This window comes from Methylobacterium sp. DB0501 (genome assembly GCF_011043735.1).
Classification (GTDB): domain Bacteria; phylum Pseudomonadota; class Alphaproteobacteria; order Rhizobiales; family Beijerinckiaceae; genus Methylobacterium; species Methylobacterium alsaeris.
The window spans coordinates 1-114,786 of sequence record NZ_JAAKGV010000022.1 but is presented as its reverse complement, the minus strand read 5'-3'; the positions used below and the strand labels follow the sequence as shown (position 1 = coordinate 114,786).

The window sequence follows — 114,786 nt, the reverse complement described above, 5'->3', positions numbered from 1 at the left end:
CAACATCGAGGGCATGGCGCCCCGCCCGGACGGCACATCCCTCTGGCTCGGCCTGCGCAACCCCCTCGACACCGACGCCAACGCCCTGCTGGTCCCGCTCGAGAACCCCGCCGAGGCGATCCACGGGGCCGCCCCGCGCCTCGGCCCGCCGGTCGCCCTCGACCTCAAGGGCCGCGGCATTCGCGACATCGCCTACTCGCCCGAGGCGAAGATCTACCTGATCCTCGCCGGCGGTGCGGGCGGGGGTGGAGAGCCGTTCGACCTCTACCGCTGGTCGGGCGAGCCGGGCGCGACGCCGGTCCGGGTCGCGGGCGCGGCGGCGGCCTTCGCGGCGATTCCCGATTTCCAGCCCGAGGCGGTGCTGGTCGGCCCGGCCGGCGACCGGGTCCAGGTGCTGAGCGACGACGGCGAGGCGCTGGGCTCCGACGGCAAGCCGTGCGAGGAGTCGAAGGACGGGAAGCGGTTCCGGAGCCTGACGCTCGACCTCCGGTGAGTGGGGCGGAGCGTCGGCGACAGGCGATCGTGGCGAGTCAGACGACCTTCAGTTGATCGCCCGGCGATTGCTGCGCAACCGCGTTCGCAATGCGAAGTTCGGCTTCGCTCAGACGCCGCGCGGGCTGATGATACCATTTCCGGAAGTCATCGTCCGGAAATGGCATCACTCCTTCAGCGCCGCCGCGAATTCCTGCGCGTTGTGGCGCATCATCGCGACATAGGTCGGCGCCGGGCCGCCGGGCTCCGACAGGGCGTCGGAGAAGACCCGCCCGCCCGCCTTGGCGCCGCTCTCGCGGGCGATCTGCTGCATCAGCCGCGGGTCGGAGACGTTCTCGAGGAACAAAGCCGGGATCTTGTCGCGACGGACCTGGCGGACGATGGCGGCGACGTCGCGGGCGGTGGCCTCGCTCTGGCTCGATACGCCCTGAGGGGCGAGGAAGCGCAGGCCGTAGGCCTTGGCGAAGTACCCGAAGGCGTCGTGGGTGGTGACGATGCGCCGGCGCGCCTCGGGGATGACGGCGAGCGCCGCACGGATCTCGGCGTCGAGCGCGTCGAGCTGCGCCAGGTAGGCTGACGTATTGGCCTCGTAGGTCGCCTTGCCGTCGGGATCGATACCGGCCAATCCGTCGCGGATATTCGCCACGTAGCGCTTCGCGTTGGCGACGTCCTGCCAGGCATGGGGATCGACGGCATGGTCGTGACCGTGGCTCGCCCCGCCCTCGTCGTCCTCCTCGATCGGGACGATGCCCTTCGAGGCGACGACGACCTTGGCCTTGGTGCCGGAGGCCTTGATCAGGCGGTCCATCCAGCCCTCGAAGCCGAGGCCGTTCACCACCACCAGCCGGGCGGCCGCCACGGCTTGCGCGTCGGCCGGCGCCGGCACGAAGCTGTGGGCGTCGCCGTTCGGCCCGACCAGGGTGGTGACCGCGACCCGATCGCCGCCGACCTGGCGCACGAGGTCGCCGAGGATCGAGAAGGTCGCCACGACCCTCGCGGGCTCCGCCCGCCCGGGCGCACTCCATCCGAGCGCCACGGCCAGCAGCAGCATCCCGATCCTTACCCTGTCCATCACGCCGGTCCCTCGCTCGATGCCGCGCCTGCCCTAGGCCGGCGCGCGCCCAATTGCAATAATGTTACATCTCCGCGGCGCGAGAATCGGTCCCGGAGTTGACCTGGGTCGAGGACAGGCCGCGGCGGCCCCGTCCACGGTCGCGGGTCACGCCGTCCCTGCCGTTCCCGCTCGGACGGCGTCGCCGGCAGGCAGGGGCATCGCGCCTGCCGCCCGGAGTTCCCCAGCGCCCCCCACCCGTCCGGCCGAACGCTGCGCCCCCGCCGTCGGAGGACGCCGGCCCCGGGATACCTGCCGGGCAGCACCGCCTCCGTTTAGGGCTTCCTTAACCATGACCCGCGATGGTCCCCTCACATGAACACCGAGGAGGTCGGGATGGATCACGTCGAGACCAGCATCCGCGAACGGGCCTATGCCCTGTGGGAGCGCGACGGCCGTGCACCGGGCCGCGCCGAGCATTACTGGCATCTGGCCGAGCGGGAACTGGCCGCGCAGATGGGGCAGCCGGCGACCGAGGCCGTCGCCCGGGAGATCGTCGCCGAGCCGATCGTTGCCGCCGAGATCGTTGCCAAACCGGTGCGCAAGCCGGCGGCCCGCAAGCCCGCCGCGCCCAAAAGCCCTGCCGCGAAGAGCGCCGCGGCCAAGACGGTAGCCGAGGTGGCCGAGGCCGCCGCGAAGCCGGCCCCGCGCCGGCGTCGGGCCACCGCCGAGACCGTCACGACCCACTGAGGACCGCCGGCCTTATCGTCCTCGGGCGTCTTGCACGACCTCATCGGGCTTCTTGCACGCCCGACGCGTTCAGCCCCTTCCGCCCTGCGGGAGGGGCTTTTCGTCGTGCCGGGCCCGGACCGGCACCGCGCCGCGGCGCCGGACCCGCCACAGCAGCGCCACGAGGCCGACGTCGATCACCCCGAGGATCGCCAGCACGAGCAAGGCCGCGTCGGCACCGCCATGGGCGATGAGATAGGCGCCGGCGGAGGGCGCGAGGGCCTGCGCGGCGAGGTTCGGCTTCGCGAGGCGGCCGAGGAGCGCGGCATAGCGCTCGGGGCCGAACAGGGCGAGGGGCAGGGTGCCGCGCCCGATCGAGTAGAGCCCGTTGCCTGCGCCGTAGACCATAAGCACCAGGGCAGGCGCCTGGAGCCCGGACCCGAGCAGGACGAGGCCGAGCGCCATCAGGACCACGGCGATCGTGAGCGTCCAGATCGGGTGGTGGCGGCTGCGGTTGGCGACCTCCAGGAGCCGCGCCCCGACCTGCGACGGCCCGACCAGGGTGCCGAGCGATACCGCGGCGGCGAGCGACAGGCCGCGATCCTGCAGCAGCGTCAGCAGGTGGACCGAAACGATCGAGGTGGCGATGCCGGTGCAGGTCACCACGGCGGCGAGCACCAGGAAGGTCGGTCGCTCGGCGGGATCGAGCGCCGCCTCGGACCGCCCTCCCCCCGTGGCAGCCGGCCTCGGGGCCGCGGGCGGGACCAGGCCCAGCACCAGCGGCAGGCACACGGCGATCTCCAGCGCCGCGTAGGTCAGGCAGGTGCCGCGCCAGCCGAGATGGGCGAGCAGGAAGGCCGAGAGCGGCCAGCACAGGGTGCTGGAGAAGCCGCCCCACAGGGTCAACGCGGTGATCGCCGGGCGTGCGTCGGCACCGTAGAGCCTGCCGAGGGTGGCGAAGGCGGCATCGTAGAGCCCCGACCCCATCCCGGCCCCGATCACCAGCCAGGCCAGCGCGAAGACCGGCAGGTTCGGCGCCAGCGCCAGCCCGACGAGCCCGGCGGCGAGCAGCAGGCTCGAGACCGCCAGGACCGGCCGGCCGCCGTGGCGCCCGATCATCCGGCCCGCCATCGGCGCGACGGCGCCCGCCACCAGCATGCCGGCGGTGAGACTGCCGAAGATCCAGGGCAGCGGCCAGCCGGTCTCCGCCGCGATCGACGGACCGAGCACCGTCAGCAGGTAGTAGCTGCAGCCCCAGGCGAGGATCTGCACGATGCCGAGGCCGGAGATGACCGGCCAGCGCCGCTGCGGGATCGCGGGAATCATCGGGAGCCGGCGACCCGGCGACCCTGCGCGTCGACCGCCCGCTCGCCGTCCTCCCCGACGAACTCCGCCCTCACAGCTGGCAGCAGATCCCGCACCCGCTCGGAGGGGCGGCACAGGAGCATGCGGCCCGGGCTCGCCACCAGCGGGCGCGCGAGCGGGACGGGATGGGTGGCGATCGCGTCGGGGTGCCGGTCGTCGGTGGGAGCGGCCTCGTCGAGGCCGGGCGCGACGAAGGGGGTGCCCGTCCTGGGCAGCACGTCGCGCACCGAGAGCCCGACCCGGTCGAGGAGCCGCCGCAGCAGCGCCCGCGTCGGCGGGGTCTTCAGGGACGCGACGATGCGGGGCTCGATGCCGGCATCGCGGATCTTCGCCAGCACGGTGCGCGAGGTGCCGCAGACCGGATTGTGGTCGATGACGACGTCCATGGGCGGCCTCACGCAGCGGGCGGCTCGTCGCGGACCCCGCATCCTTTGCCAATCTCTAACGACTTCGCGGGACATTCGTCCACAGGATCCAGCCGGGCTTGAGGAACATCCCCGGAACACCCATCTAAGATGCTGATTTTCTTGGCCTTCCGTCTGTCGTGCCGGCACATGGCGCTGGTGCTCGGCGGCAAAATCGGCTAAGCCGGCCACGAGTGTGTGAGCCCGCGCGGGCCGCGACGAGAGATAGACCTTGGCAGAGAACGACCCGACCGGCGCCCCCCCGCCCGCGACCGACATCAAGCCCGTCTCGATCACCGACGAGATGCGCCAGTCCTACCTGGCCTACGCGATGAGCGTCATCGTCAGCCGGGCCCTGCCGGATGCGCGCGACGGCCTCAAACCCGTGCATCGCCGCATCCTGTACTCCATGTACGAGAACGGCTACCTGCCGGACCGCAAGTACGTGAAGTCGGCGCGCATCGTCGGCGACGTGATGGGTCAGTATCACCCGCACGGCGACCAGTCGATCTACGACGCCCTCGTCCGCATGGCGCAAGACTTCGCGATGCGGCTGATGCTGGTCGACGGCCAGGGCAATTTCGGCTCGGTCGACGGCGACCCGCCGGCGGCGATGCGCTACACCGAATCGCGCCTCGCGAAGCCCTCGATGGCCCTCCTCGAGGACATCGACAAGGACACCGTCGACTTCAACCCGAACTACGACGAGTCGAAGGACGAGCCGGCGGTCCTGCCCGCCCGCTTCCCCAACCTCCTCGTCAACGGCGCCGGCGGCATCGCGGTCGGCATGGCGACCAACATCCCGCCGCACAACCTCGGTGAGGTGATCGACGGCTGCATCGCCCTCATCGACGATCCGGCCATCACCATCGAGGGCCTGAACGACATCATCCCGGGGCCGGACTTCCCGACCGGCGGCTCGATCCTCGGGCGCTCGGGCACCCGCTCGGCCTACATGACCGGCCGCGGTTCGGTCATCATGCGGGCGAAGTCGCACATCGAGGAGCTGCGCAAGGAGCGCGAGGCCCTGATCTTCACCGAGATCCCGTATCAGGTGAACAAGGCGTCGCTGGTCGAGAAGATCGCCGATCTGGTGCGCGAGAAGCGCGTCGAGGGCATCGCCGACCTGCGCGACGAATCCGACCGCGACGGCATGCGCATCGTCGTCGAGCTGAAGCGCGACGCCGTGGCCGACGTGGTGCTGAACCAGCTCTACCGCTACACGCCTTTGCAGACGAGCTTCGGCTGCAACATGGTGGCGCTGAACGGCGGCCGGCCCGAACTCCTCAACCTCAAGGACCTGATCCAGGCCTTCATCGACTTCCGCGAGGAGGTCGTCTCCCGCCGCACCAAGTTCCTGCTCAACAAGGCGCGGGAACGGGCGCACGTGTTGTGCGGGCTGGCCATCGCGGTCGCCAATATCGACGAGGTGATCCGGCTGATCCGCACCTCGCCGGATCCGAACTCGGCCCGCGAGGCCCTGATGGCCCGCGACTGGCCGGCGGAGGACATCGCGCCGCTGATCGCGCTCGTCGACGATCCGCGCCATCGCCTGCGCGAGGACGGCACCTACCGCCTGTCCGAGACCCAGGCCCGCGCCATCCTCGACCTTCGCCTGCAACGCCTCACCGCGCTCGGCCGCGACGAGATCGGCGACGAGCTGAAGCGGCTCGCCGACGAGATCGCCGACTATCTCGACATCCTGCGCTCGCGCGCCCGCATCATGGGCATCGTCAAGCACGAGCTGGCGGAGGTGCGGGCCGAGTACGCGACCCCGCGCAGAACCGAGATCCTCGACTGGGATTCCAGCGTCGAGGACGAGGACCTGATCCAGCGCGAGGACATGGTCGTGACCGTGTCCCATGCCGGCTACATCAAGCGGGTGCCGCTCTCGACCTACCGGGCACAGCGCCGCGGCGGCAAGGGCCGGGCCGGCATGTCGATGCGCGACGAGGATTTCGTCACCCGGCTGTTCGTCGCCAACACCCATACGCCGGTGCTGTTCTTCTCCTCGCAGGGCCAGGCCTACAAGGAGAAGGTGTGGCGGCTGCCGCTCGCGGCGCCGAACGCGCGCGGCAAGGCGCTCGTCAACATCCTGCCCCTCGACCAGGGCAAGGAGCGCATTACCACGATCATGCCGCTGCCCGAGGACGAGGCGTCCTGGGAGACCCTGGACGTGATGTTCGCCACGGCCTCCGGCAGCGTCCGGCGCAACAAGCTGTCCGACTTCGTGCAGGTGAACCGCAACGGCAAGATCGCCATGAAGCTCGACGAGGGCGACCACATCGTCCATGTCGAGATCTGCACGGAAGGCGACGACGTGCTGCTGACGACGGGCGCGGGCCAGTGCATCCGCTTCCCCGTGACCGACGTGCGGGTGTTCAAGGGCCGCGACTCGACCGGGGTGCGCGGCATCAACCTCGGCAAGGGCGATCGGGTCATCTCGATGACGATCCTGCGCCACTTCGAGGCCTCGCCCGAGGAGCGCCAGGCCTACCTCAAGCGCGCCAATGCCGATCGCCGCGCCACCGGCGAGGCGATCGAGCTGCCGGCGGCGCCGGAGCCCGAGGCCGAGGAGACGACGGCCTCGATCGATCTGGAGCAGGACCGCTACATCGCCATGGGGGCGGCGGAGCAGTTCGTCCTCACCCTGTCGGAGCGCGGCTTCGGCAAGCGCACCTCGTCCTTCGAGTACCGGATCTCCGGCCGCGGCGGCAAGGGCATCAAGGCGATGGAGGTCAATGCCCGCAACGGCACCCTCGTGGCCTCGTTCCCGGTCGAGACCAGCGACCAGATCATGCTGGTCACCGATGCCGGCAAGCTGATCCGCGTGCCGGTGGACGACATCCGGGTGGTCGGCCGCGCCTCTCAGGGCGTCACGGTGTTCAACACCGACAAGACCGAGAAGGTGGTGTCGGTGGAACATATCGAGGGCGAGGGCGAGGCGGAGGTCGAGATGGATGGGGAGGCGGAGGGGGCCTGAGCCCCCTCATGGCTGCGTGTAGGGCCGTCGCCTTTCCATCTCGACGGCCCTGACACCCTCCACCTGACTGCTGGACCCCGCTCCAGAGCATGGTCCGACGAAGCGGAGCCGGTTCGTCGCCGAAAATGCGGCACAATCGAAAATCGAGAGCAGCGTTCGATGGCAGCGCGACCGGGCGCTGCTCTCGCGGTTGCGGGTATCGACTGTGGCCTTCCCGGGTTCGAGTACGGTCCACTCCCTCGAGAAGGCAGAACTCAGACCCTCACCGTCCGATCCCGCGCCGCGAACAGCCCGAAAGTTCCCGCCGCCAGGCATAGGGCCACGTAGAGCGCCGCCGGCCAGCCCCAGCCGCCGCTCACCTCGTGGACGATGCCGACCAGGAACGGCCCCAGGGCCGCGCCGCAATAGCCGACGCCCTGTGCCATGGCGGAGAGCTCGGCGGCGGCGCGGGGGTCGCCGGCGCGCAGCACGATCAGGGTCAGGGCGAGGCCGAAGCAGCCGCCGAGCCCGAGGCCGAGCAGCAGCGCGAAACCCCAAGCGAGGGCCAGCGGGCCGAGGAGCAGCCCGGCGAAGCCGACGAGCGGCAGGCTGACGACCAGCACCACCCAGGGCCGCTGGTCCGGCCGGCGTGCCGCGAGCGTCGGCACCACCAAGGCCAGCAGACCTTGCGCCAGCGCCGAGACCGAGGCGACGAGGCCGGCGGTCACGATGTCGAAGCCGCGATCGACCAGGGCGGCGGGCAGCCAGCCGAACACGATGTAGGCCAGCGACGATTGCAGGCCCATGAAGGCCGTGACCTGCCAGGCCAGGGGATCGCGCCACAGCGCCCCGCTCGGCCGCGCGGCGACCCCGGAGGGCAGCGGCCGGCCGCGCGCGAAGGGCAGCCAGGCGGCAGCTGCGACGAGGGCGGGGGCGGCCCACAGCATCAGGGCGCCCTCCCAGCCGAGGCCGAGCGCCTGGCGCACCGGCACGGTGAAGCCCGCCCCGGCGGCGGCGCCGAGGCACAGGAGGGCGGTGTAGAGCCCGGTCATCAGCCCGGCCCGGTCGGGAAAGTCGCGCTTGACGATGCCGGGCAGGATCACCCCGACGATCCCGATCGCCGCGGCGGCGACCACCGAGCCGAGGAACAGCAGCGGCACCCCGCCGAGCCCCCGCAAGGTCAAGCCGAGGGCCAGCACCGCCAGGGCCGCCAGCACCCCGGCATCCGGCCCGATGCGCCGCACCAGCAGCGGCGCCAGACGGCCGAACACCCCGAGGCACAGGACCGGCAGGGTGACGAGGGCGCCCGCCAGCGCCGCCGACAGGCCGGTCTCGGCCCGGATGCCTGGCAGGAGCGGACCGACGCTCGACAGGGCCGGCCGGAGATTGAAGGCGACCAGCATCAGCCCGAGGCCGATCAGGACCGGCGGAAAGCCGGCCGGCGCCCTCCCCGGCCGCGCGGCAGCGGCGCCCGGCGCCCGTTCGATGGTTCGCACCCGCATCCTCCCGTCGCGCTCATGCGCGATTTTTCCTCGCGCGTGAGCGCGCGTTCGGGGGCGTCATAGCGTCAAGGCGGGCCGGCGAGCAGCGAAACCTGTGCAACCCCGCATCCCGCGGGGCGGCCCGGGCACGGCATCACTCCGACGGGGCATCGGGGCCGGGGCCGATCGCCTCGACCAGGCTGATGATGCGCCGGCGCACCTGGCCGTCGGTGATGCGCTGGAAGGCGCGGACCAGTTGCAGGTCCTGGCTGGTCCAGAACACGTCGTGGGCCGAGGTGTCGGAGGCCGGCTCGGTCGGGGTCTCGTCGCGCCCGCCGTCCTGGCGCGGGGCCCCCTCGTAGAAGAAGTTCACCGGCACGCCCAGCATGTCGGCGATCTGGCGCAGCCGGCTGGCGCTGATCCGATTGGCGCCCTTCTCGTATTTCTGGATCTGCTGGAAGGTCACGCCGAGGGCATCACCCAGCTTCTCCTGGCTCACGCCGACGAGAAGTCGACGGACGCGCACACGATGCCCGACATGACGATCGACAGGATCGGGGGCCTTCTTCACAATGACGCTCCGCGGGGCGGGAAAGACGCGCGGCGATAACGCGCGCCGAGGGCTATCAAGCCGCACCCTAGAAGCATGGCGAGGAAAATTAAATCACCGAATCGTACGTACGACGTGCTTTCCCTAAGGTTTCGCGGGAGGTTGCGATCGAGCACCCCCTCGACCCCGACCGACAACATCCCGGTCACCCGGCCATAAGGATCGACCACCGCGCTGATCCCGGTATTGGCAGCGCGGACGAGAGGAATTCCTTCCTCGACCGCGCGCAGGCGGGCCTGGGCGAAGTGCTGGCGCGGCCCGGGCGTGTCGCCGAACCAGCCGTCGTTTGTGACGTTGAGAAGGAGGCCCGGATGGGCGTGCCGCGAGGCGACGGCGCCGGGAAAGATCGCCTCGTAGCAGATCGAGGGCGCCACCGGCGGCAGGCCCGGCACCGCGAGCGAGGGCCGCTCCCGCGCCTCCCCAGGGGTGAAGCCGCCCGGCACCGCCACGAACTGCTTGAGCCCGAGGGTCCGCAGCAGGGTGTCGACCGGCGCCGGCAGGTACTCGCCGAACGGCACGAGGTGGAGCTTGTCGTAGCGCCCGCCGACGAGGCCGTCCTGCCCGATCATCAGGATGGAATTGTAGAAGTGCAGCCGCTCGCCCGGCAGCGGCTCGTCGGCCCGGGCCGCGCCGGTGACCAGCAGCGTGCCGGGCGGCAGGGCGGAGCCGATCCGCCGCAAGGCCTGGGGATCGCGCTGGATCAGGAACGGGAACGAGGATTCCGGCCAGATCAGGTGGGTGACGTCGCGCAGGCCCTGCCGGTCGGGCGCGGTGGCGCTGTCGCTCATCCCCAAATAGCGCTCGAGAATGCCCTCGCGGTTGCGCGGGTTGAAGCGGGCATCCTGCGGGATGTTGGCCTGGACGAGGCGCAGGCGCACGCCGGGCACCTCCGGCACCGGGCCGGAGGGCAGGCGCAGAGCCCCCCCGATCCCCAACGCCGCCACGACCGCGACGGTAGCGAGAAGCGGGCCGCACCGCCGCCGGGCTCCGCCGGCATCGGCCAGGGTGGCGGGCGCCGCGGCGCACAGCACCGCCAGGACGGTCAGGCCGTAGAGGCCGATGACCGAGGCGGCCTGCATCAGCCAGAGATTCTGGCCGAGCGCCATCCCGAGGGCGTTCCAGGGAAAGCCGGTGAAGAGGTGCCCGCGCAGCCACTCGGCCCCGGCCAGGCCGAAGGCCAGGGCGGCGATGCGGCCCGGGCCGGGCGACCACAGGAGGCGGGCGGCGGCGAAGCCCGCGCCGTAGAACAGCCCGAGCACGGCCGGCAGCCCGAGCACCCCGAGGGGCATCAGCCAGGCGAACTGATCGGCCTCGACCAGGAAGGCGGCGCCGAGCCACCACAGCCCCGCCGTGAGGTAGCCGAAGCCCCAGGCCCAGCCGATCAGGCCGGCGGCGAGCGCCGTGCCGCCGCGCCGGCCGAGGCGCGAGGAGGCGGTGGCGGCCCCGTCGAGTAGCCAGACCGCCGGCACCAGGGCGACGCAGAGGGCGGGCAGGAACCCGAAGGGCGGCATCGCCAGCGCGCCGCAGGCGCCGAAGAGCCAGGCCAGGCCCAGCCGCGTCCAGCCGGAGGTCAGGGCGATGCGGTGGGCGAGCGGCGCGAGGCCGAAGGGCGCCGCCGGGGCAGCGAGCGCCGCCCCGTCCGTGTCGGTGTCGTGCATGGGCGGGCTCGCGGGGCGGCGCCGCGCGCGACGCCGCAAAATGAGGATCAGGCGGCGGTTTCAGCCCGCAGGCCGGCCTCGCCCTCCGGCGGCGGCAGGGCCAGCGGCGTCTCGGGGCCGGTGAGGCGGGCGAGGCCGCGATGCATGCGCAGGCGCTTGATGCGCCGTGGGTCCGCATCCAGCACCTCGACCTCGAAATCGCCCGGAACGGCGATGACCTCGCCCCGTGCAGGGACGCGGCCGGCGATGGTGACGATCAGGCCGCCGAGGGTGTCGACTTCCTCGGCCGCCTCCCCCACCGCCGCCGCGAGGTCGACGCCGGTCGCCTCGGCGACGTCGTCGAGGCTGGCGCGGGCGTCGGCGACGAAGATCTCGCTCTCGCCGTCGACCTTCAGGACGCGGTGGCCCTCGGCCTCGTCGTGCTCGTCCTCGATGTCGCCGACGACGACCTCGATCAGGTCCTCGATCGAGATCAGGCCGTCGGTGCCGCCATACTCGTCGATGACGAGGGCCATGTGGGTGCGGCTCGCCTGCATCCGGGCGAGCAGGTCGATCGCCGGCATCGAGGGCGGCACGAACAGCACCGGCCGCAGGATGCGAGTGGTGGCGAGGGTCTCGGTAAGGTCGACCCCGGCGAGGTCGGGCAGGCGGTCGCCGCCGGCCTCGGCGCGGTTCGCCATGTAGTCGACGAAGTCGCGGATATGGACCATGCCGCGGGGATCGTCGAGGCTGTCGCCGTAGACCGGCAGGCGGGAATGGCCGGCACCGCGGAACACCTTGAGCAGGGTGCCGAGCGTGGTGTCGATCGAGACCGCCACCACGTCGGCCCGGGGGATCATCACGTCGTCGACCCGCACCCGGTGGAGGCTCAGCACGTTCTTGAGCATCGCCTGCTCGACCGGGGAGACGGCGTGGTCGCCGCTCTGCATCTCGGCGAGGGCGTCCGAGAGGCCGTCGCGCTGGGCGTCGCGCGTCTTCAGGTGGAAGATGCTGAGGAGGCGGTCGTACCAGGGTTCGCGCCCCGGACTGTCGTCCTCCGGAATCGCCTGCGCGGTCGCGGCGGCGCTGCGACTTCGATCGTTGCTCATGTCTCTCGCGTCTGGGGTGAGAACGTCCGCGGCTCAACCGGCCGCGTCGCCGTACGGGTCCGGCACGCCGAGGCGCCGCAGGGCAGCGACCTCCAACGCCTCCATGGCGTCGGCCTCGGCATCGCCGAGCTCGTGGTCGTGACCGAGGAGGTGCAGCGTGCCATGAACCACGAGATGGGCGAGGTGGTGGCCGAGGGGCTTGGACTGCTCCGCACTCTCGCGCAGGAGTGTGTCATAGGCAAGAACGACGTCGCCGAGCAGGCGCGGCCCGCCGCCATGGGGCTGCTCGTTGGGGAAGGACAGCACGTTGGTCGGCTTGTCCTTGCCCCGCCAGGTGCGGTTCAGCTCCTGCACCGCGGCATCGTCGGTCAGCACGAGGCTGATCTCGATCGGGCCGCCGGGCGGCACGATGGCGAGCGCCGCCTCGACGGCATCGGCCACGAAGGCCTCGAGGTCGGGCGCCACGCCCTCCCAGCGCGGATCCTCGACGGCGACGTCAATCTCGTTCTCGTGCCGGCTCACGGCAGCGCCCCCCGGCGCGGGGGAGTCGGGCGCTGGGGCATCTCGTCCTGGTGCTCCCTCGCATCGGTCTCGTAGGCCGTGACGATCCGGCGCACCAGGTCGTGGCGCACCACGTCGACGTCCCGAAACGTCACCCGCCCGACGCCCTCGACGCCGTCGAGGATCCGCACGGCCTCGACGAGGCCGGATCTCTGGCCCGGCGGCAGGTCGATCTGGCTCGGATCGCCGGTGACGATCATGCGCGAATTCTCGCCGAGCCGGGTCAGGAACATCTTCATCTGCATCGAGGTGGTGTTCTGCGCCTCGTCGAGCAGCACCACCGCGTTGGTCAGGGTCCGGCCGCGCATGAAGGCGAGGGGCGCGATCTCGATCATGCCGGTCTGGAGGCCGCGATCGACGTGGCGCGCCTCCATGAAGTCGTAGAGGGCGTCGTAGATCGGGCGAAGATACGGATCGACCTTCTCGCGCATGTCGCCGGGCAGGAAGCCGAGGCGCTCACCCGCCTCGACCGCCGGGCGCGACAGGATCAGCCGCTCGGCATGGCCCTGCTCGAGGAGCGAGACGGCATAGCCGACGGCGAGCCAGGTCTTGCCGGTGCCGGCCGGGCCTTCCGCGAAGACCAGCTCGTGGGCGCGCAACGCCCGGATATAGGCGTCCTGGGCCGCGTTGCGGGCCCGCACGCCGCCGCGGCGCCGGGTGGCGATCTGGTCGAAGGAGGGCCGCTCGCCGTCGGCCGGAGCCTCGGCCGGCGAGAACAGGTTGCCCTGGAGCGAACTCTCCTGGATCACCCCGTCGACGTCGCCGAGGGTGAGCGGCGTCCCGCCCCCGTCGCGGACGCGGGTATAGAGCAGTTCCAGCACCCGCCGCGCCCGCTCGGTCGAATCGGGCGGGCCCTTGACGACGACGTGGTTGCCGAGCGCGGTCGCCACCACGCCGAGACGGCGCTCGAGATGGGCGACGTTCTGGTCGTACTGGCCGAAGACCAGGCTCGCCAGCCGGTTGTCGTCGAAGGTGAGCGCGATCTCGGCGGCCTCGCTCAAGCCTGCCACCACCCGCGGCGCGAGTTCGCGCTCGCGCGCGTCGCGTCCCTTCGGCCCGCGGCCGCCCGCCTCTCCCATCGGCATCCTGTCGTTCCTCACGCGGCCGCCACGATCGCAGGCTCCACCGCCTCGCCGAACAGGCTGTTCGAGCCGGCCCGGGTGATCCGGACGCGAACCTCGCGGCCGATCGCCGAGACGTCACCCTCGATCTGCACCGCCTGGAGATAGGGCGACTTTCCGGCGATCTGGCCCGGATGGCGCCCGGCCTTTTCAATCAGCACCGGCACGGTCCTTCCCACGGTGGCGTGGTTGAAGTCCTGGCGCTGGCGCTCGAGCAGGGACTGCAGCTCGGCCAGCCGCTCGCTCTTCACCGCCTCGGGCACCGCGTCGGCGCTGTCGGCCGCGGGCGTGCCGGGGCGCGGGCTGTACTTGAACGAGAAGGCGCTGGCAAAGCCGACATCGGCGATCAGCCGCATCGTCTCGGCGTGGTCGGCGTCGGTCTCGCCCGGGAAGCCGACGATGAAGTCGGAGGAGAGCGCGATGTCGGGCCGGGCCGCCCGCACCCGGTCGATCAGCCGGCGATAGGTGTCGGCATCGTGCTTGCGGTTCATGGCCGCGAGGATCCGGTCGGAGCCCGACTGCACCGGCAGGTGCAGGTAGGGCATCAGGGCCGCCAGGTCGCGATGGGCCGCGATCAGCGCCTCGTCCATGTCGCGCGGGTGGCTGGTGGTGTAGCGCAACCGCAGGATTCCCGGGATCGCGGCGACGCGGTGGAGCAACTCGCCGAGGGTCCAGTCGCGCCCGTCAGGGCCGGCCCCATGGAAGGCGTTGACGTTCTGGCCGATCAGGGTCAGCTCGCGGGCGCCCGCCGCCGCCAGCCGCCCGGCTTCCGCCACGATCTTCTCGACCGACCGCGAGACCTCCGCGCCACGAGTATAGGGCACGACGCAGAAGGCGCAGAACTTGTCGCAGCCCTCCTGCACGGTCAGGAAGGCCGAGACGCCCGGGGTGCGACGCGGCGGCAGGTGGTCGAACTTGTCCTCGACCGGGAACTCGGTGTCGACGACCCGGCCGTCCTTCGCGGCGGCGAGCAGCTGGGGCAGGCGGTGGTAGCTCTGCGGGCCCACCACCACGTCGACGCCCGGCGCGCGGTTCAGGATCTCGCGGCCTTCGGCCTGGGCGACGCAGCCCGCCACCACCACCGTGGTGTCCCGGCCGGCTTGCGAGCGCTCGCCCTTGAGCACCCGCAGGCGACCGAGCTCGGAATAGACCTTCTCCGCCGCCTTCTCGCGGATGTGGCAGGTGTTGAGGACGACGACGTCGGCCTCCTCCACGGTGCCGGTCTCGACGAAGCCCTCGCGGCCGAGCAGGTCGACCATGCGGGAGGCGTCGTAGACGTTCATCTGGCAGCCGTAGGATTTGACGAACGCTTTCTTCAACGAACCGGCCCTGCAGGGAGATGATCGGATGCGGCGTCGGCCCCGGACACACCTTGCCCCGGGCCAACTCCCTCCATTTAAGCCGTCGCGGCCGGAATGAGAATAGGCGGTGCGGCGCCAGCGGCCGGGGCATCGGCGCGCGGCGCCTCCGATACGGGCTCTCGCACGGGCACTTGCGCGGGCGCCGGCGGGCGGCCGGTCACCGCCTCCTGCAGGGCGCGGCGCACCGCGGCCTCGGCCAGGGCCGTCGCGGCCTTGCGGTCGGTGCCGGCCGCGAACACGATCGGCTCGCCCCAGGTCACCGTCACGTCGATCGGCCCGCGGGCGAAGAACAGCTTGACGCTGGGACCGAGCTCCATGTCGCCGTACCAGGCGATGTCAGGCCGCTCGGCGCGGGTCAGGGGCAGGCCGTGGCGGCGCGTATAGGCGATGCAGAGCGGCTGCAGCCGGACCCGGTCGAGCCCGCCCTCGGTGATCGCCGCCCGGGCGGCGCCGACGAGGGAGGTGCGGAACGGCAGCAGCCGGGTGCCGTCGCCGGTGGTCCCTTCGGCGAACAGCACGATCAGGTCGCCCGCGCGCAGGCGCCGGCTCATCTCCGTATTGACTACCGCGGTGTGGCGCTTGCGGGCGCGGTCGATGAAGACCGTGCGCTGGAGCCGCGCGAGGGTCCCGATCACCGGCCAGCCGGCGATCTCCGACTTCGCCACGAAGGAGAGCGGCCGCAGGCTCCCGAGGACCGGGATGTCGAGCCAGGAGATGTGGTTGGCCAGCACCAGGGCCGCCTCCCCCGGGGCCGGTGGCGTGCCGGCGACGGTGATGCGCAGCTGGAACAGGCGCACGAACACCCGGTGCAACCAGGCCGGGGCGTGGCCGCCGCGCTTGCCGCGCCCGAGCTTCAGCACGAGCCAGTGCGGCCCGGCGAGCAGCGCGAAGGTGACGGCGTAGGCGAGGAGTCGCAGGCCGGCGACGAGGTACGTCATGATTTCCGTCGTCGGCGCGGGCTCGGGAGATTCCGGGAGGGCGCGGGGCGCATACCAAGTCCGGCCCGGCCCGTCCACCGTACCGGGTCCTCCGGCACCGGCCCCTCCGGCACCGGGTCGTCAGCGCAGCAGGGTGAAGCCGGCGGGCGCCTGCCGCTCGTCGTGGCCGGGATGGTCCACGTCCGTGAAGACGGTCGCGTCCCGGCCGTCGGCGCAGCGGACGCTGTCGCCGTCGATGACCGACTCGGACGGGGCCGGCTCCTTGCCGAAGACACGGCCGCTCATCTGGATCAGGGGCTCCTGTCCGGCGTACCGGATTGCGCGGCAGCGGGCCAGGCCGGCGCGAGGGCGCTCGGGCACGGCGCGAGCAGGCGGCGGACCATCGGGGGGCGTCTCCATCCGGCCGCGCGACGGAAGACGGCCGGCTTCGTCGCGGCGTATCCTGACGTCGCGTCGGAATGGCGATGCGGCGCGTGGGCCTGTGCCTCAGCCGAGCGCGATCTGCATCATGATGGCGTTGGCGCGGCTGCCGTCCGGCCGGGCGTAGTAGCTCGCCCGCCGGCCGGTCTCGGTGAAGCCGAGGCGCCGGTAGAGAGCGAGCGCCGGGACGTTGCCGTCGTCGACCTCGAGATGGACCCGGCGCACGCCGAGATCCTCCAGCGCCACGAGGTGGGCCCGGAGCAGCTGGCGGCTCAGGCCCGCGCCGCGGGAGGCCGGCCCGAGAACGACGGTCAGGATCTCGGCCTCGTCGAGCACCTGGCGCGACAGCACGAAGCCGGCGAGCACCGCGCCCAGCATCAGGGCGTGGGCGACGTGGCCGCGCTCGCACAGCATCCGCTCGAACTCGTCCGCCTCCCAGGGCCGCGCGAAGGCGGTGGCGTGGAGCGCCGCGAGCTCACCGGCCCGGTCGGCCGAATTCAGCGGCGCGACATGGGCGGTGGGAGGTGAGCGGAACGGCATCCACTTCATCGGAAGCTCCGTCAGCGGCGGGCGAGCCGCGCGTGGTCCTGCGGCTGGGCATCCGGCCCACGCAGGTAGAGAGGGCGGGCGAGGGCATGGGCCGGGTCGGCGACGAGGCCGAGCGAGGCGATCCATTCGATCTGCGGGGCGATGTGCCCCTCCGGGACCACGGCGCGCACGCCCTGACCGGCGGCGGCGGCCGCCAGCGCCGGGGCGGCGGAGCCGGCGAGCGCCGCCGGGCCGGAGCCGATGAGCCGCAGGGCTTCCGCGAGCGGCAGCAGGCTCGGCGGGACGGCGATGCCGCCGTCCTGGCTCAGGGCCTGGAAATAGACGTGACCGTGCCGGGCATCGATCGCGGCGGCGAGCAGGTAGCCCTGGCCGAGGAAATCGTCGTCAGCCGCCAGCAGCGGCGCGAGCAGGGCCGACAGGGTGGTGACGCCGACGACCGGGATGCCGCAGGCGAGCCCGACCGCGCGGGCCGCCGAGAGGCCGACCCTGAGACCCGTGTAGCTGCCGGGGCCGACCGTGACGGCGACCCGGTCGAGGCTGTCGAACCCGCCCTCGACCCGGGCGATCACCCGCTCGACGAGGGGCAGCAGCGCCTCGGCATGGCCGCGCGTGAGGTCCATGCTCTCCTGGGACAGGGGCTCGGGCGAGTCATCCGCCATGATGCAGGCCGCGCAGCGCTCGAGCGCCGTGTCGATGGCCAGGATCCGCATCACCGTCAGGCTCCGCCCTCTCGTCCGCCCGCGGGTTCGTCGCCGCGGCCGGGTCCGTGCCGCCGGCCGCGCCGGATCGCTGACGATCCGGCCGCTCGAGTCCCAGCATGGCACGCACAGGTTAACACAAGACGGACCGCCCCGCAGATGCGGGACGGCCCGGTTCGGTCTCAGCCTTTAGATCATCCGCCGCCCGCGGGGAAACCGCCCGGCGGCGAATTCGGGGTCGGGAGCGCGCCGATCGCGATCGTCAGATCGCCTGGACCTCGCGCACGTCCGGCAGGAAGTGGCGGAAGAGGTTCTGCACGCCCTGGCGCAGGGTCGCGGTGGAGGACGGGCAGCCCGAGCAGGCGCCCTTCATCTCCAGGAAGACCACGCCATCGCGAAAACCCCGGAAGGTGATGTCGCCGCCGTCGCCGGCCACCGCCGGGCGGACCCGGGTCTCGAGCAGGTCCTTGATGGTGGCCACCGTGTCGGCGTCGGCCTCCTCGTAGAACTCTTCCGCCGCCTCCTCGGGGGCGTGGCCGGCCTCGAGGACCGGGGCCCCCGACATGAAGTGCTCCATGATGGCGCCGAGCACCGCGGGCTTGACCTGCGGCCAGCCGGGCTCGCCCTCGGCCTTGGTCACCGAGATGAAGTCGTGACCGAGATAGACGCCGGACACGCCGGGCACGCCGAACAGGGCGCGGGCGAGCGGCGAGCGCGCCGCAGCGCCCTCGTCCCGCGCCTCGAAGGTGCCGTCGGCCAGGACGACCTTGCCGGGCAGGAACTTCAGGGTGGCGGGGTTCGGGGTGGCTTCGGTCTGGATGAACATCGGTGATCCTCGAAAAGTTCTCTGCGCCGGTTCAAGGCCGGCCGGGAACGACGCGCGCGAGCACGTCTGGCGCAGATGTGGACCCGAACGGGCGAAAGCTCAATGGAGGCCGCGCCGACGTCAACCGGCGAGCGCGGTGATCTCCGCCTCGCTCAGGGCCCCCGGCACGATCACCACCGGCACCGGGAAGCTGCCGGCGGTACGCCCGGCGATCGAGGAGACGAGCGGCCCCGGCCCGTCGCTGCCGGTGGCGGCGGCCAGCACCAGGAAGGCGATGTCCTCGTCCTCCTCGATCTGGCGCAGGATCGCGTCGGCGCGCTCGCCGGTGCGCACGACGAGCTCGGGATCGACCCCGGCGGCCTGACGCGCCGCCGCCGCCAGCATCTCCAGGCGCTCCGTCGTCTCGGCCTCGGCCTCGGCCCGCATCGCGTCGCCGACGCCGAGCCATTCCATGGTCTCGGGCGGCTCGGCCACCGCCAGCATCACCACCCGGGCGCCGAGCCGCGCCGCCCGGCGCACCGCGAAGTGCACCGCGCGGTCGCATTCCGGCGTCTCGTCGACCAGCACCATGAACTTGAGCCGATGCCCGGCCTCGAAGGACCGCCGCCGCTTGTTCTCGACCATGTCCGGACGCGCTCCGCCGCCGGCCCGGATGCTGCCCGCGCGCGTCCCCGCCGGCAAGGGCCGCTGATCAGGGCCCACCGAGAAGGGCCCGCCGTCGATGGAGTGGACGACGGGGCGGAACCCGGCGACGGCGAATCACCGGCATGCGACGCGACGGGCGCACGCGAATCACATGGATCAGGCGAATCACCCGGGCCGGGCCTGCCGCCCTGGCCCGGATCGCGCGATGACGATGAGGCAATTTGATCGTCCGACAGACAAATCGACGCACTGGACCGGCTCGAATGCACAGGAAGCGGGCAAGTCGCAGGTATTTTAACCCCCGCATGAGCAAGGAACGATCTTTCGTCGATCAGACCAACCATTTTCCATTCACTCTGTGAGGGACTTCCTTTCCCCAACGGAGTAAGAATCTGGTCAGTGTCGGTGATCTAACATGTCGTCTGGCCAGGCCGGGATCAGGACCTGGGACAATTCGATCGAAAGGCCTAGGCCGTCGGGCCGAGGGTGGGAGAGAGTGGTGCTCGCAACAGACTTCATGGCGTTCCACGAGGCGTCCCGGCGCAACGGGATCATCCTGTCGTTCGGTGGCGACCTGTCCGAGAACGTGCTGTTCTCCCTCGGCGAGGTGCTGAAGCTGCGCATGCAGCAGGGTGCCACCGACGCGTCGGTGTCGAAGCGGGTGTTCTCGGTCTTCGTCGAGCAGGCGCAGAACGTCATCCGCTACTCCGCCGACAAGCTCGTGCCGGCGGGCGCCCCGGAGGGCGGAATGGTCAGTTCCGGACTGATCGTCGTCGGGGTCGAGGACGGGCGCTTCTTCGTCGCCTGCGGCAACGAGGTGCCGGAGGAGCACGTCACGACCTTGCGCTCCCGGCTCGACCACATCGCCGGCCTGTCGGGCGACGAACTGAAGAAGTACTACCGCGAGCGGCTGCGCCAACCCGCCGACGAGGGCAGCCTCGGCGGCAGCATCGGGCTGATCGAGATCGCCCGCCGCGCCAGCGCCCCGGTCGAGTACGAGTTCCAGCCCCGCGGCGACGACCGCTGCTTCTTCTGCCTCAAGGCTTTTATCTGAGGCGCGCGACGATGGACCGGATCCAGATCCCCGCCACCAGCCGCTCGCCGCTGGTCGATTTCGACCTCGCCGCCGGGCACCTGCTCCTGCGCGGCGAATCCTACCCGGAGGATGCCGCCGCCTTCTACGGCCCGCTGCTCCTCGCCTTGCGCGCCTGCCTGGACGAGGGCGGCGGCCCGCTGACCTTCGACGTGGCCTTGTCCTACTTCAACTCGTCGAGCGCCAAGGCCCTGATGAACCTGTTCCTGCCCCTCGAGGACGCCGCCGAGGAGGGCCGCCCGGTGACGATCCGCTGGCATTACGCCGAGGGCGACGACACCATCGCGGAAGCCGGAGAGGATTTCGCGGTCGATTTCTCGCATGCCCGGTTCGAGATGGTTCAGGAGAGCTCGGTATGACGAGGAATCCGGGCACGACGACCAGGGCGGTGCCGGAGCGCGCGGCGATGAAGGACGGCGATGCGTCTCCCGAGCCCGACGGATGCAAGGCCGGCGGCGGCAAGACGGGTGCGGCCAAGGGCGGCGCCCCTGCCAACGTCTTCAGCCTGTTCGACAACGAGGAGGCAGTGCTCGACCGGACCGAGGTGATGCTGACCCAGCTCGCCGCCGTCGCCGACGGCGTGAAGGTGCTGGCGGAGGCCTATCGCCGCGGCTACCGCGAGCAGCGCCGGCTGGTGCGCATGAGCGACCGGATGCAGGCCGACCTGCAGAAGGCCAACAAGCGCCTCGGGGAGCAGCAGCGCGACCTGCAATCCCTCAACGAGGCCCTGTCGGGCGAAATCGAGACCAGCGCCCGGCTCGAAGCCGAGTTGCGCCGCCTCGCCGACACCGATCCGCTGACCGGGGCGCTGGCCCGCCGGCGCTTCCTGGAGGTCTGCGCCCGGGACTGGCCGCGGCGGCCCGGCGAGGGGCGGCCCGGCCAGACGGCCTGCCTGCTGATGCTCGACCTCGACCGGTTCAAGCTCGTCAACGACAGCCACGGCCACGCCGCGGGCGACGCGGCGCTCATCGCCTTCGTGACCGCCTGCCGCTCGGCCCTGCGCTCCCTCGACGCGGTCGGCCGGCTGGGCGGCGAGGAATTCGCGGTCCTCCTGGTCGAGACCGGCCCCGAGGACGGGGCCGCCGTCGCCGAGCGCATCCGCGCCGCCGTGGCGGCGCATCCGGTCGCGACCGAAACCGGCCCGATCGGCATCACGGTCAGCATCGGGCTCGCCGCGGCGGAACCGGGAGAGAGCCTGCAGGCGGCGATGCGCCGGGCCGACGCGGCGCTCTATGCCGCCAAGCATGGCGGCCGCAACCGGGTCGAGCGGGCGCCGGGGGCTGCCTGCTGCCCGCCGGGACACGGCTCTTGAGCGGCGAGGCCCTGCCGCAGGACGCGCCCCGCCGCGGCGGCTCCCTGCGGGGCGCCGGCCCGATGCGCCGGGGCGACGCGCTCGCCGATCTCGGCTTCGCCGAGGTGCCGACGACGCAGGACGGCGGCGCCGACACGATGCGGCCCGGGGCTCTGCGCGGCGCGGCGCGCGGCCGCAACCTCGACGGCCTCGCCCACACGCTGTTCCTGCGCCTCGCCCCGGTGATCGCCGCGGTGGTGCTGCTGACCCAGGTGGTGATCGCCTGGGTCAATTACGGCGACCAGATCCGGCTCTCCGGCGAGCGCGCGCAGATGGTGGCGGACATGACCGCCCGGGCGCTGGCCCGGCCGGGCTGGACCACCTCGTTCGGCCCCCAGCTCCAGGCGCTCGGCCTCGATCCGTCCTTCCGCTTCGCGATCCTCCGCGACGCCTCGGGCACGGCGATCGGGCGGCTCGGCGAGGAGCCGCGGGGCCGCAGCCTCGAGCTCATCCAGGTCTCGTCCGAGATCGAGCCGGGGCCGGCCGGCCAGCCCGCCGGCAGCCTGACCCTGGCCCTGTCGGCCGAGGGCCTGCGGGCGAATGCCGAGAAGCAGTTCGTGATGGTGCTCTGCGCCAGCGCCGTGCTGGTCCTGGCCTTCGCGCTGTCCCTGCGGCTCGCGGTGGCGCGCCACGTCCTGGCGCCGCTGACGCGGCTCCTGACCGCGATGGGCCGGGTCGAGCGCAAGGACTGGGTCACGGTCGACCTCGCCGGCAGCCGGCGGCCGAGCCGGGAGATCGCCGACATCTCCGCCGCCTTCAACCGGATGGTCGAGGGCCTGAGGAGCGGCGACGAGGCCCGCCACCTGCTGGCGGAGCTGGAGCGCGCTCATGCGCAGCTCGCCGAGGCGAACGGCCTCGTCATGGAGAGCCTCGGCTATGCCCGGCGCATCCAGCAGGCGGTGCTCCCGGGACCCGGCATGCTCCGGGACGGTGCGCTCGACGTCGCGGTCCTGTGGGAGCCGCTGCACGTCGTCGGCGGCGATTATTTCTGGATCGAGGAGATCGACGGCGTCAGCATCCTGGTGGTGGTCGATTGCACCGGCCACGGCGTCCCCGGCGCCTTCCTGACCCTGATCGTGGCCACCGCCCTCGACCGGATCCTGCACGACCAGGGCCTGCGCCGTCCGGACGCGATCCTCGCCGCCCTCGACGGCGTCGTGCGGGCGCGCCTGAGGCAGGACCGGGAGGAGATGGATCTCTCGGATGACGGGCTCGATTGCGGGATCTGCATCGCCGACCGGGCGGCGGGCACGCTCGCCTTCGCCGGGGCCGGCCTCGCACTCACGATCCTGTCCGGGGACGGCGTCGCGCGGATCAAGGGCCGCCGCCACGGACTCGGCTACCGGCTGACCGGCCGGGAGGAGGCCCTGTCCGCGGTCGTGCTCCCGCTCGGCGAGGACCGGACCTTCTTCCTGATGACCGACGGGATCAGCGACCAGATGGGGGGAGCGTCGCGGCGCCTCCTCGGGCACCGGGGCATCGCCGAGATCCTGGCGCGGCACCGGGACCTGCCCCTCGACGGGCAGGTGCGGGCCCTGGAGACGGCGCTCGCAGCCCATCGCGGCGCGGAACCGCGCCGGGACGACATGACCCTGGTGGCGTTCCGGCCGAAAGCGGGATGAGAGGCGGGAACCCCGTCCGGGATCCCCGCCCGGTTCGTCAGAACCGGCACCGGTTTCTTAGAACCGGCAGATGCGCCGCGGCCCGTACGGGGTCGGACGGATGAAGCAGCGGCGGCCGTAGGCCCGCGGCGGACCGAAGTAGCGGCGGCCGTAGATAGGCCGGCAGCCGCCGTAAGGACCGCGGGCGAAGCCCGGGCCGCAGCCCTGGGCAACCTGCGTCACCGGCGCCTCGGGGGCGAGCACGCCGGCAAGGCCGGGGCCGGCCGGGGCAGCGCTCGCGGGGGCGGCGGCGAGACCGCCGAAGGCCAGGGCGGCGAGGCCGGCGATCTTCCAACGCATCAGCATGAGGGGTGGTCCTCCGTGTGGTCCTTGGAGCGGGCGGCGCCGGAGTCGGGCGCTGCACCGAGCCGTCACAACAGCGAACGCGCCGTTCGGTTCCAAAGCTTCGCTTGCGAGACTTCGGTTGAGAGACTTCGCGTCAAAGGCTGCCGTCGAACGCTCCCGGACGGGCTGGAAAAAAGCCCTGCTTGCGCGTGTCGACAAGCCGCGGCCGTTCCTGTAAGGAGCCGGCAACTCACAACAGGACGCCGAAATCCTGACGCCGGATCCCATCCCGGGGCGCGGCGGCGACGGCAGGAGTTTGACCGATGAACATCATCCAGCAGCTCGAGCAGGAGCAGATCGCTCAGCTCAACAAGACGATCCCCGACTTCGAGCCCGGCGACACGGTCATCGTGAACGTCAAGGTCAAGGAAGGCGAGCGCAGCCGCGTGCAGGCTTACGAAGGCGTCGTGATCGCCCGGTCCGGCGGCGGCATCAACGAGAGCTTCACCGTCCGCAAGATCTCGTACGGCGAGGGCGTCGAGCGCGTCTTCCCGGTCTACTCGCCAAACATCGATTCGATCAAGGTGGTCCGCCGCGGCAAGGTGCGTCGCGCCAAGCTGTACTACCTGCGCGATCGTCGCGGCAAGTCGGCCCGCATCGCCGAGCGCGCCGAGCGCGGCGCCGAGAAGGGCAAGACCAGGAAGCCCGCGGCCGCGGAATAATCCCCGTCGCGAGACACCGCGGAGCATGAAGAGGCCGCCTCCCCGTCCGGGTCGAGGCGGCCTTTTTGCGTCGTGGACCTACCCGGCCCCGAGCGCCCCGCGCCCGAGCTTCAGGTCCGGACCCGTCTCCTGCCGGAACTGCAGTTGCAGCCCCCCGACCTTGACCGCGCCGGAGCGGGCGAGCCGCGTCAGCGGGCCCAGCATCGAGAGCAGGAAGCCGGCATCCGAGGCGTAGCGGCCGGCGAGGCGGCGCGGGTTGCTCGCGAGCCGCCAGGCCCATTCGAGGCCGGTGCGGCGCAGGAAGGCCGGCGAGCGGGTCTGCTTGCCGAGCAGAAACTCGAAGGCGGCACCGCAGCACAGGATCGAGGGATCGACGAGTCCGGCGCGACGCAGGCGCAAGGCCAGCATCTCGCTCTGCGGCGCGCCGACGGCGATGAACACCACGTCCGGCGCAAGGTCGCGCACCCGGGCGATCACGTCCTCCACCGCCGCCGGATCGTGGATGAAGCCGAAGGGCGGCCGCACGACGTCGAGCCGGCGGGTCGCCATCACCGAGGCGGCCTCCTCGGCCGTCACGTTGCCGATCAGCACGACCGAGCGGTCGCGCAAGCTCCGCCGCGCCGAGAGGTGCCGCACGAGATCGCTGCCGGTGGCGACGGTCATGCGCCGGCGCAGGAAGACCGTGTTGAGCAGATTGCTGTCGAGGGTGACGATCGAGGCCTGGCGGTAGCTCTCGCGGAATTCCGGGTCCCGCGCCAGCAGCCGCATATGCATCATGTTGAGGGTGAAGACCGTGGCCCGGCCCCGGGCCAGCGCCGTCGCCAAGGCGTCGAAGCTCAGGCCCCTGACCACGCAGGTCGGGGCGGTGTCCGCTAAGGTGGGCATGAGGGTGCTCCTTCGCGAACGAGTGTCCGGATCCGCCCCGTCCTGCCCAGTGCGGAAAACGGCGAGGCGCGCCGACCCGCCGGATTGATCGTGATGTCGGGCTATACCTCCGAAGCGGTAGCAGGATCGATCCGTTCTGGCGTTCTACAGGCAATTTGGGCGGAGCGCCGACGTTCGCATTGGCACGACTACTTCGCCGCATCGGCCGCATAGCGTTTCTGCGCGGTTTCGGAAGCGATTTCCGGACGGGAGCGGGATGCCGGTCGTGACGGCTTGGATCGATGCGAGCACCGGACTACCCGATCCTGCCGACGTCGATGGCTGCACGTTCGGCGCCTGCGCCCTCCTGCGCGAGGGCGTGACGATCACCGCCGACCGCCATCCCCGGGTCGTCACCGCCGCAGGCGCCTCGATGGGACTTGAGGATTGGACCACGGCGACGACCAGGTTCTGGCGCCGGCACGGGGTGGGCGTTTCCGACGTCGCAGGCCCTTCGAGCCAGGTGGCGGCGGCCGGTGGAGATCCAGCACATAAATACAACCACAGGTTAAAAACGCGCAGGCGGCGTCCGGGCGAGTACAGGGTACGCCGCGACACGGTCGTCGCCGCGCGCCGACGGACCGCCGGCACTCCGCCGGACTCGAGGTGGACATGCCAGAACGGGGTCCCGATCGAACCGATCGAACGATCCCGCGCGCCCCGGCGCAGCGGCGTGACGTGTCTCCATCCCGAGCCGGCCTGTCCGCCTTGCGACCGCGCTCAACCCTGCAGCGGCCGGAGGCGACGCGCGCCCCCCGCATCCTGCCGCCGGTCCATTCCGGCATGAGCAAGGGCAGCGTCCGCGCCGTGGTCGGCGCCCCACATCACGGGTTTGCTGTCGCGACCGGTTGTGGGCGGATCACGGGCCTGCCCGTGGTCTTTTCTCGTCTGAAACATTTCTGCCCAGTGATTGCCGTTAAAAATTATCAAACGATATGGTTGACGCATCCTGCTTCAGATGATTGTTGAGCCAGCCAGGCGCAAGCTATCCAGCGAGCGTCGTGTCAGGTTTGATACATAGTTTAATGTGTAGGAGCCGCAATGAGGTGGAACGAGGACGAAGGGCGGAAGACGATGACCGCCCTGCATCCCGCCACGACCGGCGCGGCCTGCGCCATCCCCGGGTCCCGACCCGGAACCCCTGGCTTCGACCTGGGGCGGCATTCCCCTGCCATGTCGATACGGCGTACCCCCGTGACGCATCGGACGACGCTCGGATCGGTCTCCACGATCAGGCACACGCGATCGTGATAATCTGATTTAAAGCCTCGCTTCGAAGTCGAGAGCGCCCGGGGACAGTCGATATCCCGTCGGGCGCTGTCGCATGCCCGCCGGATATGCTCCTACGTCAATAATGTTCCATAGGTCTTTTCTGGGATGCACGTCCTGCGTGTGTCGAAAAACTGAAGGGCCAGGAAGGCGATCAATCAAGCTACGCACATTCATCAATGGAGGAGCTGCTAAACCACCACATAAAGGATTGTAACTGCTTTATGGCCGTGTTAGGACTGAAGTCAGAAGGAGCGGGTGGGAGCGAAGGGCCGGATCGACTGGATCACGCAGTCGGGGGCTCAACGGCGCCCGCAACCTTCACCGATCCGGCTCCGGGGCAAGGAGTGGCACTGCGCGGCTCGACCGTGGCGTGACCATCCGTCTGCGACGCCCATCCAACAATAATGATTGATCGTACAGTGGTGGAGGTGAAGCATGTCGACGCCTGCTCTCGTTGATTACGGCCTCGCTTCGCGGGGCCGCAGACTGGTCGAGGTGAATGAGACCCCGGCAGACACGTTCGAGCCGGGGGCCGAGGCCGGCTTGAAGCCGGCCATCGCGATCATCGAACCGCGGCAGCTGCTGCGCGAATGCCTGCGCAACTGCCTGGCCGAGGCGATCCCGGACCAGGACGTCGTGACCTTCGCGTCGATCGACGAGTGGGAGCGCGGCAAGGTCGGTCACCGGGACGGCGACCTGGTGGTGCTCTATTACGATCCCCGCGACGCCGCTCGCGGCGGCGCCCAGCGCGAGGCCGCCCTGCGCTCTCGGATCGGGCCGAATACCAGCCTGGTCCTGCTCTGCGACAGCGAGGATCCGGGTGAGATCGTCGAGCGCCTCAACGAGGGCGCCCGCGGCTACATTCCGACCAATGTCAGCCTGAAGGTGGCGATCGAGGCGATGCGCCTGGTGCGGGCCGGCGGCGTGTTCGTGCCCGCCAGCTGCCTGTTGCAGCGCCGGACCGGCGCCGAGGAGGCCAACGCGGCCGACCCCCGCAGCCAGTTCACCCCGCGCCAGACCGCGGTGCTGGAGCAGTTGCAGAAGGGCAAGGCGAACAAGATCATCGCCTTCGAGCTCAACATGAAGGAGAGCACCGTCAAGGTGCATGTGCGCAACATCATGCGCAAGGTCGGGGCGACCAACCGGACCGAGGTGGCGATCCGGGCCTTCGAATCCCGCTCCGACATGAAGATGTGACGAAGGGGGCGCGGGGGAAGCCTCCCGCGCCGGGATCGCCCGAACCTGCGTTCCGGTTCCGATCGGGTGGCTCGCCGTTCCTTCCTGACCGAGCTTTCATCTCACGAGCGAGACTGTATCACCGGAGCCGCCCAGCGGCGCCCGGACCTGGCTGCGCGCGGAGAGCAACCCAAAACTGCTGCTGGTCCAGGATAAGGCGGAACGCTGTCCGCTTTATGCTGAACTTTCCGCATGTCTGGATCCCGCTCCGTCGTGTCCCGGTGCCGCTGCGCGGCCCCGGGCTGGCCAGAGTGTGGGAGACGGCGCGAAAAGCGCGTACGGATTCCGACCGGTCGCCGCGCGACGCGGAAATCGGCTTTGCTCCGGCGCTTCGCGGGCGGCTGATGCGAATCCGGCGAGGAATCCGCCCGGAATTCGCATCACTCCCCCTTCAGCGGCGGCGGCGGGGCGGCGACGCGGGGGCCGGGGCCGCCGGGATGGGCGGCGGAGTTGTTCGTCACCATCGCCAGCACCGCCAGGATCCGGTCCTTGTCCGATTGCAGGTGGTCGATCTGCGTCTCGGTGCAGCCCTCCTCGAGATAGGCGATCGCCAGCGTGCGGGAGGCGGTGTCGGTGATGTAGCCGCCGAATTCCTGGAACGCCCGGGCCAGCGCCCGGCCCTCCCGCGTCTTGAGGCCGAGCCGGTCGAGATCGACCTGCGGCGGGATCGCGAACAGGGCGCCCATCGGGATCACGCCGGTATGCCCGTTGCGGCCGTCATTGTCGGTGGTCGAGGCCGGCCAGACGATGCGGTTCGGGCTGGCCTGGCTGGTGCTCGCCGCCATCGCGATGGCGTGGCGGATCTCGCCCCGGTCGAGCTCGGCCCGGCGCACCAGACCCCCGATGAGCGAGCCGCCGAAGGCCCGCACGCCCTCCGAGGTCCCGGTCCGGGCGGCAATGCCGCTGCCGCGCAGGTCGGTGCGGATGATGTAATGCGCCGAATAGGTCTGGCCGCCCGGGTCGGCGGCGGCGCGCCACATCTCGTAGGCGTAGCGGCCCTCCTCGTCGACGAGGACCGCGTGCCCGTCGCCGCCGCCGCCCATGAAGGCGATCCCGGGCGGGGTGCGCATCGAGAAGCGGCCGCCGCCGGGCGACCCGCCATGAGGCCACGGCACGGTCGGCGGGCGCCCGCGATAGGTCCAGGGCCGCACGGGATCGTCCGGTCCCTGTCGGTAGATCCCGAAGGCATGGCCGCCGATCCACGCGAAGGCGCCGGCGGGGCCGCCGGCATTCTGGTTGCGCAGGAGCGCCGTCTCGGCGTCGGTGCCGGACTGGAACTCGGCCCCGCGCCCGAGCGGCGTGTTCCAGATGCTCGTCGAGGCGAAGGGCTGGGCGGCGGGATCCCGGAACGGTCCGGGCGCCTCGGCGGCCGGCGCGGCGTCCGCCTTCGCGGCGCCTTGCTGGGCCCAGGCGGCGCCTTGCAGGGCGAGGACCAGGGCGAGGGCGGCAGCGGAGCGAAGCATCGGCGCGGATCTCCCGGCAGGACCCCGTCAGGGTAGCGGGCCGGGGCCTCGAGCGAAAAACCGCCTTCAGGCCGCCTGCCGGCGCTCCGTCTCCGCCGGAGGACGGGCAGGACCTTCACCTTTGGGAGTACCCCGCCGCCTTTATCGGGTCCGCGCCCGGCATGCCCGCCGCCGGATGGTCCCGCCCAGGCCCGCTCGGACGACCGTACACTGCCGCCCGGTCGACGGCTGCGACGAGCCGGGATGCGACGCGACCAGACGGGAGCCGGTTCGATGCAGTGGATCCTCGCGATTCCGTTCCTGCGGGACGAGGGCGGCGGTTGGATCACGAGCTATGTCGAGGGGCCCGACCGCTTCAGGGCGGCGCCGGCGCCCTACGACCATGACCGCTCGCGGCCCGTGACCGGGGCGTCGGAATGGTTCGACTACCTGCGCCACGCCTGGCGGGCCTGGCGGCTGGTGCGGGCGGCGCCCCGGGGCGAGGCCGGGATCATGACCGGTTTCCCCCAGCTCGCCGCGACCGCCGCCCTCTTCAAGCTCGTCCTGCGGCGAAGGGACGTGCCGCTCGTCGCCTGGTGCTTCAACCTCGGGCGGACGCCGGGAGGCCTGAAGGCGTACCTCGCCCGGGCGGTACTGGGCCAGGTCGACGTGTTCGTGGTGCATTCGCGCCGCGAGATCGCGCTCTACGCCGCCTGGCTCGGCCTGCCGGAGGAACGCTTCATCTTCGTGCCCCTGTCGATCCACGACGAGCCGCGGGAGGCGCACGAGGACGAGGCGGCGCCCTTCGTGCTCGCGATGGGCTCGGCCAACCGCGACTACCACACCCTGGCGGCGGCGGCGGCGCGGCTCGGGGTGCCGACCGTGATCGTCGCCGGAGCCCATGCCGTCGAGGGGGTGACGCTGCCGCCCAACGTCACGGTGCTGAACGGGCTGGACATCGCCCAGTGCCACGATCTCTGCGCCCGGGCCCGGGTCAACGTCGTGCCGCTGCGCAACACCGCCTTCACCTCGGGCCAGGTCACGGTGCTGGAGGCGATGATGCTGGCAAAGCCCGTCGTGGCCACCCGGGCCGCCGGGACCGAGGATTACGTGGCCGAGGGGCGGAACGGACTCCTGGTGCCGCCGGAGGATCCCGAGGCGCTGGCCGATGCCATCGCGGCCCTGTGGGACGATCCCGTGCTCCGGGCGCGCCTCGGCGCCGGCGCCCGCCGGACGGTCGCCGAGGGCACCACCTTCCGGGCGGTCGCCCCCGCGATGGCGGCTGTGCTGAAGCAGGCGCAGATCGCGGCCGGGGACTCGGCCGGGGGAGCGACCGAGGACGGTACCGGGGCCGCCGAATGGCGGAGGCCGGCCCGCTGACCGGTCAGGGATCCTTCGTGGGGCGGCCGCCCCGAATCGGGCGGGGTGAGTCGAGGCGGAGGGACGGGAGGCGTGACGGTTGCCCCCGATCAGATCGACCGTGCCGAGGATGGCCGTGGATGGAAACCGGGCACCGCCGGCCTCAATATTTCAAGCCCGTATCGCAGAGGACGGTCGCCGCCGTCGCGTCGGCGGGCAGGAGGCCGGACGACAGCAGCGCAACGGTTGCAGCCACGTTGGCGGCGGCCGAATAGCCGACGTGCAAGCCCTCCTGCGTTGCGAGGGCCCGACGCCAGCGCTCCACCTCCTCGTCGGTCACGGGGATCGACAGGTCCATCAGACCGCCATCCCAGTGCGGAGGCACGCTCCCGTAGCTCGTGCCCTGAATGAGGTGGCGGTGCCTCGTGATCGGCAGCCCCGCCAAAGGCCGACAGCCGTCCGGTTCGACGGCGGCGCAGACGACGCCCGGATGGCGTTCCCGCAATGCCGCCGCCACGCCGAGAAACGTCGCGCCCGTCCCCACGGCAGCCACCCAGGCATCGACCCGGCCCGAGGATTGCTCCCAGATTTCCGGCCCGGTCGTCTCGCGGTGGGCGCGCAGGCACTCCGGCGCGTGGAACTGGTCGACGTAGTAGCCGCCCCGCTCCGCCGCGATGCGCCGCGCCGCGTCCGCCGCCGCGTTCACGTCGGCCCCGGTGACCTGCCCCGGTGCCCCGTCGATCTGCGGCACCAGGACGACTTCGGCCCCGAGTGCTTCGAGCATCCGGGCCCGCTGGGGACTGTTGCCGGCCGACATCGTGACCACGAGGGGATGCCCCAGCGCGGCGCAGGCCACGGCGAGACCGGCCCCCATGTTGCCACTGGTCATTTCCACGACGGGGGCCCCGGGCGCCAGGCGCGCGTCCTCGCGCGCGGCGAGGACGACGGCACGGGCGGCCCGGTCCTTGACGCTCCCGCCGGGCTGCATGAACTCGGCCTTCGCCAGGATGCGGCCGGGTCCACGGTGAAGGCGATCCAGGGCGATCAGCGGCGTGTTGCCGATCAGATCGAGGGCGGAGGGGACGGCCCGATCGGTGGTGAGGGTCGGGTTGGGAGACGGCGGGCTCATCGGGCGAGCGTAGCAGCCCCACCGCCCTTGCGGCAGGGCCCTGGCGTCCGCCCAGGGCCTCGACGCCGCCCCTCGCATGGTCCGGGCCGACGGGGTTTGTGCCCTATCCCACCGGCGGCCCCTCCCCGGCCCGCTCGGTTCGCACCCACTCCGTCTGCCGCCGGCCGAGGAAGCGCCGGAGGATGGCGGCCTTGCCGGCGACGAGGCCGGGCAGGGCCGCGAGGTCGCGCCAGCCGAGGAGGCCGGCGCCCCAGCGCCGGGCCGCTGCCGCGACGACGAGGACCAGGAGCCCGAGGCTCGCGCCGGAGATCAGCACCGGAGCCGCGCCGCCGCCGAGCCCCCACCAGGCCGCGCCGAGCCCGAAGAGCCCGGCCTCGGCCAGCGCCAGGGTGACGAGGGGCAGCACGCAGAGGTCGAGGGCCATCGCGGCGAGCCGGGCATCGCCGCGCCGGAGGGCGGCGCGGACGAGTGCGCCGGCATAGGGCAGGATCAGCGAGAGATGGCCGTGCTCCCAGCGGGTCTGCTGCGTCCGGCGCGCCGCGGCGCCGGCCGGCAGGACGCTCCTCACCTCCGCCTGCGGGCAGAAGCGGGGCGGATGGCCGGCGAGGGCGAGGTCGAGGCCGAGCTTGAGGTCTTCGGCCAGGTGTCCGTTCGCGAGCGCGGGCCCGTCCGGCAACCCGAGGAGCCGTGTCGGCACCGCGAAGCCGGTGCCCGAGATGCCGCAGGGCCAGCCGAGGCGGTGGCCGCCGAGGGGCCGGCCGATCTGCTTGATCACCGTCGCCACGGTGGCGATCCGCAGGGACGACGAGGCGAGCGGCGGCGGAGCCAGACGGTAGGCGGCCTGGACCGGCGCGTCGTGGGCGGCGCTCAGCCGCGCGATGCGGTCGAGGCAGGCCGGCGCCAGGGCGCAATCCGCATCGACCACCACCAGGGTCTCCGGGAGCCCGCCGGCCGCGAGGTGGCGATAGCCGAAATCGAGGGCGTAGCCCTTGCCCCGGTGCGCGGGATCGTGGCGCTCCACCACCTCGGCGCCGGCTTCGCGCGCCGCGGCGGCGGTGGCGTCGCGGCAATTGTCCGCCACCACCAGGAGGCGGTCGCCGGGCTGAAGGCCGTCGCGCAGGGCCGCCACCGTGCCGGCGATCAGCCCGGCCTCGTCATGGGCCGGGACCAGCACCGCGAGGGAGGGGCGGCGGGGCGCGGCCGGCACCGGGCGCAGGGCCGGCAGCGAGGCCAGGACCTGCGCCGCCAGGACGAGGACCGGCACCGCGCCGGCGAGCGCCAGGGCGCAGAGCAGGAGGTCGACGACGAGCATGGAGAGGGTTCCTCGGGCGCGGTCGCTCGGCGCCCGGCCGCGCGCCGCGCGGCCGGGTCACGGCAGGGTTCGGGAGTGGGGGCGGGACCCGGTGCCGGGGTTCAGTAGGCAGCCTGCGAGCGGAAAACCTCGCGCAGCGTCATGGCCAGGATGATGAGATCGAGCAGCACCGACCAATGCTCGATATAGGCGAGGTCGAGATCGACCCGGCGCTGCATCGCGGCGGCGTTCGGCGTCTCGCCGCGGCAGCCGCGCACCTGGGCCCAGCCGGTGATTCCCGGGCGCATGGCGTGGCGCTCGGCGTAGCGGTCGACGAGGCCGGCGAAATGCGCGTCGTGCGCCACCGCGTGCGGCCGCGGCCCGACGAGCGACATCGAGCCGAGGAGCACGTTCACCAGCTGGGGCAGCTCGTCGAGGCTGGTGCGGCGCAGGAAGCGGCCGATTCGGGTCACCCGCGGGTCGCCGGGCTGGGCCTGACGGATCACCGGCCCGTTCTCGCAGCAGCTCATGGTCCGGAACTTCCAGACCCGGAAAGGCCGGTTGCCGAGCCCGATGCGACTCTGGCGGAAGAGCACCGGTCCGGGCGAATCCCACTTGATCAACACCGCGATGGCGAGAAGCAGCGGCAGCAGCAGGACCAGGCCGAGGGCGGACCCCACGATGTCGAACGCACGCTTGAGCACCGGCCCCGCCCCGCGCCGGGGCGCGATGGCCGGCCGGGCCGGGAGGACGGGGGCCTCCGCCACCGGCGCCAGCGGCACGAGCCCAGAGGTGCGCCCGGGAGCCAGACCCGGCGCGAGCAGGAGCGCGAGGCCGCCCGGATAGGCCCCGGCCGCGACGCCTCCCCCACCAAGGCCTCCTCCTGCGAGGCCTCCTCCCGCGAGCGCCTCGCTCGCGAGACCTCCGTTCACAAGCCCCCCGCCCGCAAGCTCATCGCCCCCGCTCACGCGGGATTGCGGCCGCACTCCACGAGCCATTCGCCGTCTCCACCGTTAAAGAGCGTTAGACGATACGCAGGGGCACGGCAGTTCGGTCAATTTCACCAGAATATCAGCCGGGGATACGCCGGTTATACTGGGACTACGTCGTTCGCGGAGCGACAATGCCGCTCGGCACGACGAACGTGATGGCGGATCGGAGAAGCAAGGCACGGGCGGCGGATGCCGGCCTACCGCTTATTGGGAGGCTGCGCGGCGTGGCCGGAGAGTCGAGGGTCGACCCTGCTCCACCGTGACCCCATCCCCCTCGGCGACATCCGGCCCCGCGCCGGCCGGGACGAGAAGGCCAGACCCGCATGCGCGCAAGCTCCCGTCTTCCTGCCCGTATCCTTCGTGCCCGCATCCTGGCCGCCCCACGCCTCGCCTCCCTCCGGTACGGGCTCGTCCTCGGTGCCCTGTGCCTGCCCGCCGGGATCGCGGCGGCGGCCGGCGCGTCGTCCCCCGTCCCGCCGGTCGCCGCCCCGGCGGGCAAGTCCCCCGCACCGTCTCCCGCGTCCTCTCCCGCGACCGTCCCCACCGGCTACGTGCTCGGGCCGCTCGACCGGATCCGGCTGCGGGTGTTCGAATGGCGGGCGAGCCGCGACGAGATCTTCGCCTGGACGGCGCTCAACGACGAGTTCACCATCGGGGCGGACGGCACGCTGTCGCTGCCGATCATCGGCGACGTCCCGGCGGCCGGCCTGCCGACCCGGGAGGTCGGCCGGCTGGTGGCGAAGCGCCTGCGCGACCGCATGGAATTGGCGGACGCCCCCGACACCGCGGTCGAGATCGCCCAGTACCGGCCGTTCTACATCACGGGGGCCGTCGACAAGCCCGGAGAATACTTCTTCCGGCCGGGGCTGACGGTGGGCAAGGCGGTGGCTCTGGCGGGCGGTCCGCCGCGCGTCGCCGACAGCGGCCTGCTGCGCCTGGAACGCGACGCGATCGCCGCGCGCGGCGACCTCGCCGGGTTGCAGAAGGACCGCGACCAGCTGGCGATCCGCCTCGTGCGCCTCGCCGCCGAGCGCGACGACAAGCCGAAGGTTGAGTTCCCGAAGGATCTGGCCGGGCGCCCGGATCCCGGCCTCCAGGCGCTGATGGAGCGCGAGACCTCGATCTTCGAGGCCCGCCGCAAGGCGCTGGCGGCACAGGTCGACGCCATCGAGGACCTCAAGCGATTCCTGCGCCAGCAGATCGACGCGCTGAACGGCCAGCTCGCCACCATCGACACCCAGATCAAGCTGATCGCCACCGAGATCCGCAGCAACGAGCAGCTCGCCGAGCGCGGCCTCGCCACGCAGCAGCGCACCATCGCGGCCGGCCGCTCGATGGCCCAGATGGAGAGCGAGAAGCTGCGCACCACCACCGACCTGCTGCGCGCCCGGGAATCGATCTCCCGGGCCGACATCACGATCCTCGACATGCGCAGCAAGCGCGCCACCGAGGTGACGGGGGAGATGCGCGACACCCAGCGGGCGCTGGAGCAGCTGAAGCCCCGGATGGAGATGGCCGAGCGGCTGATCATCGAGGCCGAGGTCTCCGCCCCGCGCTTCCTCTCCGACCGCGTCCAGGCGCGGCGCGCCAGGCCGACCTACCGCATCGCCCGCCAGAGCGGGCCGACGACGCAGGAGATCGGCGCCGAGGAGAACACCGCCCTGATGCCGGGCGACGCGGTGACGGTCGAATTGCCGAACGGCGACCTGCCGGCGGTATCCTGGCCGAGTGCGACCCGGCCCGGGGGGGCGATGACGTCGTTGAATTGACGGATCGGTCCCGAGGAGGAGCCGCGAAGGGGTGACCGCCGGACCGGGATCATACCCGCCATGCCGTTCCGGGGCTGCGCCGCGGAGCCCGGGATGACCCGGTGCGGCGGCAAGGTGCGAGTCCGTTTGGCGACGGGTTATACCAGCGGTCGTCGATTACCGGCCGCGCCACCACGCGGCCACCCGCCGCCACTTCTCCTCCAGCCAGCGGGCCGATCGCTCCAGCGACGGCTTCATGCCCGGAAGATCCTCGCTGAGGAGGGCGAGGCCGAGCGGCAGCATCCACAGCCCGAAGACCGGCAGCACCGCCAGGAAGCCGCCGAGGATCAGCAGGATCGCCGCCGGGATCCGGACCCAGCGCCGCGACGGCGCCCGCAGCCAGGCGACGGCGCCGCCCACCCGCTGCGGCAGCAGGTCGAGCAGCCGGGCGATCCGCTCGTCCCAGGCCCTGGCGAGAGGATCCCGAGGATCCTCGGCCCGCGGATCGGGAGAGCCTTGCGGAGACATCGGCATCGCCGTGGGGTCGCGCGGGCGCGTCGGGGTGTCGTCGGTGATCATGATGGGAAACAAAGTGGCAAGACGGCCCGACGGTTCCCGCTCATGCCGCCCTCGCGCCCCGCCCTCGCGCCGAACGCCTGCGAGGCCGCGCCGCATTGCCGTCCCGCGGCCCGCGACCTAACTCCCGATCCCATGGAGAATACCGGCGAAGCAGGGTGCGGCGCCACCCCGGCGGCGGGCGCCTTGCAGGTCCGCGTCGTCCAGCGCATCTCCGAGATCGCGGCGGCCGACTGGGACCGCTGCGCCTTCTCGGCCGAATCGCTGGCGGGGGCGGCCGAGAGCCACAACCCCTTCGTCAGCCACGCCTTCCTGGCGGCCCTCGAGGAATCGGGCTGCGTCGGCGGGCGCACCGGCTGGCTGCCCTTGCACGTCGCCGCCGAGCGCGACGGCACGGTGATCGGATACGCCCCCTGCTACCTGAAGTCCCATTCGCAGGGCGAGTACGTGTTCGATCACGGCTGGGCCGACGCCTTCGAGCGCGCCGGCGGCCGCTACTATCCGAAGCTCCAGGTCAGCGTGCCGTTCACGCCGGTCACCGGCCCACGCTTCCTGATCGCCCCGGGCGAGGATCCGGAGGAGGCCACCGCCGCCCTCGTCGTCGGCCTGCGGGCCCTGCGCAAGCAGGTCCAGGCTTCCTCGATCCACGCGACCTTCCTGCCCGAGACGGAAGCCGAGCGGGCCGGCGATCTCGGCTTCCTGCGCCGGGTCGACCAGCAATTCCACTGGGACAACGACGGCTACGCCAGCTTCGACGATTTCCTCGGGGCGCTGGCCTCGCGCAAGCGCAAGGCGATCAAGCGCGAGCGGCGCGACGCGCTCGCGGCCGGGCTCACCGTCGAGTGGGTCACCGGCTCGGACCTGACGGAAGCGCATTGGGACGCCTTCTACCGCTTCTACATGGATACCGGCTCGCGCAAATGGGGCCGGCCCTACCTCAACCGGCGCTTCTTCTCGCTCATCGGCGAGCGCATGCCCGAGCGCATCCTGCTGGTGATGGCTCGCCGCGAGGGCCAGTACGTGGCCGGCGCCATCAACCTCATCGGCGACCGCGCCCTCTACGGCCGCAACTGGGGCTGCATCGAGGACCACCCGTTCCTGCATTTCGAGGTCTGCTACTATCAGGCAATCGACTTCGCGATCGCCCGCGGCCTCGCCCGGGTCGAGGCCGGGGCGCAGGGCGAGCACAAGCTCGCCCGCGGCTACCGCCCGGTCATCACGCACTCGGTCCACGACATCGCCGATCCGGGCCTGCGGGCGGCCATCGCCGACTACCTCGCCCGCGAGGCGCGCCACGTCGAGGCCGCGGCGGAAGCCCTCGACGAGGCGACGCCCTTCCGGAAAGGCGAGGAGTGACGGGGCGGTAGCGCCCCGGCCGGCACGCCGTTACGCTTGAATGTACGGGGCCCGGAAAGAGGCTCCGGTTTTCGGGAGCGGAACGTCATGCGGACGAGCGAGGGAGGACGCGGATGCGCGTCCCGCCGGTTGCTTCTGGGGTGCATCGGGGTAGCGCTCACGGTGCTCGCCGTGCCGGCCCTGGCCGATCAGGCCCTGAGGCCGCGCAGCGGCGAGGCCCTGGCGCCGGCTCGGCCGGAGGAGGTCGGGCTGTCCGCCGAGCGGCTCGGCCGCATCCGGCAGGTGATGGAGCAGGAGGTGGCGGCCGGCCGCCTGCCCGGCGCGGTGGTGATGGTCGCCCGGCGCGGACGCCTCGCCTACGCCGAGAGCGTCGGATTCCGCGACAAGGCCGCCGGCGCGCCGCTCGAGAAGGATGCGATCTTCCGCATCTACTCGATGACGAAGCCGCTGACCTCGGTCGCCGCCATGACGCTGATGGAGGACGGCCGTCTCCAGCTCACCGACCCGGTCTCGAAGTACCTGCCCGAGTTCAAGGACCCGAAGGTGGCGGCGAGCCGCCCCAACGCGCTCGGCGAGGCCTCGCCCGATCTGGTGCCGGCGGAGCGCGCGCCGACCGTCCAGGACCTTCTGCGCCACACCGCCGGCCTCGCCTACGGCGAGATCACCACCAACCCGGCGGTGAAGGCGGCCTACGCCAAAGCCGGGCTGTTCAAGCCCGATTTCGACTACAACACCACCGACCTCACCCCGGAGGAGTTCACGACGAGGATCGCGGGCGCGCCGCTCGCCTACCAGCCCGGCACGGTCTGGCAGTACAGCCTCGCGGTCGACGTGCTCGGCCGCGTGGTCGAGAAAGCCTCGGGCCAGCGCCTCGGCGACTACCTGGCGGAACGGGTGCTGCGGCCGCTCAAGATGAGCGAGACCGGCTTCTCGGTGCCGGCCGACAAGGCCGGGCGGATCGCCCAGTCCCTGCCGACCGATCCCGCCACCGGAGCGCCAAACCGGCTGATCGACGGCGCCGTGCCGAAGAACGATTCCGGCGGCGCCGGCGGCTACGGCACCGCCGCCGACTACCTGCGCTTCGCGCAAGCCATGCTCGACGGCGGCAGCCTCGACGGTGCGCGGGTGCTCAGCCGCACCAGCGTCGAATTGATGACCGCCGACCATCTCGGCGAACGCATCAAGCCGGTGGTCGGCCCCGGCGAACTGCTGATGGGCGTACCCGGCTACACGTTCGGCCTCGGCTTCATGGTGCGCAAGGAGGCCGGCATCGCCGGCGTGCCGGGCTCGAAGGGCGAGTTCCTATGGGCGGGCTATGCCGGCACGTTCTTCTGGGTCGATCCCAAGGAGGAACTGGCGGTGGTGATGATGACCCAGGCGCCGGGCCCGAGCCGGGCCTTCTACCGGCGCGAGATCAAGCAGCTCGTCTACGGCGCCATCGCCGATTGAGCGACCGGGGCGCGGGACGCCGAGGAGCAAGGCGCAAGGCGCCAGCCATGCATCCGCGCCCCTGGACTCGGGCGGGACCGCATCTGAGGATGCGCCCCGTCCAGGCCCCGCGCGATGCGGGCCGCCAAGAAACGTCGCCGCCCGGAGCGTCCCGCCGCATGTCCCCGATCGACCGCATCTCCGCCGACCTCGACGCGCTCACCGCGATCCGGCGCGACCTGCACGCCCATCCCGAACTCGGCTTCGAGGAGGTGCGCACCTCCGGCATCGTGGCGGACAAACTCGCCTCCTGGGGGATCGAGGTGCATCGCGAGGTCGGCCGCACCGGCGTGGTCGGGGTGCTGAAGGGCCGCGGCACCAGCACCCGGCGCATCGGGCTCCGCGCCGACATGGACGCCCTGCCGATCGAGGAGGCGACCAACCTCCCCTACCGCTCGACGGTGCCGGGCAAGATGCACGCCTGCGGCCATGACGGCCACACCACGATCCTGCTCGGCGCCGCCAAGTACCTGGCCGAGACCCGCGACTTCGACGGCACCGCGGTGTTCATCTTCCAGCCCGCCGAGGAAGGCCTGGGCGGCGCCCGCGCCATGCTGGCCGACGGGCTGTTCTCGCGGTTCCCCTGCGACGAGGTCTACGGCCTGCACAACAACCCGAGCGGACGCACCGGGGAACTCTCGGTGCGGGCCGGCGCCGCCATGGCGGCGGCCGACTTCTTCGACATCCGCATCGTGGGACGCGGCGCCCACGGGGCGCAGCCGAACCGCGGCATCGATCCCGTCGTGGTCCAGGCCGCGCTGGTCCAGGCGATCCAGACCATCGTCAGCCGCAATGCCGACCCACTGCAATCGGCGGTCGTGTCGATCACCCAGGTCCATGCCGGCGCGGCCTACAACGTGATCCCCGAGGAGGCCCACCTCGCCGGCACGATCCGCACCTTCGACGACGACATCCGCGCCCTGGTCGCCAAGCGCATGCGCGAGATCTCGGCCGGCATCGCGGCGACCTTCGGGGCCGAGATCACGGTCGAGATCCGCAACATCTTCTCGGTCCTGCGCAACGCCGAGGCGCAGGCCCAGGCCGCCGCCGAGATCGCCACCGAGCTGTTCGGCGCCGCCAAGGTCGACACCGCGCCCGAGCCCAAGATGGGCAGCGAGGACTTCGCCGACATGCTGCACGCGGTGCCGGGCGCCTATGCTTGGCTCGGGGGCAAGGCCGGCGCGAACCTGCACAACGCCGCCTTCGACTTCGACGATGCGATCATCCCGCTCGGCGCAGCGTATTTCGCCCGGCTGGTCGAGCGGCGCTCGGCGGCGGCCGCCGGCTGAGGGGCGGTTCCGGGAGGGCGGCCGTTCGGATAAGCTCCGGCGACGCCTTCTCCCTGCGTCATCGCGGGGCCGCGCAGCGGAACCCGAGATGGCCGGCAGGGCGGCACGACGCGTCAGCGAACGGGTTGGCGCCCGACAGGACGAGACGATGACCGAGACCGCCTACGACCCCCAGAACATCTTCGGCAAGATCCTGCGGGGCGAGATCCCCTGCCACAAGGTCTACGAGGACGAGCACGTCATCGCCTTCATGGACGTGATGCCCCAGGCCGACGGCCACACGCTGGTGGTGCCCAAGACCCCGAGCCGCAACCTCCTCGACGCGGACCCGGCCACCCTCGGCCCTCTCTACGCCGCCGTCCAGACGGTGGCCCGAGCCGCCAAGGCAGCCTTCGCGGCCGACGGCGTCGCAGTCTACCAGTACAACGAGGCGGCGGCGGGCCAGACGGTGTACCACCTCCACGTCCACGTCCTGCCCCGGCACGAGGGCGTCGCGCCGCGGCGCCATGTCGAGGGCATGGCCGATCCGGCCGTCCTGGCGCAGCATGCGGAGCGGATCCGGGCGGCGCTCGCGAGCTGAGCAGACTCGCGTTGGCAGACCAACGCTTCGTGCGCGTAGACTCTTATCTTGTCGCAGATTTTTGTCGCAAACCTGGCAGCCACTTTTGCGAGATCTGCTTAGAGTGTTTTCCGACGAAGTGGACACCGGTTCGTCGGAAAATGCTCCATCGCCACGTCCGCCCGACGCGATCGACGATTCCGGGCATCGCGGAGCCGGCGCTCCCGCGCTTGCCCGGTCTCGCAGCACGGTGTGGGAGCGGGCCTCGTCTCGGGCGGCCGGCGCGAAGCGGCGCCCGTCTTCAGCCCAAATAGAAAAGCCGCCCTCTCGGGCGGCTTTCCAAAAACGTCTCGGTTCTCGCGTCGCGCGGATCAGCGCGAGTAGAACTCGATGACCAGGTTCGGCTCCATCTGCACCGGGTACGGGACCTCGGACAGGGTCGGCACGCGGGTCATGCGCGCGGTCATCTTGCCGTGGTCGACCTCGATGTAGTCGGGCACGTCGCGCTCGGCGAGCTGGCTCGCCACCACGACGATCTCGAGCTGCTTGGACGATTCCTTGATCTCGATCACGTCGTCCGGCTTGACGAGGTAGCTCGGGATGTTGACGCGCACGCCGTTCACCCGGATGTGGCCGTGGTTCACGAACTGGCGGGCGGCGAATGGGGTCGCCACGAACTTGGAGCGGTACACCACCGCGTCGAGGCGGCGCTCGAGCAGGCCGACCAGGTTCTCGCCCGAGTCGCCGCGCAGGCGGATCGCCTCGGCGTAGTAGCGGCGGAACTGCTTCTCGGTGATGTTGCCGTAGTAGCCCTTGAGCTTCTGCTTGGCGCGCAGCTGCGTGCCGAAGTCGGACATCTTGCCCTTGCGGCGCTGGCCGTGCTGGCCCGGGCCGTACTCGCGGCGGTTCACGGGGCTCTTCGGGCGGCCCCAGATGTTCTGGCCCATGCGGCGATCGAGCTTGTGCTTCGCCTGAACGCGTTTCGACATCGCGTGTCCTCTAGAGAATCTGCATCACGTATGAGAGGAACGCGCCCTCCTCCCCCCGAATCCGGGGCGACAGAGCGGCCGTGACGAGCCGCTCGCGGGTGCGCAAAATGCTGCGGGGCCCCGAACCGGAGCCCCACGAACCGGGCGCTCTTAGGCGACGAACCGTTTCGGGTCAAGACTCAAGGGGCTGGCCGGAACCGCGCCGCGGCCTTGCCATCCCGGGTTCCCAAGATCGAGACGTGGTCGCCCGGCACCCCGACGAAGTCGGCCCGGGCGATCCGCGCGAGGCGGGCGCCGTACTTCTCGGGGATCACCGGGTCGGATTCGCCGTGCACGATCAGGATCGGCACGGAGACGGTGCCGATGATCCTGTCGGAGTGCCACGTGTCGGCGAGGAGCCCCGCCGGCAGGAAGCGGAAATGGTAGCGGGCCATCGCGGTCATCGAGTCGAACGGCGCTTCCAGGTAGAGACCCTGCACGCCCTCCGCCCCGATCCGGGCCGCCACCGCGACGGCGACCGCCGCGCCGAGGGAATGGCCGTGCAGAAGCACGGGCGCCCCGGGGGCGCGGCGCCGCGCCTCCGCCACGGCCGCGAGGCCGTCGGCGATCAGGCCGGCCTCGCTCGGGCGGCCGGTCGAGCCCGGATAGCCGCGATACGCCGGCGCCATCATGCCCCAGCCCCGGGCCCGCCACGGCCCGGCGGCGAAGCGCTCCGCGTGCCATTCGGGGAGCGAGGCATTGCCGTGGAAGCTCACCACCATGCCGGCGCCCGGGGCCGGCGGCAGCCAGAGGGCGCGCAGGCGCTCGCCATCCGCGGTCGGAACCGTGATCGTCTCGACGGCCGGCGGCAGGCGCGCCGTATCGGCCGGCACCGGACCGCCCTGCCCCGGATAGAGCAGGCCGCGCTGGAACCACCAGAACGCCGCGATCACCGCGCCGTAGAGCGCCAGCACCGCGACGAGCAGGATGGCCGCGACCGTCATCGGCCGCGCGAGGGCCACGGGACCTCGCAGGGGGGCCGGCTCACTGGATCCGGCTCACTGCAGCACGAGCGGCATCGCCTCGAAGGCCACCTCGGCGACGCCGCGATCGGCGAGCGCCGTGCGCAGGGCCGGCGTCAGCCGGTCGCCGGAGGTGAAGGCGGCGAGCACCGGGCCGGGTGTATCGTCGCCGGTCCGGCGGAGGGGACCGCCGATCAGCTGGATCATCCGCCGGGCGATCGCCGGGGCGGGATCGATCCAGGTCACCGGCCAGGGGGCGAGGGCCTGGTAGCGGGCGAGCAGCAGGGGGTAATGGGTGCAGGCGAGCACCACCACGTCGGTGCGGCCGGCCTCGCCCTCGACGAAGCACGGCCCGATCTCGGCCCAGAGGTCGGCATCCGAGACCGGCAGGCCGGAGAGCGCCGCCTCGGCGAGGGAGGCGAGGCCGGTGGCGCCGACCAGGGTGACGCTGCAGCCGGCCGCGTAGGTCTCGACGAGGTCGCGGGTATAGTCGCGCCGCACGGTGCCGGGGGTGGCGAGCACGCTGACGAGGCCGGAGCGGGTCGCGGCGGCGGCCGGCTTGATCGGCGGCACGGTGCCGACGAAGGGCACGTCGAAGCGCCGGCGCAGGGCCGGCAGCACCAGGGTCGAGGCGGTGTTGCAGGCCACCACGACGAGGTCGGGGGCGTGCAGCGCGATCAGCCGCTCCATGACGGCGAGCACCCGCGCCACCAGCACCGGCTCGGCGAGGCCGCCATACGGGAAGGCCGCGTCGTCGGCGGCGTAGACCACCCGGGCATCGGGCCGGGCGCGCCGCACCTCGGCGAGCACCGTGAGGCCGCCGAGGCCGGAATCGAACACGAGAACCACCGGCGCACGGGTGATCGGCGCCAGGGGCGCCGCGGCAGTGCCGGCCATCAGATCGAACCGCATGAGAGGTCTTGACCGAGAGGTATGGAGATTGCCGTCGAGAGTCCGGCGCGATCGTTAAGGCTTGGTCAAAGCGGCGGCAGAATGGCCGGGCTTCTCGTTGCAACGCACAAGCGGCGCGGCGGCACCGGGGCCCAAGCTGCGCGGTAACGCCGCGCTGGAGAAACGCATTCCCCCGACCGACGTTGATCGTGAACGATCCATCGACGCATGAGGGATGATCCGATGGCAGCGACCGCGACCGCGCAGGTCCCCGACACGCGCCCCGCGTTCCCTCCGCCCCCCGTGGATGCCCGCCCGATCGACCGGGGGGCCTGGATCGCGGCCTTCCGCCACGTCCGCGACGAGACCGAGCGCCGTGCCGCCCCGCTCTCCCCGGAGGACCAGCAGATCCAGTCGATGCCGGATGCGAGCCCGACCAAGTGGCACCGCGCCCACACGACCTGGTTCTTCGAGCAGTTCCTGCTGACCGCGATGGTGCCGGGCTATGCCGTCTTCGACGAGCGCTTCTTCTACCTGTTCAACTCCTACTACGTGCAGGCGGGCCCGCGCGCGCCGCGGATCAGCCGCGGCCTCGTCACCCGCCCCACCTGCGACGAGGTGGCGGCCTACCGCGCCCATGTCGACCACGCCGTCGCCGACCTGATCGCCGGGGCCTCGGAGGGGACGCTCGCGGAGATCGTCGGCATCGTCGAGATCGGCCTGCACCACGAGCAGCAGCACCAGGAGCTGATGCTCACCGACATCCTGCACGCCTTCGCCCAGAACCCGCTGCTGCCGGCCTACGACCCGGGCTGGCGCTGGCCCTCCCTCGAGCAGAAGCAGGGCCGCGTGGCGCTCCCGGGCGGCGTGACCCAGATGGGACATGCGGGCGCAGGCTTCCATTTCGACAACGAGGAGCCGCGCCACGACGTCCTGCTGCGGCCCGTGAGCCTCGACCGCGCCCTCGTCACCAACGGCGAGTGGCTCGAATTCATGCAGGATGGCGGCTACGCCAAGCCCGGGCTGTGGCTCTCCGACGGCTACGTCGCCGCGCAGAACGAGGGCTGGGAGGCGCCGGGTTACTGGCGCCGGGCCGACGGGGTGTGGTCGAGCATGACGCTCGCCGGGTTGAAGCCCGTCGATCCGGCTCTGCCGGTCACCCATGTCAGCTACTACGAGGCCGACGCCTTCGCCCGCTGGGCCGGGCGCGACCTGCCGACGGAGGCCGAGTGGGAGGCGGCGAGCGGCTCCCTCGACGCCGCCTTCGGCCATGTCTGGCAATGGACCCGCAGCGCCTACAGCGCCTATCCGGGCTACCGCCCGCTGCCGGGCGCGCTCGGCGAGTATAACGGCAAGTTCATGGTCAGCCAGTTCGTGCTGCGCGGTGCGTCGGCGGCGACGCCGCAGGGACATAGCCGGCCGACCTATAGGAACTTCTTCTACCCTCACCAGCGCTGGCAGTTCACGGGCCTGCGTCTATCTCAGTACGGGGAGTGAGGCGCGACGCGCCTCGATGCGGGCCCCTGCCGGGGGCCGAACGATCTCGGAGTGTCTGCTCGTGAATGCCCCGCTTCCCCATCTCGCGCCCGCCCTCCGCGACGGCAGCGTCGACCGAAGCTTCCTGCAGGACGTGCTCGGGGGCCTCGGCGCCCCGCGCAAGCACCTCTCGGCCAAGTACTTCTACGACCGGCGCGGCTCCGAACTGTTCGAGGCGATCACCCGGCTGCCGGAATATTATCCGACCCGCACCGAGCTGGCGATCCTCGACCGGTACGGCCCCGAGATCGGGGCCGGGCTGGCGCCCGGTTCGGCGCTCGTCGAGTTCGGCAGCGGCTCGACCGCCAAGGTCCGGCGCCTGCTGCCGCATCTCTCCGACCTTTCGGCCTACGTGCCCGTCGACGTGTCGGAGGAGTTCCTGCGCAGCGAGGCGGAGGAACTCGGCCGCGACTTCCCGCACCTGCGTGTCGAGCCGGTGGCGGCGGACTTCACCAAGCCCTTCGCCTTCCCCGACGACCTGAGGGACGCGCCGAAGGCCGGCTTCTTCCCGGGCTCGACGCTCGGCAATTTCGAGCCCGAGCTGGCGGCGGGCCTCCTCGCCAGCTTCGCCCGGACGCTCGGGAGCGGCGCGACCCTCATCGTCGGCATCGACCTCGTGAAGGACAAGGCGGTGCTCGATGCGGCCTACGACGACGCCGCCGGGGTGACGGCGGCGTTCAACCTCAACCTGCTCACCCGCATCAACCGCGAGCTCGGGGCCGATTTCGACCTCGACGCCTTCGCCCACCAGGCCTTCTTCGACGAGAATCTCGGGCGGATCGAGATGCACCTGGTCAGCCGGCGCAGCCAGCTCGTGACGGTGGCCGGGGTGCCGTTCCATTTCGGCTCCGGCGAGACGATCCACACCGAGAACAGCTACAAGTACACGGTGCCGGGCTTCCGGGCGCTCGCCCGCGGTGCCGGCTGGGAGCATGCCCGGGTCTGGACCGATCCGGACGGGCTGTTCTCGGTCCACGCCCTGACCGCCAGCACCATCCGGCGGCAGTGATCGTCCGGTGAGCGGGTCCGACCTCGACCGCGCCCGCAGTGGCGCGGTCGACGCCTTCCTGGAAACGGCGCGGCAGGTCGCCCCGCCGGCCGGCGACGCGCCGCGGCTGATCTTCGCCCTCGACGCCACGATGAGCCGGCAGCCGACCTGGGATCTCGCCTGCGGGGTCCAGGCCGGGATGTTCGAGGCGACGGCCCGGCTCGGCGGCCTCGCGGTGCAGCTCGTCTATTTTCGCGGGTTCTCGGAGTGCCGCGCCTCGCGCTTCGTCGCCGATGCCCGGGCGCTCACCGGCCTGATGCAGGGGGTGGCCTGCCGGGGCGGCCAGACACAGATCGGCCGCGTGCTGCGCCACGCCCGCAACGAGGCCGGGCGCGGCCCGGTCAAGGCGCTGGTGCTGGTCGGCGACGCGATCGAGGAGAGCCTGGACGACCTCTGCGGGGTTGCCGGCGAACTCGGGCTTCTCGGCGTGCCGGCCTTCTGCTTCCACGAAGGACCCGGTCCCGCGGTCGCCGCGGGTTTCGCGGAGATCGCCCGGTTGAGCGGTGGCGCTTCGGCCCGCTTCGACCTCGCGGCGCCCGGCGTGCTGGCGGCCTTGCTGCGCGCCGCGGCGATCTACGCCACCCGGGGACTCGACGGATTGCGCCTGGCCGCGCATGAGGATGCGGCGGCGCGCCGGCTCCTCGCCGGCATGACCGGCGGATAGAACGGGGCTTCCCCCGCTCGAGGACCGAGCGAGCCCGAGAGTGACGTACGACGCATGATCGCCCTCGGCCTCGGTGTTCTGGTCCTCGTCGGCCTGTGGTGGCTCGGTCGCCACTATGCGACGGCAAATCCCGCGACGATCGCGCGCGTGATCCGCCAGGCCGGCGGCTGGTTCGCCCTGGCGGCGGCGGCCCTCCTGTTCCTGCGCGGGCGCTTCGACATGGCGGGCGCGCTCGGCCTCGGCGGCGCCTGGCTGCTCGGCTGGCGTCAGGGCTCCCCCCTGCCCTTCGGCCTAGGTCGCTTCATGCCCCCGCGCCGGGGCGCGACGTCACCGGACGCCACCTCGCGGGTGCGCTCGGCGATGCTGGAGATGGAGCTCGACCATGCCAGCGGCGCGATGCGCGGCACGGTGCTGGCCGGCCCGCGTGCCGGCCAGGCGCTCGACGGCCTGCCGCTCCAGGGCCTCGTCGCGCTCCTGTCGGAGTGCCGTTCGAGCGATCCCGACGGCGCCCGGCTGCTAGAGGCTTATCTGGACCGCCGGTTTGCCGGATGGCGCGTAGACGCTCAGGCTGATCGCGACCCGCGGCCGGGCGGTGCGGCGCAGCCAGGGCCGATGTCGGAGGAGGAGGCCTATCAGATCCTGGGGCTTCAGCGCGGGGCGCCCCTCGAGGAGGTGCGCCGGGCGCACCGCACCCTGATGAAGCGGCTTCACCCGGACCAGGGCGGGTCCGACTACCTGGCGGCCCGCGTCAACGCGGCCAAGGACTTTCTGCTCAACCGACATCGCTGATACTCCACGCGCGTGTCGACGAAGCCGCGGCAGGGACGCGCCGCGGCGGGGATGTAGTGCACGATTCTGCGTCGGCTCGACGCGGCTACGCGCGCTGGCGCATCGGGATCAGGCGCCCGCCCTCCCCCTTGTGGGGGGGGCGAGGGGGATCGAGGATCCCGCGTGGGGTGGTGCCGCGTAGATCCGTGCGGTGCCTTCCGCACCACCCCTGACCCCTCCCCACAAGGGGGAAGGGGAATGCGTGCCTAGCTCCGCGTCGCGAAGCAGGTGAAACCGTTGCGCTTGAGCGCCCGGCAGGCATCCTGCGCGGCCTCGGCCTCGGAGAAGCCGGAGAACCGGGCGCGGAAGAGCGTGGTGCCGCCATGGGTCACCTTCTCGGTGAAGGGCGCGGCCTTGCCCAGCGCCCCGCCGCTGCGCTGGCGCGCCTCGGCGAGCATCGACTTGGCCTTGCCCTCGTCGTCCATCGCGCCGAGCTGGATCACCCAGGGCGAGACCGTGACGGGCTTCGGCGCGGGCGAAGCGGCCTCCCGCGGGGCGGGCGCGCGGGCCTCGCCGGGCTCGGCGGTCGGCAGGCGCGAGGCATACTTGCCCCCGGGAGCCGGGAAGGCCGGCGCGGCGGCGGCCGGCGCGTAGGCCTGGGCGCTCGCCGGGACGCCGACGGCGCCGGCGCGCCACTTCGCCTGCGGCGTCGCGCCGCCGCGGGGGGCGATGTCGAGGGGCTGGCCGGTGGAGTTCGTGGTCTCGACCGCATCGTCCTCATCGGCGGACGCCACCAGGGTGCGGGTGGCGACCGGGCGCTCGGCGACGACCGCGGGACGCGGCCGCTCGGCGACCTCGACCACCGGGGCGCTCGTACGGGCGCCGGCATAGGCCACCGGCAGGTTGGACTGGACGAGCTTGGCCATGATGTTGTCGCGGCTCGCGACCGACTTGCCGCCGAGCACCACCGCCACGATGTGGCGGTCGCCGGTGCGGGCCGAGGTCATCAGGTTGAAGCCGGAATCGCGGGTGTAGCCGGTCTTGATGCCGTCCACGCCCTCGACCCGCCCGAGGAGGTGGTTGTGGTTGCCGATCACCCGGCCCTTGAAGGCGAAGGAGCGGGTCTGGAAGTAGCGGTAGTATTTCGGGAACCGGTCCTGGATCGCCCGCGCGAGGATCGTCAGGTCGCGGGCGGTGGTGATCTGGTCGGAATCCGGCAGGCCCGAGGCGTTGGCGTAGTGCGTGCGGCTCATGCCGAGCGCATGGGCCTTGCGGGTCATCATCTCGGCGAAGGCGGGCTCGGAGCCGGCGATGTTCTCGCCGATGGCGCAGGCGATGTCGTTGGCGGACTTCGTCACCAGCGCCTTGATCGCCTCCTCGACCGTTACGGTCGAGCCCGGGCGCACGCCGAGCTTGGAGGGCGGCATGCGGGCGGCGTTGGCCGAGACCGTCAGCGGCGTGTCGAGGTCCATCTTGCCGCGCTCGAGCTGCTCGAACAGCAGGTAGAGCGTCATCACCTTGGTGATGGAGGCCGGATGGCGCAGGGCATCCTCGTTGACCGCGTGCATCACGCGACCGGTCTTGGCATCGACCACCATCGCCGCGTAGGGCGGGTTGTAGCCACCGCCGCCCCCGTGGTGGGCGCGCCGCCGCGCCTCGGCGGGCGAGGCGGTGAGCGCCGTCAGCACCGCCGCGGCGGCGAGCACGGCCGGCAGCGCGGGTCCAGATTGGCCGTGAACGCAACGCATCACGCGACTACCCCGTTCGACTGAAACAGGGCGCCTGCGACCTCGGCGGCGCCCTCAAACCGCCGGCGCCCCGCGAGAACGGCGTGGCGCAGCGGCATCACTGTCAATCAGGCTAGGCAGGCGCGGTTACGCCCCGGTTAACCGGCGACGAATTCCAACTCTCGAATTCGCGCGATTGTGCGACGCACAATGACCCTTGACGAATTTTGTGCGCTGCACATATTGCCTTTCGCCGGGGCGCGACGCGCGGGCACCCCGCACCGCTCTACCCGCCGCGCGAGAAGGGGCGTCCATCGAGGGCGCCACGCCACCATGAACCAGAACATCAGCCAGCAGGTCGAGAAGCAGGCCGAGGCGGCCCAGAAGTTCGGCAAGGACGGCATGGACGCGATGCTGCGCAGCTTCGGCACCCTGTCGAAGGCCAGCCAGGCGATCGCCGTCGAGGCCACCGACTTCGCCAAGCAGTCCTTCGAGCACGGCACCGCCACCCTCGAGAAGCTCGCCGGCGTGCGCTCGCTCGACAAGGCGCTCGAGATCCAGGCCGAGTACGTGAGGACCTCCTTCGAGCGTCTCACCACCCAGAGCCAGAAGATGACCGAGCTCTACACGAACCTCGCCAAGGAGATGGCGAAGCCGTTCGAGGGCATCGTCGCCCAGGCCCAGCAGCAGGCCTCGAAGTTCCAGGACCAGGCCTTCAAGGCGCAGGGCCGTGCCTTCGAGCAGGCCAAGGACGGCCTGAACAAGGCCCAGGGCGAGGCCGCCAAGACCTTCGACGCCGCCAAGGACGCCGCGTAATCCTCGAGGGCGGCCGCTACGGCCGCCCGTCTCCGAGCTTCGACCGGTTCCCGCGACCGGCACGGATCCCCGTGCCGGTCGCGCCGCGTTTCGGGGGTCCCGTACGGCCCCGCATGACAAGAGCGCGCAGCCGACTGGCGAAGCGCAGACTCGGCCTATAGATTAGGCTCGGCACCGGCAGCCGACGTGATAGGCTGCCGTCCCGCGACGCGTTCCGGCCTCCCTTAGCAGAGGGCCGGCGCGCTTCGGCGCGGTCGCCAGAGCGAGGTCGGTACGATTCAGATGGCTCAGGTCCCGAGGCAGGGAAAACCCTCCACCAGGCCGGTCGCGGCCAACCCCCGCGCACCCGGGAACGGTAACGGCGACGGTCGATCGGGAACCGCCGTGATCACGCGAACGAAGCCGCGCACCAAGCGGCCGAACCTGTACCGCGTGCTGCTGCTCAACGACGACTACACGCCGATGGAATTCGTGGTCCACGTCGTCGAGCGCTTCTTCAACAAGTCGCGCGAGGACGCGACCCGCATCATGCTGCACGTCCACCAGAACGGCGTCGGCGAGTGCGGCATCTTCACCTACGAGGTTGCCGAGACCAAGGTGACGCAGGTCATGGACTTTGCGCGGAAACATCAACATCCTCTGCAATGCGTCATGGAAAAGAAATAGCCGTCAGCCCGAGACAGGTCCCAGCCCAAGACGAGCGCCAACCAAGACAGGCACCAGCAAAGAGGCCCGCTTTGCCCAGCTTCTCACGCAGCCTTGAACAAGCTCTCCACCGCGCCCTGGCGCTGGCCGGCGAGCGCCGGCACGAATACGCCACGCTCGAGCATCTCCTGCTCGCCCTGGTCGACGACCAGGACGCGGCCGCGGTCATGCGGGCCTGCAACGTCGACGTCGACCTGCTGAAGCGCAACCTTGTCGAGTACATCGACACCGAGCTCGCCAACCTCACCGGCGACGGGCGGCAGGACGCGAAGCCTACGGCGGGGTTCCAGCGCGTGATCCAGCGCGCGGTGATCCACGTGCAGTCCTCCGGCCGCGAGGAGGTCACCGGCGCCAACGTGCTGGTGGCGATCTTCGCCGAGCGCGAGAGCCACGCCGCCTACTTCCTGCAAGAGCAGGACATGACCCGCTACGACGCGGTCAACTACATCAGCCACGGCATCGCCAAGCGCCCCGGCCTCTCCGAGGGCAAGCCGGTCCGCGGCGCCGACGAGGAGGGTCCGACGGAACGTCCCAGCGGGGCCGAGGACGAGCGCAGCGGCCAGAAGAAGAAGGGTGACGCGCTCGACGCCTACTGCGTCAACCTCAACAAGAAGGCCCGCGAGGGCAAGATCGACCCGCTGATCGGCCGCGAGAACGAGGTCCAGCGCACGATCCAGGTCCTCTGCCGCCGGCAGAAGAACAACCCGCTGCTCGTCGGCGACCCCGGCGTCGGCAAGACCGCGATTGCGGAAGGCCTCGCCCGCAAGATCATCCAGCACGAGGTGCCGGAGGTCCTGGCGGACGCGACCGTCTTCTCCCTCGACATGGGCACGCTCCTCGCCGGCACCCGCTACCGCGGCGACTTCGAGGAGCGCCTCAAGCAGGTGATGAAGGAGATCGAGGCGCACCCGAACGCCATCATGTTCATCGACGAGATCCACACGGTGATCGGCGCCGGTGCGACCTCGGGCGGCGCGATGGATGCGTCCAACCTGCTCAAGCCCGCACTGGCTTCGGGCAGCCTACGCTGCATCGGCTCGACCACCTACAAGGAGTACCGCCAGTACTTCGAGAAGGATCGCGCCCTGGTGCGCCGCTTCCAGAAGATCGACGTCAACGAGCCGTCGATCCCGGACGCGATCGAGATCCTCAAGGGCCTGCGCCCGTCCTTCGAGGAGTTCCACAAGCTCAAGTACACGACCGAGGCCGTGAAGGCCGCGGTCGAGCTGTCGGCCCGCTACATCAACGACCGCAAGCTGCCGGACAAGGCGATCGACGTGATCGACGAGACCGGCGCCTCGCAGATGCTGGTGCCCGAGGGCCGGCGCAAGCGCACCATCGGCGTGAAGGAGATCGAGGCGACCATCGCCACGATGGCCCGCATCCCGCCGAAGACCGTCTCGAAGGACGACGCGGAGGTGCTCGCCCACCTCACCGACAACCTGAAGCGGGTGGTCTACGGCCAGGACGCCGCCATCGACGCGCTGACCGCCTCGATCAAGCTCGCTCGCGCCGGCCTGCGCGATCCCGACAAGCCGATCGGCGCCTACCTGTTCGCCGGCCCGACCGGCGTCGGCAAGACCGAAGCGGCCAAGCAGCTGGCGTCGAGCCTCGGCGTCGAGATGCTGCGCTTCGACATGTCGGAATACATGGAGCGGCACACCGTCTCGCGGCTGATCGGCGCCCCTCCGGGCTATGTTGGCTTCGACCAGGGCGGCCTCCTCACCGACGGCATCGACCAGCACCCGCATTGCGTGCTGCTGCTCGACGAGATCGAGAAGGCCCATCCCGACCTGTTCAACATCCTGTTGCAGGTCATGGACCACGGCAAGCTCACCGACCATAACGGCAAGCAGGTCGATTTCCGCAACGTCATCATCATCATGACGACGAATGCGGGCGCGGCCGACCTCGCCAAGGCGGCGTTCGGCTTCACCCAGAACAAGCGCACCGGCGACGACCAGGAGGCGATCAACCGCCTGTTCGCCCCGGAATTCCGCAACCGCCTCGACGCGACCGTGTCCTTCGGCCATCTGCCGAAGGAGGTGGTGGCCAAGGTCGTCGACAAGTTCGTCCTCCAGCTCGAGGCGCAGCTCGCCGACCGCAACGTCACCATCGAGCTGTCCGACGAGGCGCGGGACTGGCTGGTCGAGAACGGCTACGACGAGGCCATGGGCGCCCGCCCGATGGCCCGCCTGATCCAGGCGACCATCAAGACCCCGCTCGCCGACGAGGTGCTGTTCGGCAAGCTGAAGGACGGCGGCGCGGTCCGGGTGATCGTGAAGCGGCCCGACGGCGAGAAGCCGAGCCTCGGCTTCGTCTTCCCGGCCGGCCCGGTGATGCCGCGGCCCGAGAAGGACGTGACGATCGCCGCCAAGAAGGCGGCCAAGAGCGCCGCGAAGAAGCAGAAGCGCCCTCGCGCCGCACCGAAGAAGCCGAAGGACGGCGGCTCGGGCGATGGCGGCGGCGGGGTCCGCACGGTGCCGAAGGTGCCGCTGGTTCGGGCCTGACCCCGGAGGATCGAGGGCTTCCCCCTCGATCCCGGCACGCCTCCCGTGTATGAGGCTCATCCGAGACGCGCGCATCCCGGCGGGGCCTCCCCACCGGGATGCGCATTTGAGGCCCCGGCCGCTCCGCCCGAGCGGCCGAAGCGGGGCGATTGGACATGCGAGGCTTCTCGCCCCGCACCAGAGGACGCAGGAGGATCCCGATGAGCGGAGATCTCAACGAGGCCCCCCTCGCCCCGGCCGCGACGGTGACCCCGCCCTCCCCGAAGGTGACCCGGCGCGAGAAGCGCCGGCAGCGCCGCCGCCGCCGCAAGATCGGCGAGGAGATCCTGGGGTGGATCCTGGTGCCGCTGATCCTGCTCGCCGGCTACTGGGCGATCAATGCGGGCTTCACCTTCTTCGGCACGACGCCGAGCGTGGTGTTCGACCAGCTGAAGCAGGCGAAGACGGCGTTGGAGAAGCGTGAGGCGCGGTAGCGCACGCGGCCCGGCCGAGATCAGTGCTCCGGCGCGGCTCGACCTGCTCCGTTGATCCGGGGCAAACGTCGATATTTATCCCAGACCGTCCTGGGGCCGCGCAAGGCATCCCGGGTATCGCCTTCGACGAGTCCCGGGCTGGCCTGCCGGGTGGGGCGAGCGCCGTAGGGCTCGAGCGGGCTCAAAGCCCACCCCTGCCGTCACGAAGGCGAGCCGCCGCGCCTCACCCCAGCCCCGCCAGCACCGCCTCCCGCAACGCCTGCGGCAGGGCCACCAGTTCTCCATGGATCGGCTCGCGCCGGTTGTAGACCGGCACCTGGCCGTCGAGGCCGAGCACCGCGCCGCCGGCCTCGCGCAGGATCAGGTCGGCGCCGGCGAGGTCCCAGTCGCGGGCGTCCGACGAGACCAGCCCGACATCGACCAGCCCCTCGGCCACCCGCACCAGGCGCAGGGCCAGCGACGGGATCCTGGGCAGGCGCACCAATGCGCCCGGCGTACCGCCGAGGCCGAGCCGGTGCTCGAGCCGGTCGGCCATCGGCTTCGGGCCGGTGACCCGGGCGCCCGCCATGCTCTCCTGGGCGGAGACCCGGATCGGCACCCCATCCTTCGTCGCGCCCTCCCCGACCACGGCCTCGTAGAGGGTCGCGGTCACGGGCGCCGCGACGTGGCCGAGCACCGGTCGGCCACGGGCCAGCAGCGCCACGGCGATCGACCAGTCGGGATCGCCCGACAGGAAGGCGCGGGTCCCGTCGATCGGATCGACGATCCAGACGAGATCGTGGGCGAGGCGGACCGGGTCGTCGCGGGTCTCCTCGGAGAGCCAGGCGGCGCCGGGGATCAGCTCGCTCAGGCGCACCTTCAGGAAGGTGTCCACCGTCACGTCGGCTTCCGTCACCGGCGAGCCGCCGGCCTTGTTCCAGACCCGGGCGCTGGTGCGCTCGCCCTGCCGGAAATACGGCAGCGCCAGCAGGGCGGCCTCGCGGATGATCGCCCGGACCTGAGGCAGGAGGGGGCGCAGGTCGTCGGGAAGAGGCATGGGAGGCCGCCAGGGTTCGGGTGGGGATGCCCGGCGGCGCCGCGGCGGGCACGGATCGAGCCGGAGCAGGACCCACCCGTTGTAGGCCCCGGCACCGGACGCCACAAGGATTCGTCGGGCCGGATACGGCGGCGGCGATGCCGCATTGTCTTAGCGAAGCGTTTCCAGGGGCAGGGGCGCCGTCTTCTGGCGGTGAACGATAAATGAATCGGGTCGTGACAAGGATCCGTTGAGCATTCGGCTCATCTGTGCCGCGCCAACTATCGCTTAACGCTGCCTTTTAAGGCGTTCTGAGCGGGAGCGGGTCCAAAGTCGTGACAACAGCGGACGACACGACAGAGGTCGCCGCCTCACGCGGACAGGGCGTCGAGCAGAACCATGGTCACCAGATTCCCCTCTTCGAACCGCCAGTCTTCGAGCAGCCAGGCCGCCCGCCGCGACGTCGGGCTCCCCGTCATCCACCGCGGCCCCGTCCAGGCCGAGCCGTCGGCGCTGCCGGTCGTCGGCATCCTTCCGGGCGCCAGCGCCGCCGGCAGCCTGGCCCTGTGCCTCGACGGCGATGCCAGCGACGCCGCCGGGGAAGACCGCTTCGCCGTGATGGTGCTCGACCGCAGCGGCGACCCGCTGATGTCCCTCGGCATCTATGGCGACGACGAGGTCGTGGCGGTGTGGCGCCGGCTCGGCGCCGAGACCGGCCTGCCGATGGTGGTGATCCAGGAGGACGGCGCGGTCGCCCCGATGGGCCAGCAGGTCGGCCGGCTGAAGCTCGGCGCGATCCGGATCCGCCGCCGCCACGGCCTGCTCGCCCACCGCCGGCCGCGCTTCCTCACCCGCCGCAAGACCGCCCGGCTGCCGCTGCGGCCGCTGGTCTACCGCGACGAAGCGCTGATGACCGACGGCGGCAGCCTCTGAGCCCCGCGGCAGCGAGGCTCACATGAGACCTTGCCAGATCGCATCGAGGGCGAGGCCGCAGAACAGGATCAGCCCCGCATCGCGGTTGGAACGGAACAGCCGCAACGCCTCCGCGCCGTCGCGCGGATCGAGCCGCCCGACCTGCCAGGCGAGGTGGCCGGCGAACAGAGCGAGACCGGCAAGACCGATCGGGCCGGCCCCGGCCCCGGACAGGGCGAGGCCGATGCACAGGACGGAGGCGAGGAAGCAGCCCGCCACCGCGAGGCGCACCCGGGACCCGAAGAAGCGGGCGGACGACTTGATGCCGGCGATCTCGTCGTCCTCGATGTCCTGCACCGCGTAGATCGTGTCGTAGCCGATCACCCAGGCGATGGCGCCGACATAGAGCCAGTAGGCCGGGGCGTCGAGGCGGCCGATCAGGGCGACCCAACCCATCAGCGCGCCCCACGCGAAGGCGAGGCCGAGGACGAGCTGCGGCACCGGCATCACCCGCTTCATGAACGGGTAGATCGCGACGGGCGCGAGCGAGGCGAGGCCGACGACGATCGCCGCCCGGTTGAATTGCAGCAGCACCGCGAGGCCGACGAGCGCCTGCAGCACCAGGAACACCAGGGCGTGGCGCACGCGGATGCGCCCGGAGGGCAGCGGCCGCAGGCGGGTGCGCTCGACGCGGGCGTCGAGGTCGCGGTCGGCGATGTCGTTGTAGGTCGAGCCGGCGCCCCGCATGGCGACGGCGCCGACCAGGAACAGCCCGAGGTGCCACAGGCTCGGGCCCGGCCGGCCGGCCGCGATCGCCGCGAGCGCCGCCGACCACCAGCACGGCAGCAGCAGCAGCCACCAGCCGATCGGCCGCTCGATGCGGGCGAGGCGCAGGTAGGGCCGCACGGCCTCGGGGGCGTGCCGGTCGACCCAATGCCCGGTGACCGCATCGGCGACCGGGCGGTCGGGCGTCAGGCTCATGCCCGGGCGCGGAGGAAAGGACGGAAGGTCGCGGCCGTCATCGGGCTGTGGCTCACAGGGCGCCCTGCGGCACCCGGAAGCTGCCGGTCAGGCCGGGCCCGCCGAGGAGGCCGCCGCCGCCCCCGCCCTGCTGCTGCTGCGCCGCCATGGCGCGGGCCTTCTTCTCCATCGCCGCCTGCTGGACGGCGGCGCTGCAGACCTTGGTGCGCAGGGTCGAGACCCGGCCGTGATCGGCCTTGAAGCCCTCGACGAAGGAATCCGGGATCGAGCACCAATCCTTGTTGGCGGTGATCCACTTCAGACCCTCGTTGCCGTTGGCCTGGAGCTTGGTGAACAGCGTGCAGGCGGCCGCGGCCGTGATCTTCGCCTTCTTGCTCTGCGAGGCGGCGTTGACCTTGCCGACAATGTCCTTGCGCTCGGTCAGGGTCTTCTGGATCGCCGAGCAATCGGCCCCCTGGGCCCGGGCGGCCCCACCGAGCAGCGTCGCGCCGAGCAGGCTTCCGGCCAGCGCCGCCACGGTCACACGCATGCGAGTCATCTCCCAACCCCCCAAAGCTTCGGCCCCGACATCTCGGCCCCGAGATTTCGCCTCATAGGCCGGCCCGGCTGCGCCTGGCCCACGGCATAGCGTAAGACTTCCTTGCCGCTCCCGGCCCTGCTGCGCTTTCTGCACAGGAATGTGGCGCCATCGTGCGGGGGAAGCCGGTTCGTTCCAGGCCCGGTCGCCGTCGGGCGGATGAGTTGCAGCGAAGCCACAGGGCGGACGACGCGAAATCATTGACATCCCGCCCCCGCCTCGGCGAGCAGAGCGGTCATGGCGGCCTACGAATTCAACGCTCCCCGGCTCTTCCTCGACATCCCGATGCGGGAGGGCGTCCGGCACGGTCTCGACCGGGCGCAAGCCAATTACCTGCTCTCGGTGCTGCGCAAGGCGACCGGCGAGCCGGTGCTGGTGTTCAACGGCCGCGACGGCGAGTGGCGGGCCGAGATCGAGCCGACCGGCCGCAAGGCGGCGGACCTGGTGCTGCGGGCGCAGACGCGGCCCCAGACTCCACCCGGCGACCTGCACTACCTGTTCGCGCCGCTGAAGGCCGCCCGCCTGGACTACGTCGCCCAGAAGGCGGTCGAGATGGGGGCGAGCCTGATCCAGCCGGTGGTGACCCGGCGCACGCAAGGCGACCGGATCAAGCTCGACAAGCTCCACGCCAATGCGATCGAGGCCGCCGAGCAATGCGGCATCCTCAGCCTGCCGGAGATCCGCGACGCGGCGCCGCTGGCCGAGACGCTCGCCGCCCTGGCGCCGGAGCGCCTGCTGGTATTCTGCGACGAGGACGCCCCGGTCGCCGACCCGATCGCGGCATTAACACAGGCTGGTGCCGCGGCCGGGGCGGATGTCGTATCGGGGAGCACCTTGCCCCTGGCGGTGGTGATCGGGCCCGAGGGCGGGTTTACCCCGGAGGAGCGCGCGCTGATCGGCGCGCGGGCCAACACCGTCCGGCTGTCGCTCGGTCCGCGCATCCTGCGCGCCGACACCGCCGCCGTGGCGGTGCTGGCGCTGGTCCAGGCCGTGCTCGGCGACGGGCGTTCAAAGATCTGATGCCATTTTCCGGAAGATCGCTTCCTGAAATGGTATCATAAATCTGCGCGGTACTTGAGCGAAGCCGAAATCCGCAACGCGAGAGCGATCGGTCGGATTTCATATGACAGCCGCCCGGACGGCAGGGCTCGCGCCGCAATCCGGACGCTGCTATCGGGGCCGCCCCGCGGGTGGCGGCCGATTCGCAGCTCGGCCGCCGCCGCGGCCGCTGTTGCCGGAGATCCTGCGTATGCGAGCGGAATTCGACATCTGCCTCGAGGAGGAGGTGTTCATCAACGATGCGGGCAAGCGCGACGCCGCCCGGGGCCGCACCCGCGACTTCCTGACCGCCTGCCGGGCCGCCCACCCGCAGGTGCGCGCCGAGCTGATGGAGCCGCAGCTGGTCTGGGCCATCGCGCCGGTGAGCGACCTCGCCGAGGCGCGCCGCCACCTCGCGGACCTGCGCAGCGGCCTCGGCGCGCTCGCCTCCGCCCGGGGTCTTGCCCTGATGGCCTCGGGCACGCATCCGCTCGCCCAGTGGAGCCGGGTGCGCCCGCGCGACCAGGCCGCCCGCGGCCGGGTGCTGCGCGACCTCCAGATGGTCGGCAGCCGCAATGTCGTCTGCGGCCTCAGCGTCGGGGTCGGGGTGCCGGCCGGCGTGTCGCGGGTCGATCTGATGAACCGGCTCCAGCCCTTCCTGCCGCTGCTGCTCGCGCTCTCGACCTCGTCACCGTTCTGGCAGGCGCAGCGCACCGGGCTCCTCGGCTACCGCCTCGCAGCCTCGCGCGAGCTGCCCCGCAGCGGCCTGCCGCCCCTGTTCCGCGACGAGGCGGATTACGCCCGCTACCTCGACACGGTGGTGGCGGCGGGCGCGATCGACGATCCGCGCCACGTCTGGTGGGTGCTCTGCCCCTCGCCGACCGGCCCCGGCCTCGACCTGCGCATCGCCGACAGCTGCACCCGCCTCGACGACGCGCTGGCCATCGCGGCGCTCTACCGCTGCCTGGTGCGCCGCCTCGCCGACGAGCCGGCGCGCCACCGCGACCTCACCGGCGCCTCGCAGGCGATCGCGGCGGAGAATTGCTGGCGGGCGCAGCGCTACGGCATCCACGGCAGCTTCGTCTGCGAGGAGACCCGGACGGCGCGGCCGGTGGCGACGGTGCTGACCGAAACCCTGGCCCTGGTCGCCGCGGATGCGCGGGCGCTGGGGTGCGAGGCCGAGCTCGACCTCGCCCGCTGGATCGTCGCCCGTGGCACCAGCGCCGACCGCCAGCTCGCCCTGTTCACCGAGGCGCAGGGCCGCGGCCTGCCGCCGCGCGAGGCGCTGGCGGAGGTGGTGGACTGGCTCACGGCGGAGACGGTGGGGGCGAACCCGACGCGGCACTGAGACGGGAACGCCGTCAGCGCGGCCGCGGCGGCGTCGCCACGGTCGTCGGAGCCGATCATACGAAACCCGACCGGTCGCTTCGCAACGCGGATTGCGGCTTCGCTCGGACGTCGCGCGGGCCGGGGAGACGAAGTCCGGAAGGGATCGTCCGGACTTCGTCTCATCCGGAGCTTTTGTGGCAGACGGCCTCGATATTGTAGCCGTCGGGGTCGATCACGAAGGCGGCGTAGTAGCTCGGGTGATAGCGGGGGCGCAGGCCGGGGCGGCCATTGTCCACCCCGCCGGCCCCGAGCGCGGCCTCGAAGAAGGCATCCACCGCCTCCCTGGAGGAGGCATTGAATGCGAAATGGACCAGCGGAGCGCGCAGAGTGCCCGCAGCGATCCAGAAGTCCCCACCCGGATCGAGCGATCGCCCCTCACCGGCGATCACCCCGAACCCGACCGACGCAGCCTCCTCCCGCAGCACCACGTAGCCCAGAGGAGCCAGGGCCGCGGCGTAGAAGCGACGACTGCGGGCGATGTCGGACACATCGATCGCGAGATGATCCAGCATGCGTCCGACCTCCCTCGCGCCCCGCCGCAACGGTGCCGACAGACCTGCGTGCGGCGCAGCGCGACGATGGCGCAGCCTTCGTGAATATCGGCTCCGGTATCGGCTCCGGGTGCCTCACCGCCCGACCGTACACTCGATCTGCCCGTGCGGCTCGTCGGTCGCGATGAACACCTGGTTCGGGTTGTCGAGGCCGAAGGGCGAGAGATTCGCCAGGAGGTAATGCTTGTTCGGGCAGGCGAGGGTGATCGTCTCGATCTCCGGCACCGCCGCCAGTGCCGCCATTCCCATCCGGTAGAGGCTGTCCTGCAGGCTGTGGCTGTAGCTTCCCGAGAAGACCCGCAGCAGCGTATCGAGGATCACGGCGTTGGCCGCCTCGTAATCGGCGGGCTCGGAAGCCCAGGCCCAGGACGCTTCCATGCTGGTGGCGGCGATGCGGTCGTGGGTCTCGGGGATCGTGGTGTAGGGGTCCTTGACGTAGTTGGCCCAGCCCGACTCGGTGCTCTTCAGGAAGGTGAAGCCCGACAGGCCGGATTCCAGGGTCGCACGATCGCGGGACAGGACGATACGGGCGAAGGGCTGGCCGTTGCCGTCGAGCGTGAAGGTGTGGGGATGGGCGGAGCCGTCGACGGAGAGGCGGTTCCAGCGGGTCTCGTGGCCGGTGACGGTGGCGGTCTCCATCTGGGGGTAGCTGTCGAGCAGGCGCTGCGCCACCGCGCGGCAGAACGCCTCCGCCGGCAAGGCCGGACTCTCCCGGGCGACGATGTAGACGACGTTCTTGATCGTGTCGGTCGAGACGGTCCGGCTGTTGTCGGCGTCGGTGAAGGTGCGGTCGAAGGCGCCGGTGAGCATCGCCTTCACGGTCAGCTCGCGGACCTCGTGCCGGTCGCCGTCGCGGTGGACGCGCATCACCCGCACCCGGCCCTTGCCGTAGGTCTTGTGCAGCAGGGTCATCGATACCTCGTGCGATAGGATCGGATCATCCGACTGCCGAATGATTGCTCGGCGATCGCTGCGCAATCGCGGTCGCCATGCGGAAGTCGGCTTCGCTCGAGCGTGGGGAGCCTCCGGCTCCCCCGCGCGGGCTGGTGAGACGAAGTCCGGAAGGGGTCTTCCGGACTTCGTCTCAGACGTGCTCGGCCGCCGCCGCCGCGGCGGACGCGTCCCGGCCCGCCCGCTCGGCGCTGCCCAGACCGTTGAAGAAGGCATTGAGCAGGACCGCCGCGATCGAGGCGAGCAGGATGCCCGATTCGAGCAGCGGATGCAGCGCGTGCGGCAGGTTGCGGAAGAAGGTCGGGGCGACGAGCGGGATCATGCCGACGCCGACGGCGATCGCCACCACGAACTGGTTCTTCGGCTGACCGCGGAAATCGACCGCCGTGAGGATGCGGGCGCCGGTGGCCGCCACCATGCCGAACATCACGAGGCCGGCACCGCCCAGCACCACCTGCGGCACCGCCTCGACGAGCGCCGCCATCTTCGGCAGCAGACCGAGCGCCAGCATGATGACCCCGCCCGCCACCGTGACGAAGCGCGAGCGCACCCCCGTCACCCCGACGAGGCCGACATTCTGCGAGAACGAGGTGTACGGGAAGGTGTTGAAGATGCCGCCCAGCAGCGTGCCGAGCCCGTCGGCGCGCAGGCCCCGGGCGAGGTCCTTCTGCGATATCGAACGGCCGGTGATCTCGCCGAGCGCCAGGAACATGCCGGTCGATTCGATCATCACCACGATCATCACCACGCACATCGTGGCGATCGGTACGAGATGGAATTGCGGCCAGCCGAAATGGAACGGCAGGACGGGGGCGAACCACGGCGCCGCCGCGACCTTGTCGAGATGCATCAGGCCCAGCATCGCCGCCAGGACCGAGCCGGCGACGATGCCGACCAGCACCGCGACGTTGGCGAGGAAGCCCCGCCCCCAGCGGATCAGCGCGAGGATCACGAGCAGCACCAGGAAGGCGATGCCGAGGCCGCCGGGTTGGGCGTAGTTCGGGTTGGGAAAGGCGGCGGGCACGCCGTCGATCATCCTGGTCAGCGTCGGCTGGCCGCCGCCGGCCCAGTTGATGCCGACCCGCATCAGCGAGATGCCGATGACCAGGATGATGGTGCCGGTGACGACCGGCGGAAACAGCGGCAGCAGGCGGCTGACATGGGGGGCGACCGCGAGGCCGAACACGCCGGCCGCAATCACCGAGCCGTAGATGCCGAGCAGCCCGACATCGGGCGTCGCCGCCATCGACAGCATCGGGCCGACCGACGCGAAGGTCACGCCCATCATCACCGGCAGGCGGATGCCGACTCCCGGAAATCCCGCCGACTGGATCAGGGTCGCGAGGCCGCAGGCGAAGAGATCCGCACTGATGAGAAACGCTACCTCTTCAGGGCGCAGCCCCAGCGCGCGGCCGATGATCAGCGGCACCGCCACCGCGCCGGCATACATGACAAGGACGTGCTGCAGGGCGAGCGGCACCAGCCGGACCGGCGGCAGCATCTCGTCGACGGCATCGGCGGTCTCGACTGGCATGGGGCGCGTCTCTTCTTGGACTGTCCGAGGGTCGGCGCGATCGACCGATTGCGACGTCCCTGCGTCGGGCCGGCGCCTCATCATCGCACATCCTGCATCATCGCGGATCCTGGACCTGCCGCAAGCGCCGTGCCAGCGCCTCCCCCGGCTTGCGGCGGGGAGCGCCTGGGTATTTGTTCACCATTCCGGGCCGAATGTGCCCGCGCGGCCGGCAGCCCGCGGCCCCCGGGCGGGGTCGGGGCGCGGCCGCGTTCCGTCGTGACGTTCGAGACGAAAAGGCAGCCATGCGAACCATCGTGTATGCGGACGGCGGCTGCGATCCCAATCCCGGCCCGGGCGGCTGGGGCGTGGTGATCCAGGCGCCGGAGGGCCCCGTCGAGCTGTGCGGCGGCGATCCGCAGAGCACCAACAACCGCATGGAGCTGACCGCGGCGATCCGGGCGCTGGAGCATTTTCCCGAAGGCGCCGCGATCGAGATGCGGTGCGACAGCCAGTACGTGGTGAAGTCGGTCACCGAGTGGATCCGCGGCTGGAAGCTCAAGGGCTGGCGCACCACCACCGGCCCGGTGAAGAACGTCGAGCTGATGCAGCACCTTGACGAGCTGGCGGCGCGGCGCGACGTGCGCTGGGTCTGGGTGAAGGGCCATGCCGGCGAGGCCGGCAACGAGCGCGCCGACCGGCTGGCGGCACAGGGGCGGCGCCAGGCCCTCGGGCTGCCGCCGCGGCCGGACATCGCTCCGGCCCGCGCGCCGGCGTCAACACCCGCCGTCGGGGCGCCCGTTCCCACGGCACCCGCGGCCGAGCCCGCCCCCCGCGGCACCTCGATCCCGGTGGACGGGGCCCTGGGCCTGCGCCTCTCGCGGGCGGCCAAGCAGGCCGGCACCACGCCGCAGGCCTATGCCGACGAGGTCCTGCGCCTCGCCGTCGATCTCGGGCCCGAGGGGCTGGCGCTCCTGCGCGAGGCCAAGGCCCGGAAGGCGCCGGCGGCGTGAGAGCGGCGGAGTGAGGTCCAGGTGAACCGCCGGTTCCGCCTCAGCGAGTCATCCCGGGACCCGGCAATGCCGGGAACCCGAGATGTCGAGGAAGGGGGCGGGACCGCCGCCGAAGCAGTGGCGGGACCACCGCGAAGGAACCTGCGCCGCCCGTCGACTCACGCGCTCTTCGGGAACGGCACCACCACCCCCGCCTCCCCTGCCGCCTCGTCCCCCGCCCCCCGCATCACCGCCTCGATCATCCGGGCCAGCGTCGCCTGGTCGTAGGGCTTGGCGAGCCGCGGCAGGTCGAGGGCATCGTCGGGGCCGAGATCGGCGTAGCCGGTGGCGAGGATCACCCGGAGACCGGGCCGCTCGGCCGCGACGCGGGCGGCGAGCTGGAGGCCGGTCATCTCCGGCATGGCGTGGTCGGTGAGCACCAGGTCGAGGGTGCGGGCGCGGCGCATCAGCTCCAGGGCCTCCTGGCCGGAGCGGGCCTCGACCACCCGGTGCCCGAGATCCTCCAGCATCGCGGCACTGTTCTCCAGCACCAGGGGATCGTCGTCGACGACGAGGACCACCCGGGCGGCGAAGACCGGGACGGGCCCGGCCGGCACTGCGGCGAGGCGGCGGGCCGGCCCCTCCGCGGCCCCGGCCGCCGGCCCTGCGACGGGCAGCCAGATCTCGGCGGTCGTGCCGGTGCCGGGACGGCTGCGCAGGACGAGGCGGCCGTGCGACTGCGCCGCCAGGCCGTGCACCATCGAGAGGCCGAGGCCCGTGCCCTTGCCGACGCCCTTGGTGGTGAAGAACGGCTCCTGCGCCCGGGCGAGCGTCGCCTCGTCCATGCCGGTGCCGGTATCGGTGACCGACAGGCAAAGCATGGCCTCGCCCTCCCCCGCTTGCCGCTCCAGCCTTCCTGCGACCGCGACGGTGCCGCCCGCCGGCATCGCGTCGCGGGCATTGACCACGAGGTTGAGGAGAGCCAGCTCAAGCTGGTGGGCGTCGACCAGGGCGGGCGGCAGCCCCGACGGAAACCGCGTCTCGATCCGCACGCCCGGGCCGATCGAGCGCTGCAGCAGGTCGGTCATCTCGCGGACGAGGCGGGCGAGGTCGACCGCCTCGGGCTTGAGCTCCTGGCGCCGGGCGAAGGCGAGCATGCGCTGGGTCAGCGCGGCGCCGCGCTCGGCGCCCTGGACGGCGTTGTCGAGGAGACGCAGCAGGCGGGGATCGTCGGGCAGGCGCTTGCGCAGCAATTCCAGGCTGCCCAGGACCGCCATCAGCAGGTTGTTGAAGTCGTGGGCGACGCCGCCGGTGAGCTGGCCCACCGCCTCCATCTTCTGCGCCTGGGCAAGCGCCGCTTGCGCCTGCTCCAGGGCGGCCTCGGCCCGCTTGCGCTCGGTGATGTCGCGGGTGACCTTGGCGAAGCCGACGAGCCGGCCGTCCTCGCCCAGGACCGGATCGATGACGACGCTGGCCCAGAACCGCGTGCCGTCCCGGCGCACCCGCCAGCCCTCGGCCTCGAACTTGCCGCTCCCGGCCGCGGTGGCGAGCGCCCGCTCGGGCGCGCCGACCGCCCGGTCCTCCTCGGTGTAGAAGCGCGAGAAGTGGGTGCCGACGATCTCCTCGGTCTCGTAGCCCTTGATGCGGCGGGCGCCGGCATTCCAGTTCGCCACCACGCCGTCGCGGTCGAGCATGAAGATCGCGTAGTCGGTCACGCTCTGGAGGAGCAGGCGGTAGCGCTCCTCGCTGGCGCGCAGCGCCGCGGCCTCGCGGGCGGCCTGCTCGGAGAAGCGGCGGTCGATCGTGGCGGCAAGGAGCGCCAGCGCCAGGACCAGGAAGGTCACCGCCGTGACGCCGGCGGCGAGGCGGACCTGGTCGAATTCCCCGGCCGGGCCGGCCGGCGGCGACCCGGCCCCGTGGGTGAAGTGCAGGCCCTGCATCGCGGCGTAGTGCATGCCCGCGATGGCGAGCCCCATCGCGCCCGAGGCCGCGACGCGCAAGCCCGGGCCGCTCTCGCGCAACGCGAGCCCGATCGCCACGGTCGCGGCCCCGATCGCGATCAGCACCGAGGCGGCGCACCAGGCCGGATCGACATGCGACGCCGCCGAAAGGCGCATCGCCGCCATGCCGGTATAATGCATCACCGCGATGCCGAGCCCGGTCACCGCGCCTGCCAGGGCGATCGACCGCACCCCGCCGCCGGGCCGCTGGGCGATGGCGAGGCCGAACGCCGTCACGACGATGGGCAGGACCAGCGACAGCAGCGTGAGCCAGAGATCGTAGGTGATTTCGGTCCCGGGCAGCCGGAAGGCCAGCATGCCGACGAAATGCATCGACCAGACGCCGCCGCCGAGCACCAGGGCCGCCGTCGCCAGCCAGGCCCGCCGGGCCCAGCCGGTCGCGGCCTTCATCCGAGCGGCGAGGTCGAGCGCCACGTAGGAGGCCAGCATCGCGAGCGCGATCGAGAGCGCGACGAGGGCGGGGTCGTGAACGCCGGCATGCGCCATCGGGCACCTTCGAGGCTCGCGCGGGCGGCCACCGGAGCGGTCGCCTCTCCCCGGCCCGACCGGGCCGGGGTGCTAGGAACTTCCATTCTACCGCAGGGCGCAGACCTGCGCGATGCACGAGACAGTCTCGTGCAATTCATCATTTACAGTTCAAGGTTGCGTTCTCACCAGGTCGTCGGCTTCGGATTGCGCGCGTCGAAGCCCTTCTGGTGCCAGTAGGGATAGATCGGCGTCTCCTGGCTCGCCGCATCGAGACGGGCGATCTGGGCCGGGTCGAGGGTCCAGCCGACGGCGCCGAGATTCTGCGTGAGCTGCTCCTCGTTGCGGGCGCCGACGACGATGTTGGCGACGGTCGGGCGGCTGAGCAGCCAGTTGAGCGCCACCTGCGCCACGCTGCGCCCGGTCTCGGCGGCGACCTCGTCGAGGACGTCGACGACCCGGAACAGGGCCTCGTCGGCGACCGGCGGCCCGCCCTCGGCCCCGCCCGACGCGATGCGACCGCTGGTATTGGCGCCGCGGCGGATCTTGCCGGTGAGGCGGCCCCAGCCGAGCGGGCTCCAGACCATCAGGGCGACGCCCTGGTCGAGGCCGAGCGGCATCAGCTCCCACTCGTAGTGCCGGCCGACCAGCGAGTAATAGCCCTGGTAGGCGACGTAGCGGGCGAGCCCGTAGCGCTCGGAGGTGCCGAGCGCCTTCATCAGCTGCCAGCCGGAGAAGTTCGAGGCGCCGATATAGCCGATCTTGCCGGCCCGGACGAGGTCGTCGAGGGCCCGCAGGGTCTCGTCGACGGGCGTGAGCGCGTCGAAGCCGTGCATGAAGTAGACGTCGATATGGTCAGTGCCGAGGCGACGCAGGCTCGCCTCGCAGGCACGCACGAGGTGGTAGCGCGACGAGCCCATATCGTTCGGGCCCTCGCCCATCGGGAAGGTCGCTTTCGTGGAGATCAGCGCCCGGTCGCGCTTGCCCTTGAGCGCCTGGCCCAGGATCTCCTCGGAGGCACCCTGCGAGTAGATGTCGGCGGTGTCGAAGAAGTTCACGCCGGCATCGAGGCACAGATCCACCATCCGACTCGCCTCGGCGACGTCCGTCCGGCCCCAGCGCTGGAAGAATTCGTTGTTGCCCCCGAAGGTGCCGGTGCCAAGGCTCAGGACCGGGACCTTGAGGCCGGAGCGGCCGAATTGCCGGTATTCCATGACAGGGCCCTCATCCGTTCGCCGGGCCGCGCGGCGGCCCGGGGTGTCGCGGGATGAGGGGTGTCTTAGGTCCCGGCCGGGCGACGACAAGCCGGGTGGGCGCGAGGGCGGGGATGCGCGTGATGCGGCCGGTCATCCGCGGACTCACCCGCGGGACCGGCCGGCGAAGGGCTATTTCGTCGCCGCCACCACGATCCGGGAGCGGCTGATGAAGGCCCGCGGGTCGGCGCCCTGGTGGCCGTAGAGGTCGCGGGTCACCGTCACGCTCTTGGGTCCCAGGGCCTTGCGGCACTCCTCCTTGACGAAGGTCTCGCCGAGCGGGGTCTCGTCGCCGGCGGGCTTGCCCTCGGCGCAGGTCCAGCCGTCGTCGCCCCAGTGGCTGCGGGCCTGGAGCCCGAGGAGATGTCCCTTCTTGCGCAGGTAGAGCGGAACCGCGTCGTCGGTCTCGATCACCAGACCGGCGACCCGGGCATCGTCTCCGACGAGCAGCGTCAGGCGCGCCGGATGGCCGGCGACCCGGGTGCCGTTGCGGGTCGTCCCGTCGGCGTAAGCGAAGCCGATGGCGCGCAGCCCCTTCGCGTCGGCCGGGCAGGCGCGCCAATCGCTCCAGCCCGAGAGGGTGCGGGCCGGGCCCTCGCGGCAGGCGAGATCGCCGTAGCCGCCGGCCGCGATCTCCGAGACCGGCATCCCGACCCGAAGGTCGCGCAGGTCCGCGGCCTCGGGTCCGGCGGCCAAGGCCGGCCCGGCGCAGAGGAGGGCGGCGAGCGCCGCGAGCTCAGTGGGTCGGCGCATCGGTGCCCTCCTTCTTGCGGTAGACGTCGCAGGCCCGGGATGTCGCGCCGAAGAAGGTGGTGCATTCCTCGAAGGTCGGGTCGCCCTTGCCCTTGAGCCGGGTGGCGACGTAGGTCGCCACCGCGTCGATCTCTGCCGGGCGCAAGAAGACCGCGGTCTCCGGCGGCATGTTGGAGCCCATATCGGCCTTCAGCGAATCGTAGCACTTCACCGTGTCGTAGGCCCCGCGCAGGTGGTAGGGCATGCCGGTGCCGGGCCGGCCGCAGCGCACCACCTCGGCGATCTGCTCCTTGTCGAGTTCCGTCTTGCGCAGCGACAGGGCGTCGCCGCCGTAACCGCCCCCGCCGCCGCCATGCCACTTGTGGCAGCCCGAGCAGGCCTTCTTGAACACAGCGAGATCACCCTCGCCCCCGCCGGTCCGGGCCGATTGGGCCCAGGACGGGGAGGCGAGCGCGAGACCGGCGAGCAAAGCCGGCAACATCAATTTCCGCATCCGCATCAACCTCGTGAGCGGCGGGGCGCCGAGATCGCGCCCCGCCTTCTGGACTCGATCCGGTCAGAGCGCGAAGACGTAGAGCATCGAGCCGGTCTGGATGTTCTTCAGCTCCGGGGTCGAGTCGATGAACCACTTGTCCCAGGCGCCGCCGAGGCCGACCAGGATCGCGACGTATTGCTTGCCGTCGACCGTGAAGGTCATCGGGGGTGCGTTGACGCCGCTGCCGGTGCGGAACTCCCACAGCTTGTCGAGGCTCTTGGCGTCGAGCGCCATCACCCCGCCGCCGGGCTCGCCGGTGAAGACGAGGTCCGGCGTTGCCAGCATGCCGCCGAGCAGCGGGAACTGGGTCTCGTGCTTGCCGGCGACCTTGCCGGTCTTCACGTCGATCGCCGTCACGCTGCCGGTGATCCGGAACGGCTGGCTCGGCCCGCCGCCGGTGAAGAACTCGCGCGGCTTGAGGTTGGCCTGCGTCATCGCCTCGTGGGTGACGCGGTTGCAGCTCTCGATGACCGGGATGTACCAATATTGCAGGTTCGGGTTGTAGGCGGTCGGCGGCCAGTTCTTGCCGCCCATGTTTCCCGGGCAGAAATCGGCGTTCTTGTTCTCGGCCGAGGGCGTTGCCGCCGGATTGTAGCGCTGCACGTCCTTGTTCGGGTCGTACTCGAACGGCTTGCCGGTATCGGGGTTGATGCCCTTGGTCCAGGTCACCTTCTTGACGAAGGGCGTCGCCCAGACGAACTGGCCGTTGGTGCGGTCCACCGCGTAGGCGTGGCCGTTGCGGTCGGCCTCGATGGCGAGCTTGCGGCCGCCCGCATCGACCAGCAGGTTCTCCGACACGCTGTCATAATCGTAGGGATCGTTCGGCGTGTGCTGGAAGTGCCACTTGATCTTGCCGGTCGTGGCGTCGAGGGCGAGCGTCGAGTCGGTGTAGAGGTTGTCGCCCGGCCGGTAGGCGTTGTCCCAGTCCGGGCCCGGATTGCCGACGCCCCACACGATCGTGTCGGTGTCGGGATCGTAGGTGCCCGTCACCCAGGTCGAGCCGCCGCCGCTGACCGCCGCGTTGTTCGGGCCCTTCCAGGTCTCGGAGCCCGGCTCGCCCTTGCCCGGGATGGTGTGGGTGCGCCAGACCTCCTTCTCGGTCTTCAGGTCGGTGGCGGCGATCCAGCCGCGGATGCCGTATTCGGCGCCGCCGACGCCCGAGATCGCCATCCCCTTCACGATGAGCGGCGCGCCGGTGATGGTCTCGCCCTTGTCCGGATCGGCGACCTGGCGCTGCCAGGCGACCTGGCCGGTCTCCTTGTTGGTGGCGATCAGGCGCCCGTCGAGGGTGTGGCTGACGACGAGGTCGCCCCAGAGCGCGACGCCGCGGTTGTTGACGCCGCAGCAGGCGACCGCGCCGGCCCATTCCCGGTCGGTCTTCGGGTCCATCTTCCAGACGAGCTTGCCCTCGCCGCCGCGCGTGTCGATCTTGTAGACCGATCCCCACCCGTCGGTGACGTACATCATGCCGTTCTCGACGATCGGCGTGCCCTCGAGCCCGCCATGGCTCCAGATTCCGCCGGACTCGATGCCGCCCAGCGCCATCGTCCAGGCGACCTTCAGGTTCTTGACGTTGTCCTTGTTGATCTGGGTCAGCGTCGAGTAGCGGTGGCCGGCGAAGTTCTTGTGGTGCTGGATCCAGTTGCCCTCTTCCTTGTCGGCGTTCAGCAGACGCTCCTGCGTGACGCCGCCGTCGGCGGCGAAAGCCGGGGCCATGGAGAGGGTGCCGGCCGCAAGGGCCCCTGCGGTGAGCGCGGCGAGCGAGGTGGCGGCGCGGATGCGCCGCGGGTTACGGGCCGTCGTCATGGTCGTCTCCTCCAGGCGCCCTTGTTTGGGGTGGCGTCGCCTCGGCGCGGGCCGCCTCGCGGCCGGGCGTTGATGGGTCGCGATTCCTGAGCGGACTTGCGTTGGCGGACCAACGCTTCGTCCGCTTAGCCTCTTGTTCCGTCGCAGCTTTTCGTCGCAAAACCGGCAACCGCTGCGACATCTGCCTAGTTCGAGGCGCGGACCTCGACCGGCACCTCCAGCGAGCCGGCCTTGCGGAAGCTCGCCGAGCAGGTGAAGCGCTCGCCGGCGACCAGGGGCTGACGGGTCTGGAGCAGCATCACGTGCATGCCCTCCGGGGTCAGCGCGGTCTCGCCCGACGCCTTGACGGCGATGGTCTGGACGGGGCGCTTCGAGGGCGGACCCTCGCCGCCCTTGTCGACCGTGACCCGCTCGCTGAAATTCGCGAAGGGACAGCGGAAGCGCAGGAGCGAATCCGCCTCGGCGGCGCGGTTCATCACCGTGAGGTGCAGCGGAATGTCGGATCCGACCTTCTCGGTGGGAACGACAAAGGCGTGAACGACGTCGATGTCGCCCGCGACAGCCGGGATACAGCCCAGCAACAAGGCAACGGCCGCGCTCGTCGCACGATCCCGAAAATAAACGGATCGCCTCATCAACGGCATGGCGTTGCCGTTATGGCATCGACGAGCGGCATGGATGTTGACATCCATTATCCTCCCTCTTGACGTCAGCTTCGCCTTTTGGCGGCGAATTGCCCGTGAGGGTAGCCGGCACCGGCATTCCGTCAAGATCCAACCATAAGGGTTGTCTAAAAAGTTGCCCGCGACCGATGCGCCCCGGCCAAGGTGCATCACCCCTCCCGCTCGGGCGGAAGCCGCGCTAGCTTGAACGGCCGCGGGGGCCGGCACGGGAGGACGCGATGGCAGACGGGGATCCGGAAGCGCCGCAACGCGGGCGCTTCGACATCGGGGCGATCGCCGCCGCCCTGCCCGAGAGCGCGACCACGATGCTGGTCGACACCTACCTGACCGACCGCCCGGCGGCGAGCGCCCGGGTGTTCCGGGTCTACCGGCCAACGCCGCCCCATTACCATGAGGGCTGCGACGAGTACCTCTACGTGCTCTCCGGCCGCGGCACGTTCTGGATCGGCGACGCCTCCGACGAAGCGGAATTCGGCCCGGGCCAGCTGCTGTTCTTCGAGCGCGGCGTGGTCCACGCCCTGCCGACGCTCACCGAGGAGCCGGTGGTGTTCCTCTCCGTCGACACGCCGCGGCGCGCGCCGACCGACGTGATCTTCGTCGATCCGGCGACCGGCTCGGCCGAGAGCTTCATGGCCCGCAACGCCGAGCCCGATCCGGCTTGACCTCCCGCCTCCCGGCCGCGATGCACGGGCCACAACAACGGGAGGACGCAGCATGACGGCTGAGCGAAAGGTGGCCCTGGTCACCGGGGCGGCGCGGGGGATCGGGCTGGCCGCAGCGCAGCTCTTCCTGGAAGAGGGCTGGCGGGTCGCCCTCCTCGACATCGACGGCGAGGCGCAGACCCGCGCGGCGGCGGAACTCGGCCGGCCCGACGACACCCTGGCCCTCACCGCCGACGTCGCGGATCCCGAGGCGGTGGCCGCGGCCGTCGCCGCCGTGGACGCCCGGTTCGGCCGGCTCGACGCCCTCGTCAACAATGCCGGCACGGCGGTCTTCAAGCCGCTCCTCGACACCACCCCGGCCGAATGGGCCCGGGTGCTCGCCGTCAACCTGACCGGCCCGTTCCTGTGCGTGCAGGCGGCGGCCCCCGTGATGGCGCGCGGCGGCGGCGGCGCCGTCGTCAACATCACGTCGATCTCCGGCCAGCGCGCCTCGACCCTCCGGGTCGCTTACGGCACCAGCAAGGCGGCGCTCAAGCACCTGACGAAGCAGCAGGCGGTCGAGCTCGCGCATCTCGGCATCCGGGTGAATGCCGTGGCTCCGGGCCCGGTCGACACGGCCATGGCCAAGAAGGTCCATAGCCCGGCGATCCGGGCCGATTATCACGACGCCGTGCCGCTCAACCGCTACGGCCTCGAGCGCGAGATCGCCGACGCCATCGTCTACCTGTGCGGTCCGCGGGCGAGCTACGTCACCGGCCAGACCCTCGCGGTGGATGGCGGCTTCGACGCCGCGGGGATCGGCCTGCCGACCCTCCGGCGGGATCTCGCCGCGGGCTGAGTCCGGCGTGTTGTAATAACGTTACGCTCGGTGCGCCTCGTGCAGGACGCGCCGAGACCCCCCTTGCCATCCCGGGCCTCCCGGCGCGAATGCAACGTTATACCATTCGCGGGGATAGAGATGGGGAAGATCGGATCGTCCGGACCATGGCCGGTGTTGCTGGCGGCGGCCCTCGGCCTCGCCGGCCCTGTGGCCCGGGCAGAGGACATCGCCCTCGACGCGATCGACGTGTCGTCGCCGAGCCCGATCGCGGCGCCGGTCACCGGCGGCGGAGGGGCGGGGCCGGGGGGCGCCTTTCCGGCCGGCGTGCTGCCGGTCGTGACCACCACCTTCTCGCCGGTCACGGTGGTGACCCAGGCCGACATCGTCCGCCAGCAGCCCCGTACGCTGGGCGACGCCCTCTTCGACCGGCCCGGCCTGTCGGCCACGACCTACGCGCCGGGTGCGGCGAGCCGGCCGATCATCCGCGGCCTCGACACGAGCCGGGTGCGGATCCAGGAGAACGGCATCGGCGTCCACGACGTCTCGGATCTCGGCGAGGACCACGCCGTGCCGATCAACCCGCTGGTCGCCAACCGCATCGAGGTGATCCGCGGCCCCGCCTCCCTGCGCTACGGCAGCCAGGCGATCGGCGGCGTGGTCTCGGCGGAGAACAACCGGATCCCGACCTTCATCCCGCCGAACGGCATCGCCGGCCAGGTCGTCACCGGCTATTCCTCGGTCGATCACGGCCGCAACGCCGCCGCGACGGTCGATGCCGGCGGCCAGTCGGTCGCGTTCCACGCCGATGCGTTCCGCACCGCCGCCGACAGCTATGCGACGCCGCTCGGCATCCAGCGCAACTCGGCCAACGCATCCCAGGGCGGCGCGGTCGGGATGTCGTACCTGTTCGATCGCGGCTTCGTCGGCCTGTCGTTCAGCCATTACGATGCGCTCTACCAGATCCCCGGGGCTGAGGCCGCCGAGAGCCGCACCCGCCTCGACCCGACCCAGGACAAGCTCCAGGCCAAGGGCGAGTACCGCCCCCTCGACGGCCCGATCGAGGTGATCCGGTTCTGGGCCGGCGGCTCGACCTACCGCCACAACGAGATCGGCATCGGCGGCGACGGGATCGACGGCATCCAGGCGACCTTCAAGAGCCGCGAGGCGGAAGGCCGGCTCGAGATCCAGTACGTGCCGGTCCTCACCGGCCTCGGCACCCTCACCGGTGCCCTCGGCCTCCAGGCCGACCGGCGGCTGATCGGCACCTCGGGCGAGGCCGGCGGCCTGCTGGCCCCGACCGATTCGCGCAGCAACGCCGTCTACCTGTTCGAGGAGCTGCGTCTGGAGCGGGGCCTGCGCCTCCAGGCCGCCGGCCGGATCGAGGGCGCGCGCTCGACGGGCACCGCGACCCTGTTCCCGAACGATTTCGTCCCCGTCGACGGCGAGGACCCGCTCTCCTACGGCCGCCGCCGCCGCTTCGCGCCGAAGAGCGTGAGCTTCGGGGCGCTCCAGGATCTGCCCGCGGGCTTCGTCGCCAGCCTCACCGGCCAGTACGTCGAGCGCGCGCCCTCGGCCTTCGAGCTGTATTCCCGCGGACCGCACGACGCGACCGAGACCTTCGAGATCGGCGACCCGAACCTGAAGAAGGAGCGCGCCCGCACCGTCGAGGCCAGCATCCGCCGTGCCGAAGGGCCGTTCCGGATCGAGGCGACCGGCTACTACACGCGCTATACTGGCTTCATCTACAAGCGCCTGACGGGCCTGCGCTGCGGCGACGATTTCGCCAGCTGCGGAAGCGACGACGAGCTTGCCCAGGTCGTCTACTCGCAACAGAACGCGACCTTCGCGGGCGCCGAGATCGCCTCGCAGCTCGATCTCCTGCCCGTCGGCAACGGCTTTGCCGGCATCGAGGCGCAGTACGACTTCGTGCGCGCCACCTTCGACGACGGCACCTTCGTGCCCCGCATCCCGCCGCACCGGGTCGGCGGCGGCGTCTTCCTGCGATCCGACGGCTGGTCCGCGCGGGTGAACCTGCTCCACGCCTTCGCCCATACCGAGACCGCGCCGTACGAGACCCTGACCCCGGGCTACGACAACCTGCGGGCGGAACTCAGCTACACCAGGGCCTTCGACCCGGCCGTGACCGGCTGGAGCGAGGTGACCCTCGGCCTCCAGGGTACGAACCTCCTCAATGACGTGATCCGCAACTCGGCCTCGTTCAAGAAGGACGAGATCGTGCTGCCGGGCCGGAACGTGAGGGTGTTCTTGACAGCGCGGTTCTGAGGGATCCGTTCGCCCCCGCTCCCGACAGGACGCACGCTCCGCCTCCACCATGCAGGGTCATCCGGGGGCCGCGCAGCGGAGCCCGGGATCCGGACATTCAGGGGTGCAAGCCGAGGCGGAACGCTGTCCGCCTCGCTTATGCATCGCCTGCGGTTCTCGAGTCCGGGCTCCGCTGCGCGTCCCCGGAATGTCGCGGAGGGTTTGAAATCCGTCGCGCCCGTTCGACTATGCTCGGGCGAGTCCGAGGCTTTATCCAGGCACCACCGGCGTCTTCCCCGCCGGTAGTCCGGCCAGCACCGATTCGTCGATGTTGAGGTGCGCCCGCACCAGGGCATGCGGGGTGAGTGCCATCCACTGGTTCAGCGACACGTCGGCGTAGACCGGGCTGCGGAACAGCTCGAGGAAGCGCAGCGGCGTCGAACCGGTATTCTCGATGTAATGCCCCATGGCGAAGGGCACGTAGCCGACACCGCCGGCCTGGTAGTCGAAGGTGCGGGCCTTCGATTCCGAGCCGAACACCGTCATCCGGCCCTGCCCCGACAGATAGTACTGCCACTCGTCGCCGTTCGGGTGCCAGTGCAGCTCGCGCAATCCCCCGGGCTCCAGCTCGACGAGGGCCGCCGCGATGGACTTCGAGGCCGGGAAGATCTTCGAATCGGTGATGCGGACGCTGCCGCTCTTCGTCCGGATCGGCTCCTGCGCCAGCATCCGGTGGCTGAAGCTCTCCGGCACCGGGCCGGCGCCGCCGGTCCGGTCGCCGGCGAGCGGGCCCGGCATCGGCGCCGGGAAGATGTAGAGCTCCTTCTCCGGGAGCCGGGCCAGGGCCTCCACCGGCACGCCGAAATTCTTCGCCAGGATGTCGCGCGGAGTGTGGGCGAGCCAGTCGGTGATGAGGAAGGTCGAGTCTTCGGAAAAATGCCCGTCGTCGAAGACCAGCAGGAACTCGCAGCCGTCGACCTCGCTCTCCAGCCCCTGGATCGAGTGCGGGATGCCCGACGGGAAGTACCAGAGATCGCCCTCGCCCACGTCGTCGACGAAGGTGCGCCCGGCCTGGTCCACGGCCGTGATGCGGGCGCGGCCCTTCAGCATGTAGGACCACTCGGCTTCCTTGTGCCAGTGCATCTCGCGGGCGACACCGGCCTTGAGGCGCATGTTGACGCCGGCCATGGCGGTCGAGACCGGCAGCTCGCGGATGGTGGTCTGGCGCGCCCAGCCGCCCTCCTCCAGCCGCATGTGGCTGTCGGTGAACGACCATTTCAGGTTCGGCATCGTGCCGTGGTCGGTCTTCGGCGGGCGGGTGGTGAAGGGCTCCTCGGCCTGGCGGGCCGGGTTGCGGGGCCCGAGGATGTCGGCCCCGTCCTTGCCCCGGACCGGCGCCGGTCCGGACGGCGTCTGGGCGCCGGCGGCGGTGCTGACGAGGCCGGCCGCCGCGGCGGCCAGCGTGTGACGGCGGGAGATGAGGGTCACGGGCAGTCTCGGCCTTTGCGGGCGGCAAGGCCTCACGACCCCGCCTGGCGCCCGACAATGCCCCATCCGGCAGCGGGTTCCGCTCGGTCAGCGGCAGGGGGCGCGGCACGTACGATGCGCCTTCGCGCCCTCGCGAAAGGGTGATCGTCGCCCCACCCCTGACAGGGCACCGGACTCGCTCTAGGCTGCCGGCCGAGAGCGCCGCATGAGCGCGCCGGGAGGATGACGATGGGCCAGAACCTGAAGGACGCAGCCGACGCGATCCTGCGGCGCGGGGTGGAGCAGACGCCCGGCCTGCCGGGCATCGTCGCCATGGCGACCGACCGGGAGCGCGTTTTCTATGCCGGCGCCGCCGGGCGGCGGGGCGCGGACGCCCCGATGACCACCGACACGGTGATGGCGATCTTCTCCACCACCAAGGCGGTCACCGCCACCGCCGCGTTGCAGCTCGCCGAGGAGGGTCGGCTCGACCTCGACGCCCCGGCGGCCGGCTACGTGCCGGCCCTCGGCGAGATCCAGGTGCTCGAAGGCTTCACCGAGGACGGCAGCCCCCGGCTTCGCCCGCCGGCGCGGCCGATCACCACCCGGATGCTGCTGCTGCATACCGCCGGCTTCGGCTACGACATCTTCAACGATGCTTACGCCCGCCTCCTGCGCGAGACGAAGCGGCCGAGCGTGACCAGCGGCACCCGCGCCTCGCTGATGACGCCGCTGCTGTTCGATCCCGGGGAGTCCTGGGAATACGGCAGCAACATCGACTGGGCCGGCCAGGTGATCGAGGTGGTGACGGGCCAGCGCCTCGGGGTGGTGATGCGGGAGCGGATCTTCTCAGCCCTGGGCATGGAAAGCACCGGCTTCGCGCTGACGCCGGCCCTGCGCACCCGCCTCGCCCGGATGCACCAGCGCAACGACGACGGCACCCTGAAGGTTCTCGACGGCTTCGAGCTGCCGCAGGCGCCGGAAGTCGAGATGGGCGGCCACGGACTCTATTCCACCGCCGAGGATTACCTGCGCTTCGTCCGGATGTGGCTCAACGACGGCGCCGGCCCGCACGGCCCGGTCCTGCGACCCGAGACCGTCGCGATGGCGGCGACGAACGGGCTCGGGCCCGCAATGAAGATCCGCGCCCTGCCGGGGGTGAAGCGCCACCTCTCGCACGACGCCGAGTTCTTCCCCGGGATGCCGAAATCCTGGGGTCTGAGCTTCATGATCAACGACGAGGACGCCCCGACCGGGCGCTCGGCCGGATCGCTCGCCTGGGCGGGGTTGGCCAACCTGTATTTCTGGATCGACCGGACCAGGGGTGTCGGCGGCTTCTGGGGCACGCAGCTGTTCCCCTTCGCCGATCCGGCCTCGGTCGAGAACTTCCTGGAGTTCGAGACGGCGGTGTATCGGAGCCTGGCCTGACGATCGAAGGGTCTCCGACCGTCCTGCTCGCGCCCTCATCCTGAAATGCGATTGCCAGGGAGCCTCGAACGCGGGCCCCGGAAAACGTGGTGACCTCCGGAGACCTCCTTCGCGGTCGGTCGATCGTTGGTCGACCGACCGCGAAGCTGATTTCCGCATCGTGTGACACGTCAGGATGCGGTAACGGGTGGGAATTGAGTTGTCGCAGGTCCGAGCGGCGTCTCACGCCCCGATGAACACCCCGGCGATCGCCGCGCTCGTGAGATTCGACAGCGTCCCGGCGAGAATCGCCCTGAGGCCGAAGGCCGCCACCTCCGACCGCCGTTCCGGCACCAGGCTGCCGAAGCTCGCGAGCTGGATCGCGATCGACGACAGGTTGGCGAAGCCGCACAGGGCGAAGCACAGGATCGCGGTCGTGCGGGGACCGAGTTCGCCGCTCTTGAGCACCGGCGAGAGGTTGGCGTAGGCCAGGAACTCGTTGAAGGCGAGCTTCTGGCCGATGGCGCCGCCGACGAGGGTCGCCTGGTCCCAGGGCACGCCGAGGAGCCAGGCCAGCGGCGCCAGCACGACTCCGAGGGCTCCCTCGATCGAGGCACCGGGCATCCCGACGAAGCCACCCGCATACGCCACGATCCCGTTGACCAGCGCGATCAGGCCCACGAAGGCGATGAGCATCGCGCCGACCGCGACCGCCACCGCGAGGCCCTTCTGGGTGCCGTCGGCGGCGGCCTCGATCACGTTGACCGCCCGGGTCTCGCCGAACTCGACGCGCATGGTCTTGACCCGGCTCGGCTCGGTCGAGGGCACCAGGATCTTGGCGTAGAGGAGCCCGCCGGGGATCGCCATGAACGAGGCAGCCAGCAGATAGGGCATCGGCACGCCGAGCGCCGCGTAGCCGGCGAGGATCGAGCCGGCGGTGGAGGCGGCCCCGCTCGTCATCACGGCGAAGAGTTCGGCCCCGGTGAGGAGTGCCAGGAAGGGGCGGAGCGCCACCGCGATCTCGCTCTGGCCGATGAAGATGGTGATGACCGCCGAGAAGGTCTCGATCCGCGAGGTGCCGAGCACCCGCTGCAGCGCCGCCCCCAGCGCCCGGGCGAGCGCCTGCATCACGCCGAAGTGATACAGTACCGCGATCAGCGCCGAGACGTAGACGATCTGCGGCAGTACCCGGAGCGCCAGCACGAAGCCGCCGCCGCCGAACAGTTCGAACATCTTGGGCTCGACGAGGCCGCCGAACAGGAAGGCCGCGCCCTTGTCGCCATAGGCCAGCACCGCCTGGACCGCGTCGGCGACGGCCCCGAGGCCCGCGCGGCCCGCCGGCCAGAACAGCACCAGGGCGCCGAGCCCGACCTGGACGGCGAGCGCCGACAGGACCACCCGCGGCCGGATCGCCCGCCGGTTGGTCGAGAACAGAACCGCGATCGCGATCAAAGCCGCGATGCTGGCGCCGGCGTGGAGGAGGCGTTCGGGCATTCAGGTCTTCCCCATCGGCGGGCCTTCCCCATCGGCAGGTCCCAGCAAGCCTGATGCCGCATCGTTCAGTACCGGTTCAAGCGCGGCGTTTCGTGATGAGGCCCGCCATTGTGCTGCCCGAAACGGCGGCGATCCGAGGCGAAACCGGGGGCACCACCCCGCTCGCTACCCACGGGAGGGCCGTGCCATGCCGTCGCTCCGCCACCTGGTCGTCGTGATGGGGCTGGCCCTCGCGGCCGTCGCCGCCACCGCCCTGCCCGCAGCCGCCGCCGCCGCCGAGCGCCGCATCGCCCTCGTCGTCGGCAACGGTGCCTACGCGGCCGGCGCGCTGCCCACGACCGCCAACGATGCCGGCCTCGTCGCCCAGACCTTGCAGGCGGCGGGGTTCGACGTCGTCGGCGCCCGCGACCTCGACGAGGAATCGCTGCGGCGGACCTTGCGCGACTTCACCGACAAGGCCGCGGCGGCGGGGCCGGACACGGTCGCCTTCCTGTACCTCGCCGGATACGGGTTGCAGCTCGAGAACGAGGCCTATTTCGCCCCGGTCGATGCCCGGATCGAGACCGCCTCGGACGTGCCGCTCCAGGCCCTGCGGGTCTCGGACTACGTCAAGCGCCTCGCCGCCCTGCCGCTCAAGACCCGGTTCGTGGTGCTCGATGCCGCCCGAAATGCCCCGTTCCGCCTGCGCGGCGATCCGCTGGCCGGCGGCCTGCCGCTGGTCGAGGCGGAGCCCGGCAGCCTGATCGCGTATAACTCAGCGCCCGGCACCGTCGGCCCGGCCGAGACCGGGCCCTACGGCGCCTACGCGCTCGCCCTCGTCGAGATGATCCGCGAGGGCGGGCTCGCCCCGGCCCGCCTGTTCGAGCGGGTGCGGCTGCGGGTGGCGGAGGTTACACGCGGCGGCGAGGTACCGTGGAGCGCCTCGCGCATCGAGACGCCGTTCGTGTTCCTGGAGCGGGAGGCCGGCGCGCCGTCGCTCGCCGGGTTCGAGCCGCCGCAAAAGCCACTGGGGGAGATCGGCGCGCGGGAGGCCTACGCCGCCTGCCTTGGCCGCGACACCCTGGCCGCTTACGAGGAATTCGTCGCCGCCTATCCGCGCGATCCGCTGGCCAAGCGCGTGCGGGCGATCATCGCGGCGCGGCGCGAGGCCCTGACCTGGCGCCGCAGCGCGCTCGCCGATTCGCGGGAGGCCTACTGGTCCTATCTCTCCCGCTATCCGCGCGGACCGCACGCCTGGGATGCGCGCCGGCGCCTGTCGGCGCTCGCCGCCGCTTTCGAGCCGCCGGCGGATTACCGCGTGCTGGCCTACGACGTGCCGCCGCCGCCGCCGGACGAGGTGGTCTTCGTCGAGCGGCCGGTGCTCTTTCTCGACGATCCGGTCTACGCCTTGCCGCCGCCGCCCGTCGCCTTCCTGCCGCCGCGGCCGACCGTGCTGGTGGAGCTGGCCCCGCCCCCGCCGCCGGTCGAGACCTACGTGCTTCCGGTGCCGGCCTACGTGCCGGTGCCCACTTACGTCGTGGCGCCCCCGGCCGTGGTGCCGCCGCCGAATCCGGTGTTGTTCCAGAACCTGCACGTCACCACCGTCACGGTCGTGAACGAGCACGGCGCCGAGCCGGCGCCGGGGACGGCGCGCCTCGCGGCGCCGGCCGTCGGCGCCGTGGCGGGGGCGGCGCTCGGGGCTGCCGCGGCCCGCGTCGCCCTGCCGCCGGCCCTCGCCCGGAAGGCGGCCCTGCGGCCCGACCCGCAGGGCGCGCCGGGCCAGATCCCGCGCGCCAACGGGCCGGCGGGCGCGATGCCGCCCGGAGCCGCCGCCCTGCGGCCGAGCCTGCCCGGACAGATCCCGCCCCAAGGCCTGCTCCCGCCTCAAGGCTCGCCTCAAGCTCCGGCCGGGCCGCGCGCGAACCCCGCGCAGGCCCTGACCGGTGCGGGCGGCAACCCACTGCCGGCCGTCGCCCGTCGTCCCGGCGCCCCCGCCGGCGCACCGGCCGGCCGGCCCGTCGGGCTAGGCCAGATTCCCCCGGCCGCCGCACAGCCTGCCGGCCAGCCTCCAGTTCAGCGGCCCACCCTGGCCGACCGCCCGCCGCAGGGCCTGCAGCCTCAAGGCGTGCGCCCGCCGGTGACGCCGTCGCGCCCGGTCCAGCCGCCCAGGATGGTTGCCCCCGCGCAGGCGCCTCGGCCGGCAATGCCGCCGCCTCCTCGCATGGCCGCACCCGCCCGCGCCCCGCGGCCGGATGACGGGTTGCAGCGGATGCGGATGGAGCAGGCCGTGCGCCAGCAGGCGATGCAGCGGCAACAGCAAATGCAGGCCCAGCAGGCGCAGACCCGTCAGCGCTTCGAGGCGCAGCAGATGATGCAGCACCAGCAGCAGCAGATGCAGGACGCGATGCGGCGCCAGCAGGCCCAGGCGATGCGCCAGCCGCAGATGATGGCGCCGCGGCCCCAGCCGATGCAGCCGCAGATGCACCCGCCGCAAGCCGGTCCCCGGCCCGCGCCCCATGCGCCGCCGCCGGGGCGAGGCTGCGGCCATCCGGGCGGGCCGCCCTGCCGGTAGGAGACGGTTCGTCGACCGCTCGACGCCTCCGACGCCCACGACGTCGTCCCGGGACTCGGCACCGCCGAGAGCCCGCGCTGAGGCGGCGGGTCTCAGCAGCGTCGAGAGGACCGCGCAGGGATGTCGACTTGGCAGGGGGGTTCGACCCGGGGAAACGAGAAGGGGCGCGGCCCCTCCCCCGTTCGGAGGAGGCACCGCGCCCCGTCGCCTTCCGAGACCGCGAAAGCCCTCAGTCGATGTCCTCGACCGCGTCGGCGCCGCCATAGACCCGGTGCGCCAGCGACGCCTCGATCAGATCGTCGATGTCGCCGTCGAGGACGTCGTCGGGGCTGGTCGACTGGGCGCCGGTGCGCAGGTCCTTCACCAGCTGGTACGGCTGGAGCACGTAGGAGCGGATCTGGTGGCCCCAGCCGATATCGGTCTTCGAGGCCGCCTCGGCATTGGCCTTCTCCTCGCGCTTCTTCAGCTCGAGCTCGTAGAGGCGGGCGCGCAGCATGTTCCAGGCGGTGGCCCGGTTCTTGTGCTGCGAGCGCTCCTGCTGGCACGCCACCACGATCCCGGTCGGGTTGTGGGTGATGCGTACCGCCGAATCGGTGGTGTTGACGTGCTGGCCGCCGGCACCGGACGAGCGGTAGGTGTCGATCCGGCAGTCGGATTCCTTGATCTCGATCGTGATCCGGTCGTCGATGACCGGATAGACCCAGACGCTGGCGAAGCTGGTGTGCCGCCGGGCGTTGGAATCGTAGGGAGAGATCCGCACCAGGCGGTGGACGCCCGATTCGGTCTTCAGCCACCCGTAGGCGTTGTGGCCCTTGATCAGGAGCGTGGCGCCCTTGATCCCGGCCTCCTCGCCGTCGGACCACTCGACGATCTCGACCTTGTACTTCCGGCGCTCGGCCCAGCGGGCATACATGCGCTGGAGCATGTTGGCCCAGTCCTGGCTCTCGGTGCCGCCGGCCCCGGCATGGACCTCGAGATAGGTGTCGTTGCCGTCGGCCTCGCCCGAGAGCAGGGTCTCGATCTGGCGGCGCGCGGCCTCGACCTGCACGGCGCGGATCTGCTCCTCGCCCTCGCGGATGCTGGCGGCGTCGCCCTCCATCTCGCCGAGCTCGATCAGCGTCGCGCCGTCCTCCAGCCCCTGCTCCAGGCGCCGGATCGCCGTCACGGCGTCGTCGAGCTGCGTGCGCTCGCGCATGACCTTCTGGGCCTCCTCCGGATCGTTCCAGAGCGAGGGGTCCTCCGAGCGGGCGTTCAGCTCCGCGAGGCGCTTGTCAACGGTATCCCAGTCAAAGATGCCTCCTCAGCAGTCCGATCGACTGCTTGGCGGCATCCGAGAGTTGCTCGATCTCGGCGCGCATCTGGTGTGGGTTCACTCGCGTGAGGGTGGGGCCAGGGTGATAGCGCCGGGGGGCGCGGGTGTAAACGCCGGGCGGCCCCTCCGGCATCCGGCGCGGGATCGATGAGGCCGGCCACGCGAAGGGCGATCTCGTCGACGGCGGACGCATCGGCGCGGCGCTGCCGCCTCGTTCCGGAACCGCCACGATGGCCCCGTCCTTCACGTCCAGCGCCAATCCGGTTCCGACATGCCGATTCGTTCGAGGCGTATGCCCGGCACGATGACGACTCGTACGCCGCCTTGCTGGCGCACCGTCATGATGGTGGGCATCCCGCGTGCCGTCCGATTCCAGGCGACAGGAGTCGCATGAAACCGGTTCGCCGCACTCTCTCCCGGACGATAGGCCGATCTCCGGCTCGCTGCAGGAGGCGCTACCGCCTCCCGATCCCGAAGAGCCGCTTGGTCCATCCGAGACCGCCCGCCCGCCCCCCGGTTGCGCCGGCCGCCGGCGCCGCGGCGTCGTTCGCCGCACGCTTGAGGCCGATCTCCGGGGTCACCGCGACGTGGGCCGGCGCGACCACGTCCTGGTCCGGGGCGAGCCGGAAGGCGAGGCCGTCGCCGGCATCGGGCAGGGGGGCGAAGCCGGTGCGCGCGAACACGTCGCGGCAGGGCCCGTTCGCCGTCGTCTCGATCAGGCGGCCGGTGATGGCGGCGGCCGGCCGGCCCTCGCGGATCCGGGCGCAGAGATAGGCGAGTGCCGCCCGCTCCACCTCCATGCCGAGCACCCGGCAGCTCATCACGAACTGCACGATCTCGGTGCCCTTGGCATAGAGGATCCCGACGAGGCCGTATTCCGAGAAGCGGTCCTTGACCTTGAAGGCGTGGATCTCCCCGCCCTCGGCCAGGAAGGCGAGGATCTCGGGATGCGTCCAGCGCCTCCCCGTGGTGTTGAACTGGTTGGTCTTGTTGGTGAGTTCGAGAACCCGGGGAAATTCCGGCTGGTCGGGCCCGGTGACGCCGGTGAAATCGACCGCGCAGCCGAGGCCGGCGAGGAACTCCTCGCGGCTGAGCTTCGCCCGGGTCTCCTCGCGGGCGGCCTGGTTGCGGATCGAGGTCTCGCGCAGGGCGGCCTCGGCCGAGAGTTGGGGCAGCTGCAGCTCGGGCGCCCAGAGCAGGATGCGCCGGGTCAGGTAGGGGTTCGAGCCGATGGTGCGGATCTCCGGCAGGGCGTGGCGCACCGCCTCCCGCTCGACCGGGTTGTCGTCGACGAACACCACGCTCTTCGGCGTCAGGTTGAACTCGCGGCAGATCTCGGCGATGTTCTCGGCCTTCGGCCGCCAGTTGATCTTCGCCAGCGCGAAGTCGGACAGCTTCAGGAACGGCGGATCGACCACGTTGTCCCAATGCGCCTCGACGATGTGGTGGTCGTTCTTGGAGCACAATGCGACCAGGATGCCGCGGGCGCGCAGGTGCTGGACCGCCTCCCAGATCCCGTTCTGCCAGCCGCCGCGCGGCCAGGGGAAGCGGTCGGGGTGGAAATCCTCCGCGATGAGGCCGCGCCACAGGGTGTTGTCGAGGTCGAAGATCACCGCCTTGACCTGATCCATCTGCCGGACCGTGCGGTAGGTCGCGACCGCCTGCTCGTAGACCGCGAGCAGGAATTCGAGCTGGCGCGACTCGTAGAAGGTGTTGAGAAGCGGCACCGGCTCGATCCGGGCCGAGGGCACCAGGTCGACCCCGTCCTGCTGGAAGTTGGAGCCGTGGGCGTAGAAGCCCGTGATGTCGTCGAGGAAGTAGCGCTTGCCGAGGCTGGAGGCGACCGCGTCGACGTCGCACAGGAATACGTTGCGGTAGGGCTTGATCGCCTGCGCGATGTAGTGGTTCAGCCGCCGGATCAGGAAGGCGATGTCGCCGTCGGCGAGCCGCCGGTCGAGGCTGGCGGCGATGTCGAGCTGCGGCACGACGAAGGTCGACACGAAGGTCAGGAGCCCGTGCGCCCGGTTGTAGGCGAGCCCGGCCTCCAGCATCGCATCGATCATGATGCAGCCATCGCGAAACGTCTGGTCGAGGAAGGCCGAATCGAAGATGCGCCCGCCGGTGATGATCCGGTCCGTCAGCACCGTGCGCAGCGGGATCTGCAGGTACTGGAAGTCGTAATCGGCGACCGGATGGGGCGGGCTCGCCGGCAGGTCGCTGGCGCTGTTGAACAGCACGTAGTCGAAGGCGACGTCGGGAATCGCCTGCACGTAGGTGCGGTGGTAGAGTTCGGTCAGGCAGGAGCCGACCAGCAGGACCCGGGCGATGCCGGTCGGCGTGACCTGGAGGTCGCGGGGGAACAGGAACTCGCCCGCAGGCAGCCCCGCCTGGCCTCCGAAGCCCAGATGGCCGTCGGGCGTGCACTCGTAGAGCATCGCCTCCCGGCCCGGATCCTCGACCCCGCGCAACGCGACGTGCAGGCTGCCGTCGCGGACGTAGAGGTGGTCGGCGCGCCACGAATCCTGGCCCTTGGTCGAGGACAGGCGGAATTCCTCGCCCTCGAGCGACCAGCGGTCGCCGGAGAGCGGACCGTCGCCGGCGATCCCGCCCTCGGACCCGAACCGGACATGGGTCGCGAGCGGATGCCCCTCGGCGGTGGCGAAGGCCCACCGCGTCGTCACGAGCTTCTGGGTCGGGAGGCTCTTGGCCAGATGCAGCATCGGGAGGGTCGTCCGTCTCACGGCGGGGCGCGCGTGCCGATCGCCGCACGATGGCCCTCACGCCGGCATGCGTGTCCGAATGGAGCGGGCGGCGCGCTCCTGCACGCCGCCTCGCGGTGTCTGGCCGGTCAGTACAGCCCGCCCGCCTGGGCGGCCCGGTCCGCATCGGCCGGTGCCGCCGCGGGAGCCGCCGGCTGGGCGCTCGGCGGAGCCGAGTAGCTGTCCGGCGGGGCGGTGCCGGGCTTGAACGCCTCGAGGACGCCGCCCTCCGAGCCGCCGGCGCGGGTGCCGGAGGCAAGGTTGACGCGGATCAGCTTGATGCCCGGGGGCACGCGGAACGGCGTCGGCGGCTTGTCCTTGAGGGCAGCCTTCAGGAAGTCGCGGGCGACCGGGGCGGCGAGCCCGCCGCCGGTGGCGCGGTCGCCGAGCGAGCGGGGCTTGTCGTAGCCGATATAGATGCCGACCGCGAGATCGGGCGAGAAGCCGACGAACCAGGCGTCCTTGGCGTCGTTGGTGGTGCCGGTCTTGCCGGCGAGCGGCTTGCCGATCTCCTTCAGGATGGTGGCGGTCCCGCGCTGGACCACGCCCTCCATGATCGAGACGATCTGGTAGGCGGTGAGCGGGTCGAGGACCTGCTCGGAATCGTCGACCAGCTTCGGCTCGTCCTGGCCCGACCACTTCTCGGCGTCGCAGCCGATGCACTTGCGGGTGTCGTGGCGGTAGATGGTCTCGCCGTTGCGATCCTGGATCCGGTCGATCAGCGTCGGGCGGATGCGCCGGCCGCCGTTATCGAGCATCGAGTAGGCGGTGACCATCCGCATCACGGTGGTCTCGCCGGCGCCGAGCGACATCGGCAGCACCGGCAGCATGTCGTCGTAGACGCCGAAGCGGCGGGCGTACTCGGCGATGAGCGGCATGCCGACATCCTTGGCGAGCCGCACCGTCATCAGGTTCTTCGAGTGCTCGATGCCGTAGCGCAGGGTGTGGGGACCGCCGGACTTGCCGTCGTAGTTCGAGGGCGTCCAGGCCTCCTGGCCGGGCCCCGCCTCGATGGTGATCGGCGTATCGAGGACGATCGAGGACGGGGTGTAGCCGTTGTCGAGGGCTGCCGAGTAGACGATCGGCTTGAACGACGAGCCGGGCTGGCGCATCGCCTGGGTGGCGCGGTTGAACTCGCTCTCGTCGTAGGAGAAGCCGCCGACCATCGCGTGGACGCGACCGGTATAGGGATCCATCGCCACGATGGCGCCGGAAACCTCCGGGATCTGGCGCAGGCGGTAGGCGTTGCCGGCCCCCTCCATCCGCTCGACATAGACCACGTCGCCGGGGTTGAGCGCCGCGGCGACGCTGCGGCCGGTCCAGCGCACGCCCTCCGCCGTGATGATGCCCGTGTCGCGGTCCTTCGAGACCTGGCCCGAACTCTCGCGCTTCGGCTGCAGGCCGATCGTGGCGCGCCCGCCCGAGGTGTCGAGCACCACCGCGAGCCGCCAGGGCTGCACGTCGCCGAGCGCCGGCACCTCGGCCACCGCCATGCCCCAGTCGCGGCCGACGAGCTCGACCCGGCTCTTCGGCCCGCGCCAGCCGCGGGCCTGGTCGTAGCGCACGAGGCCGTCGACGAGGGCCTTGCGGGCCATCGTCTGCATCTTCGGGTCGAGAGTGGTGCGCACCGACAGGCCGCCCTCGTAGAGCTTCTTCTCGCCGTAGCGCTCGGAGATCTCGCGGCGGACCTCCTCGGCGAAGTAGTTCGCGTTGGCGGTGTTGGGCGAGACGTTGCGCGGGTTGACGCCGAGCGGCAGCTTGCGCTCCGATTCGGCCTCCTCCTTGGTGATGTACCCGTTCTGGGCCATCAGGCCGATGATCTCGTTGCGGCGCGCCAGCGCCTGCTGGGTGCGGCGATAGGGGTGGTAGTTGTTCGGGCCCTTCGGCAAGGCCGCGAGATAGGCCGCCTCGTGGATCGTCAGCTCGTGCACCGACTTGCCGAAATAATCGAGGGCGGCAGCCGCGATGCCGTGCAGGTTGCGGCCCGGCACGATGGTGCCGAGGAAGATCTCGTTGAGGTAGAGCTCGAGGATCTTGTCCTTCGAGTAGGTCGACTCGATGCGCAGGGCGATCAGCGCCTCGCGGATCTTGCGGTCGAAGGTCTGCTCGCTCGACAAGAGGAAGTTCTTGGCGACCTGCTGGGTGATGGTCGAGGCGCCCTGCTTCTTGCCACTCGACGCATTGGTCAGGATCGCCCGGACGATGCCCTCCGGGTCGATGCCGCCGTGCTTGTAGAAGTTCTTGTCCTCGGCCGACAGGAAGGCCGCGATGACGATTTTCGGCATCGCCTGGATCGGCAGATAGAGCCGGCGCTCGCGGGCATACTCGGCGAGCAGGCTGCCGTCGGCCGCGTGGACGCGGGTCATCACCGGCGGCTCGTAATTGGCGAGCGCCGCGTGGTCGGGCAGGTCGCGCGAGTACTTCCAGAAGAAGTAGCCGCCCGCCGCGGCGCCGACGACGACCATCATCGCGCCGATGCTGAACAGGAAGCCGAAGAAGCGGAGGATGAAGCGCATCGAAACCCGATCCGTCGATGATGCCGCGCGGCCCTCAGGGCCTGCTGTGTAGCCCGAGATGCGTGGCGGAGGCCACGCCCGGGCACGGCTCCTCACGAGAACGCGACCGTCACGACGACGCGCGAACCGCTCCCGCGCTTAGCGGAGGAGGACCGCGGAATCCAGGACAGCGAGGGGCCGACGGGTCCCTATCGACACGGGATCTATGGTGAAACTGGGGCGGGTCCGCCCTGCCCGGCCGAACCCTGCCCCGCCGAACCTTGGCCCGCCGAGATCTGGGCAGCCCTGCCGATCCGGGGCGCGTCCGCCGTACGGGCGGCGACGGCCGGCGGCAGGCGGGACGCGAAGAACGCCTCGATGGCGCCGGCCATCTGGCCGGTGACGTTGGTCCGCCACTCGTCGGAGAGCAGCAGGTCGAGGTCGCGCTTGCTCGACAGGTAGCCGAGCTCGACCAGCACCGAGGGCACGTCGGGCGAGCGCAGCACCCGGAAGCCGGCCTCGCGGTGGGGCTTGGCGCTCATCTCCATCACGCCGGAGAGGCGGGTGAACAGCCCCTTGGCGAACCGGGCCGAGAAGCCGCGGGTCTCGCGCAGGGTGAGTTCCTGCAGGATGTCGGCGACGTCGCCCGGGCCGTCGCCCTGGTCGGCGCCGGCGGCGGCGTCGGCCTTGTTCTCGCGGTCGGCGAGCCGGGCCGATTCGGCGTCGGTCGCCTTCTCGGACCCGGTATAGATGGTGGCGCCGCGCACCTGCGGCGCGGCCGAGATCGAGTCGGCGTGGATCGACACGAACAGGTCGGCCTTCGCGTCGCGGGCGATGCGCACCCGCTCGTTCAGCGGCACGAACACGTCGCGGTCGCGGGTCATCTGTACCCGGATCCTGCCCCCGGCCTCCAGGCGCTGCACCAGCCCCTGGGCGACGCCGAACACGATGTCCTTCTCGTAGACGCCGGTGCCCGCGATGGCGCCGGGATCGATGCCGCCATGGCCGGCATCGACGATGACGAGGGGGCGCGAATCACCCGCCTGCTGCACCGATGCGGCCGCCGGGCGGGCGGGCTCGGGCGGCTGGGCGGCGCGCCGGAACGCCTCGCGGTCGCTGCGGGCGAGGTCGATGGTCAGCAGCGTCGCCCCGTCCCGCGGCCGGGTGGTGGTGGCGACCCGCGCCACCGTGGCCGTCTGGGCGAGGTCGATGACGATGCGCGAGCGGCCGGGGGCGAACAGGCCGTAGCGGTAGGAGGCGACGAGCCCCTCCCGCTTGCGCCCGGCTTCCGGCGGCAGCTGGAAATTGACCTCCGGCAGGTCGACGATCGCCCGGTCGGGCCGCTCCATCACGAAGGCCCGCGCCTCGACCGGCCGCGACAGAACCACGATCAGGCGGTTGCCGCCCTCGGGCGCGGCCGCGACCTCCGCGGCGATCGCCACGGCGGGACGATCGGACGCCTGATGCTCGGGCGCGGCGACGCCTGCCGACGACGCGGCGAAGCCGGCGGCCGGCAGGACGAGGCACGCGGCCAGCAGGGCGGCACGGACCGCCAGGCGGATCGGACCCGTCGGGCTCGTCTCTCGTGTCGGACTGGCCTGTCGTATCGGACTTGCGCGTCGTGTCGGCATGGCTCGCGGCGACCTGAAGGCTGCATCCCGGTTACGCGATAACCGCGCCATGGTTAACGCATCGCGAAGGCCTCCGGATCGCCGGTTTCCCGCTGTGGCCCCCGGGGTACAGCCGGAAGGGCGGCAAGGTCGCCGCCGCTCCCGCCTTATCGCCGCGTTGGCGCTTGCAAATTCCGCCGGACACTCTGTAATGATGATGACCCCTGCCCGTTGCCGCCGGCTTCTCGCCGCGGACCACGGGCTCGCCCGGGCGCTCTCGCAGCGGCTTCGGCGCTGGCCGGCCGCCGGCGGATCGTCCGACGATCTCGCGAGCCGGGCAGGTGTCTCTAGATCCGCGACGGCGTTCGTGAACGTCGTCGCCCGTTTTTACCGGCGGCCGGACCTTCGCGTCCCGGCGCCTCGATTCGAAAGGTCGGTGGGAGTATGCGCGGACGCACAGCCTCGGATCACGAAGCTGCTGCCCCAGGCGCGCGCATCCGGCGTCGCGCCCGTCCGTGCCCCCTGCCCCCGGCCATCGTCAACCCCTCGCGCGCGTGGATGCGCGCAGCGGCGATTGACGGCACACCCCGCACGACATCATCCGCCGAGCCCGACCGGGCACGGCACGGGAGAGCCTACCCGGCACGGGTTTCCGCGCCCGGGGCGGCACCGGACTACGGAGGCTCGTCCTCCCGCGCACGGCCCGGGCCCGCAAGGCCCGTTCCCGGATGGCCCCGTCCAGCGGCAAAGCCGTCGGTCGCCATGCCGAAAGTTCGTCATGGCCAACAAGATGCTCATCGATGCCGCCCACCCGGAAGAGACCCGGGTGGTGACGGTCAAGGGATCGAAGGTCGAGGAATTCGACTTCGAATCCGCTAGCCGCCGCCAGCTGCGGGGCAACATCTACCTCGCCAAGGTCACCCGGGTCGAGCCGTCGCTGCAGGCCGCCTTCGTCGAGTACGGGGGCAACCGCCACGGCTTCCTGGCCTTCAGCGAGATCCATCCCGACTATTACCAGATCCCGATCGCCGACCGGATGGCGCTCCTCGAGGAGGAGGCGCGGGCCGAGCGCGAGCACGAGGAGCGGCCCGAGCGCCAGGAACGCAGCGAGCGCAGCGAGCAGCCCCGCCGTCGCCGTCGCCGCGGCCGCCGGGCCGAGGCCGCCGCGCGCCCGGCCGACGCCGTGGTGAGCGCCCCCGCCGACGAGTCCCGGGAATCCCCGGCCCAGGAGACCGGCGCCGAGGCGACCGGCTGGCAGGACGCGCACCCGCGGGAGACGCTCGCGCAAGAGACCTTCGCCCAAGAGACCTTCGCGCAAGAGGCGTTCGCCGAGGAGGCTCCGCGGCCGGGGAGCGCGGAAACCGAGGGCGGCGCGCCCCCGGCGGTCGAGCCGCACGGGGCATCCGACCCAGTGCAGGCCCCCGCCGATGCCGGCGCCGCGGTCGCGCAGGATGGCTCGGCTCAGGACGGTGCGGCCCACCAGGACCCCGGCACCGAGAACCGCCCGAACGACGCTCCCGCCGTCGAGACCGCCCCGGCGCAGGCCGAGGACGGGTCCGGGATTCCGGCGGAGATCGCCGCGGCCGTGTCGGCGGCGCCCGCCCCGGTCGAGAGCACCGGCGTCGAGGCGCAGGCCGACACCGGCTCCGACGAGACTTCTGCCACCGAGATTTCTGCCGTCGAGGGTGCCGCCGCCGAGCCGGCCGACGAGGTCGTGCTGCCCCAGCCCGTCGCCGCCTCGCAGCCGGTCGTCGCGGCCGAGGTCGAGGCCGACGAGACCGTCTCCGACGATGACGACTCGGACGACGACGAAGACGAGGATGAGGACGACTCGGATGACGAGTCCGAGGACGACGAGGACGAAGACGAGGACGACGAGGAAGACGACGAGGATCACGAGGAGGCCGTCGTCGAGCAGGTCGGCGGCCGCGGCGACGCGCTGGCCGAGATCCCCGAGCGCCCCCGCACCCCGCGCCGGCACTACAAGATCCAGGAGGTGATCAAGCGCCGGCAGGTCATCCTGGTCCAGGTCGTCAAGGAGGAGCGCGGCACCAAGGGCGCGGCGCTCACCACCTACCTGTCGCTGGCCGGCCGCTACTCGGTGCTGATGCCCAATACCGGCCGGGGCGGCGGCATCTCGCGCAAGATCACCAGCGCGGCCGACCGCAAGCGCCTGAAGGAGATCGCCACCGACCTCGAGGTGCCCGACGGGATGGGCGTCATCCTGCGCACGGCCGGCGCCTCGCGCACCAAGCCGGAGATCAAGCGCGACTTCGAGTACCTGATGCGCTTGTGGGAGAGCGTGCGCGAGCTGACCCTGTCCTCCGCCGCGCCGGCGCTCGTGTACGAGGAGGGCTCGCTGATCAAGCGCGCCATCCGCGACCTCTACAACAAGGACATCGACGAGGTTCTGGTCGCGGGCGAGGAGGCCTACCGCGAGGCCAAGGACTTCATGCGGATGCTGATGCCGACGCAGTCGAAGGTGGTGAAGCCCTACCGCGACCCGACGCCGGTCTTCGCCCGCTTCGGGGTCGAGCAGCAGCTCGACGCGATGTTCTCCAACCACGTCTCCCTGCGCTCGGGCGGCTACCTCGTCATCAACCCGACGGAGGCGCTGGTCTCGATCGACGTGAACTCGGGGCGCGCCACCCGCGAGCACGACATCGAGGACACCGCGTACAAGACGAACCTGGAGGCCGCCGAGGAGGTGGCGCGCCAGCTGCGCCTGCGCGACCTCGCCGGCCTCATCGTCATCGACTTCATCGACATGGAGGAGAAGCGGAACAACCGCGCCGTCGAGAAGAAGCTGAATGAGTGCCTGAAGAACGACCGCGCCCGCATCCAGGTCGGCCGGATCTCGCCCTTCGGCCTGCTCGAGATGTCGCGCCAGCGCATCCGCACCGGGGTGCTCGAATCCTCCTCGGTGCCCTGCCCGCATTGCGGCGGCTCGGGCTTCGTGCGGGCGACCGCCTCGGTGGCCCTCCTGATCCTGCGGGCGATCGAGGAGGCCTTGATCAAGTCGAGCAGCCACAACCTGGTGCTGCGCACCCGGACCGAGGTGGCGCTCTACATCCTCAACCAGAAGCGTGCCCACCTGCACGAGCTGGAGGCGCGGTTCGGCGTCGCGATCATCATCGCGGCCGACGAGCGGCTGGCCGCCACCTCGGCCTTCCACCTCGAGCGCGGGGACCTCGCCCAGCGGGTCGAGCCGCGCCCCGTCACCAGCATCCGGGCCGAGGCGGTGCTGCCGCCCCCGCTCGAGGAAGATGACGAGGACGAGGAGATCGTCGAGGAAGCCGAGGCCGACGAGGCCGAGGCCGAGGCGGAAGGCGAGGACGAGACCGGGGAGGCGGAGGCCGGCGAGGCCGAGGCCGCCGACGGCGCGCCCCGCGGCGAGGACGAGGGCGGGGGCAAGCGTCGCCGTCGCCGGCGCCGCCGGCGCGGTCGCGGCGAGCGCTCCGACGAGGCGGAGGCCGAGGGCGGCGAGGGCGAGGAGGGGCCTGAGCCGGCCCCCGCCGAGGCCGGCGGCTCCGAGTCCGTCTCGATCCCGATCACCGAGGACGGCGCCGCTCCGGCCCGCGACGAACGCGAGAGCAGGGAGGAGGCCCTGAGCCGCCGGCGCCGGCGCGGGCGCCGCGGCGGCCGCGGACGCGACCGCTTCGAGGAGACCGGCGGCTCGATCGGCGAGGAGATCGTCGTCGGGGCCGAGGCTCCGGAGGCCGGCGGCAGCCTGGTGCAGGATGCGCTGGCCGAGGAGATCGTCGCCCTCGACGAGATCGCCGGACCGGCGCCCACGGCGGTCGGCAGCCCGGTCGCGGCGCCTGATCTCCCGGCTCCGGACCTGCCCGCCCTCGAGCGCGAGGCCCTGACGGCCGCGGCGATCGAAGCTCCGGCCCCCGCCCGCTCCGACGCACCCAGGTCGGGCGAGGAGAGTTCGGCCGAGCCGGTACAGGCCTCCGAGCCTGCGGCCCCGGCTCCCGCGCCGGAGCCCGAACCCGAGCCGGTGGCGGTCGTGCTGACCCCGCCCGATCCGGACCGTCCGAAGCGGGCCGGCTGGTGGTCCCGCACCAAGGCGGCGATCGGCGGCGAGTGACCGATCCCGGGACGGGCGGAACGCCCGTCCCGACACGCATCATGACGCATCGCGACGGGCCGTACTCCGGGAGGGGGCGGCCCGTCGTCGTTCTGATTGGCCCTCTATACCCCGCGCGGCCCATGCAACGCTGGAGCAATCAAGCAGCAGGAAGATGTTCCGTACGCGGATGCTGTGGACCGCAGCGTCGAACCTCATACGCTCATCCCGGTAATGTAACGCGATAAACGCCAAGTTCGGTGCTCCGTTAACGGAACCGATACGGGGCTCGGACGAAATCAGCTCATTCCTCGGTGAGTCTCTGTCATGTTCCGTTCCCGTCGCACCCCACCGCCCGCCGTCGTTGAGACGCCCGAGATGGTCGAGGACCGCCTGGCCGGCCTCGTCGACCGCGCCGGGGCGGCCGGGGCGGAACTCGGGACCGGCCGGCTCGCCGGCGCCCTCGGGCGCCTCGTCGCGCAACTGCGCGGCAGCGCCGCCTCGGATCTCGGCCAGACCGCCCGCATCGCCGCCGAGGCCTCGGAGGGCGCCACCGTCCTCGGCTGGATGACGCACGATGCCGGCGAGATCGCCGCACAGACCCGCGCCATGGCGGCGGCGGTGGAGGAGATCGCGGCCTCGACCCGCGAACTCGCCGGCCGCTCGCAGGCCAGCGCGGACGTCGCCGAGCGAGCGACCGGCGGCATCGCCGCCTGCGCCACGGACATGCGCGAGGCGAGCCGGACCATGGCGGCGATCGAGACCCATGCCGGCCAGATCGAGCAGCGCCTGACCGGATTCGAGGGCGCCGCGCTCCAGATCCAAGAGATGGCCGGGACGATCGAGGCGATCTCGAGCCAGACCAACCTCCTGGCGCTCAACGCGACGATCGAGGCGGCCCGGGCCGGCGAGGCCGGCCGCGGCTTCGCCGTGGTGGCGGCGGAAGTCAAGCAGCTCTCCGGCCAGACCGCGCGGGCGACCGAGCAGATCCGCGGCCGCCTGTCGGTGCTGCTGCAGGAACTCGCGGCGATCCAGGCCGCCGTCGCCGAGAGCCGCCACGCGGTGGCGGAGGGCAGCGCCGCGGTGTCCCGGGTCGAGGCCCGGGTGGCGCAGGAGGGCGAGGCCGTCGCCCGCTCGGCGGAGGGAATCCGGGCCCTCGCCGACGTGCTGGGCCAGCAGGAGGCCGCGACCGCGGAGATCTCCGCCGGCGTGCAGCAGGTCGCCGGCAAGGCACAGAAGACCCGCGACGAGATCGATGGCCTGATGACGATCCTGGTGCGGGCCGAGACGGCGGCGCAGGGCGCCCTCGATGCCGGGGCGGCCCGGAACCTGCCGGCCTACGCGCTCGTGCGCCTGCCGGCGGATGTCGGCGCCTGGAAGCGCCGCCTCGCGGCGGCCCTGGTCGGGCTCGGCTCGGCAAGCGCGGCCGTGCCGCCCTTCGGCGCCGGCGCGGCGACCGATTTCGGCATCGATCCCGCCGATCCCGCCGCCGCCCGGCTGCTCGCGGCGAGCGCCGAGGCCCGGCGCCACGCCGCCGCGATGGCCGATGCCCTCGGCGTGGGCGCCTGGGACCGGGCGATCCCCGCCTTCCAGGCCTTCGAGGCCGCCGCCACGACGATGGTCGCCGCCGCCGGCGCGATCACGGCGCGCTGACGACTGTTCGCGGCATGTCGCCGCCGCGTCCCTTGGGGTTCGGGTTCCACCGCGCGGCCCGAGGCTGGCGACGGCGCTTGTCCGAACGCGCAGGGGCCATGCGAAATCCGCCTGATCGCGTCGCGATGCCGATGTCGGCGTCGCCCAGGCGCCGCGCCGGCCGGTGATCCTGTTTCCCGAAGGAGACGTCCGGAAACAGGCTCAAGCCTGCCGTTCGCACCAATAGACGTGCGTCCGATACGGGAACGTCACCTCCGCCCGCCCGGCAAGCTCCGGCGTGCGATCGATGAGCGCCCGCACGCTGCCGGCCACCGTCGCACGCTCCGATTCCGGCAAGGCCGCGATGAAGCTCACCGACAGCGTGCGGTCGAGGATCACCTGCCCCGGCGTGCCGCGATGCCCGTGCGGGAAGGACTCCTCGTGCAGCGGCCCGAAGCCCGCCGCCGGAAACGGACGACGCCACGCCCCGGTGTGGTAGCGCGGCGCGTCGCCCTCGTGGGCGTTCATGATCGCGGTCAGCTCCCTCACCCAGGGGGTGCCCTCGTCGCGGACGTTCCACACGAGGCCGAACCGGCCGCCGACCTTGAGCACCCGGCGGATCTCGGCGAGCGCCGCCGGGGTCGCGAACCAGTGGAAGGCCTGGGCGCAGACGAGCGCGTCGAGGCTTGCGTCGGTGAGCGGGATCGCCTCGGCCGCACCGGCGCGCGCGGTCACGCCGGGCAAGGACGCGGCGAGCGTCGCCCGCATCGCGTCGACCGGCTCGATCGCCGTCACGTCGGCGCCGGTGGCGGCGAGCAGCCCGGTGAACTTGCCGGTACCGGCGCCGAGATCGGCGACCGCGCGGCCGGGCCCGAGGCGCAAGGTCTCGCGCAGCCAGCCGGCGAGCGCCGCCGGGTAGTCGGGCCGGCCCTTGGCGTAGGTGTCGGCCCCGGCGGAAAAACCGGTCGCGGCGGCGGGGTGCAGGTGGCTCATGACGGGTCGCTCATGGATGTCCCCTCCTCGCGCCGGATCCGCCCTCAGCGAAGCCAGCCCTTCAGCCGCCGCACCGCCTCCTGCGCCTCGGCCTCGCCGCCGGCGAAGGACAGGCGCAGGTGGTGCGCGCCGGCATCCGGGTCGAAGTCGAGGCCCGGGGTCGCCGCGACGCCGGCTTCGTCGAGCATCCGGCGGCAGAAGCCGATCGAGTCGTTGGTGAGCCGGGCGACGTCGGCGTAGAGGTAGAAGGCGCCGTCGGCCGGGTGGACGTCGCCGAGGCCGAGTCCCGGCAGCTCGTTGAGGAGCAGAGCGCGGGCCCGGCCATAGTCGGCCTTCACCGCCTCCAGCTCCTCGGTCGCCTCGAAGGCGGCGAGTGCGGCCACCTGCGACAGGTAGGGGGCCGAGATGTAGAGGTTCTGGGCCAGCCGCTCGATCGGCCGCACCAGGGCCTCCGGCACCACCATCCAGCCGATGCGCCAGCCGGTCATGCAATAGTATTTCGAGAACGAGTTGATCACGACCGCGTCGGGATCGACCGCGAGCGCGGTGGCGGCCGGCACGCCGTAGGTCAGGCCGTGATAGATCTCGTCGGAGATGAAGCGGACGTTCAGCTCGCGGCAGGCCCCGGCCAGGGAGCGCAGGCCCGCCTCGTCGATCATCGTGCCCGACGGGTTGGCCGGGCTCATCACCAGGAGGCCTGCGAGCGGCGCGCTCGCATGGGCGGCCCGCAGAGCGGCGGCCGTCGGGACGAAGCCGTCCTCGGCCCGCAGGGTAAGGCCGACGGGCTCCAGGTCGACCGCCTGGAGCACCGAGCGATAGGCCGGATAGCCCGGTGCGGCGATCGCCACCCGCCCACCGGCATCGAACAGGCTCAGAAAGGCCAGCACGAAGCCCGCCGACGAGCCGGTGGTCACGACGACCCGCTCCGGCGCGACCGTCACGCCGTAGGCGTCGGCGTAGTGGCGGGCGATGCGCTCGCGCAGCGGCGCGATGCCCAAGGCCTCGGTATAGGGGATGCGGCCGGAGGCGAGCGCGCTTTGCGCCGCCGCGATGGCGGGTTTCGGGGCCGGGGCCGAGGGCTGGCCCACCTCCATGTGCACCACGCTGCCGCCCTGCCGCTCGCGCCGCGCCGCGGCGGCGAGCACGTCCATCGCCAGGAAGGGCGCGACGCGGGCGGCGCGGCGGGAGACCGGGGAAGCGGGATCGGACATGACGGGCCCTGGGCGGTGGGATCGCGGGTGCGTCCCCGCACATAGCGGGATTTGCCGGAGAATGCGCCCCGCCGCCTGCGCAGGCGTGATTTGACAAGGCCGCCGCGAAACCGCCTAACCGGCAGGTCAAGGAGCGCGCCAGGATTGTGCGCCACCGACGGTGGACGACCCCGATGAGGACGACGATGCTGCCCCTGCCCCGCCTTCTGCCCGCCCTGGCCCTCGCGGGCCTCGTCGCCGCGGCCGCCCCGACGCAGGCGCAGACGCCGACCGCCACGCCGGCGGCGCCGGCCGGCCAGGCCCCCGCCGCGACCGCGATGAGCGACGCCCAGCGCCAGGCGATCGAGGGCGTGGTGCGCGATTACCTGCTCAAGAACCCGGAAGTGCTGCAGGAGGCGATGGCCGAGCTGGAGAAGCGCCAGCAGGACGCCCAGAAGGTCGCCCAGGCCAGCGCCCTCAAGGAAACCCGCGACACCCTGCACAACTCGCCGCACGGCTTCGTCGCCGGCAACCCCAACGGCGACGTCACGCTGGTCGAGTTTTTCGATTACAATTGCGGCTACTGCAAGCGGGCGCTCAACGACCTACAGACCCTGATCAAGGGCGACCCGAAGCTGAAGGTCGTGCTGCGCGACTTCCCCGTCCTCGGACCCGATTCGCTCGAGGCCAGCAAGGTCGCTCTCGCGGCCAAGCAGCAGCTCAAGGGCGACAAGCTGTTCGACTACCACACCCGCCTGCTGGAGAGCCGCGGCCGGGTGAACGGCGAGAGGGCGATCGCGGTGGCCAAGGAAATGGGTCTCGACATCGCCAAGCTGCAGAAGGACATGCAGGCCCCCGACATCCAGGCTGCGCTGCAGGAGAATGTGGGCCTCGGCGACAAGCTCGGCCTGTCGGGCACCCCGGCCTTCATCATCGGCGACGAGATCATCCCGGGCGCCGTCGGCGTCGAGCCGATCCGCAAGACGGTGGCCGGCGTGCGCCAGTGCGGCCACGCCACCTGCTGAGCCGGTCAAGCGCCGGCCTGCCGCCCTTGTCCATCGGCCCGCGCCCCTATCGCGCGCCGGCCGCATGGTCTAAGAGGCCCGCCGATCGCCCGCCGGACATGAAGACGCCCCCGCGTCGTCCGGGTTCGGGTCCCGGCGGGCCATCCCGCCCCTCCATCACGATTGCCGAAGACCGCCGTGCCCTCCAACAACAAGCATGACCCCTTCGACCCCGAGCTCGTGCGCGAGCTCGCGACCCTGATCGCCGAGACCGATCTCAGCGAGATCGAGGTCGAGAAGGGCGACCTGCGCATCCGCGTCGCCCGCGAGCGCGTCGTGCAGCAGGTCCAGGTGCCGGTCGCCGCCGCCGCCCCGGCCCTGCCCGCCGCCGCGCATCCCGCCGCCGCGCCGGCGCTCACCGCCGAAGCCGACGCGAAGGCGCTCGCCGCCCATCCGGGCGCGGTGCTCTCGCCGATGGTCGGCACCGCCTACCGCAAGCCCTCGCCGGAGGCGAAGACCTTCGTCGAGGTCGGCTCGCGGGTCGAGAGCGGCGCCCGGGTGCTGCTCGTCGAGGCGATGAAGACCTTCAACGACATCGTGGCGCCGCGCGCCGGCACCGTGACGGCGATCTTCATCGAGGACGGCCAGCCGGTCGAGTTCGGCGAGCCCCTCCTGCTGATCGAGTGACCGTCTGGCGGATAGAGCGTTGGCGTGCCAAGGCTTTATCCGCTTCGTCCCTGGCTCTGCCGCGGGTTTCCATCGCAGGACCGGCGGCCATTTTTGCGAAACCTGCTCAGGCCCCCATGTTCGACAAGATCCTGATCGCGAACCGGGGCGAGATCGCGCTCCGGATCCTGCGGGCCGCCAAGGAGCTCGGCATCGCGACGGTGGCGGTGCATTCCACCGCCGACGCCGATGCCATGCACGTGCGGCTCGCCGACGAGAGCGTCTGCATCGGCCCGCCGCCGGCCCGCGACAGCTACCTCAACATCCCGTCGATCATCGCCGCCTGCGAGATCACCGGCGCCGACGCGGTGCATCCGGGCTACGGCTTCCTGTCGGAGAATGCCCGCTTCGCCGAAGTGCTCAACCACCACGGCATCGGCTTCATCGGCCCGAAGGCCGAGCACATCCGGGTGATGGGCGACAAGATCGAGGCCAAGCGCACGGCCAAGCGCCTCGGCATTCCGTGCGTGCCGGGCTCCGAGGGCGGGGTCACCGACACCGACGAGGCCAAGCGCATCGCCGCCGACATCGGCTACCCGGTGCTGATCAAGGCCGCCTCCGGCGGCGGCGGCCGCGGCATGAAGGTCGCCCGCAGCGAGGCCGACCTCGAGAACGCGCTGATGACCGCCCGCACCGAGGCGAAGGCGGCCTTCGGCGACGACGCGGTCTACCTCGAGAAGTACCTCGAGAAGCCGCGCCACATCGAGGTGCAGGTGCTCGGCGACGGCCGCGGCAACGCCATCCACCTCGCCGAGCGCGACTGCTCGCTCCAGCGCCGGCACCAGAAGGTCTGGGAGGAAGGTCCCTCCCCGGCGCTCAACGCCGAGATGCGCGAGCAGATCGGCGGCACGGTCGCCCGGGCGATGCAGGAGCTGGGCTATCTGGGCGCCGGCACGATCGAGTTCCTCTACGAGGACGGGCAGTTCTACTTCATCGAGATGAACACCCGCATCCAGGTGGAGCATCCCGTCACCGAGATGATCACCGGGATCGACCTCGTCAACGAGCAGATCCGGGTGGCGGCAGGGGCTCCCCTGTCGGTGCGCCAGGAGGACGTGCGGGTCGAGGGCCACGCCATCGAGTGCCGGATCAACGCCGAGCACCCGTCCACCTTCCGGCCCTCGCCCGGCACCATCACCTACTTCCATCCGCCGGGGGGCCTCGGCGTGCGGGTCGATTCGGCGGCCTTCCAGGGCTACCGCATCCCGCCGCACTACGACTCGCTGATGGGCAAGCTCATCGTCCACGGCCGCACCCGCAACGAGTGCCTGATGCGGCTGCGCCGGGCGCTGGACGAGTTCGTGGTCGCGGGCGTCGACACGACGCTGCCGCTGTTCCGCACCCTGGTGCGCAACGCCGACATCCAGAACGGCCTCTACGACATCCACTGGCTCGAGGAATTCCTCAAGACCGGCGGGCTCGACATCGCCTGAGGACGGCGCACGGGATTCGGTCGTGAGGAAGGGGCGCCGCAAGGCGCCCCTTCGCGTTTCGGGATGCGGCATAGCAGCAATCGATGGCGCGCAAGTTTTTTGCGGGCGCGATGGAACGGCGCAATGCGTCGTCGGTTCTCTGTGCAGCAACGGCCAGTAGAGACCGGATCATGCCTGCGTCATGCGGTGACTGATTCCGTTCAAGGCTGCGACGCCCCAATCCAGATCCGAGAAAAATCGATGATGCGCGTGATCAAGCTCGCCGCCATGGCCGCCCTGCTGGCCACCCCGGCTCTCGCCCAAGCTCCTGCCTATCAGGCCCCTGCCGCCCCGGTGGTCGACCCGCTGAGCACCGGCAGCGTCGTCAATCCGGGCGTGCCGGCCCGGGTCGGCGGCGTCGGCCAAAGCACCTTCGAAACGGATGTCAGCTCGGCCAAGGGCGGCAACGCCGCGATGCCGAGCCGCATGAACCCGAATCTCGGCAACACCGCCGGCGGCCCGTCGAACTGAGCGGGCCAGGCGCGGCCCGCGGTCCGGAGCCGCAGGCCGCGCCTCGTCGCATGAGGCCCGATGCCCTATCTTTGCCGGAGCCTGAGCCGGGTGGAGAATGGCCCACCCGCCCGCGCCCGGAACCCCTGTCGATGCACGGCAGCCTGAACGTCGAGATCACCTCCGAGATCCTGCTCAAGGCCTATGCGGCCGGCATCTTCCCGATGGCGGAGGATGCGGACGACCCGACCCTGTACTGGGTCGAGCCGAAGGAGCGGGGCATCCTGCCCCTCGAGCGCTTCCATCTCGGCCAGCGCCTCGCCCGCACGGTGCGCAACGGCGGCTTCGAGGTGGTGACCGACCGCGATTTCGACGCGGTGATCGAGGGCTGCGCCGCGCCGCGTCGCGACAGCGCCCGCACCTGGATCAATGCCCGCATCCGCGCCCTCTACGGCGAATTGTTCGATCTCGGCCATTGCCACACCGTCGAGGTCTATGCCGGCGAGCCCCGGACCCTGGTCGGCGGCCTCTACGGCGTATCGCTCGGGGCGGCGTTCTTCGGCGAGAGCATGTTCCACACCGCCCGCGACGCCTCGAAGGTAGCGCTGGTCCACCTCGCCGCCCGGCTGAAGCGCGGCGGCTACACCCTGCTCGACGCGCAGTTCGTCACCAGCCACCTCGCCCAGTTCGGCGCCGAGGAGGTGCCGCGCCACGTCTACAAGGCGATGCTGCGCGACGCGATCCACCGCCCGGCACAATGGGACGACGCGCCCCTCACCGGCGCGGATGCGGTCGCGGCCCTCGACCGTCCCTGACGCGGCCAAGATCAGGGCTCGGGAACATCAAGCAAAATCGATTGCCGAATGTTCCCGGGCAAGCTCTCCGGGGTGTTCCCGGCTGTGGCCGCAGCGTCACTACCGCCTGCCTTCGGGCACCAACTCTGCCCGAAGACTACCGGAGCGTGCAATACCCACTCCGCCGGGATTGCGGCTTTATGGTGAAGCTCGCTATCTCTCCTGCCGGCGGCGCCGGATGGTACCGGAAAAGACGCGCCGGTTGGGGGAGTGTGTCGGGCATGGTGGCGTCGCGCTGGGGATTTCTCGTCACGACCGCTCTGGTCTCGGCCGCGCTCGTCGCGCCGGCGGCGGCGCAAGGCACCATCGCGCTCGAGACGATCGACGTCGTGCCGGTGACCCCGGTCGCGGGCGCCGGCGGCACCGGCCGCTCGGCCACGGGCGAGCGGATCGAGAGCGGCGGCGTGCTCTCGCTCGCCAAGGTGCCGTTCACCGTCGAGACCGTGACGGCGCGGAAGTTCGAGCAGGACCGCGCCACCCTCGACCCGACCTTCACCCTTGCCCGCACCACCCCGGGCGTGAACCTCTCCGACGGTCAGGGCAACAGCTTCCGCCAGACCCTGACCTATCGCGGCTTCGACGCCTCGCCGCTCCAGGGCGCGCCGCAGGGCCTCGCCGTCTACCAGAACGGCACCCGCATCAACGAGGCCTTCGGCGACGTGGTGAACTGGGACCTGATCCCCCAGGTCGCGATCAACCGCATCGACATCGTCACCGGCAACCCGATCTTCGGCCTCAACGCGCTCGGCGGCGCGGTCAACATCGAGATGAAGAACGGCTTCACCTGGCAGGGCAAGGAAGTCTCGGTGATGGGCGGCTCGGACGGCCGCATCCTCGGCACCCTGCAATACGGCGAGGTGATCGGCCCCTGGAGCTTCTACTTCGCCGGCGAGGGCCTGCGCGACGCCGGCTGGCGCTACCAGTCGCCGTCGGAGATCGGCCGGGTCTACGCCGATATCGGCCACCGCACCCTCGATTCCGAGTTCCACATCATCGCCTCCGGCGCCAAGACCTATTTCGGCGCCGCCGCCGCCTCGCCGGTCGATTTCACCCGCGACAACGAGCGGGCGATCTTCACCTACCCGCAATCCATCGACACCGCGATGGGCCAGATCCAGGTCACCGGCAAGGTCAACCTCTCGCCGACCTGGGACCTGTCGGGCAACGCCTATGTCCGCCGCTTCAGCCAGTTCGTGATCGACGGCAACGACGGCAACTTCGAGAATTGCTCCTCGCGCTCGAACTTCCGCGGTTTCCTGTGCTTCGAGGATGACGGCTTCTCGGCCGCGCCGGGCCAGACCCAGGCGCAGTTCCGCAACCAGTTCCTGATCCTGGGGCCGCGCAACCAGCAGATCCCGTTCCGGGCCGGCATCCCCTACGGCACCATCGACACCGTCCGGACCGAGGCGACCGGCTACGGCGGCACGCTCCAGGCGACCAACCGCGACCGCCTGTTCGACCACGGAAACACCTTCATCGTCGGCGGCAGCATCGACGTCGCGACCTACGGCTTCAAGTCGGCGAGCACGCTCGGCGTCATCAACCCCGACCTGAGCGTCACCACGGATCCGAACAACCCGACCTACGGCAACATCCCGGGCCTCGGCATCGGGCCGATCCGTACCGCAGGCGCGCTCGGCATCGCGCCGAGTTCGGTCACCGGCTCGAACCTCTATATGGGCCTCTACGCCCTCGACACGTTCGACGTCACCGACCGGCTCTCGCTCACCGCCGGCGCGCGGCTCAACTTCGCCCGGATCAGCACCCAGGACCTGACCGGCTTCTCGCCCGACGTCACCGGCACGCACTACTTCAACCGCATCAACCCGGTCGCCGGCCTGACCTACCGCGTCTACGACTGGCTGACCCTCTACGGCGGCTATTCGGAATCGAACCGCGCGCCGACGCCGCTCGAACTCGCCTGCGCCAACCCGAACCGGCCCTGCCTGCTGCCGAACTCGCTCGTCGCCGACCCGCCGCTGAAGCAGGTGGAAGCGCGCACCTACGAGGCCGGCATCCGCGGCGCGGTGCCGAACTTCTACGAGGGCGGCCTGCTCAACTACAAGCTCGGCGCCTTCCGCACCGACCTGAGCAACGACATCCTGCAGGTGGCGGTGCCGGGCAACGCGGCGCGCGGCTACTACGTCAACGTGCCGGCGACCCGGCGCCAGGGCATCGAGGTCGCGGCCGAGTACGTCACCGAGCGCCTGAGCCTCTACGCCAACTACGCGCTCATCGACGCCACCTTCCAGTTCCGCGGCGACCTGTCCTCGCCCAACAACCCGCTGGCCGACGACGGGCTCATCTCCGTGCGCCCGGGCAACAAGCTGCCGCTGGTGCCCGACCACCAGATCAAGGCCGGGTTCGACTACGCCATCACGCCGCAATGGCGCTTCGGCATGAACATGCAGGCGTTCTCGTCGTCCTATTTCCGCGGCGACGAGTCGAACATCAACCGCAAGCTGCCGGCCTATTTCACCGCCAACCTCAACACCAGTTTCCAGCTGACGCCGACCGTCCAGATCTTCGGTCTGGTGACCAACCTGTTCAACAACCGCTACGCCAATTTCGGCACCTTCCTGGAGCGCGACGACAACTTCGCCGGCCGCTACGTGCTGAACGACCCCCGCACCACCACCCTGGTCCAGCCGCTCTCGGTCTATGGCGGCGTGCGGATGACCTGGTAGCCGTGATCGAACGGGGCGGCCGCAAGCCCGGCCGCCCGCATTGACAGGGAGCCCGCGGCCGGGCTCGTGTCGCGGGGCCTCCCCCGCTCCCCCGAGAGCCCGTGTTTCCGCGTCCCGCCCCCACCCCGCCGCCCCTCCCGGAGGGTGCCGCCCCGCGGCGGTCCTCGTCCGCGGACGTCGCCGCCCCGCGGCAGCGTCTGCCCGCCCTCTGGTCCGGCCGGCCGATGCGGGCGCGGCTGATGGTGGTCGTCGTCCTCCTCAACCTGGTGGCGGCCGCGATCTCGGGCGCCGTCATCATCCACAAGGCGCGCACCGCGACCGAGATCGAGACCGCGGCCTCGATGGCGGTGGTCGAGCCGCTGGTTGCCGAGACCCTGCAGGCCCTGCAGGACGCGCCGCTCTCCGGCCTGTTCCGCACCCTGTCCTACCGCTTCCAGGGCCTGCGCCACGTGCGGGTCACGCTGCTCGATGCCGCCAACCGGCCGGTGGCAGCCGGCACGCGCCGCGAGGGCACCCGGCGGGCGCCGGCCTGGTTCGCCCGCCTGATCGCCCCGCCGGCGCAACGCCACGAAGTCCCGCTGGTGCTGCGCGGCAGCCGCATCGGCACGGCGCTCGTCACCGCCGAGCCCTCGGACGAGATCGACGAGGTCTGGGGCTACGCCCTCGCCCTCTTTCTCACCGGCCTGTCCTTGAGCCTCGCCATGCTGGCGATCCTCTTCGTCGCGTTCGGGCGGATCCTGAGCCCGCTGGCCCAGCTCGCCGCCGGGCTGACGCGGCTGGAGCAGCAGGATTACGGCGCCCGGGTCGACCGGCCCGATACCCGCGAGCTCGCGGTCATCGCCGCCCGGTTCAACCACCTCGCCGAGACCCTGGGCGCGGCGCGGGCCGCGAACCTGCGGCTCCACCGCCGCGTGCTGACCGCCGAGGAGGACGAACGCCGCCGCACCGCGCTCGAGCTTCACGACGAGTTCGGCCCGTGCCTGTTCGCGCTGGAGGCCAATTCCTCCTCGATCGCCCGCATCGCCGCCGCCCTCGACGAGCCGGCCCGCACCCGCCTCATCCAGCGCACCGACGACATCGCGGCGATCGTCACCCGGGTGCAGACCATCAACCGGGCCCTGCTCAACCGCCTGCGCCCGGCCGGCCTCGGCCAGGTTCCCCTGAGCCGCTGCCTCGAACTCCTGGTGCGTGAGGCCGCGCGGCATCATCCCGAGACCGCGGTCGAGGGCCGCTTCGCTGCCCTGAAGGCCGGCTACGGCGACCTCGTCGACCTCACCCTCTATCGGTGCGTGCAGGAAGGGCTGACCAATGCGCTGCGCCATGCCGGTGCGTCGCGGGTGACGGTCGAGGTCGCGGACGAGGGCGACGGCCTCCGGCTCAGCGTCGACGACGACGGCAGCGGCCTGAACGGGACAAGCGGCGAGGCGTGGGGGGAGGGACGGGGCGAAGGATGGGGCGAAGGACGGGGATTGCCCGGGATGCGCGAGCGGGTCGAGGCCCTGGGCGGCCGGCTGGCACTCGTGCCGCGCGAGCCGGGCACGTCGCTGCGCATCACGCTCCCCATCGGACCCGAGACCCAGGAAGAGGACGCCCCGTGACCCGCCTCGTCGTGGTCGACGACCACCCGATCGTGCTGCAGGGCGCCCGGCGCCTGCTGGAGGATGCGGGGGCCGAGGTATGGGGCGCCGCCGGCCTGGCGGAGGGCTACCGCGCCATCCTGCGCCACCGGCCGGAGGTGGCGGTGATCGATCTCGCCTTCCCGGGCCGGGACCTTGCCGGCCTGGCGCTGGTCGGACGGGTGCGCAAGCGGGCGCCCGCGACCCGCGTGCTGGTGTTTAGCATGCACGCCGACCCGGCGATCGTCGCCCGGGCGCTCGCCGCCGGCGCCGTCGGCTACGTGCTCAAGGACGCGCCAGCCGGCGACCTGGTGCGGGCCTACGAGCAGGTCCGGGCCGGGCGGCCCTATCTCGACGGGCGGCTGGCCACCGAGGTCGCCCTGCTCCAGGCCGATCCGCGCCGTTCCCTGCTCGGCTCCTTGAGCCCGCGCGAGCGGCGGATCCTGGCCCTGCTCGCGGAAGGACGGGGCTACGCGGCGATCGCCGAGGACCTGTCGGTGAGCTACAAGACCGTGACCAATGCCTGCGCGGGCCTGCGTCAGCGCCTCGGACTGGCGACGCTGACCGAGCTGACGCATTTCGCGGTCAGCCATGTGGGGGATCTGCGGTAGGTTTTCGGTGCGCTTCCCGGGCCGGCTCTACCGGTCCGCCGCCCTCTGCATCGTCCCGGGGCCGTGAAAGCGGAGCCCGGGATCGAGACGCGCCGGTATTGGAACAGTGAGGCGAGACACTGTTCGCCTCTTGAATACCAGCGGTCCAAGATTCTGACGCATCGGTCCGGTGGTACTACTCAGTCACATGCGGTCCTGGACCCCGGACTCCGCTTTCGCAGCGCCGAGGCGACATGGAAAGCGAAAAAAAGCCGTCGGGAGCCTGAAGGCGGCGCGACGACCTTCCCTACAACGCCTCCCCCCGCATCAACCGCGGCTGGCGCCCGCGCAACCCCGCCGCCTCGCGGATGAACATCCGCTTCAGCCCCGGCAGCCGGTCGACGAGGCCGAGGCCGAGGTCGCGGGCGAGGCGGACCGGAAGGGCGTCGGTCGAGAACAGGCGGTTGAGGCCGTCGGTGGCCGCCCCCATCGCCAGCGTGTCGAAGCGGCGGCTGCGCTCGTAGGTCTCCAAAGCCTCCGGGCCGCCCGGATCGAGGCCGAGGCGCATCGTATCGGTCAGTGCCTCCGCCAGGGCGGCGGCGCTGCGCAGGCCCAGATTCAGGCCCTGGCCGGCGATCGGATGGATGACGTGGGCGGCGTCGCCGAGGAGCAGCAGGCGCTTCGCGCCGAAGCGGCGGGCGATGCCGAAGGCGAGCGGATAGGCCCTGAGCGGCGATTCGAGGGCGATGCGCCCGAGGGTGAGGCCGAAGCGGCGCTCGACCTCGATCAGCGCCTCCTCGGGCCCGCCACCGAGGAGGGCTGGCACCTCGGATTGCCGCTCGGTCCAGACGATCGACGAGCGGTGGCCGAGCGGGCCGCCGGGCGGCAGCGGCAGCACCGCGAAGGGGCCGGAGGGCAGGAAGTGCTCGATCGCCCGGCCCTCGTGGTCGCGCTCATGCGCCACCGTCGCGACGATGCCGGATTGCGGATAGGACCAGCCGACCCAGCCGATGCCGGCGGCCTCGCGCAGGCGCGAGCGGGCACCGTCCGCCGCCACGACGAGGTCGGCCCGGATCGACCGCCCGTCCGGCAGGCGCGCGGCGATCCGGTCGGCCGCCGGCACCGCCGCGGCGACGGGGCTTGCCTCCAGCACCACGCCGGCCGCCGATGCGGCCTCACGCAACGCATTGAGCAGGCCGCCGCCCTCGACCATGTGCGCGAAGGGCTCGCCCTCGGCCACCTCGCCCTCGAAGGTCAGGAAGGTCGGCCGCACCGGGTCGGCGAGGCGGCTGTCGGTGATGACCATCTCGCGGATCGGCTGGGCGCCGGGAGCGACCGCGTCCCATACGCCGAGGCGCTCCAGCATCCGCCGGGCGGCGGCCGCCACCGCATAGGCGCGCAGGTCCCGCGGGGCGTCCGCGCGGCCGAAGGCCGGATCGCAGACCGTGACCCGCACGGCCTCGCCGAGGGCCTGGCGCAGGGCGAGCGCCAGGGCGAGCCCCGGCAATCCTCCGCCCGCGACCACGATCTCCCGCCCCGCGCCCCGTCGCCCGCTCACGCCGTCACCCTGCACCATGTCGCGATCGCCCGCTGCTCATCCGGTGGGCAGGCTCATAGCATAACGCGAGCCCCTGCGTCGCTTGACGGCGCGCATCGGCCTGCGTCAGCTACGCGCCCCTCCACCAGCCCGGATATCGTCCCTTGCACGCGGTCGCCGACCTTCTCGACATCCTCGATCTGGAGCCGCTCGAGCAGAACCTCTTCCGCGGCCGCTCGCCGAAGGATCGCTGGCAGCGGGTCTATGGCGGCCAGGTGATCGGCCAGGCCCTCGTCGCGGCGACCCGGACGGTGCCGCCCGAGCGTCGGCCGCACTCGCTCCACGCCTATTTCCTGCTCGGCGGCGACCCGAAGGTCCCGATCATCTACGAGGTCGACCGGATCCGCGACGGCCGCAGCTTCACCACCCGCCGCGTGGTGGCAATCCAGCACGGGCGGCCGATCTTCTCGATGTCGGCCTCCTACCACGTCGAGGAGCCGGGCTTCGACCACCAGGCCACGATGCCGGCGGTGCCGAACCCCGAGGACCTGCCGGGCGAGGGCGCGCTCAAGGCCTCGATGCTGCCGCGCATGCCCGAGCCCGTCCGGGCCTATTTCGAGCGCGAGCGGCCGATCGAGCTGCGCCCGGTCGAGCTCGCCCGCTACGGCTCGCGCGAGCCCGGGCCGGCACGCTTCCACGTCTGGATCCGCGCCACCTCGGCCCTGCCCGACGATCCGGCGATCCACCAGGCGGTGCTCGCCTACGCCTCCGACATGACGCTCCTCGACACCTCGCTCGCGCCCCACGGCCGCACGGTGTTCGAGAGCGAGATCCAGCCGGCGAGCCTCGACCACGCCCTGTGGTTCCACCGCCCGTTCCGGGCCGACGAGTGGTTGCTCTACGCCCAGGACAGCCCGAGCGCGTCGGGCGGCTGCGGCTTCTCCCGCGGGCTGATCTTCACCCGCGACGGCACCCTGGTGGCCTCGGTGGCGCAGGAAGGCATGATCCGCCGCAAGCGCATCGCTCCCGAGCCCGAGGCCTGAACCCGGCATATGCATCACGATTGAGCAATTGCCGGTTTTTTGATCTGCATTGCCGCCGCGAGCGGCTTCAATCTCCGCAATCGGCCCAGGAACCGGGCAGCTTGTCCGTAGGTCCGGCGCGGATTTCTGGCACGAACCTTGATTTACCCTTTCGAGACCGGCGCCGGGACCAGGGGGCAACCTGGGGGCTCCGGATCACGCCCCGTCCCGGCCCGAGCGCCGGGCGGGGGCGCCAATTCGAAAGGGGGCTCGTCCCATGAAGATCGTCATGGCCATCATCAAGCCGTTCAAGCTGGAGGAGGTCCGCGACGCCCTCACCAGCATCGGCGTGCACGGCCTGACCGTGACCGAAGTGAAGGGCTACGGCCGGCAGAAAGGGCACACCGAGATCTATCGCGGGGCCGAGTACGCCGTCAGCTTCCTGCCCAAGCTCAAGATCGAGGTGGCGGTCGCCGTCGACCTCGTCTCGAACGTCGTCGACACCATCGCGGCCGCCGCCCGCACCGGGCAGATCGGCGACGGCAAGATCTTCGTGATGCCGCTCGAGAAGGCCGTGCGCATCCGCACCGGCGAGACCGACGTCGACGCCCTCTGACGCGCCGCGGGCGGGGCCTGTTTTCGCGCCCCGCCGCCCCCTTCGCAAGATTGCCTTCGATTCCATCGGGAGTTCCTCTTCCATGAAGCTTCGCAACGTCCTGGCTCTGGGCCTGGGAGGCGCCGCGCTGGCGCTCCTCCTGGTGGAGCCGTCCCTGGCGCAGACGCCGACCGTCGAGGCGGCGACGGCAGCGCCGGCCGCGGCGGCGGCGCCCTTGCCCAACAAGGGCGACACCGCCTGGATGCTGATCTCGTCCGCGCTGGTGCTGATGATGTCGGTGCCCGGCCTGGCGCTGTTCTACGGCGGCCTGGTGCGCACCAAGAACATGCTGTCGCTGCTGACCCAGGTCTTCGCCATCGTTTGCGTCGCCTGCATCGTCTGGGTATTCTTCGGCTACAGCCTCGCCTTCACCAATGGCGGCGGCCTCAACGACTTCGTCGGCGGCTTCTCGAAGGCGTTCCTGCGCGGCGTCGATGCCAACTCGACCGCGGCCACGTTCTCGAACGGCGTCGTCATCCCCGAATACGTCTATATCTGCTTCCAGATGACGTTCGCGATGATCACCCCGGCGCTGATCGTCGGCGCTTTCGCGGAGCGCATGAAATTCTCGGCCCTGCTGCTGTTCAGCACGCTGTGGCTGATCTTCATCTACTTCCCGATGGCCCACATGGTCTGGTACTGGGGCGGCCCCGACGCGGTCGGCAACGCCGCCAAGGCGCTGGCAGCGGCCACCGACGAGGCCTCCAAGAAGGCGGCTCAGGACGCGCTCGACGCCGTCAACGCCGATGCCGGCCTGCTGTTCAAGTGGGGCGCCCTCGACTTCGCCGGCGGCACCGTGGTGCACATCAACGCGGGCATCGCCGGCATCGTCGGCTGCCTGATGCTCGGCAAGCGCATCGGCTACGGCCGCGACCTGCTCGCTCCGCACTCGCTCACCATGACGATGATCGGCGCCTCGCTGCTCTGGGTCGGCTGGTTCGGCTTCAACGCCGGCTCCAACCTCGAGGCCAACGGCTCGGCGGCCCTCGCCATGATCAACACCTTCGTGGCCACCGCGGCGGCCGGCCTGTCCTGGCTGCTCGTCGAGTGGGCCGCCAAGGGCAAGCCCTCGCTGCTCGGCATGCTCTCGGGCGCGGTCGCCGGCCTCGTCGCCGTCACCCCGGCCTGCGGCTTCGCCGGCCCGATGGGCTCGATCGTGCTCGGCCTCGTCGCCGGCGCCGTCTGCTTCGTGATGTGCTCGACCGTCAAGAACGCGCTGGGCTACGACGACTCCCTCGACGTCTTCGGCGTGCACTGCGTCGGCGGCATCCTGGGCGCGCTCGCCACCGGCATCCTGGTCAACCCGGCGCTCGGCGGCGTCGGTGCCCCCGACTACGCGACGAAGCCCGGCGAGCTGGTGGCCGCAGCCTACGAGTTCGGCCCGGCCTTCCTGTCCCAGGCCAAGGCGGTCGGCTTCACCATCATCTGGTCGGGCGTCGGCTCGGCGATCCTCTACAAGATCGTCGACGTGGTGGTCGGCCTGCGCGTGACCCAGGACGAGGAGCGCGAGGGCCTGGATCTCGCCGATCACGGCGAGCGGGCCTACAACTACTGAGATCGGCGGCCGGGGCGTGTGCGCCCCGGCTCATCGGAGAGAGCGGAAAGGCCCCGGTGCGGTTGCGCCGGGGCTTTTTTGCATCGCGCACAGGATCGGGAGGGGACCCGCATGCGCGTTGCGGGACCGGGCAGGACGGAATCGGGCAAGACGAGGAGCCGTGGACGCCTCGCGCGCGGCAGGCCGGCCGACCCCGCCCATCCGTCGGAAACCCCAGCAGGTCCAGCGCCTTCGCGCGTTTCTCCCGCAATGCCGCAAGACGCAGTTAGCCTTAAATGGGCATTAACCGCACCGCCCCATCCTCACGGTCCAGTTCCGCGTACCCGGTCCAGCCCCGCATGCGTTCGCTTCGTCGCTCGGCATCGCCCTACGATGGCCTCATCGACACGCTCCGCGCGTTCCTGACGCGGCGGGCGACGGAGGTCACCGGCCTGTCCCTGCTCGTCGGGGCGGCGTGCTTCACGGTGGCCCTGGCGACGTGGTCGATCGACGATCCCAGCCTCAACCACGCCACGTCGCGGGGCGCCCGCAACCTGCTCGGCTTCGGCGGCGCGGTGGTGTCGGATCTCGGCATGCAGCTCCTGGGGCTCGGCGCCCTCGCCTTCGCGCTGCCGCCGGCGGTGTGGGGCATGCGGCTCCTGCGCACCCATCGCCTGGCGCGGCTGCAATTGCGGCTGGTCCTGTGGATCATCGGCTTCGGGGCGGCGAGCGGCATGGCGAGCGCCCTGCCGCCGACCGCGCGCTGGCCGCTGCCGACCGGTCTCGGCGGCGTCGCCGGCGATGCGCTGCTCGCCGCCGCCAAGGCGATCGCCGGCCCGGCCGGGGCCTTCGCGGGCTTCCTCTACGCGGCGGTGGCGGTGGTCAGCCTCACCGGTGCCTGCGGCTTCGGTCTGATCGAGGACGAGGACGGCGACGACGAGGCGGAATCCTACGCGCCCGTGGTCAGCCGCTACGACGAGCGGCAGGCCCGCCGCACGCCGGCCCCCCATGACGACGAATCGCCGGGCCTCGGCCTCGCCTCCCTCGGGGCGCTCGCCCACCTCGCCATGAGCGCCCGCAGCGCCGTGGCGCAGAAGATCGAGTCGGTCCGCGACGGCTCCTGGCGCTACGGCGCGGCCGATCCCTATTCGGGCAACTCGCCGGCGCTCGCCGCCCGCCGCGCCTTCGCCGAGCCCGGCGAGGCCGAGGGCTGGGACGAGCCGGAGAGTCTTCCCGAGCGCTCTGCCGAGCGCCCTGCCGAGCGGCCCGCCAAATCGGGTCGCCGCGAGCCGGTCTTCGCCGAGGAGCCGCGCCGCGCCGCGCCGGCCCCGCGCCGGGCTCAGCCCGTCCTCGACGACGACCTGGCGGATGACGAGGACGGTGCGGAGCCGGCCCCGCGCGGCCGCGTCGCCCCCCCTCCCCCGCCGATCCAGACCCGCCGCGGCCCCGCGCCCGCGCCGGCCTCGCCGGATTCCTACGACCTGCCGGCGCTGACGCTGCTCGCCGAGCCGCGCCACCCGGCGCCCAGCGCCGCGGTCTCGACCGACGCCCTGGAGCAGAACGCCACCCTGCTCGAATCGACGCTGGAGGATTTCGGCGTCCGCGGAGAGATTCTCGCCGTACGTCCGGGCCCGGTGGTCACGCTCTACGAGCTGGAGCCGGCGCCGGGCACCAAGTCGAGCCGCGTCATCTCGCTCGCCGACGACATCGCCCGCTCGATGTCGGCCATCTCGGCCCGCGTCGCGGTCGTGCAGGGCCGCAACGCCATCGGCATCGAGTTGCCGAACGCCAAGCGCGAGACCGTCTACCTGCGGGAGCTCCTCGCCTCGCCGGCCTTCGCCGAGACCAAGCAGAAGCTCGCGCTCTGCTTAGGGAAAAACATCGGCGGCGAGGCGATCATCGCCGATCTGGCCCGCATGCCCCACCTGCTGGTCGCGGGCACCACCGGCTCGGGCAAGTCGGTCGCCATCAACACCATGATCCTGTCGCTCCTCTACCGGATGACACCGGAGGAGTGCCGCCTCATCATGGTCGATCCCAAGATGCTGGAACTCTCCGTCTACGACGGCATCCCGCACCTGCTCTCCCCCGTCGTCACCGATCCCAAGAAGGCGGTCATCGCCCTCAAATGGGCGGTGCGCGAGATGGAGGAGCGCTACAAGAAGATGTCGAAGCTCGGGGTGCGCAACATCGACGGCTTCAACGCCCGGGTGGCGGAGGCGCGGGCGCGGGGCGAGGTGATCACCCGCACGGTCCAGACCGGCTTCGACCGCGAGACCGGCGAGGCGGTCTACGAGGACGAGGTCATGGACCTCGCGCCCCTGCCCTACATCGTGATCGTGGTCGACGAGATGGCCGACCTGATGATGGTGGCGGGCAAGGACATCGAGGGGGCGATCCAGCGCCTCGCCCAGATGGCGCGTGCGGCCGGCCTGCACCTGATCATGGCGACGCAGCGCCCGTCGGTGGACGTGATCACCGGCACGATCAAGGCGAATTTCCCGACCCGGATCTCGTTCCAGGTGACCTCGAAGATCGACTCGCGGACCATTCTCGGCGAGATGGGCGCCGAGCAGCTCCTGGGCCAGGGCGACATGCTGTTCATGGCCGGCGGCGGC

95 protein-coding genes (1 of these 95 only partly in view) are annotated in these 114,786 nt (G+C 71.5%); 46 read left to right on the top strand and 49 right to left on the bottom strand.

Features of this window, described 5'->3' with window-relative positions; translation table 11 throughout:
* Nucleotides 1-493, top strand: the 3' end of a protein-coding gene (locus G4G93_RS27785) for a DUF3616 domain-containing protein (protein WP_165089270.1). It extends 554 nt beyond the left edge of the window; only the last 493 of its 1,047 coding nucleotides appear in the window; its start codon lies off the left edge, out of view; the stop codon is at nt 491-493.
* A 165-nt stretch (nt 494-658) separates the two neighbouring features.
* Here the strand turns inward: G4G93_RS27785 and G4G93_RS27780 are convergent, their stop codons facing one another.
* A complete protein-coding gene (locus G4G93_RS27780; RefSeq protein WP_165089268.1) occupies nt 659-1,564 on the bottom strand; it encodes a metal ABC transporter substrate-binding protein in 906 nt (301 codons plus the stop codon).
* Between the two features lie 375 nt (nt 1,565-1,939).
* On the opposite strand from G4G93_RS27780, the gene G4G93_RS27775 reads away from it, so the two are divergent.
* The gene (locus G4G93_RS27775) at nt 1,940-2,293 is read left to right on the top strand and encodes a DUF2934 domain-containing protein (RefSeq protein ID WP_165089265.1); all 354 of its coding nucleotides are present in this window, start codon (nt 1,940-1,942) and stop codon (nt 2,291-2,293) included.
* A gap of 69 nt (nt 2,294-2,362) precedes the next feature.
* Here G4G93_RS27775 and G4G93_RS27770 read toward each other — a convergent pair whose 3' ends face one another.
* The gene (locus tag G4G93_RS27770) at nt 2,363-3,598 is read right to left on the bottom strand and encodes an MFS transporter (protein WP_165089263.1); all 1,236 of its coding nucleotides are present in this window, start codon (nt 3,596-3,598) and stop codon (nt 2,363-2,365) included.
* Nucleotides 3,595-4,023 carry an ArsC/Spx/MgsR family protein gene (locus G4G93_RS27765; RefSeq protein WP_165089260.1) on the bottom strand — a complete coding sequence of 143 codons (429 nt, stop codon included), beginning with the start codon at nt 4,021-4,023 and terminating at the stop codon, nt 3,595-3,597. Before G4G93_RS27765 ends, G4G93_RS27770 begins: the two co-directional genes overlap by 4 nt.
* Before the next feature lie 250 nt (nt 4,024-4,273).
* Between G4G93_RS27765 and gyrA the strand changes: the two genes are divergently transcribed.
* Nucleotides 4,274-7,024 carry a DNA gyrase subunit A gene (gene gyrA / locus G4G93_RS27760; RefSeq protein WP_165089258.1) on the top strand — a complete coding sequence of 917 codons (2,751 nt, stop codon included), beginning with the start codon at nt 4,274-4,276 and terminating at the stop codon, nt 7,022-7,024.
* Between the two features lie 254 nt (nt 7,025-7,278).
* On the opposite strand, the gene G4G93_RS27755 is transcribed toward gyrA, so the two are convergent.
* The 13 genes from G4G93_RS27755 to G4G93_RS27695 form a co-directional block, all read right to left on the bottom strand.
* On the bottom strand, nt 7,279-8,505 hold the full coding sequence (locus tag G4G93_RS27755; RefSeq protein WP_165089257.1) for an MFS transporter: 1,227 nt from the start codon (nt 8,503-8,505) through the stop codon (nt 7,279-7,281).
* A gap of 133 nt (nt 8,506-8,638) precedes the next feature.
* Nucleotides 8,639-9,055 carry a helix-turn-helix domain-containing protein gene (locus G4G93_RS27750; RefSeq protein ID WP_165089254.1) on the bottom strand — a complete coding sequence of 139 codons (417 nt, stop codon included), beginning with the start codon at nt 9,053-9,055 and terminating at the stop codon, nt 8,639-8,641.
* The gene (gene lnt / locus G4G93_RS27745; RefSeq protein WP_165089252.1) at nt 9,052-10,752 is read right to left on the bottom strand and encodes an apolipoprotein N-acyltransferase; all 1,701 of its coding nucleotides are present in this window, start codon (nt 10,750-10,752) and stop codon (nt 9,052-9,054) included. The genes G4G93_RS27750 and lnt overlap by 4 nt, the downstream gene beginning before the upstream one ends.
* 47 nt (nt 10,753-10,799) lie before the next feature.
* Complete coding sequence (locus G4G93_RS27740; protein ID WP_165089250.1) at nt 10,800-11,840, bottom strand: hemolysin family protein; 1,041 nt, start codon at nt 11,838-11,840, stop codon at nt 10,800-10,802.
* Between the two features lie 33 nt (nt 11,841-11,873).
* Nucleotides 11,874-12,362 (bottom strand): rRNA maturation RNase YbeY, encoded by a 489-nt coding sequence (gene ybeY, locus G4G93_RS27735; protein WP_165089248.1) that lies wholly within the window; start codon nt 12,360-12,362, stop codon nt 11,874-11,876.
* Nucleotides 12,359-13,486 (bottom strand): PhoH family protein, encoded by a 1,128-nt coding sequence (locus tag G4G93_RS27730; protein ID WP_165089245.1) that lies wholly within the window; start codon nt 13,484-13,486, stop codon nt 12,359-12,361. Before G4G93_RS27730 ends, ybeY begins: the two co-directional genes overlap by 4 nt.
* Nucleotides 13,487-13,497: 11 nt before the next feature.
* Nucleotides 13,498-14,841, bottom strand: a complete 1,344-nt coding sequence (gene miaB, locus G4G93_RS27725; protein WP_165089243.1) for a tRNA (N6-isopentenyl adenosine(37)-C2)-methylthiotransferase MiaB — start codon at nt 14,839-14,841, stop codon at nt 13,498-13,500.
* A 77-nt stretch (nt 14,842-14,918) separates the two neighbouring features.
* On the bottom strand, nt 14,919-15,821 hold the full coding sequence (locus G4G93_RS27720) for a 1-acyl-sn-glycerol-3-phosphate acyltransferase (RefSeq protein WP_165089241.1): 903 nt from the start codon (nt 15,819-15,821) through the stop codon (nt 14,919-14,921).
* Nucleotides 15,822-15,941: 120 nt separating this feature from the next.
* The gene (locus tag G4G93_RS27715; protein ID WP_165089239.1) at nt 15,942-16,106 is read right to left on the bottom strand and encodes a hypothetical protein; all 165 of its coding nucleotides are present in this window, start codon (nt 16,104-16,106) and stop codon (nt 15,942-15,944) included.
* Nucleotides 16,107-16,307: 201 nt separating this feature from the next.
* The gene (locus tag G4G93_RS27710) at nt 16,308-16,790 is read right to left on the bottom strand and encodes a GNAT family N-acetyltransferase (protein ID WP_165089237.1); all 483 of its coding nucleotides are present in this window, start codon (nt 16,788-16,790) and stop codon (nt 16,308-16,310) included.
* Nucleotides 16,791-16,801: 11 nt separating this feature from the next.
* Nucleotides 16,802-17,500 (bottom strand): tRNA (adenosine(37)-N6)-threonylcarbamoyltransferase complex dimerization subunit type 1 TsaB, encoded by a 699-nt coding sequence (gene tsaB / locus G4G93_RS27705; protein WP_165089344.1) that lies wholly within the window; start codon nt 17,498-17,500, stop codon nt 16,802-16,804.
* Between the two features lie 250 nt (nt 17,501-17,750).
* Nucleotides 17,751-18,314, bottom strand: coding sequence for a NifU family protein (locus tag G4G93_RS27700; protein WP_165089235.1), 564 nt, complete (start codon nt 18,312-18,314; stop codon nt 17,751-17,753).
* Nucleotides 18,315-18,434: 120 nt separating this feature from the next.
* Complete coding sequence (locus tag G4G93_RS27695; protein ID WP_165089233.1) at nt 18,435-18,938, bottom strand: universal stress protein; 504 nt, start codon at nt 18,936-18,938, stop codon at nt 18,435-18,437.
* Nucleotides 18,939-19,458: 520 nt separating this feature from the next.
* Here G4G93_RS27695 and G4G93_RS27690 point away from each other — a divergent pair.
* Genes G4G93_RS27690 through G4G93_RS27675 form a run of 4 tightly spaced genes read left to right on the top strand, consistent with a single transcriptional unit; the run spans nt 19,459 to nt 23,025 of the window.
* On the top strand, nt 19,459-20,013 hold the full coding sequence (locus tag G4G93_RS27690; protein WP_165089231.1) for a SiaB family protein kinase: 555 nt from the start codon (nt 19,459-19,461) through the stop codon (nt 20,011-20,013).
* A gap of 11 nt (nt 20,014-20,024) precedes the next feature.
* The gene (locus G4G93_RS27685; RefSeq protein ID WP_165089229.1) at nt 20,025-20,411 is read left to right on the top strand and encodes a DUF1987 domain-containing protein; all 387 of its coding nucleotides are present in this window, start codon (nt 20,025-20,027) and stop codon (nt 20,409-20,411) included.
* Nucleotides 20,408-21,364 carry a GGDEF domain-containing protein gene (locus tag G4G93_RS27680; protein ID WP_246737060.1) on the top strand — a complete coding sequence of 319 codons (957 nt, stop codon included), beginning with the start codon at nt 20,408-20,410 and terminating at the stop codon, nt 21,362-21,364. Before G4G93_RS27685 ends, G4G93_RS27680 begins: the two co-directional genes overlap by 4 nt.
* Nucleotides 21,361-23,025: a SpoIIE family protein phosphatase gene (locus G4G93_RS27675; protein ID WP_246737059.1), complete on the top strand. Its 1,665-nt coding sequence runs from the start codon at nt 21,361-21,363 to the stop codon at nt 23,023-23,025. Before G4G93_RS27680 ends, G4G93_RS27675 begins: the two co-directional genes overlap by 4 nt.
* Before the next feature lie 57 nt (nt 23,026-23,082).
* On the opposite strand, the gene G4G93_RS27670 is transcribed toward G4G93_RS27675, so the two are convergent.
* A complete protein-coding gene (locus G4G93_RS27670) occupies nt 23,083-23,370 on the bottom strand; it encodes a GCG_CRPN prefix-to-repeats domain-containing protein (protein WP_246737058.1) in 288 nt (95 codons plus the stop codon).
* A 302-nt stretch (nt 23,371-23,672) separates the two neighbouring features.
* On the opposite strand from G4G93_RS27670, the gene rplS reads away from it, so the two are divergent.
* Nucleotides 23,673-24,071: a 50S ribosomal protein L19 gene (gene rplS, locus G4G93_RS27665; protein ID WP_165089226.1), complete on the top strand. Its 399-nt coding sequence runs from the start codon at nt 23,673-23,675 to the stop codon at nt 24,069-24,071.
* A 78-nt stretch (nt 24,072-24,149) separates the two neighbouring features.
* Here rplS and G4G93_RS27660 read toward each other — a convergent pair whose 3' ends face one another.
* A complete protein-coding gene (locus G4G93_RS27660; RefSeq protein WP_165089224.1) occupies nt 24,150-24,956 on the bottom strand; it encodes a WecB/TagA/CpsF family glycosyltransferase in 807 nt (268 codons plus the stop codon).
* A 1,746-nt stretch (nt 24,957-26,702) separates the two neighbouring features.
* Between G4G93_RS27660 and G4G93_RS27655 the strand changes: the two genes are divergently transcribed.
* Nucleotides 26,703-27,464, top strand: a complete 762-nt coding sequence (locus tag G4G93_RS27655; RefSeq protein ID WP_165089221.1) for a response regulator transcription factor — start codon at nt 26,703-26,705, stop codon at nt 27,462-27,464.
* 419 nt (nt 27,465-27,883) lie between these two features.
* On the opposite strand, the gene G4G93_RS27650 is transcribed toward G4G93_RS27655, so the two are convergent.
* The gene (locus tag G4G93_RS27650) at nt 27,884-28,966 is read right to left on the bottom strand and encodes a hypothetical protein (RefSeq protein WP_165089219.1); all 1,083 of its coding nucleotides are present in this window, start codon (nt 28,964-28,966) and stop codon (nt 27,884-27,886) included.
* Nucleotides 28,967-29,239: 273 nt separating this feature from the next.
* Here G4G93_RS27650 and G4G93_RS27645 point away from each other — a divergent pair, with 273 nt between their 5' ends.
* Nucleotides 29,240-30,325: a glycosyltransferase family 4 protein gene (locus G4G93_RS27645; protein WP_165089217.1), complete on the top strand. Its 1,086-nt coding sequence runs from the start codon at nt 29,240-29,242 to the stop codon at nt 30,323-30,325.
* Between the two features lie 142 nt (nt 30,326-30,467).
* Here the strand turns inward: G4G93_RS27645 and G4G93_RS27640 are convergent, their stop codons facing one another.
* From G4G93_RS27640 to G4G93_RS27630, 3 genes are all read right to left on the bottom strand, one after another.
* Nucleotides 30,468-31,433, bottom strand: coding sequence for a PLP-dependent cysteine synthase family protein (locus G4G93_RS27640; protein ID WP_165089214.1), 966 nt, complete (start codon nt 31,431-31,433; stop codon nt 30,468-30,470).
* A 103-nt stretch (nt 31,434-31,536) separates the two neighbouring features.
* Nucleotides 31,537-32,745 (bottom strand): glycosyltransferase family 2 protein, encoded by a 1,209-nt coding sequence (locus G4G93_RS27635; protein ID WP_165089212.1) that lies wholly within the window; start codon nt 32,743-32,745, stop codon nt 31,537-31,539.
* A gap of 101 nt (nt 32,746-32,846) precedes the next feature.
* Nucleotides 32,847-33,656 (bottom strand): exopolysaccharide biosynthesis polyprenyl glycosylphosphotransferase, encoded by an 810-nt coding sequence (locus tag G4G93_RS27630; RefSeq protein WP_312892277.1) that lies wholly within the window; start codon nt 33,654-33,656, stop codon nt 32,847-32,849.
* 383 nt (nt 33,657-34,039) lie between these two features.
* Here G4G93_RS27630 and G4G93_RS27625 point away from each other — a divergent pair, with 383 nt between their 5' ends.
* Nucleotides 34,040-35,485, top strand: coding sequence for a polysaccharide biosynthesis/export family protein (locus G4G93_RS27625; protein ID WP_165089209.1), 1,446 nt, complete (start codon nt 34,040-34,042; stop codon nt 35,483-35,485).
* Nucleotides 35,486-35,641: 156 nt separating this feature from the next.
* Here G4G93_RS27625 and G4G93_RS27620 read toward each other — a convergent pair whose 3' ends face one another.
* A complete protein-coding gene (locus G4G93_RS27620) occupies nt 35,642-36,043 on the bottom strand; it encodes a hypothetical protein (protein WP_395411834.1) in 402 nt (133 codons plus the stop codon).
* Between the two features lie 132 nt (nt 36,044-36,175).
* On the opposite strand from G4G93_RS27620, the gene G4G93_RS27615 reads away from it, so the two are divergent.
* The 4 genes from G4G93_RS27615 (at nt 36,176) to G4G93_RS27600 (ending at nt 40,753) form a co-directional block, all read left to right on the top strand.
* Nucleotides 36,176-37,396, top strand: coding sequence for a GNAT family N-acetyltransferase (locus G4G93_RS27615; RefSeq protein WP_165089331.1), 1,221 nt, complete (start codon nt 36,176-36,178; stop codon nt 37,394-37,396).
* A gap of 129 nt (nt 37,397-37,525) precedes the next feature.
* Entirely contained in the window at nt 37,526-38,845 is a 1,320-nt protein-coding gene (locus G4G93_RS27610; protein WP_246737057.1) for a serine hydrolase domain-containing protein, read from the top strand.
* 158 nt (nt 38,846-39,003) lie between these two features.
* Nucleotides 39,004-40,173, top strand: a complete 1,170-nt coding sequence (locus G4G93_RS27605; protein WP_165089204.1) for a M20 aminoacylase family protein — start codon at nt 39,004-39,006, stop codon at nt 40,171-40,173.
* Between the two features lie 148 nt (nt 40,174-40,321).
* Nucleotides 40,322-40,753, top strand: coding sequence for an HIT family protein (locus tag G4G93_RS27600; RefSeq protein WP_165089202.1), 432 nt, complete (start codon nt 40,322-40,324; stop codon nt 40,751-40,753).
* Between the two features lie 350 nt (nt 40,754-41,103).
* Here the strand turns inward: G4G93_RS27600 and rpsD are convergent, their stop codons facing one another.
* The 3 genes from rpsD to murI form a co-directional block, all read right to left on the bottom strand.
* Nucleotides 41,104-41,721: a 30S ribosomal protein S4 gene (gene rpsD, locus G4G93_RS27595; RefSeq protein WP_048433566.1), complete on the bottom strand. Its 618-nt coding sequence runs from the start codon at nt 41,719-41,721 to the stop codon at nt 41,104-41,106.
* A gap of 179 nt (nt 41,722-41,900) precedes the next feature.
* Complete coding sequence (locus tag G4G93_RS27590) at nt 41,901-42,722, bottom strand: alpha/beta hydrolase (RefSeq protein WP_312892276.1); 822 nt, start codon at nt 42,720-42,722, stop codon at nt 41,901-41,903.
* A gap of 36 nt (nt 42,723-42,758) precedes the next feature.
* A complete protein-coding gene (murI, locus tag G4G93_RS27585) occupies nt 42,759-43,634 on the bottom strand; it encodes a glutamate racemase (protein WP_165089199.1) in 876 nt (291 codons plus the stop codon).
* 222 nt (nt 43,635-43,856) lie between these two features.
* Between murI and egtB the strand changes: the two genes are divergently transcribed.
* The 4 genes from egtB to G4G93_RS27565 all read left to right on the top strand — a co-directional run bounded on the left by egtB (nt 43,857) and on the right by G4G93_RS27565 (nt 47,650).
* The gene (egtB, locus tag G4G93_RS27580; RefSeq protein ID WP_165089196.1) at nt 43,857-45,110 is read left to right on the top strand and encodes an ergothioneine biosynthesis protein EgtB; all 1,254 of its coding nucleotides are present in this window, start codon (nt 43,857-43,859) and stop codon (nt 45,108-45,110) included.
* Between the two features lie 61 nt (nt 45,111-45,171).
* Nucleotides 45,172-46,158 (top strand): L-histidine N(alpha)-methyltransferase, encoded by a 987-nt coding sequence (gene egtD / locus G4G93_RS27575; protein ID WP_312892275.1) that lies wholly within the window; start codon nt 45,172-45,174, stop codon nt 46,156-46,158.
* 7 nt (nt 46,159-46,165) lie between these two features.
* Entirely contained in the window at nt 46,166-46,861 is a 696-nt protein-coding gene (locus tag G4G93_RS27570) for a VWA domain-containing protein (protein ID WP_165089190.1), read from the top strand.
* Between the two features lie 54 nt (nt 46,862-46,915).
* On the top strand, nt 46,916-47,650 hold the full coding sequence (locus G4G93_RS27565; RefSeq protein WP_206290064.1) for a DnaJ domain-containing protein: 735 nt from the start codon (nt 46,916-46,918) through the stop codon (nt 47,648-47,650).
* Nucleotides 47,651-47,895: 245 nt separating this feature from the next.
* On the opposite strand, the gene G4G93_RS27560 is transcribed toward G4G93_RS27565, so the two are convergent.
* Entirely contained in the window at nt 47,896-49,377 is a 1,482-nt protein-coding gene (locus G4G93_RS27560) for a D-alanyl-D-alanine carboxypeptidase (protein WP_165089188.1), read from the bottom strand.
* Nucleotides 49,378-49,689: 312 nt separating this feature from the next.
* Between G4G93_RS27560 and G4G93_RS27555 the strand changes: the two genes are divergently transcribed.
* From G4G93_RS27555 to G4G93_RS27540, 4 genes are all read left to right on the top strand, one after another.
* A complete protein-coding gene (locus G4G93_RS27555) occupies nt 49,690-50,172 on the top strand; it encodes a phasin family protein (protein ID WP_165089185.1) in 483 nt (160 codons plus the stop codon).
* A gap of 282 nt (nt 50,173-50,454) precedes the next feature.
* Nucleotides 50,455-50,838, top strand: a complete 384-nt coding sequence (gene clpS, locus G4G93_RS27550) for an ATP-dependent Clp protease adapter ClpS (protein WP_139038198.1) — start codon at nt 50,455-50,457, stop codon at nt 50,836-50,838.
* A gap of 71 nt (nt 50,839-50,909) precedes the next feature.
* Nucleotides 50,910-53,387, top strand: a complete 2,478-nt coding sequence (gene clpA / locus G4G93_RS27545; RefSeq protein ID WP_165089183.1) for an ATP-dependent Clp protease ATP-binding subunit ClpA — start codon at nt 50,910-50,912, stop codon at nt 53,385-53,387.
* Between the two features lie 200 nt (nt 53,388-53,587).
* On the top strand, nt 53,588-53,860 hold the full coding sequence (locus tag G4G93_RS27540) for a hypothetical protein (RefSeq protein WP_165089180.1): 273 nt from the start codon (nt 53,588-53,590) through the stop codon (nt 53,858-53,860).
* Nucleotides 53,861-54,083: 223 nt separating this feature from the next.
* On the opposite strand, the gene G4G93_RS27535 is transcribed toward G4G93_RS27540, so the two are convergent.
* Nucleotides 54,084-54,896 carry a 3'(2'),5'-bisphosphate nucleotidase CysQ gene (locus tag G4G93_RS27535; RefSeq protein WP_165089177.1) on the bottom strand — a complete coding sequence of 271 codons (813 nt, stop codon included), beginning with the start codon at nt 54,894-54,896 and terminating at the stop codon, nt 54,084-54,086.
* 378 nt (nt 54,897-55,274) lie between these two features.
* Between G4G93_RS27535 and G4G93_RS27530 the strand changes: the two genes are divergently transcribed.
* Nucleotides 55,275-55,808 carry a DUF6101 family protein gene (locus tag G4G93_RS27530; RefSeq protein ID WP_165089174.1) on the top strand — a complete coding sequence of 178 codons (534 nt, stop codon included), beginning with the start codon at nt 55,275-55,277 and terminating at the stop codon, nt 55,806-55,808.
* Nucleotides 55,809-55,826: 18 nt separating this feature from the next.
* Here G4G93_RS27530 and ubiA read toward each other — a convergent pair whose 3' ends face one another.
* Together ubiA and G4G93_RS27520 are read right to left on the bottom strand one after the other, a co-directional pair.
* Nucleotides 55,827-56,768: a 4-hydroxybenzoate octaprenyltransferase gene (gene ubiA, locus G4G93_RS27525; protein WP_165089172.1), complete on the bottom strand. Its 942-nt coding sequence runs from the start codon at nt 56,766-56,768 to the stop codon at nt 55,827-55,829.
* Nucleotides 56,769-56,820: 52 nt separating this feature from the next.
* Nucleotides 56,821-57,306 (bottom strand): hypothetical protein, encoded by a 486-nt coding sequence (locus tag G4G93_RS27520; RefSeq protein WP_165089169.1) that lies wholly within the window; start codon nt 57,304-57,306, stop codon nt 56,821-56,823.
* 276 nt (nt 57,307-57,582) lie between these two features.
* On the opposite strand from G4G93_RS27520, the gene G4G93_RS27515 reads away from it, so the two are divergent.
* Nucleotides 57,583-58,365 (top strand): 16S rRNA (uracil(1498)-N(3))-methyltransferase, encoded by a 783-nt coding sequence (locus tag G4G93_RS27515; RefSeq protein ID WP_165089166.1) that lies wholly within the window; start codon nt 57,583-57,585, stop codon nt 58,363-58,365.
* A 229-nt stretch (nt 58,366-58,594) separates the two neighbouring features.
* Nucleotides 58,595-59,731, top strand: a complete 1,137-nt coding sequence (locus tag G4G93_RS27510) for a YbdK family carboxylate-amine ligase (RefSeq protein WP_165089163.1) — start codon at nt 58,595-58,597, stop codon at nt 59,729-59,731.
* A 160-nt stretch (nt 59,732-59,891) separates the two neighbouring features.
* Here the strand turns inward: G4G93_RS27510 and G4G93_RS27505 are convergent, their stop codons facing one another.
* The 3 genes from G4G93_RS27505 to G4G93_RS27495 form a co-directional block, all read right to left on the bottom strand.
* Complete coding sequence (locus G4G93_RS27505; RefSeq protein ID WP_165089161.1) at nt 59,892-60,284, bottom strand: VOC family protein; 393 nt, start codon at nt 60,282-60,284, stop codon at nt 59,892-59,894.
* Between the two features lie 114 nt (nt 60,285-60,398).
* Nucleotides 60,399-61,235, bottom strand: a complete 837-nt coding sequence (pucL, locus tag G4G93_RS27500) for a factor-independent urate hydroxylase (RefSeq protein WP_165089158.1) — start codon at nt 61,233-61,235, stop codon at nt 60,399-60,401.
* Nucleotides 61,236-61,407: 172 nt separating this feature from the next.
* Complete coding sequence (locus tag G4G93_RS27495; protein WP_165089155.1) at nt 61,408-62,808, bottom strand: nucleobase:cation symporter-2 family protein; 1,401 nt, start codon at nt 62,806-62,808, stop codon at nt 61,408-61,410.
* Nucleotides 62,809-63,092: 284 nt separating this feature from the next.
* Here G4G93_RS27495 and rnhA point away from each other — a divergent pair, with 284 nt between their 5' ends.
* Nucleotides 63,093-63,800 (top strand): ribonuclease HI, encoded by a 708-nt coding sequence (gene rnhA, locus G4G93_RS27490; protein ID WP_165089152.1) that lies wholly within the window; start codon nt 63,093-63,095, stop codon nt 63,798-63,800.
* Nucleotides 63,801-63,958: 158 nt separating this feature from the next.
* On the opposite strand, the gene G4G93_RS27485 is transcribed toward rnhA, so the two are convergent.
* The 6 genes from G4G93_RS27485 to G4G93_RS27460 all read right to left on the bottom strand — a co-directional run bounded on the left by G4G93_RS27485 (nt 63,959) and on the right by G4G93_RS27460 (nt 71,304).
* The gene (locus tag G4G93_RS27485; RefSeq protein WP_165089149.1) at nt 63,959-66,286 is read right to left on the bottom strand and encodes an MHYT domain-containing protein; all 2,328 of its coding nucleotides are present in this window, start codon (nt 66,284-66,286) and stop codon (nt 63,959-63,961) included.
* Between the two features lie 164 nt (nt 66,287-66,450).
* A complete protein-coding gene (locus G4G93_RS27480; RefSeq protein ID WP_165089146.1) occupies nt 66,451-67,479 on the bottom strand; it encodes an aldo/keto reductase in 1,029 nt (342 codons plus the stop codon).
* A 171-nt stretch (nt 67,480-67,650) separates the two neighbouring features.
* Nucleotides 67,651-68,271, bottom strand: coding sequence for a hypothetical protein (locus G4G93_RS27475; protein WP_165089143.1), 621 nt, complete (start codon nt 68,269-68,271; stop codon nt 67,651-67,653).
* Entirely contained in the window at nt 68,255-68,752 is a 498-nt protein-coding gene (locus tag G4G93_RS27470; RefSeq protein WP_165089141.1) for a c-type cytochrome, read from the bottom strand. The genes G4G93_RS27475 and G4G93_RS27470 overlap by 17 nt, the downstream gene beginning before the upstream one ends.
* Before the next feature lie 75 nt (nt 68,753-68,827).
* Nucleotides 68,828-70,522 carry a PQQ-dependent dehydrogenase, methanol/ethanol family gene (locus tag G4G93_RS27465; protein ID WP_246737066.1) on the bottom strand — a complete coding sequence of 565 codons (1,695 nt, stop codon included), beginning with the start codon at nt 70,520-70,522 and terminating at the stop codon, nt 68,828-68,830.
* 275 nt (nt 70,523-70,797) lie between these two features.
* Nucleotides 70,798-71,304 (bottom strand): copper chaperone PCu(A)C, encoded by a 507-nt coding sequence (locus G4G93_RS27460; protein WP_246737056.1) that lies wholly within the window; start codon nt 71,302-71,304, stop codon nt 70,798-70,800.
* Between the two features lie 209 nt (nt 71,305-71,513).
* On the opposite strand from G4G93_RS27460, the gene G4G93_RS27455 reads away from it, so the two are divergent.
* The 3 genes from G4G93_RS27455 (at nt 71,514) to G4G93_RS27445 (ending at nt 75,060) form a co-directional block, all read left to right on the top strand.
* Nucleotides 71,514-71,957, top strand: a complete 444-nt coding sequence (locus tag G4G93_RS27455; RefSeq protein WP_165089136.1) for a cupin domain-containing protein — start codon at nt 71,514-71,516, stop codon at nt 71,955-71,957.
* A gap of 52 nt (nt 71,958-72,009) precedes the next feature.
* Complete coding sequence (locus G4G93_RS27450) at nt 72,010-72,795, top strand: SDR family NAD(P)-dependent oxidoreductase (RefSeq protein WP_165089134.1); 786 nt, start codon at nt 72,010-72,012, stop codon at nt 72,793-72,795.
* A 120-nt stretch (nt 72,796-72,915) separates the two neighbouring features.
* On the top strand, nt 72,916-75,060 hold the full coding sequence (locus G4G93_RS27445; RefSeq protein WP_165089131.1) for a TonB-dependent receptor: 2,145 nt from the start codon (nt 72,916-72,918) through the stop codon (nt 75,058-75,060).
* Between the two features lie 249 nt (nt 75,061-75,309).
* Here the strand turns inward: G4G93_RS27445 and G4G93_RS27440 are convergent, their stop codons facing one another.
* Entirely contained in the window at nt 75,310-76,527 is a 1,218-nt protein-coding gene (locus G4G93_RS27440) for an oxalate decarboxylase family bicupin (protein ID WP_165089129.1), read from the bottom strand.
* 228 nt (nt 76,528-76,755) lie between these two features.
* On the opposite strand from G4G93_RS27440, the gene G4G93_RS27435 reads away from it, so the two are divergent.
* Nucleotides 76,756-77,934 carry a serine hydrolase gene (locus G4G93_RS27435; protein WP_165089126.1) on the top strand — a complete coding sequence of 393 codons (1,179 nt, stop codon included), beginning with the start codon at nt 76,756-76,758 and terminating at the stop codon, nt 77,932-77,934.
* 222 nt (nt 77,935-78,156) lie between these two features.
* Here G4G93_RS27435 and G4G93_RS27430 read toward each other — a convergent pair whose 3' ends face one another.
* A complete protein-coding gene (locus G4G93_RS27430) occupies nt 78,157-79,407 on the bottom strand; it encodes a NupC/NupG family nucleoside CNT transporter (protein ID WP_165089124.1) in 1,251 nt (416 codons plus the stop codon).
* A 187-nt stretch (nt 79,408-79,594) separates the two neighbouring features.
* Between G4G93_RS27430 and G4G93_RS27425 the strand changes: the two genes are divergently transcribed.
* Nucleotides 79,595-81,958, top strand: coding sequence for a caspase domain-containing protein (locus G4G93_RS27425; RefSeq protein WP_165089121.1), 2,364 nt, complete (start codon nt 79,595-79,597; stop codon nt 81,956-81,958).
* A gap of 229 nt (nt 81,959-82,187) precedes the next feature.
* Here G4G93_RS27425 and prfB read toward each other — a convergent pair.
* The 4 genes from prfB to G4G93_RS27405 all read right to left on the bottom strand — a co-directional run bounded on the left by prfB (nt 82,188) and on the right by G4G93_RS27405 (nt 90,155).
* A protein-coding gene (gene prfB, locus G4G93_RS27420; RefSeq protein ID WP_165089119.1) for a peptide chain release factor 2 occupies nt 82,188-83,316 on the bottom strand; the annotation gives its coding sequence in 2 pieces (ribosomal slippage) (nt 82,188-83,246 and nt 83,248-83,316; 1,128 coding nt in all).
* Between the two features lie 409 nt (nt 83,317-83,725).
* Nucleotides 83,726-85,990 (bottom strand): HAD-IIIC family phosphatase, encoded by a 2,265-nt coding sequence (locus G4G93_RS27415; protein WP_206290062.1) that lies wholly within the window; start codon nt 85,988-85,990, stop codon nt 83,726-83,728.
* Nucleotides 85,991-86,118: 128 nt separating this feature from the next.
* A complete protein-coding gene (locus tag G4G93_RS27410) occupies nt 86,119-88,545 on the bottom strand; it encodes a penicillin-binding protein 1A (RefSeq protein ID WP_165089116.1) in 2,427 nt (808 codons plus the stop codon).
* 203 nt (nt 88,546-88,748) lie between these two features.
* Complete coding sequence (locus tag G4G93_RS27405; protein WP_165089114.1) at nt 88,749-90,155, bottom strand: N-acetylmuramoyl-L-alanine amidase; 1,407 nt, start codon at nt 90,153-90,155, stop codon at nt 88,749-88,751.
* Between the two features lie 757 nt (nt 90,156-90,912).
* Here G4G93_RS27405 and G4G93_RS27400 point away from each other — a divergent pair.
* Together G4G93_RS27400 and G4G93_RS27395 are read left to right on the top strand one after the other, a co-directional pair.
* The gene (locus tag G4G93_RS27400; protein ID WP_165089111.1) at nt 90,913-94,227 is read left to right on the top strand and encodes a ribonuclease E/G; all 3,315 of its coding nucleotides are present in this window, start codon (nt 90,913-90,915) and stop codon (nt 94,225-94,227) included.
* Between the two features lie 306 nt (nt 94,228-94,533).
* The gene (locus G4G93_RS27395; RefSeq protein ID WP_165089108.1) at nt 94,534-95,859 is read left to right on the top strand and encodes a methyl-accepting chemotaxis protein; all 1,326 of its coding nucleotides are present in this window, start codon (nt 94,534-94,536) and stop codon (nt 95,857-95,859) included.
* On the opposite strand, the gene G4G93_RS27390 is transcribed toward G4G93_RS27395, so the two are convergent.
* Genes G4G93_RS27390 through G4G93_RS27380 form a run of 3 tightly spaced genes read right to left on the bottom strand, consistent with a single transcriptional unit; the run spans nt 95,846 to nt 98,042 of the window.
* Nucleotides 95,846-96,064, bottom strand: a complete 219-nt coding sequence (locus tag G4G93_RS27390; RefSeq protein WP_165089107.1) for a hypothetical protein — start codon at nt 96,062-96,064, stop codon at nt 95,846-95,848. The two genes, G4G93_RS27395 and G4G93_RS27390, sit on opposite strands and share 14 nt — an antisense overlap.
* Nucleotides 96,061-96,831, bottom strand: a complete 771-nt coding sequence (locus tag G4G93_RS27385; protein WP_165089104.1) for a class I SAM-dependent methyltransferase — start codon at nt 96,829-96,831, stop codon at nt 96,061-96,063. The genes G4G93_RS27390 and G4G93_RS27385 overlap by 4 nt, the downstream gene beginning before the upstream one ends.
* 44 nt (nt 96,832-96,875) lie before the next feature.
* Nucleotides 96,876-98,042: an aminotransferase class I/II-fold pyridoxal phosphate-dependent enzyme gene (locus tag G4G93_RS27380; RefSeq protein ID WP_165089103.1), complete on the bottom strand. Its 1,167-nt coding sequence runs from the start codon at nt 98,040-98,042 to the stop codon at nt 96,876-96,878.
* A 185-nt stretch (nt 98,043-98,227) separates the two neighbouring features.
* Here G4G93_RS27380 and G4G93_RS27375 point away from each other — a divergent pair, with 185 nt between their 5' ends.
* The 8 genes from G4G93_RS27375 (at nt 98,228) to G4G93_RS27340 (ending at nt 107,441) form a co-directional block, all read left to right on the top strand.
* The gene (locus G4G93_RS27375) at nt 98,228-99,046 is read left to right on the top strand and encodes a DsbA family protein (protein WP_165089101.1); all 819 of its coding nucleotides are present in this window, start codon (nt 98,228-98,230) and stop codon (nt 99,044-99,046) included.
* Between the two features lie 177 nt (nt 99,047-99,223).
* Nucleotides 99,224-99,712 carry an acetyl-CoA carboxylase biotin carboxyl carrier protein gene (gene accB / locus G4G93_RS27370; RefSeq protein WP_165089098.1) on the top strand — a complete coding sequence of 163 codons (489 nt, stop codon included), beginning with the start codon at nt 99,224-99,226 and terminating at the stop codon, nt 99,710-99,712.
* A 116-nt stretch (nt 99,713-99,828) separates the two neighbouring features.
* Complete coding sequence (accC, locus tag G4G93_RS27365; RefSeq protein WP_165089097.1) at nt 99,829-101,184, top strand: acetyl-CoA carboxylase biotin carboxylase subunit; 1,356 nt, start codon at nt 99,829-99,831, stop codon at nt 101,182-101,184.
* Nucleotides 101,185-101,424: 240 nt separating this feature from the next.
* Complete coding sequence (locus tag G4G93_RS27360; protein WP_246737055.1) at nt 101,425-101,694, top strand: hypothetical protein; 270 nt, start codon at nt 101,425-101,427, stop codon at nt 101,692-101,694.
* Nucleotides 101,695-101,825: 131 nt separating this feature from the next.
* A complete protein-coding gene (gene aat, locus G4G93_RS27355; RefSeq protein WP_165089095.1) occupies nt 101,826-102,488 on the top strand; it encodes a leucyl/phenylalanyl-tRNA--protein transferase in 663 nt (220 codons plus the stop codon).
* A gap of 260 nt (nt 102,489-102,748) precedes the next feature.
* Complete coding sequence (locus G4G93_RS27350) at nt 102,749-105,214, top strand: TonB-dependent receptor (RefSeq protein ID WP_165089092.1); 2,466 nt, start codon at nt 102,749-102,751, stop codon at nt 105,212-105,214.
* A 239-nt stretch (nt 105,215-105,453) separates the two neighbouring features.
* Nucleotides 105,454-106,812 (top strand): ATP-binding protein, encoded by a 1,359-nt coding sequence (locus tag G4G93_RS27345; protein ID WP_246737054.1) that lies wholly within the window; start codon nt 105,454-105,456, stop codon nt 106,810-106,812.
* Nucleotides 106,809-107,441 carry a response regulator transcription factor gene (locus tag G4G93_RS27340; protein WP_312892274.1) on the top strand — a complete coding sequence of 211 codons (633 nt, stop codon included), beginning with the start codon at nt 106,809-106,811 and terminating at the stop codon, nt 107,439-107,441. Before G4G93_RS27345 ends, G4G93_RS27340 begins: the two co-directional genes overlap by 4 nt.
* A 286-nt stretch (nt 107,442-107,727) precedes the next feature.
* On the opposite strand, the gene G4G93_RS27335 is transcribed toward G4G93_RS27340, so the two are convergent.
* Nucleotides 107,728-108,996 (bottom strand): FAD-dependent monooxygenase, encoded by a 1,269-nt coding sequence (locus tag G4G93_RS27335; protein WP_165089087.1) that lies wholly within the window; start codon nt 108,994-108,996, stop codon nt 107,728-107,730.
* Between the two features lie 125 nt (nt 108,997-109,121).
* Here G4G93_RS27335 and tesB point away from each other — a divergent pair, with 125 nt between their 5' ends.
* The 4 genes from tesB to G4G93_RS27315 form a co-directional block, all read left to right on the top strand.
* Complete coding sequence (gene tesB / locus G4G93_RS27330; protein WP_165089084.1) at nt 109,122-110,000, top strand: acyl-CoA thioesterase II; 879 nt, start codon at nt 109,122-109,124, stop codon at nt 109,998-110,000.
* Nucleotides 110,001-110,256: 256 nt separating this feature from the next.
* Nucleotides 110,257-110,595, top strand: a complete 339-nt coding sequence (locus G4G93_RS27325) for a P-II family nitrogen regulator (RefSeq protein ID WP_048450383.1) — start codon at nt 110,257-110,259, stop codon at nt 110,593-110,595.
* Nucleotides 110,596-110,677: 82 nt separating this feature from the next.
* Nucleotides 110,678-112,189 (top strand): ammonium transporter, encoded by a 1,512-nt coding sequence (locus G4G93_RS27320; protein WP_165089082.1) that lies wholly within the window; start codon nt 110,678-110,680, stop codon nt 112,187-112,189.
* Nucleotides 112,190-112,527: 338 nt separating this feature from the next.
* A partial coding sequence (locus G4G93_RS27315; RefSeq protein WP_165089079.1) for a DNA translocase FtsK occupies nt 112,528-114,786 on the top strand: 2,259 nt, incomplete at its 3' end.

Bases quoted from the DNA above. Each gene is read 5' to 3' on its own strand.
- G4G93_RS27780 (WP_165089268.1), bottom strand. From the start codon at position 1,564: ATGGACAGGGTAAGGATCGGGATGCTGCTGCTGGCCGTGGCGCTCGGA.
- G4G93_RS27775 (WP_165089265.1), top strand. From the start codon at position 1,940: ATGGATCACGTCGAGACCAGCATCCGCGAACGGGCCTATGCCCTGTGG.
- G4G93_RS27770 (WP_165089263.1), bottom strand. From the start codon at position 3,598: ATGATTCCCGCGATCCCGCAGCGGCGCTGGCCGGTCATCTCCGGCCTC.
- G4G93_RS27765 (WP_165089260.1), bottom strand. From the start codon at position 4,023: ATGGACGTCGTCATCGACCACAATCCGGTCTGCGGCACCTCGCGCACC.
- G4G93_RS27755 (WP_165089257.1), bottom strand. From the start codon at position 8,505: ATGCGGGTGCGAACCATCGAACGGGCGCCGGGCGCCGCTGCCGCGCGG.
- lnt (WP_165089252.1), bottom strand. From the start codon at position 10,752: ATGCACGACACCGACACGGACGGGGCGGCGCTCGCTGCCCCGGCGGCG.
- G4G93_RS27740 (WP_165089250.1), bottom strand. From the start codon at position 11,840: ATGAGCAACGATCGAAGTCGCAGCGCCGCCGCGACCGCGCAGGCGATT.
- G4G93_RS27730 (WP_165089245.1), bottom strand. From the start codon at position 13,486: ATGCCGATGGGAGAGGCGGGCGGCCGCGGGCCGAAGGGACGCGACGCG.
- G4G93_RS27720 (WP_165089241.1), bottom strand. From the start codon at position 15,821: ATGACGTACCTCGTCGCCGGCCTGCGACTCCTCGCCTACGCCGTCACC.
- G4G93_RS27715 (WP_165089239.1), bottom strand. From the start codon at position 16,106: ATGAGCGGCCGTGTCTTCGGCAAGGAGCCGGCCCCGTCCGAGTCGGTC.
- G4G93_RS27710 (WP_165089237.1), bottom strand. From the start codon at position 16,790: ATGAAGTGGATGCCGTTCCGCTCACCTCCCACCGCCCATGTCGCGCCG.
- tsaB (WP_165089344.1), bottom strand. From the start codon at position 17,500: ATGCGGATCCTGGCCATCGACACGGCGCTCGAGCGCTGCGCGGCCTGC.
- G4G93_RS27700 (WP_165089235.1), bottom strand. From the start codon at position 18,314: ATGTTCATCCAGACCGAAGCCACCCCGAACCCCGCCACCCTGAAGTTC.
- G4G93_RS27695 (WP_165089233.1), bottom strand. From the start codon at position 18,938: ATGGTCGAGAACAAGCGGCGGCGGTCCTTCGAGGCCGGGCATCGGCTC.
- G4G93_RS27685 (WP_165089229.1), top strand. From the start codon at position 20,025: ATGGACCGGATCCAGATCCCCGCCACCAGCCGCTCGCCGCTGGTCGAT.
- G4G93_RS27680 (WP_246737060.1), top strand. From the start codon at position 20,408: ATGACGAGGAATCCGGGCACGACGACCAGGGCGGTGCCGGAGCGCGCG.
- G4G93_RS27670 (WP_246737058.1), bottom strand. From the start codon at position 23,370: ATGCTGATGCGTTGGAAGATCGCCGGCCTCGCCGCCCTGGCCTTCGGC.
- rplS (WP_165089226.1), top strand. From the start codon at position 23,673: ATGAACATCATCCAGCAGCTCGAGCAGGAGCAGATCGCTCAGCTCAAC.
- G4G93_RS27660 (WP_165089224.1), bottom strand. From the start codon at position 24,956: ATGCCCACCTTAGCGGACACCGCCCCGACCTGCGTGGTCAGGGGCCTG.
- G4G93_RS27655 (WP_165089221.1), top strand. From the start codon at position 26,703: ATGTCGACGCCTGCTCTCGTTGATTACGGCCTCGCTTCGCGGGGCCGC.
- G4G93_RS27650 (WP_165089219.1), bottom strand. From the start codon at position 28,966: ATGCTTCGCTCCGCTGCCGCCCTCGCCCTGGTCCTCGCCCTGCAAGGC.
- G4G93_RS27645 (WP_165089217.1), top strand. From the start codon at position 29,240: ATGCAGTGGATCCTCGCGATTCCGTTCCTGCGGGACGAGGGCGGCGGT.
- G4G93_RS27640 (WP_165089214.1), bottom strand. From the start codon at position 31,433: ATGAGCCCGCCGTCTCCCAACCCGACCCTCACCACCGATCGGGCCGTC.
- G4G93_RS27635 (WP_165089212.1), bottom strand. From the start codon at position 32,745: ATGCTCGTCGTCGACCTCCTGCTCTGCGCCCTGGCGCTCGCCGGCGCG.
- G4G93_RS27625 (WP_165089209.1), top strand. From the start codon at position 34,040: ATGCGCGCAAGCTCCCGTCTTCCTGCCCGTATCCTTCGTGCCCGCATC.
- G4G93_RS27620 (WP_395411834.1), bottom strand. From the start codon at position 36,043: ATGATCACCGACGACACCCCGACGCGCCCGCGCGACCCCACGGCGATG.
- G4G93_RS27615 (WP_165089331.1), top strand. From the start codon at position 36,176: ATGGAGAATACCGGCGAAGCAGGGTGCGGCGCCACCCCGGCGGCGGGC.
- G4G93_RS27605 (WP_165089204.1), top strand. From the start codon at position 39,004: ATGTCCCCGATCGACCGCATCTCCGCCGACCTCGACGCGCTCACCGCG.
- G4G93_RS27600 (WP_165089202.1), top strand. From the start codon at position 40,322: ATGACCGAGACCGCCTACGACCCCCAGAACATCTTCGGCAAGATCCTG.
- rpsD (WP_048433566.1), bottom strand. From the start codon at position 41,721: ATGTCGAAACGCGTTCAGGCGAAGCACAAGCTCGATCGCCGCATGGGC.
- murI (WP_165089199.1), bottom strand. From the start codon at position 43,634: ATGCGGTTCGATCTGATGGCCGGCACTGCCGCGGCGCCCCTGGCGCCG.
- egtB (WP_165089196.1), top strand. From the start codon at position 43,857: ATGGCAGCGACCGCGACCGCGCAGGTCCCCGACACGCGCCCCGCGTTC.
- G4G93_RS27565 (WP_206290064.1), top strand. From the start codon at position 46,916: ATGATCGCCCTCGGCCTCGGTGTTCTGGTCCTCGTCGGCCTGTGGTGG.
- G4G93_RS27560 (WP_165089188.1), bottom strand. From the start codon at position 49,377: ATGCGTTGCGTTCACGGCCAATCTGGACCCGCGCTGCCGGCCGTGCTC.
- G4G93_RS27555 (WP_165089185.1), top strand. From the start codon at position 49,690: ATGAACCAGAACATCAGCCAGCAGGTCGAGAAGCAGGCCGAGGCGGCC.
- clpS (WP_139038198.1), top strand. From the start codon at position 50,455: ATGGCTCAGGTCCCGAGGCAGGGAAAACCCTCCACCAGGCCGGTCGCG.
- G4G93_RS27540 (WP_165089180.1), top strand. From the start codon at position 53,588: ATGAGCGGAGATCTCAACGAGGCCCCCCTCGCCCCGGCCGCGACGGTG.
- G4G93_RS27535 (WP_165089177.1), bottom strand. From the start codon at position 54,896: ATGCCTCTTCCCGACGACCTGCGCCCCCTCCTGCCTCAGGTCCGGGCG.
- G4G93_RS27530 (WP_165089174.1), top strand. From the start codon at position 55,275: ATGGTCACCAGATTCCCCTCTTCGAACCGCCAGTCTTCGAGCAGCCAG.
- ubiA (WP_165089172.1), bottom strand. From the start codon at position 56,768: ATGAGCCTGACGCCCGACCGCCCGGTCGCCGATGCGGTCACCGGGCAT.
- G4G93_RS27520 (WP_165089169.1), bottom strand. From the start codon at position 57,306: ATGACTCGCATGCGTGTGACCGTGGCGGCGCTGGCCGGAAGCCTGCTC.
- G4G93_RS27515 (WP_165089166.1), top strand. From the start codon at position 57,583: ATGGCGGCCTACGAATTCAACGCTCCCCGGCTCTTCCTCGACATCCCG.
- G4G93_RS27510 (WP_165089163.1), top strand. From the start codon at position 58,595: ATGCGAGCGGAATTCGACATCTGCCTCGAGGAGGAGGTGTTCATCAAC.
- G4G93_RS27505 (WP_165089161.1), bottom strand. From the start codon at position 60,284: ATGCTGGATCATCTCGCGATCGATGTGTCCGACATCGCCCGCAGTCGT.
- pucL (WP_165089158.1), bottom strand. From the start codon at position 61,235: ATGACCCTGCTGCACAAGACCTACGGCAAGGGCCGGGTGCGGGTGATG.
- G4G93_RS27495 (WP_165089155.1), bottom strand. From the start codon at position 62,808: ATGCCAGTCGAGACCGCCGATGCCGTCGACGAGATGCTGCCGCCGGTC.
- rnhA (WP_165089152.1), top strand. From the start codon at position 63,093: ATGCGAACCATCGTGTATGCGGACGGCGGCTGCGATCCCAATCCCGGC.
- G4G93_RS27485 (WP_165089149.1), bottom strand. From the start codon at position 66,286: ATGGCGCATGCCGGCGTTCACGACCCCGCCCTCGTCGCGCTCTCGATC.
- G4G93_RS27480 (WP_165089146.1), bottom strand. From the start codon at position 67,479: ATGGAATACCGGCAATTCGGCCGCTCCGGCCTCAAGGTCCCGGTCCTG.
- G4G93_RS27475 (WP_165089143.1), bottom strand. From the start codon at position 68,271: ATGCGCCGACCCACTGAGCTCGCGGCGCTCGCCGCCCTCCTCTGCGCC.
- G4G93_RS27470 (WP_165089141.1), bottom strand. From the start codon at position 68,752: ATGTTGCCGGCTTTGCTCGCCGGTCTCGCGCTCGCCTCCCCGTCCTGG.
- G4G93_RS27465 (WP_246737066.1), bottom strand. From the start codon at position 70,522: ATGGCCCCGGCTTTCGCCGCCGACGGCGGCGTCACGCAGGAGCGTCTG.
- G4G93_RS27460 (WP_246737056.1), bottom strand. From the start codon at position 71,304: ATGGATGTCAACATCCATGCCGCTCGTCGATGCCATAACGGCAACGCC.
- G4G93_RS27455 (WP_165089136.1), top strand. From the start codon at position 71,514: ATGGCAGACGGGGATCCGGAAGCGCCGCAACGCGGGCGCTTCGACATC.
- G4G93_RS27450 (WP_165089134.1), top strand. From the start codon at position 72,010: ATGACGGCTGAGCGAAAGGTGGCCCTGGTCACCGGGGCGGCGCGGGGG.
- G4G93_RS27445 (WP_165089131.1), top strand. From the start codon at position 72,916: ATGGGGAAGATCGGATCGTCCGGACCATGGCCGGTGTTGCTGGCGGCG.
- G4G93_RS27435 (WP_165089126.1), top strand. From the start codon at position 76,756: ATGGGCCAGAACCTGAAGGACGCAGCCGACGCGATCCTGCGGCGCGGG.
- G4G93_RS27430 (WP_165089124.1), bottom strand. From the start codon at position 79,407: ATGCCCGAACGCCTCCTCCACGCCGGCGCCAGCATCGCGGCTTTGATC.
- G4G93_RS27425 (WP_165089121.1), top strand. From the start codon at position 79,595: ATGCCGTCGCTCCGCCACCTGGTCGTCGTGATGGGGCTGGCCCTCGCG.
- G4G93_RS27415 (WP_206290062.1), bottom strand. From the start codon at position 85,990: ATGCTGCATCTGGCCAAGAGCCTCCCGACCCAGAAGCTCGTGACGACG.
- G4G93_RS27410 (WP_165089116.1), bottom strand. From the start codon at position 88,545: ATGCGCTTCATCCTCCGCTTCTTCGGCTTCCTGTTCAGCATCGGCGCG.
- G4G93_RS27405 (WP_165089114.1), bottom strand. From the start codon at position 90,155: ATGCCGACACGACGCGCAAGTCCGATACGACAGGCCAGTCCGACACGA.
- G4G93_RS27400 (WP_165089111.1), top strand. From the start codon at position 90,913: ATGGCCAACAAGATGCTCATCGATGCCGCCCACCCGGAAGAGACCCGG.
- G4G93_RS27395 (WP_165089108.1), top strand. From the start codon at position 94,534: ATGTTCCGTTCCCGTCGCACCCCACCGCCCGCCGTCGTTGAGACGCCC.
- G4G93_RS27385 (WP_165089104.1), bottom strand. From the start codon at position 96,831: ATGAGCCACCTGCACCCCGCCGCCGCGACCGGTTTTTCCGCCGGGGCC.
- G4G93_RS27380 (WP_165089103.1), bottom strand. From the start codon at position 98,042: ATGTCCGATCCCGCTTCCCCGGTCTCCCGCCGCGCCGCCCGCGTCGCG.
- G4G93_RS27375 (WP_165089101.1), top strand. From the start codon at position 98,228: ATGCTGCCCCTGCCCCGCCTTCTGCCCGCCCTGGCCCTCGCGGGCCTC.
- accC (WP_165089097.1), top strand. From the start codon at position 99,829: ATGTTCGACAAGATCCTGATCGCGAACCGGGGCGAGATCGCGCTCCGG.
- G4G93_RS27360 (WP_246737055.1), top strand. From the start codon at position 101,425: ATGATGCGCGTGATCAAGCTCGCCGCCATGGCCGCCCTGCTGGCCACC.
- aat (WP_165089095.1), top strand. From the start codon at position 101,826: ATGCACGGCAGCCTGAACGTCGAGATCACCTCCGAGATCCTGCTCAAG.
- G4G93_RS27350 (WP_165089092.1), top strand. From the start codon at position 102,749: ATGGTGGCGTCGCGCTGGGGATTTCTCGTCACGACCGCTCTGGTCTCG.
- G4G93_RS27345 (WP_246737054.1), top strand. From the start codon at position 105,454: ATGGTGGTCGTCGTCCTCCTCAACCTGGTGGCGGCCGCGATCTCGGGC.
- G4G93_RS27335 (WP_165089087.1), bottom strand. From the start codon at position 108,996: ATGGTGCAGGGTGACGGCGTGAGCGGGCGACGGGGCGCGGGGCGGGAG.
- G4G93_RS27325 (WP_048450383.1), top strand. From the start codon at position 110,257: ATGAAGATCGTCATGGCCATCATCAAGCCGTTCAAGCTGGAGGAGGTC.
- G4G93_RS27320 (WP_165089082.1), top strand. From the start codon at position 110,678: ATGAAGCTTCGCAACGTCCTGGCTCTGGGCCTGGGAGGCGCCGCGCTG.